A 115,343-nucleotide genomic window follows, 5' to 3' on the forward strand; every position below is an offset into this window, starting at 1 on the left:
GTAATATTTACCAGTGATACTAACTGGGATCGTGATTTCGCAATCAATAGATGGCATGGTGAAGGCACAACAAACTCTTATCCTTCGGCTGCTGGAGTTAGAAAAGGGTGGAATCAACGATTAAGCGATTATTATGTAGAAGATGGAGGTTTTTTTAGGCTTCAAAATATAACTTTGGGTTATACCATAAATAAAGACGGGCAACATGGAAAAATTCCAAGAACCAGAATTTATTTTACGGCTGAAAAGCCATTGACCTTGTTTAATTACAATGGATTTAACCCAGAAGTAGCAAATGGTGTTGACAATCAGACCTATCCTATACCTGCGGTATATACAATTGGTGTAAATATTAAAATTTAAAAAATTATGAAAATGTTTAAAATAACTAAGATAGTATCTGTACTTACCTTATTAGCAGTAATTGCTTGGGGTTGTACTGACAAATTAGACGAGTTACAGCTTAATAACAATTTTGCTGGTGGTACCGATTTTACCAAGACAGAAGATATGATTCTTTCCATTGTTGGTGTTTATGAAGCGTTTCAATCTAGAGGATGGGAACAGCCTTTATTAATATCGGTTAGAGGTGATGATGTAAATGCTGGTGGATTAGGTGATCAGCAAGATTTTGCCGAAACAGATTTGTTCAATTACAATAAAGATTATTGGATGTACAATTCACTTTGGGAAAATGTATATGTTGATATAATTACTGCACATACCGCAATGGAACAAATTGCAAGGTATCAAGAAGTAGCAGATGCGGCAGGGGTAGCAAAAGGAGATCAATATATAGCTGAGGCAAAAGTATTAAGAGCAATGATGCTTTTTCACTTGTCACAAGTATATGGAGATGTTTTTATTCCATTATCTTCTGATACTGGAGAATTACTATCCCTAACTGAGGTACCCACCAAAGATCAGGTAATGCAACACATTTCAGATCAAATGGATGAAGCTATTGCAGTATTACCAGATATGCGTCCAAATGAGCGTCAAGATTTACCAGGCGGTGTTACTAAATATACCGCGTTGGCAATCAAAGCCTTGGCACAACAAGAGTTGAAAAATTATCAAGGCGTCGCGGATGCTGCTGGGCAAATCATTAGTTCAGGTAAATTCAGTTTGTTTTCTGATTTTTATGAATTGTTTAAAACACCAGGTAAGTTAAGTGACGAAAGTATTTTAGACTTACAGTATTCAGACTTTGGTCAAGGTGAGGGTGATAGAGAAAGTCATTTATATGCACCTTATGGGCCACAAGGATGGACGCCAGCAGTGCTAGGTGCAAGTAGTGGTTGGGGTTTTTATGAGCCTAGCATGAAGTTTATCAAATTTATGTTAGACCGAAATGAAACAGTACGTTTAGAAACTTCAGTTTTATTTACTGATAGAGGGATAGCTGAGATAACATCAGATCCAGCTTATGCAACTTTACCTTCTTTTGTGAAGAATACAACCAGAGATGGTGATAGAATCAATGATTATGCACGTGCATTATTTGCTAGTGGTAAGCATTATTTACCTTCAAATCAATTAATTCCAGGAAGAACATCTTATGGTAGTAATAAAAACTATAATATAATACGATATGCAGAAATTCTGTTAATCTATGCAGAGGCTCTAACTCAAGGAGCTAATGGTTCAGGAATGACAGCAGATCAAGCTGTAAATCAGGTTAGAGCTAGAGCAGGATTAGGGAACTTGTCAGGAGTTACAACTGATGATGTTTTAGATGAAAAATTTGCTGAATTAGGAATGGAATGGGGTAAACGCTATTTTGATATGATTAGATTAGGCAAAACAGCTGAACTTAGTTATGATGGTAGAACTTTTTCTGAAGATAAAAAATATCTTCCATATCCACAAAGTCAAGTAGATCAATTCCCTATTTTGGAAGGCGTTTCTAATTAATGATAATTTAAATATTTAAAAATATGAAAACAATAAAAAAATTAATTGCAGTTGTAGTGCTTATGCTTTTTGCAGTAGCATGTAACGACGGAATTGATCCTATAACTCAGGTAGATCCAGGTCCAGATGCTTCCGCACCTGAAATAACTATTAATTATCCTGTTGAGGGAACAAAAATTAAAGTAAATGAACCCGTCGTCTCTATCATGATCGATTTTGAAGTTACTGATGATATAGAGGTAGCCAATATTTCTGTAAAAATGGATGGTTCAGAAATTGCGACAATGAATGATTTTAAAGATTACCGTCGCGTGTTGGCCGAAGTTGCTTATGATAACTTAACTACAGGTGTACATGAGTTAAATATTACTGCGACAGATTTAGATGGTAAATCTACATCTGAAATAGTAAGTTTTGAAAAAGAACCACCTTACATTCCTTTATTTGCGAACGAGGTAGCGTATATGGCTTTTGATGGTGATTATACTGAGCTAATTAGCGTAACTAAAGCTACTAAAGTTGGTTCTCCTGGTTTTGCAGGTGAAGGAATTGCTAGTCCTAATGCCTATGCTGGTGCAGCTGATTCTTATTTAACAATTCCTACTTCTACATTGCAGTTAGGGAGCGAGCTGACAGGAATGTTCTGGTATAAAGTAAATGCAAGCCCAGATAGAGGTGGTATTTTGGTTATTGGCCCTCCAGATCCTGATAAAGGAGCTGACAAACAAAATAATAGAAATAGTGGATTTAGAATGTTCCGTGAAAACGCCGGAGGTAAACAACGTATAAAGTTGAATGTAGGGACAGGGACTAAAAATGTATGGGTTGATGGTGGTACTGCGGCTGATTTAGACGCTGACAATCCAGAATGGGTAAATATTGCCTTTACCATTTCACCAACATCAGCAGTAGTTTATATAAACGGTCAGGTTGTAAAAGAGAGTACTTTAGAAGAAGGTGGTGTAGATTGGGCTGGTTGTGATATTATGTCAATTATGTCTGGTGAACCACGTTTTAACGGTTGGAACCATAAATCTGACAACAGCTTCATGGACGAATTGCGTATTTTCAATACAGCAATGACTCAAGAAGAAATTCAAAACGTAATTGGTGTAACCAATCCTTATGAACCAGCAGACGGTGAAACATTGTATATGAAGTTTGATGATAAATATAATAACTTAGTTGGTGGGGCATTAGCTACAGAAGTAGGCTCTCCTGGCTATGCAGGAGAAGCTAAAAAAGGTAGCAATGCCTATGCTGGGGCTACTGATTCTTATTTAACACTTCCAACTACCGGTTTGCAAGGAGAATCATTTAGTGCCACATTTTGGTATAAAGTAAATGCAGAACCAAATAGAGCTGGTATTTTAGTTATGGGACCTGAGGATCCGGACAATGCGGATTATCCAGATAAACAAAATAACAGGAATTATGGGTTTAGATTTTTCCGTGAAGATGCTGGAGGTATGCAACGTGTTAAATTAAATGTAGGTACTGGGACTTCTAATGTTTGGGTTGACGGTGGTTCAGCCGCAGATATTGATCCTGCTGCTGGAGAATGGGTGCATTTAGCATTTACAATAACACCTGGCAAGGCTAAAGTTTACATTAATGGCGAAATGGTTAAAGAAAGTGATGTAGCTGGTGTGGACTGGGCAGGTTGTGATATATTATCTATCATGTCAGGTGCACCACGTTTTACTGGTTGGAATCACAAATCTGACAGTAGCTACATGGATGATTTACATTTGTTTAACAAAGCGTTGACACAAGAGGAAATACAAGATATTATGTAAAGATTAATTATTTTGAGTTAGTAGTTACCATCAAAGCTAAAACCTAGATGGTCTTTTAGCTGCATTCTTAATTGAGTGCAGCTAAAATTTACTTAATGTAATTAATCTTTTACTTGTCATTCCGACGAAGGAGGAATCCCATTAAATTGTCTTAGATTTTAATTCAAGATATTTCTCTACCTGATGTTTAGTTTCAAGATGATAATTAATAGAAAACACTATAAACTATGAAAACAATTAACCAACTATTTATAATATTCCTTTTAAGTTTTCTATCCTTTTCGTGCAAAGAAAAAGCACAAGAAGGAATAGATGAACTAAAAACTAATATGAGCAAACAAATGGTTGAATTTAATCTTACAGCAGAAGATGAAACATTATTAGACAAAATCCAAAAGCAAACTTTCAATTATTTCTGGGAAGGAGCAGAACCTAATTCTGGATTAGCTCGTGAACGTTTGCACATGGACGATATTTATCCCACATCACCAAAAAATACGGTTACCATTGGAGGTAGTGGATTTGGTCTAATGGCTATTTTAGTTGGTATTGAGCGAAATTTTATAACAAAGGCAGAGGCTTTTGACCGTTATGTGAAAATTGTTGATTTTCTTGAAAAAGCAGATCGATTTCATGGTGCATGGCCACATTGGTTAAATGGAGAAACTGGAAAAACATTAGCGTTCAGTAAAAAAGACAATGGAGGCGATTTAGTTGAAACTGCCTTTTTAGTCCAAGGACTGTTAACTGTTGCTGAATATTTTAGAGAAGGTAATGATGTAGAAAAAGAATTGGTAGCAAAAATAGAACAGCTTTGTAATGAAGTGGAATGGAATTGGTACACCAAGGGCGAAAACGTATTGTACTGGCACTGGTCACCAGAATATAAATGGGAAATGAATTTTCCTGTGGGAGGTTACAACGAAGCTTTAATTATGTACATTTTAGCGGCAGGTTCACCTACACATGCTGTTAAACCTGAAGTATATCACAAGGGTTGGGCAAGAAATGGAGATATTGCTAAAGACACGGTTTTTTACGGTTTAGAAACCGAATTGGATCATTATGAACATGATAAATCACCTGTTGGGCCACTTTTTTGGGCACATTATTCGTATTTGGGAATGAATCCAAAAGGATTAAAGGACACTTATGGCGATTACTGGAAATTGAACAGAAATCATGCGTTGATTCACTACAAGCATGCTATTGAGAATCCTAATAATTTTAATGGATATGGTGAGAATTTTTGGGGCTTTACCTCAAGCTATTCAATGAAAGGATATGCAGGACATAGACCCGATAAGGATATAGGTGTGGTTTCACCAACTGCCGCACTTTCTTCATTTCCTTATACGCCAAAAGAAAGTATGCAAATGTTAAGACATTTATATAAAGATATGCCTGAATATATTGGTAAATATGGCCCTTATGATGCCATAACCTTAGAACATGATTGGAAAACAGTAAGATATCTGGCTATTGACCAGGGTCCTATTCCAGTGATGATTGAAAATTATAGATCTGGATTATTATGGGATTTGTTTATGAAAAATAAAGAGGTACAAAACGGACTAAAGAAATTAGGTTTTACAAGTCCGTATTTGGAGTAAAAAAGATCGGCAGTTAAATACATATCAAAATATATTGTCATAACTCTGAAAATTAATACATTATCGAAATTCTTATGTCGGTTCGAGCGGAGTCGAGAACTAAATCAAAACTATAAATAGGTTTCGACTCCGCTCAACCTGACATCGTTATAAAGATGGCTCATAGAACAATTACGGCACAAATAAAATTAAAAAAAACAGTATCCACAGTATCATTTCTAATAAAACAATGAAATTAAAATCAATACTAATATTAATTACTGTAATTCTACTCTCGTGCAAAAAAGATGATTACGTCTATGAACCACCTAAGCCACCAGATCCATTTCCAACATTGAGCGATGAAGAGATTATGGACTTGACCCAAAAAGAAACCTTTAGGTACTTTTGGGATTTTGCCCATACAGCATCTGGAGCAGCTAGGGAACGTTATCATCCAGGAAATCCTTCAAACGATGCCAATACGGTTACTTCTGGAGGAACGGGTTTCGGACTTATGGCTCTGGTTGTTGGTATTGAACGCGGTTATATTACCAAAACTCAGGGTGTGGAACGTTTCAATAAAATTTTAACTTTTTTAGAAAATGCTGATCGTTTTCATGGTGCATGGCCACATTGGTTAGACGGTAATAGTGGTTCAGTAAAACCTTTTAGTGCTAAAGACAATGGGGGAGATCTCGTTGAAACTGCCTTTTTAGTGCAAGGTCTAATTTGTGTAAGGGAATATTTTAAGAATGGGAATGATGAAGAAAAAGCACTGGCTACCAAAGCAGATGAATTATGGAAAGGTGTTGAATGGAATTGGTACACCAATAACAAAGACGAATTGCTTTGGCATTGGAGTCCAAATTTTGGTTTTGAAATAAACTTAAGACTAAGAGGCCATAACGAAACAATGATTGCTTATATTTTGGCCGCGGCCTCACCGGACTATACCATTACCAAAGAAGTATATGAAAAAGGTTGGGCCAATGAAGGAGCTATAAAATCTACTGCTTCACAATATGGATATCCTTTGGTTTTAAAACATGCAGGAGCTCCACAATTTGGTGGGCCTTTATTTTTTTCCCATTATTCTTTTTTAGGTTTAAATCCAAAGAATTTATCTGATCAATATGGTAATTATTGGCAATTAAATGTGAGCCATTCAAAAATCAATTACCAGTATTGTGTGGGGAACCCTAAGGGTTTTCGAGATTATGGAAAAGAGTGTTGGGGCTTAACGGCAAGTTATACTAGGAAAGACGATGGCGGAATAGGTTATAAGGCTCATAAACCAAACAATGATTCTGGGGTTATTTCGCCTACAGCAGCAATAAGTTCTATTCCTTACACACCACAAGAATCTTTAAAAGCGATGCACTATTTTTACAAACATAAAGATAAGTTATTAGGACCTGCTGGATTTTACGATGCTTTTAGTCCTCAACACAATTATTGGGTGGCAGAAGCTTATTTGGCTATAGATCAAGGTCCCCAAATTATTATGATAGAGAACCATAGAACGGGTTTATTATGGAATTTATTTATGCAAAATAGTGATATTAAAAAAGGATTGGATAAATTGGGATTTAATTATTAATACTGTGATAAAAATTAAATTATGAAACATAAAAATTACGTTTGGATTTTAGCATTGCTTTTTGCAACAAGTGTGTTTGCACAACATCAGAAGGAATATGTAAAAGAATATTTAGTTGAGGGAACAGACACACTTAAATTAAGAGTATTATACCCTAAAGATTTCAAAAAGACTGAGGGTTATCCTGTGGTTCTATTCTTACATGGGGCTGGTGAACGAGGTAATGATAATAAGAAGCAATTGATTCATGGTAGCAAAATGTTTGTTGATTCAATTGAAAAGCACCCTGCAATAGTAGTTTTTCCACAATGTCAACAAAATGATTTTTGGGCTAATGCTACAGTTGATAGAACAACTCAACCTATTGCTCTGAAATTCCCTAAAGACAGTAAGCCAACCAAAGGATTGCATTTAGTAATGAGATATTTGGATGAGTTGGTGAAAAATCCATATATAAAGAAAGATCAAATTTATGTTGGTGGATTATCAATGGGAGGTATGGGTACATTTGAATTGTTAAGTAGAAAACCAGAACTATTTGCTGCCGCTTTTGCCATTTGCGGTGGCGGAAATGCAGAATTGGCAGAAAAATACGCTAAGAGTACTGCAATGTGGGTTTTTCATGGAGCAGAAGATAATGTAGTGAATCCGCAGTTGTCAGTAGATATGGTTTCAGCATTATTAAAATATGGAGGAAAACCAAATTTTAACTTGTATAGTAAAGCAAACCACAATAGCTGGGATGCTGCTTTTGCTGAACCAGAGCTATTATCTTGGTTATTTTCAAATATAAAAAACAAAAATACAGATGAATAAATTGAAATTAATTAACATCTTTTCTTTAGTTGTCGTTTCGTTATTTTTTATTTCCTGTCAAGGTCAAAAAATAACGGCCACTCAAACGAAATTATCGATCGATCAGCGAGTTGATTCTTTAATAAAATTAATGACGTTAGAAGAAAAAATTGGCCAAACAGTAATGTATAGTGGCGGTTGGGATAAAACGGGCCCCACAGTAAGTTCAGATAATAAAAAGTATATACGTCAAGGTAATGTGGGTGCTATGCTTAATGTATACTCTGTTAAGGGAACAAAAGAATTACAAAAAATTGCAGTCGAAGAAACAAGATTGGGAATTCCTTTGTTATACGGTTATGACGTTATTCATGGGCATCGTACTATTTTTCCTATTAATTTAGGTTTAGCTGCAAGCTGGGATATGGATTTAATTGAAAATAGCTCTAGAATAGCTGCTGAAGAAGCTTCTGCTGAAGGCATTCATTGGACTTTTGCTCCAATGGTTGATATTGCACGTGACCCAAGATGGGGGCGAATTTCTGAAGGTGCAGGGGAAGATGTTTATTTGGCCAGTAAAATTGCAAAAGCGTATGTTAAAGGTTTTCAAGGTGATGATTTATCAGAACACAATACCATTTTAGCTTGTGCCAAGCATTTTGTGGGTTACGGTGCTGCTCAGGCAGGCAGGGATTATCACACCGTGAATATGGGTGAAGGCGAATTGCGGAATGTCTATTTGCCCCCGTTTAAAGCCGCAATTGATGCAGGCGTGGAAACCTTTATGACTGCTTTTAATGAGGTAAATGGTGTGCCAGCTTCAGGTAGTAAGTTTCTATATCGTCAAATTTTAAGGGATGAATGGGGTTTCAAAGGTTTTGTAGTTTCAGATTATACTGCTATAAATGAAATGATACAACACGGTTTTGCAAAAGATAGTACACATGCCGCTATGTTAGCCATGAATGCAGGTATTGAAATGGATATGATGGGTAGTGTTTACAGAAAATATTTAAAAAGACTAATTGCCGAAGGCAAAGTAGATGAAGCTACTATAAATGAGGCTTGTAGATTGATTTTAAAAGCTAAATTTGATTTAGGCCTTTTTGAAGACCCTTATCGTTACAGTAATAAAAAACGTGAAAAAGAAATAGTATATAAAAAAGAATTTTTAGAAGCCGCTCGCCATGCAGCTGCCGCATCATCGGTTTTATTAAAGAATGAAAATAGTGCTTTGCCATTGTTAAATGATAAAACCATTGCACTTATAGGACCATTAGTTAAGGATAAAGAAAATATAATTGGTAATTGGGCTGCGGCAGGTGATAGAACAGGAAAAGCAAAAAGTATCTATGAGGGGGTTTTAGAGCATACGGATAAAAATAAAGTGCTTTATGCTCAAGGTTGTGATATAGAATCTAACGATAAAAGTAAGTTCGACGAAGCTATTGCCATAGCCAAAAAGGCAGACAAAGTAGTGCTGGTAATGGGTGAAGATTACGATATGAGCGGTGAAGCGGCTTCAAGAACTAATATTAAATTACCGGGTGTACAAACTGAATTTATAAAAAAAATCAGAGATGCTGTGCCTGATAAACAAATTGTATTAGTGTTAATGAATGGTCGTCCGCTAGATTTATCGACTGAAGATACTTTGGCAGATGCTATTTTAGAAACTTGGTTTCCGGGAACTTCGGGCGGACTGGGCGTAGCCGATGTGCTGTACGGAGCGTATAATCCATCTGGAAAATTAACCGCTACTTTTCCAAGAAATGTCGGGCAAATTCCTATCTATTACAACATGAAAAATACAGGCCGTCCGATAAACCCTAAGAACCCAAAGGGCGACTATAAATCATTTTATCAAGATGTTCCTAATTCTCCGTTATACGCTTTCGGACATGGATTGAGTTATACCACTTTTGATTATGAGAATTTACAATTATCAGCTAGAGAAATTTCATTTTCTGATAAGTTAACTGCAAGTGTAACCATCACTAATACAGGAAATTATGATGGACATGAAGTAGTACAACTTTACATACATGATAAAGTGGGTAGTGTTACACGTCCTGTAAAAGAACTTAAAGGTTTTGAAAAAATATTTCTTAAAAAAGGAGAAAGTAAAACTGTAAATTTTACATTGTCAGTTGAGGATTTAAAATTCTACAATAGTGAAATGAAATTTACTGTAGAACCAGGAGAGTTTGAAATTGCTATTGCCGGAACGTCTGATTTTGAGTTTAAAGATGGATTTGTGTTGAAATAGATTTGTACTATTGACCTCAGAGGTTTTCAAAACCTGTGAGGTCGTCAAAATAAAAGTGTGAAAGAAATAATATCAATTATAAGTTTTCTAACAGTTATTACTATAACTGCACAAACGAAAACTACACATTCGTATGCGATAAAGGGTAATGATACCCTAAAATTAGATGTTTATACACCTAAAAATATAGAAACGACCGATACGCTTCCAACATTATTATGGATGCATGGTGGTGGTTTTGCTGGAGGAACAAGAGATAACCCGGCAGAACAAAAACTAGCGGAATATGCTACTCAACATGGGTTTATTGGAATCTCAATTTCCTATCGGTTACTTAGAAAGGGTAAAGCAACGGGTTTTGGTTGCAACTGTCCTAAAGAAGAAAAACTAAGCACATTTAAAAATGCTGTTGAAGATTATATGGATGCTGCCTTGTACGTTGTAAATAATAAGGAAAAGCTTCATGTCAACTCTGACAAAATTATAGCGGGTGGCAGTAGTGCTGGAGCAGAAGGTATTTTAAATGCTGTTTTTATGCGTGAACACTTTATTAATAATCTTGAAAAATACAAGTCGGTAAAATTTGCAGGAGTATTTTCGTTAGCTGGGGCAATGGTAAATGCCAATTATATAACAAAAGAAAATGCCATTCCAACTGTACTATTTCACGGTACGGATGATAATTTAGTCCCTTACGGCACTGCACCCCATCATTATTGTAGTCCTGAAAAACCAGGTTACCTAATCTTGGACGGTTCGGCGACAATAGTTGAAAAGTTAAATGAACTTGATGAGTCTTACTATTTTTACAGTGTTATGGGTGGTAAGCATGAAATGTCAGGTGTTCCTTTTTACGATTTAGACAATGTATTTGAATTTTTTGACCAAACAATTTTAAACGATAAAATTGTACAGACCAAAAAAATAATCAAAAAATAAGTTATGCGTAAGTTATTGATTTTAATAATTTTAATGTCATTTACTTTATCTTGTGGTAAAAGTAAAAAAAATAATAAATCCCAAACTGAAAAATCCAAAAGGCCAAACATTGTTTTTATTATGGCCGATGACCATGCCGAACAAGCTATAAGTGCTTATGGACACCCGGTAAGTAAACTGGCACCAACACCAAATATTGATAGAATAGCTGATGATGGTGTAATCTTCAAAAATAACTTTAACACCAATTCCATCTGTGGGCCAAGTAGGGCTGTTATTTTAACTGGTAAACATAGCCATATTAATGGATTTAAAATGAATGGTAACCGATTTGATGGTAATCAAGTTACCTTGCCTAAATTATTACAAAAAGAAGGTTATCAAACTGCAATTGTTGGCAAATGGCACTTGCACGGCTATCCGCAAGGGTTTGATTATTGGAATATTATCCAAGACCAAGGCAATTATTACAACCCTAATTTTATACATAATGGTGATACTACTCTTATAGATGGATATGCAACGGATATTATTACCGATTTAAGTTTAAAATGGCTGGACGAAAATTCAAAAAAGGAAAAGCCGTTTTTTATGATGATACACCACAAAGCTCCGCATAGAAACTGGATGCCGGCACCTAGGCACATGAACTTGTATGATTCCGTAAAATTCCCAATGCCCGATAGTTATTTTTCTAAACACGAGGGACAATTATCTGCACAATTACAACAGCAGACCATTTATAAAGATATGTACGAAGGGCACGATTTAAAAATGACAAAGATAAAGGGATCGCCCGAACTGGCACACAATCCTTGGAAAACCGATTTTAACAGAATGTCTCCCGAACAAAGGGCAGCCTGGGACAAGGCCTATCAACCCAAAAACGACGCGTTTCACGATGCAAACCTCAGCGGTAAAGAGTTGGCGGCATGGAAATACCAACGGTATATGCAAGAATACTTAGCTACCATAAAATCGGTTGATGAAGGAGTGGGTATGGTGTTAGATTATTTAGATGAGCACAACTTATCCGAAAACACAATTGTAGTTTATACTTCAGATCAAGGTTTTTATCTTGGTGAAAAAGGTTTTTTTGATAAACGCTACATGTACGAAGAATCATTAGCTATGCCATTGTTAATGAAGTACCCAAAAGGCATAACTAAAGGAACTTTTATTAAGGCACTAACGCAAAATTTAGATTTTGCACAAACCTTTTTGGATTATGCCCAAGCTGAAGTTCCTACTGATATGCAGGGTAAATCCTTAAAACCACTATTAGATGGTAAGATGAATGATGAAGATTTTAGAGATGCTATTTATTACCATTATTACGATTTTCCCGCATTCCACATGGTACACAAGCAATATGGTGTAAGGACAAAACGCTATAAACTCATTCATTTTTATGATGATATTGATTCCTGGGAATTGTATGATTTAAAAACAGATCCAAGTGAGAATAATAACCAAATTGACAATCCTGAATACAAACAGGTTAAAGAAAATTTATTAATTACTCTCGATTCATTACAAAAAGTATATAAAGTCACTGAAGATAATCTTAAACAAACCCCAAAAGAACGAGTAGAAAGAGCATATAAGCAATTTAAAAGATTAAGGGGAGAAGAGCCAAAGATTGATTTTTAATCATATTTATGTACATTAGTAGTTTTTAAAAAAGAAATCAACCAACATGAAAACCACTCTAAAAATTAAAAACGTAACTATATATTTATGCGTTTTGGGTCTTATTCTTTTTATCTCTTGTTCAAAACAAGAAGAACCAATTAAAAAATGGTTTAAAGGTAATTTACATGCACATTCCTATTGGAGTGATGGTGATGATTTTCCTGAAATGATTATGGATTGGTACAAAACAAATGATTACGACTTTACAGTACTTTCAGACCATAATACATTAAACGAAGGCGATAAATGGATAACTATATCTAGCAAAGAATATCTTCAGCAGGGATTTAAAAAGTATTTGGAAAAATATGGAGAGGACTGGGTAACCCATCGATTAGATAGTGCTGATAATATTCAGGTAAAGTTAAAAACGTATGCCGAATACGAGCCATTATTTAAAGATGATAATTTTATTATGATACCCTCAGAAGAAGTCACTACAGGCTTTGAAGGTAAGCCAATTCATATTAATGCTACCAATATTCAGAAAAAAATAACTCCGGTAAAAGGTGACACTAAAGTTGAGGTAATACAAAATAATATTGATGCTATTTTAGCACAGCGTGCAGCACTCAATGTGCCAATATTACCACACATTAATCATCCTAATTTTGGTTTTGCCCTTACTGCTGATGATTTTGTTCAATTGAACAACCTGCATTTTTTTGAAGTCTACAACGGACATCCCGCTGTATTTAATGAAGGTGATTCAACACATTTAAGCACAGAACAGATTTGGGACATAGTTAACACCGCTTATGCCCAACAAAACAAACCTTTGCTATATGGAATAGCAACGGATGACAGCCATCATTATCACCAATTTGGAAAAAAGTATAGCAATGCTGGCAGGGGATGGGTTATGGTGCAATCTGATAGTTTAAAAACATCTAATATTATTTCTGCTATGGAAGCAGGAAATTTTTATGGTTCAACAGGGGTAGTACTGGATGAAATAAATTTAGAAAAAGATAAATTGAATATAAGAGTAAAATCAGAACCTAAAGTAAACTACAAAATTGAGTTTATTGGAGTTTCTAAAACAGATAAAAAACCAAAGATTATAAAATCTGTTGATGGTTTTGAAGCATCCCTTACCTTAGATGATAATTATTTGTTTGTAAGAGCTAACGTAATTTCCGATAAAACTAATAAAAACTTTTTTGATGAAGATGAGTTTGAGAAAGCTTGGGTTCAGCCTGTATTGCTAAAATAAAAGAGATTTATTTAAATAATAGTTTTTAATTCGCCATTACTTAATATATGATAAGTATTATTTCATTTGTGGGATTTACCGCATTAGTAGCAATTATTTCTTATTACGCTACGCGTAAAACAGACGAAAACACATCTGACGGATACTTTTTAGGAGGTAGAAGTTTAACGGCCGGGGTTATAGCTGGGTCCCTATTACTGACTAATTTATCTACAGAGCAGATTGTAGGTTTAAATGGCTCATCCTACACAAGTGGTTTGTCCGTGATGGTATGGGAAACATTGGCGGCAATAGCAATGATAGTAACAGCATTATTTTTATTACCTAAATATTTAAAAGACGGTTTAACTACCGTACCACAGTTTTTGGCCAAACGTTTTGACGTAACTACAAAAACGTTAACTTCGGTTTTGTTTTTATCGGGCTATGCAATTGTTTTACTTCCTGTAATATTATACTCTGGTTCATTGGCTATTAGCGGTATGTTTAACATTCCAGATCTATTGAGTGTTTCTCATACAGCTTCTATTTGGATATGTGTTTTTGGTATAGGTATTATTGGGTCTATTTATGCCATTTTTGGCGGTTTAAAAGCCGTTGCTGTTTCTGATTCAATTAATGCTGTAGGTCTATTAGTTGGTGGTATTTTAATTCCAATTTTCGGTTTGATGTATATTGGTGACGGGAGTTTTTTAGAAGGATTAACAATATTAACAACAGAGAATCTTGATAAATTTAATTCTATCGGTGGACCAACAGATCCAGTACCATTCTACACTATTTTTACGGGTATGATGTTGGTACAATTATTTTATTGGGGTACCAATCAGCAAATAATTCAAAGAGCATTGGCGGCTAAAAATTTGGCAGAAGGCCAAAAAGGATTATTGTTAGCGTCATTCATTAAAATATTAGGGCCGTTGATTGTGGTTTTACCTGGAATTATCGCTTATCATATCTTTCAAGGAAGTTTAGAAAATGCCGATCAGGCCTATCCAATGCTTGTAAACAAAGTATTACCCACAGCCTTAGTTGGTTTTTTTGCTGCGGTATTATTTGGTGCAATTTTAAGTTCGTTTAACTCTGTATTAAACAGTTCGGTTACTTTATTTGGTATTGATATTTACAAGCAACATTTTAATAAAGAAGCTAATGAGAAAACTGTAGTAAAATATGGTAAAACGTTTGGGATTGTTTTGGCCATCGCTGCAATGCTAATTGCACCACTAATAGCCAATGCAGGGAGTTTGTTCGATTATCTACAAGAAGTGAACGGAATATATAGTATTCCAATTTTAAGCATAATCGTGGTGGGTTATTTGACGAAAAGAGTACCGGCAATAGCGGCTAAAATAGGATTACTTTCAGGGTGTTTACTTTATTGCCTTAGTCAGTTTTATTTAAAAGATAAATTTATAGATAAAGCTATGGCAAAAGCATCATCTTCAGGCATAACCGATACTGCTGAATTAGCCTTAATTAAGGCACAAGCATATCCACATTTTTTGGATATGATGGCTATTTTATTTGTTTTCAATATCATTATAATGCTTATTATTGGTAAAATTTACCCTTCAAAAAAACCGTATATACAAGAATACACCAAGCAGGTCGATATTACGCCTTGGAAATATGTAAAAGTAGCAGGACTGTTTATAGTACTCTTGGTAGTCGGAATTTATATTTACTTTGCTGGCTAGTTATTTATTACTTATTTTTATAGAATAAATATAATGTAAAATGCCAAAAATTCTTTCCGTAAAACAATTGTACGAAGCAGATAAAGTTACAGTACAAAAAAACAACATAAGTTTTATCGACTTAATGGAGCATGTTGGTACGTTGTGCTTTCAATGGATACACCAGAGATTGCAAGGCGGTCAAGTTAACATTCAGATTTTTTGTGGTACAGGTAATAATGGAGGTGATGGCTTGGTGATTGCCAGGCATTTAAAACAGCATGGGTATAATGTGAAAACACATATTATAAATTGTGGTAATGAACGTTCAGAAGTGTTCTTAAAAAATTATGATAGATTAAAAGAGATTGGTGTTTGGGCTGAAATGATAACTTGCGAAAGTGAACTACCTCAACTATCTGAAAACGATATGATTGTAGATGCTATCTTTGGTTTAGGTTTAAGTAGAAAACCAGAAAATTTAATTAAAGAAGTAATACAACATATCAATGCTTCTAATGCTTATGTGTTGTCAATAGATTTTCCATCTGGTTTATATGCGGAAAAAGCGGTTACAGACACTGAAGCAGTTGTTAGAGCTTATCATACATTAACTTTTCAAACACCTAAATTGGCATTTTTATTACCTGAAAATAAAAATTACACTCAAACTTGGGATGTGTTGAATATTGGTTTGGATACCGAATATATTTATAATGCTAAAACTGATAATTACTTAATTCTAAAAGAGGATATAAAACCTATTTACCGTTTTAGAGAGCAGTTCTCTCACAAAGGTGATTTTGGTCACTCTCTGATTGTAGGTGGTAGTTTTGGTAAAATAGGTGCAGTAACACTATCCTCAAGAGCAGCACTTTCCATCGGGAGTGGACTGGTAACGTCTCATATACCAAATTGTGGTTATCAGGTTATACAAACCTCTATTCCTGAGGTCATGGTTGAAGTTGATGGCGAAAGCGAATTGCATAACTTTAAAACGAATGTGCAACCATCGGTAATTGGTATTGGAATTGGTATGGGGACAAAACCGGAAACCGCAAAAGGTTTTGAAAATTTTTTAAAAAGAAATACTGTTCCTTTGGTTTTAGACGCTGATGCTATTAATCTTTTATCAAAAAATAAAGAATTACTTACGTTACTACCAGAAAACTCGGTTTTAACACCACATCCTAAGGAGTTTGAACGTTTAGTAGGCAAATGGAAAAACGATTATGACAAGCTAAAAAAGTTGCGTTCACTTTCTAAAAAACATAAACTGATTATAGTCTTAAAAGGAGCTTATTCGGCCATTGCCCATGAAGGTGAATTGTATTTTAATTCATCTGGAAATCCAGCATTGGCCACGGCTGGTAGCGGTGATGTACTAACAGGTGTTATTACTGGATTAGTCGCACAAAAATACCATCCGTTTGAAGCAGCTTTGCTTGGTGTATTTTTACACGGAAAAACGGCTGAATTAGCTATGCAAACTAAAGTTTATGAGACCTTTACAGCTTCTGACAGTATTGACTACCTGTCATCTGCTATTTTAGATTTATTAAAGAAAGAGCAGCCAATAATTCAGCAAAAAGAAGAGGAGTCTGCAAATAATGAAAACACAAAAGATGATGAAGATAATGAAATGTATATATAAGCTGAATATAGATTGATAATGTACAAGATTTTTTATTAAAATCTAGTTGTTGATAACTGCCTAATAATTCTTCAATAAAGATTGATTTATTTTGATATTTTTGCCGCAAATTAAATGCTAACCTGTACAATTACAGATAATAAGAAAAGTAATGTTCTCCTTTGTAAAAATATTGAAAATTAAAAGATACACCTTCTTTTTACTAATACTTTTTATCGGTTTCTCATCCGTTGCACAACGCCCTGTAGATTATGTAAATCCATTTATTGGTACTTCTAACTTTGGGGCTACTAATCCTGGAGCTATTGCCCCCAGAGGTATGGCAAGCGTATCTCCTTTTAATGTTGCTGGTAGGCAAAATAGTTTAGAAAAAGATAGTAGATGGTTATCAAATCCATACGTACATGAAAATGAATTTTTGACAGGATTCTCACATGTTAATTTAAGTGGAGTAGGTTGTCCGGATTTAGGAGTAATAATTACAATGCCTACGGTTGGAGACTTGGAAATTGATCATTTAAAATATGGCTCAACGTATAAAAATGAAATTGCAAAAGCAGGTTATTACAGTACCATATTATCTAATTCTAATGTTAAAGTTGAAACTACCGCTACAACGAGATCGGGAATAAGCAGATATCATTTTCCAGCTGGTAAGGCAAATATACTAGTTAATCTAGGATTGGGGTTAACCAACGAACAAGGCGGAATGATTAAAGCTGTTTCTCCAACCGAAATAGAAGGGTTTAGAACAGTAGGTAGTTTTTGCTACTATAAACCTGAGGAAACTTATCCGGTTTATTTTGTAGCTAAGGTTAATATGGCTTCAGATGAGTTTGGAGTTTGGAAAAAGCCTAGGACTGAAACTGGTGTTGAAGCACAATGGATGGGGTATAACGGTAAAGATAGATTCTATAAAAATTATTATAAAGAGGTAGTTGGAGATAGTATTGGTGGGTATTTTTCATATAATTTTGATAAACCTACAAATGTGGAATTGAAAGTAGGGATATCATATGTTAGTATAGAAAATGCACGAGAGAATTTAGAAAGAGAAACTTCTAATTTATCCTTTTTAGAAATTTATCATCAAACGGAATTGGAGTGGAATAACTTGCTTTCTAAAATTACGGTAGAAGGTGGTTCAAAAGATGATAAAACAGTTTTTTACACAGCTCTGTACCATACGCTAATCCATCCTAATACGTTAAATGATGCTAATGGTGAATATCCAAAGATGGGTACAAGAGAGACATTAAAAACCAGCGGCACGCGATTTACAGTATTTTCGTTTTGGGATACCTATAGAAACTTACATTCGCTAATGTCTTTGGTATATCCAGATCAACAATTGAACATGGTAAATAGCATGCTTGATGTTTACGATGAAAGCGGATGGTTGCCCAAATGGGAATTAAATTCGACAGAAACCACAACTATGGTAGGAGATCCTGCCGGTATTGTACTTGCTGATACTTACTTGAGAGGCATTCGTGATTTTGATATCAACAAGGCCTATGAAGCTATGGTAAAGAGTGCAGATCAAATCAATAATAATCCGTTACGTCCAGGACTAAAAAACTATATTGAAAAAGGATATTTAGTTGCTGGTGAAGGTGGTTCAGTATCAACTACACAAGAATATAATATTTCAGATTTTGCCATTGCCCAACTGGCTCGCGTTCTTGGTAAAAAAGAAGATGAAGCTAGATTTAGAGAGCGTTCAATTTCTTACAGAAATTTATTTGATAAAGATTATAAATTATTACGCCCTAAAAATGCCGATGGTACTTGGTATAGTCCGTTTGATCCTACCAAAGGAGCCAATTTTGAGAAAAACGTGGGTTTTATAGAAGGTAATTCATGGCAATATACGTTTATGGTAAGTCATGATACCCCAGGTTTAATTAAGTTAATGGGCGGTAGAAGAGCATTTACAAATCAATTGCAAGAAGTTTTTGATAAAAAACATTTTGACATGGCTAATGAACCAGATATCGCTTATCCATATCTGTTTAATTATGTTAGAGGAGAAGAGTGGCGTACACAAACTATGGTTGATGCCTTAAGAAGATCTTATTTTAAAAATTCACCCGATGGCTTACCCGGTAATGATGATACTGGAACGATGTCCGCATGGATTATTTACAGTATGATGGGTATTTACCCTGTAAGTCCCGCTGATCCAATATATACATTTACTACTCCCGTCTTTGACAAGATAACTATTGAATTGGACCCTAAATATTATAACGGTAGAGTACTCGTTATTGAAAAAGAAGGTATGGGTAATATCAAAGAAATTTTATTAAATGGCGAAGAACATAAAGGTTACTTTATCAACCATTTTGAATTGGTGAATGGCCACAGGCTAAAGTTTATGTTGGAATAATTTTTAAGTACCTATTCTTATTTTTATTGCATTTGTATTCTTAACAATGCTGGGTTATTTATAACTTTGCGTTTGTTATTGGTCGATAAGTTTGTTATTTAATAGTTAAGTTACTTATTTTTGACATAAGTATCCTCTAAAAGTATTAAAAATGAGTAACTTCAAGTCCTTTCTCGTAATTTTATCAAGTATCTTTTTGATTTCGTGTGTAAATGGTAATATAGATTTAACCAAAAATGGAAAATCGAATTATGAAATTGTTTATACAGGAAATGCGACGGAAAGCCAACACAAATCTGCTGAAATACTCAAAAACTATATCTATAAGATTAGTGGAGCGGATATAGCTATAGTTGACGAAAGTTCTCAAAGTGCGGATATATACAAGATTTATATTGGTAACGTAAATGATGAGAAGTTAAACCCTCATCAATTATCAATACAATTAAAAGATAAAAATATATTTATTGATGGAGGCTCTGATAAAGCCATTCAGAATGCAGTTTATATTTTTATCGAAGAGTTTTTAGGAGTTAAATGGTATTCGCCAACTGTTGAAAAAATACCGTTAACAAAAACAATTACACTACCAAATACTATAAATTATAATTACGAGCCAGAAATTACAACACGCACAGTACATTCAAGACTTTTTTATAAAAATCATGAATTTGCTAATAGGTTAAAAGTTACCAAAGAGGCTTTTCCAACTTATGTGCCAAAAGCTAGGGTACATACCTTTCATAGATTTATTCCAGAAGAAAAATTTTATAAACAGCATCCTGAATATTTTGCATTGAGAGGAGATAAAAGATTACCTACTCAATTATGCCTGACAAATAATAATGTTTACAACATTGTTAAAGATTCCATTGCCTCTTTGTTCGCTAAAAACCCAATTGCAAATGTAGTTTCAGTAAGTCAAGATGATAATACGCAATATTGCCAATGCGAAAATTGTGCAAAAATTGATAAAGAAGAGGGGAGTCCTGCTGGTTCAATGATTCGTTTTGTAAATAAAATCGCAGAAAATTTTCCAGATAAACAGATTTCAACATTAGCATATCAGCATACTAGAAAACCAAGTAAAACTAAGCCTAGAGAGAATGTATTGATAACACTTTGCTCTATTGAATGTGATAGAAGTGCACCCATTACAGAAAAATGTAATGATTTTGCTGAGGACCTAATAGGGTGGAGTAAGTTAACAGACAATATTCGTATTTGGGATTACACTACGCAGTTTACTAATTTCCTAGCACCTTTTCCAAATATAAAAACATTACAGCCTAATATTCAATTATTTAGAGATAATAATGCAAAATGGATTTTTGAACAACATAGCAATAACCCAAGTGAGTTATTTGAATTACGTTCGTACATAACGGCAAAATTATTATGGAACCCTGATTTAAATGTGGATGACCTAATCACTGAATTTACTAATGGTTATTATGAAGAAGCAGGCGTTTATGTTAAAAAATATGTAGATTTAATTCACGCTGAGTTAGAAAAACATCCTGATTTCTTTTTATTCCTTTATGGCGATCCATCTCAGGCTTTCGATTCTTACTTAAGCCCTGAACTATTAGAGACTTATAAAGGTTATTTTGATGATGCTGAAAAAGCGGTTGCTTCAAAACCAGAAGTATTAAAAAGAATTAAAGAAGCAAGGTTAAGTACTGACTATGCTATTTTAGAAGCTGCAAAAAAGGATTTGACAACTGAATTTTCTTTGGTTACTGAGGTTAAAGAAAAAAGAGCTAATCCTTTTATTCAAGAAAAATTAGAAAATTTTTACAGCACCTGTAAAAATGCCAATATTACATTAATGAACGAAATGGGCTTTACCGTAGAAGAATATTACCATTCGTACAAAAAAACAATTGAAGTAGCCGTAAAACCTAATATTGCTAAGGGTAAAAAAGTTACCTTACTTACTAAACCCAAAAAATATGCCAATGAAGATCCGCAGACATTAACTGACGGGGCATTAGGTGGTAATAATTTTTATGCCAATTGGTTGGGTTTTGAAGGTAATGACCTAGTGGCGGTTATAGATTTAGATTCTGTACAATCTATAAGCTCAATTTCAACAGCATTTTTGCAAGTTACCAATCATATTGTATTTTTTCCAAAAGAAGTAACTTATTATGGTTCTATTGATGGCAAAAGTTATATGGCTATTGGAGAGGTTAAAAATCAAAGCCCATTAAAAAAGAATAGTAAAGTAAACGATATTCAGTATTTTAATTTAAAAGTCAAACCAACAGAAGTACGGTTTGTTAAAATTCATGCAAATAGTCATAAAAATGCTCCTTATTGGCATCATGGTGCTGGGTTACCTTCATGGATATTTGCGGATGAGATTATAATTGATTAATCTTAATCAATTAATTGTAATTAAAATATATAAAACAATCATTTTTTTTATTACTACGCAACTATATGCCTTGTTCATCATCTTGAGAATGTAATATTAGGTAAAAAGTCAGTAGAGTTAACTTAATTACCTCACTATTAATAGTTTAAATATTTTTTTTATTTTAATTCTATTTAAAGAATAAACAATGTTACTCATTATGTTTAAGTTAATTTTATGCGTTGTACAGGTTTTAAAACATGTTGTTGGTCGAAATAATAGTCTTTCTAAAGGTTTTTTTATATTTTTGCTTCTGTATTAACTCAATATATTAACTCAAATAAATTAATTATGATTCAAAAAGTGATGAAATTGTTACTTGTTGTTTGTCTGTTAGGATTTCAATCCATGTTTGCTCAAACTACAGTAACTGGAACTATTACTGATGCTGCAGACGGGGCTACGCTACCGGGTGTAAACATCATTGAAAAAGGAACTTCTAACGGTGTTACCTCAGACTTTGATGGTAACTATAGCATAGACGTAGCTGAAGGTGCTACATTACAGTTCTCTTTTGTCGGATATGCTGCTCAAGAGATTGCAGTAAATGGCCAGACAACTATTAATGTGGCTCTTGCGGAAAGTACAGAGGCTCTTGACGAAGTAGTTGTTACGGCTCTTGGTATTAAAAGAGAGCGAAAATCCCTAGGTTATTCCGTTCAAGAAATTCAAGGTGCTAACATATCTGAATCTCGTGAACCGAATATGATAAATGCCTTATCTGGTAAAATAACGGGTTTAAACATTATTAAAAGTAGTAATGGTCCAGCTGGTTCTTCTAAAATTGTATTAAGGGGATATAGCTCTTTAACAGGAGACAATCAACCCTTAATTGTGGTTGATGGTACTCCACTAGATAATTTTACTGGTGCATCTAGCGAAGGTTTTTGGAGTCCTTCTGCGGATTTAGGTAATGGTTTAGCAGATATAAATCCAGATGATATTGAATCGTTGTCCGTCTTAAAGGGTGCTTCTGCAGCGGCGTTATATGGTTCGCGTGCTGGTAATGGTGTTATTTTAATTACTACTAAAACGGGTAAATCTAGTAATGGATTAGGTATTGCGTACTCAGCAACCTTTGGTTTTCAAAGTATTTTCATGAAACCAGAATTGCAGAGTAATTTTGGTCAGGGTTCTGTAGGTGCTTATGACGAATATGCTAATAGTAGTTGGGGACCTAAAATTGAAGGGCAAACAGAAACAGGACCTGAGCAAGGGTCAGTTGTTTTTGATAAAGCTTACGACAATATTGGTAATTATTATAATGATGGTTTTAGTCAAAACCATAGTGTTTCATTCCAAAATTCAGGAGAAAACGGTTCTTATTATACCTCTGCTAATTATTTGGAAGATGAGGGTATTTCGCCTTCAGCTACATTAGAACGTTTAAACTTAACCGCAAGGGGTGTGTCTAAATTTGGTAATGAAAAAAAATGGTCAATTGATACAAAAGTGCAGTATAACAAAACAACAGCTAACAATAGACCAAGAACAGGTTTTGGAGCATTAAGCCAATATCAAACCATAATAAATTTTCCACGATCACGTGATATTGAACAATATTCTGAAGGTGTAGATGAATTTGGTAATCAAATATGGTATGATCCCAATTCAAATCAAATTAATCCGTATTGGGCTAATAAAAGACGTTTAAGTTATGATTCTAGAGATAGATTTATAATAAATGCAACTTTAAAACATGAGTTTAATGATTGGCTAAGTGCAGAAGTTAGAGGAGGAGCAGATTTATATACTACAAATACTGAATCAAAAGTGTTTGCTGGAACTTCAAGTAACTCTACCTATGGTTTGGGAAAAAATACTTTTATTGAGCAAAATTACAGTGCTTTAATGGTAGCTGCAAAAGATAATATTTTTGGAAAATTTGGAGGATCAATTACCTTAGGGGGTAACTTAATGGCGACTGAAGAGTCTGGTATAAATAGTAATTCTGGTACCTTGTTGGTTCCTAATTTATTTAGTTTAAACAATGGGGTCAATCCTGCAACTGTTTCACAAAGGTTTAACCAGAAAAAGATAAATTCTGTATATGGTTTGTTTCAATTAAACTATGATGGATACTTATTTGTTGATGTAACGGGTCGTAATGACTGGTCTTCGGCTTTAAGTAAGGAGAACAGATCATTTTTCTATCCATCTGTAAGTACTTCATTGGTTATTTCAGACATGATTACTAAAACTGGTGGAGATTTACCCAATTGGTTTACGTTTGGTAAAATAAGAGGATCTTATGCTGAGGTAGGTAATGATTTACGTGCTTATCAGTTGCAAAATGCATTTTCTATAGGCAATGATCCGTTGGGTAATACTACGGCCTCTACTAATAGCAGATTGCTTAATCCAGATATAAAAAACGAATTGATTAAATCAGTTGAAATTGGTGCGGAAGCTCGTTTATTTAATAACAGAGTAGGACTGGATTTTACTTGGTATAAAACCAATGCAACAAATCAGATAATTCCAATTCCTTTAGATCCTTTTAGTGGGTTTAATGATAAGTTTATAAATGCTGGTGATATTCAAAATACAGGTATTGAACTTACTTTAAAGACGGCAATTTTAGATAAAGAAGATGGATTATCTTGGGATATGGACATCAATTACTCTACAAACCAAAATACTGTAGAAGAATTGGCAGATGATGTTACGTCATTCAACTTAGGTGGGTTTGATAACTTTAATATTAGTGCAAATGTTGGTGAAGATTATGGTGTAATTGTAGGATCAAAATTTCGAAGAGTTGAAGATGAAGCAAGTCCATTTTTTGGAAGAATTTTGGTTGATGGCGATGGTTTACCGTTAGCTTCAACAGAGAAGGAAGTTTTAGGCTCTCAAGTACCTGATGCGTTATTAGGCCTAACCAATATGTTTACTTATAAAGGCTTTTCTTTTAGTTTCTTATTGAGTGCGAGTATTGGAGGAGAAATTTTCTCAGGAACCAATCATGCCTTGCAAAGATCTGGTTTAGCTGCGGTAACTGCAGTAAATGGAGAAAGAGCAGATATTGTATTTGATGGTGTTGTAGATGACGGTGCGGGTAATTTAAGTGAAAATACTGTTGGGGCTACACCACAAAATTACTGGGCAGCTATTACTGGGCGTTCAGGAAACTTAGGTATTAATGAGGCCAACGTATATGATGCATCACATTTTAGGTTAAGAAATATAAATTTAACTTATAACTTTAATAGAGAATGGTTAAAGAAAACTCCATTTACAGGATTATCTGCTGGAGTATCAGCAAACAACGTATGGATGATTTCAAGTAACTTGAATGGCGTAGATCCAGAGTCAGTAAATGCGACGGGATCTAATGCTCAAGGATTTGAAAACTTGGCACCACCAACGACGAGAACAGTGTTTTTAAACATTGCTGCTAAATTTTAATTTATAAACAAAGATTAATTATGAAAAAAGTATTAATTAGAAATCTAGCATTGCTTAGTGTAATGCTGTTAATTTTTTCTTGCGATGATTTCGAAGAAATCAACGAAAATCCTTTAGCTGCAACTGCAGATCAAGTGGAGGTAGAATTTTTTATTAATGGTTCTATGGGAGGAGCACAGCAAAACCCTCATATTGCGGAACGTGTATTTGTGTTGTATTGGAAAGATGCATCTAGAACTTCTAGATTAGGCGTGCTATCTCAAGGACGTTCAAATGACGGATGGACCAATGACTACTTTAATGGATATATATCTAGATGGTTACGAGACATCACTACGGGTATTTCTGTAGCAGAAGAAAAGATAGCTACAGGAAACGTTAAGGAATATACTGCCAATTTATTGCAAATTGCAAGAATTTGGAGAGTTTATATTATGAGTGAAATGACTGATAATTTTGGTCCAATTCCTATAGATGGTTTTAAAGGTGAAAACCCAGAATATAATAGTGTAGAAGATGTTTACAATTTTATGTTAGCAGAATTAAAAGATGCGGTTAGTCAAATTGATGAAACAAATACGTTTAAACCAGATCCAGATTTGGACCAAGCTTATGGATATGATTATGTTCAATGGAAAAAGTATGGAAACTCTTTGAGAATGCGTTTAGCGATGCGTTTATCTGAAGTGGCTCCTGCTGTTGCCAAGCAACATTTTGAAGAAGCGGCCAATAGTGGACAAATCATTGCTACATCAGATGATGATTTTAGAATTACTGAAGCTGATGGATGGAACAATTTTGTTAATGTTCAGTCTAGACAATGGAATGATCATTATGTTACTGCTGCTTATAGAAATATAGTTGTAGGATTAGGTAGTGTAACTTCTGCGGATCAATTACCTGCATCTCAGCATGGAACTATTAAACCTGCTGGTTATATGGGTTTAAAACTTGACGATCACTTTACAATGCTTACCAATGACCCTGCCAAAGGTTTCTGGTTGGATGGTTTGCCAAATACGATAGACCCAAGAGCATATAAAACCTATCCAATTCCTGGAAATCTTGAAGATGAGCAGTATAGCAATTTCCCAACTTGGGGTAATAGCCATACACAAACGGAAAGAGATTTATTAGATGATGATGGAGAGGTTTTAATGACGTTGGATGGAGCCTTTACCTATAATGCATTTGCTGCTGGTGACTGGGGTACTGTTGGGACTAAGAATCAATTACGTAGTAGAGGATCTTACCCTCGTTTAGGCCTTGATTTTAGAGGTTCAGGAAAGTACAAAGAGCGTGTCTTTTTCCCGTCTTGGGAAACACATTTCTTAATAGCAGAAGCTGCTGTAAGAGGTTGGAGTACACCTTTAAGCGGTAAAGATGCTTATGAAGCTGGAATATCAGAAAGTTTTGCTTATTATGGACTTTCGGCACATGTAGCGACATATGTTGCGTCTGAAGATTACAATAATGCTGGTACATCAGTAAGTTGGGATCATATAACAGAACCACCAGCAAGTGTAACTATGACTTATGTTGATGGTTATACAGGTGTTCCTGGAACAATAAATTATACGTATCCAGAAAATACAATTTATGAGGGCGGTGCGGTTAAGAACGACCGTTTAAATAAAATTATTACACAAAAGTTTATTGCAAATCAGGCGTGGTTACCACTTGAAATTTGGAATGATCATAGAAGGTTAGGGTTGCCGTTTTTTGAAAACCCTGCGGTTGAAAACCCACTTCCTGATTTACCACAATTAAATGCTGGAAACGTAATGTCTAATCAAGTAAACTTCTTTGGACAACGTTTAAAATATCCGTCGTCTTTTGTAAATAATATACCAGTTGGTCATGCACAAGCTGTTCAATTATTAGGAGGTGATGACACTGTTCATACACCATTATGGTGGGCAAAGCAAAATTAAAATAATAACAACATAACATTGTTAAATTTCAAGGGAGGTCTATAAAAGACCTCCCTTTTTTTTATATTTACACTATAAAATTAAGTTACCGTGAAAGCAATTACATACTTTTTAATTATTAGTTCATTATTAGTCGGATGTAGTAAAAGCAGACCTTATAAAGTTATTGCTGATAATGTAGTTAAATCTTCCAATGAAACTACACAATTTACTTTAATCCCAGTCGCAGAGTCGTCTGTAAATTTTGAAAATACTGTTAAAGAAACAGAAACACTAAATTTTTTAAACTTTTCTAATATTTATAATGGTGGTGGTGTAGCAACTGCGGATTTTAATAATGACGGTTTAGTTGATATTTATTTTACAGCTAATCAGCAATCTAACAAGTTATACATAAATAAGGGTAATTTTAAGTTTGAAGACATTACCAAAAATGCTGGTGTTGAAGATTTGGGTGGATGGACTACTGGAGTTTCAGTAGTAGATATTAATAATGATGGTTGGTTGGATATCTATGTAAGTAAATCAGGAGTACTGAACGATAAAACACCAAAAGAAAACAAGTTATACATTAACTTAAAGAATAACACATTTAAAGAAAGTGCCAAAGAATGGAAAGTAAATGATGCAGGTTTCAGTACACAATCCTATTTTTTGGATTTTGATAAAGATGGAGATTTAGATATGTATTTGGTAAATCACCGTCCTGATTTTCATAATTCAGGAACATTGAATATGCGTATTGAAAAAGAATATTCAGAATTCAGTTCAGATAAGCTATACAGAAATGATGGTGATTTTTTTACTGAGATTACACACAAGGCAGGATTGGTTAACAAAGCTTGGGGTCTCAGTGCCTCAATTGGTGATTTTAATAATGACAATTGGCCAGATGTTTACGTATGTAATGATTTTTTATCACCAGATATGCTCTACATAAACAATAAGAACGGTACTTTTTCAAATCAGATACTAGACCGAATGAATCATATTTCGTTTAGCAGTATGGGGTCGGATTATGCAGATATTAACAACGATTTACTACCAGATTTATTTGTTCTTGAAATGGCTTCTGAAGACCATATTCGTAGTAAAAAGAATATGGCCACCATGAGTACCAGTAACTTTAACACTTTAGTAGAAAAAAAATACCATCATCAATATATGGTGAATACTTTACAATTGAATAACGGTAATGGTCAGTTTAGTGAGATTGCACAAATAAGTGGTTTAGCCAAAACAGATTGGAGTTGGGCTCCGTTGTTTGCCGACTTCGATAATGACGGATTAAAAGACGTTTTTGTTACAAACGGTATTCTCAAAGACATGGGCAACCAAGATTTTAGAACCGAATTAAATGAAAAATTCGCTCAAGACAATAAACCTAGTTTTAATGATATTACTGCATTAATGCCATCAACAAAAGTACATAACTACAGTTTTAAAAATAAAGGGGATTACAAATTTAATAATGTTTCAGAAGATTGGGGGTTTGATGCTAAAACGCAATCAAATGGAGCAGCCTATGCTGATTTAGATAATGATGGAGATTTAGATTTGGTTATAAACAATATTAATGATATCGCTCAAATTTATAAGAATAATGATGCAAATAATTTTATTCAACTTAGATTAAAGGGCGATTCTAAAAATAAGTTTGCAATCGGAGCCAAAGCTACAATTAGCATTAATGGGAAAAAGCAATATCAAGAACTTTATACCAGTAGAGGTTTTATATCGTCGGTTCAAGACGTTATGCATTTTGGATTGGGTGAAGCCAGTGAGGTTGATAAAATAGTTATAGAATGGCCTGATAATAAAGTTACAACGTTGAATGCTATTGATGCAAATCAGATTATTGTTATTGATAAAAAAACGGCTAAACCACAACAAAATAAAGTTGAAAAGATAGAACCTTTACTAACCCAACCAACTAATAGTGGAATTACATTTAAACATAAAGAAAGCAAATTCAATGATTATGAAAATCAGATTTTGCTACCACATAGTCAATCGCATAACGGACCATTTATCGACAAAGCAGATGTTAATGGGGATGGTCTAGAAGATTTTTTTGTTGGAGGTGCGGCAAATCAAGCAGGAGAACTTTATATCCAAGATAAGAATGGAAATTTTGTCAAAAAAGAATCCAAAACATGGACAGATGATGCTAAACACGAAGATTTGGGAGTACTGTTTTTTGATGCAGATAATGATAAGGATGCAGATTTATATATAGTTAGTGGAAGTAGCGAGTTTAAAGAAGGTAGTGAACTTTTTCAAGATAGATTGTATTTAAATGATGGTGATGGAAATTATACTAAAGTCACGAATGCACTGCCCAATATAAACTCAAGTGGACAATCTGTAGCAGTTTCTGATATTGATAAAGACGGTGACTTAGATTTATTTGTAGGAGGTAGAACTATTCCAGATAAATATCCATTTGCACCAGAATCATATATACTTATAAACGAAAATGGAAGGTTTATTAATAGAACCATTACAATTGCTCCTTTAATTTCTAATATAGGAATGGTTACCGATGCCATCTTTTCCGATTATGATACCGATGGTGATGAAGATTTGATCGTAGTCGGGGAGTGGATGCCTATAACACTATTTGAAAATGTAAACGGAAAGTTGGAGCACAAAGAAAATGAATCATTAAGAAATACCGAGGGGCTATGGTTCAGTATTGCCGGTAACGACATAGATAATGATGGCGATGTTGATTATTTTTTAGGAAATTTAGGCAAGAATACCAAATATAAGGCAAGTACAGAAAAACCTTTTCATGTTTTTTGTGATGATTTTGATAATTCTGGAACTTATGATATTGTATTGACCAGTAACTATAAAGGAACCTTAGTGCCGTCAAGGGGTAGAGAATGCTCTTCACAACAAATGCCTTTTATTAAGGATAAATTTCCAACATTTACTTCGTTTGCCGAAGCAAGCTTAGAAGATATATATGGCGATGATAAGCTTAAAAACGCTCTCCATTATCAAGCAAAAAAATTAGAGAGTGTTTTTCTAGAAAATCTAGGGAATGGCAAGTTTGCAATACACCACCTTCCAAATCAGGTTCAGTTATCTCCAATAATGAGTTTTGAATTTCTTGATATTGATAATGACAATTATAAAGAAATAATTATAGTAGGAAACCACTATAAAACTGAAGCGGAAACTGTACGATATGATGCTTCTTACGGTTCAGTTTTGTCGTATAAAAATGGAAAATTTAGTGTTAGAGATACTAAGAACACAGGATTTTCCAACAAAGGAAATGCAAAAAGTACTATAATAATTGACTCAAAAGATAAGAAGCAATTATTGGTTGCAAATAATAACGAAAGAATTCGAGTGTTTAATATTGATAAAAACTAAGTTTTAGTTTTAGGATCAATGAATTATGATTATAATGATTTTATGATAACTTCAAACAATTTAACAATATACTGGTGATTTTTAAATTAAATAATGATTTTAGCATAAAAATATTGGATTTACCTCATCTTTTTTTAAAAAACCTCAAAACACTTTTGTCTACACAATAATGTCGTTTAAGGAATAATTGTGGTCATTGGTCGAAATTAAATACTAGCGTTAATTCTTTTTTAACTATCTTTAAGTCTTAATAAACTCAAATAATTAAATTATGATTCAAAAATTTAGGTATTTACTAACCTTAGTTGCACTACTTTTTTTACAAGGAGTAATTGCACAAACGGTTACTGGTACGGTATCAGATGAAGCCGGTGCTCCAATTCCAGGAGCAAATGTCATCGAAAAAGGAACTTCTAACGGAACAACTACAGATTTCGATGGAAAGTACAGTATTGATGTCTCTGAAGGGGCAACATTGCAGTTCTCTTTTGTAGGTTATTCCGAAAAAGAAGTTGCAGTTAACGGCCAGACCGTTATTAATGTAACGTTGGCTGAGGGACAACAACTTGATGAAGTTGTAGTTACTGCCTTAGGTATTAAACGTGCAGAGAAAACGTTGACATACTCGCAACAAACAGTAGGAGGAGATGATTTAACAAAATCTAAGGACATTAACTTTGTTAATGCGTTATCTGGAAAAGCTGCTGGTGTTGAAGTAAGACAGAGTAGTTCTGGTCCAGGTGGGTCTACTAAAATTCAAATTAGAGGGCATAAATCTGCAAGTGGAGATAGTTCTCCTTTATTTGTTATTGATGGTGTACCAATGGTAAACAATAGAGGCAGTCAACCTTCTGGTTGGAATGGTGTTGATGGTGGTGATGGCTTATCGGCTTTAAACCCTGATGATATTGAAAGTATGAGTGTACTAAAAGGTGCGAATGCAGCTATCTTATATGGTAGTGAAGGAGCCAATGGAGTTGTAATTATTACTACCAAAAGTGGTAAAGCAGGTGTTACAACTGTAAAAGTTAATTCATCAATGTCTGTAAGAAATATTATCGATTCAGCTGCACCAGATCTTCAATATAGATACGGTTCTGATAATGATTCTAGATATAGTTGGTCTAACACCAAAGGGGATTATGATAGTAATTTTGTTGATGATTGGTTTGAAACAGGTGTTGACTTTATTAATTCTGTTTCTATTAGTGGAGGAAATGAAAAAACACAAGCTTATTTTTCTTATGCTAATACCTCTTCTTCAGGTATTTCTCCAAAGAATAGCTATTTAAAAAACAATTTTGCGTTTAAGGCATCTACTAAATTTTTTAAAGATAAAGTTAAAGTAACCTCAAATGTTATTCTTTCTAATGAGAACACGTCTAACCGTAATCGTGCAGGTTATTATAACAACCCTTTAACTGGGTTATATTGGTTTCCAAGAGAAAGAAACTTTGATGACTTTAAAAATAATTATAGCATGCTGGATGCAGGCAGGCAAGTAGAAGTTATGAATTGGTTTGTTTCAGATCATCACCAATCCAATCCATATTGGTTGTTAAATAAAGAAATTCAAGAAGATAGATTTAAAAGAGCTATTGCTAATTTAACTGCAGAATGGCAAATTACTGATCAATTAACATTTCAAACAAGGTTTAATATAGATTATGCTGATAAACAATATGATGAGCGTCGACAAGCTGGAGGAAATACAACCACAGTAGCTAAAAATGGACGTTGGATTTATTCAGATTATACGGATACAAAGACCTACATGGATGGGATTTTAAGTTATACTAATGACTTTGGAGAGGACTTTAGTGTAAATGCTTTATTAGGTGCTACTTATCAAAAAACAAATTATAGAGATGGTGTGTCAGTTAATTCTGGTATGCAAGATAATGGTTTGTTATATGCTAATGAATTTAATTTTAATAATACAGGCCCAACTGTATTAGTAGCTTCAACTTTAGGAAGTAGAGTTGAGAAAAATTCAGTATTTGGAAATATTGAAATTGGGTATAAGGACATGTTGTTTTTAGATTTTGCTGGTAGAAACGATTGGGCATCAACCCTAGCTTTAACTGGGAATGAATCTTATTTTTATAACTCATTTGGTTTATCAAGTATTTTTAGTGAAATGTTTGAAATGCCTGATTGGATTAGCTTTTTAAAAGCTAGAGTCTCTTTAGCCGAATTAGCGAATGAGGTACCTTATGATATTATAAACCCTGGTAATACTATTATCGGAGGAGGTAGTGTAAGTCCGTATCAAGGAAAGCCGTTTTTTGATGCAAAACCAGAGATTATTAGTACTTGGGAAATTGGTTTAGATTGGAGAATGTTCCAAGGCAGGTTAGGTATAGATTTCACATATTATGATATTACGAGTAAAGATCAATTTCTTAGATTTCCTATAGAATCTGCTCTATATACTTTTGAGTATATTAATGCTGGTGAAATCACTAATAAAGGGGTTGAAATAACTTTGAGTGGTAAACCTATTGCAACTGACGATTTAACTTGGTCAACAGGATTAAATTATACTGCAAATAAGAATAAAATTGTTGAGTTATCACCTAATGCCCTTGGAAGTAGTTTAGGTGGTACTGAAGGATTTGCAGCACCTTTATTAGAAGGTGGTTCTTTTGGTGATCTTTGGGGAAGAGAATTCCTAAGAGATGATCAAGGGCGTATTATGTTAGATCCTACTGATGGGAACCCATTACGAAATGAAGAACAAGTATTATTTGGTAATGCTGAACCAGATTTTGCTTTAGGTTGGAACAATACTGTAAATTATAAATCATGGTCTTTAAATATGCAAATTAACGGTAAGTTTGGCGGTGTGGTAGGAAGTCAATCAGAAGCTATGTTAGATGGTTTTGGTGTGTCTGAAAGATCTGCTGCAGCTAGAGACAGAGGTTTTGAAACTATTAATGCTGTACAAAATGGAACTGCAGTTACTCAAATTGATCCTTCGCTTTATTACCAAGAAGGAAATGGTATTGGAGGAAGAAATGGTATTCAAGAACCATATGTTTACGATAGAACAAGTGTAAGATTAGGTCAGCTGTCATTGTCATATAATTTTAATGTTGATAAGCATGAATGGTTAAAGAATGCTTCGCTATCGTTTATAGGAAACAATTTGTTTTTCTTTTACAAGGACGCACCGTTTGACCCAGAACTTACTAACAGTACAGGTAGAAGTCAACCAGGAATTGAAAACATTAATTTACCAGCTACTAGAACAATGGGTTTAAATTTAAGCTTAACTTTTTAATTTGTTAGATATGAAAAAAATAAAATATATATTAATAACAGCACTACTGTTTAGTATTGGTGCATGTACAGATGGATTTGAGGAAATAAATCAGAATCCGAATCGGATTACAAATGAGTCCCTAAAACAAGATTTTCAAATTGTGGGATCTAAATTTCGTCCTGTAATCAGTAATATTTTTGGTAGTCAAATACACCATAATTTATCGAACGAATCGTGGGCACAACATTTACAACAGCCTACAGTATTTACGGGTAATGTAAATAATACCACATATTTTATTAGATGGAATCCTAATTGGAATAGAACCTATAATAATATCATGTCACCTACAGGACTTATTATTTTACAGGCAGAAGATGCCGATTTACCTCTTTTTGTAGAATGGGCTAAATTATTTAGAGTTATAGGGATATCTAGATTAACTGCATTTCATGGACCTGTAATTTATTCAGATTTTGGTGAGTCGGATGCAAGTTATGATTCTGAACCAGACTTGTATAATGCTTTATTTGCCGATTTAGATGCAATACAGGCTTATTTTAATGCGAATATTGATGCTCCAGATTTAGGAGAATTTGATACTACGTATGGAGGAGACCTATCAAAGTGGGTTAAATTTATAAATAGCTTGCGTTTACGTTTGGCCATGCGAATTTCAAAAGTGGCACCAGCTTTGGCTAAGTCACAAGGTGAAAAAGCATTAAATGATCCAGGAGGTGTAATGGTTACTAATGAAGATAATTTTAATGTGTTTTTATATGGTAATGTTTATCATCCAGTAACCATTAGTTTTGGATGGGATGATACGAGAATGGGTGCTACCATGGAATCTGTATTGGTAGGGTATAAAGATCCTAGAATTGAAAAGTTCTTTGACCCTGTTGAGGATATGTCTTTAGTTCCTGATCACCCAGATTATCCTTATAAAGGAATTAGAAGTGGGGCATCATTAGATGCGAAAGGAGATCATACACCATATTCAAAAATTAGTTCAGATTTTAAAACGGTTATCGATAGACGATTAATGGGAGCTGCTGAAGTAGAGTTTATTAAAGCTGAAGCTGTTTTAAGAGGTTGGTCAAGCCCAGCGTTAACAACAGCACAAGAGCATTATGAAAATGGTGTTAAGAGATCTTTTGAAGAATGGGGTGCCGGTGGAGTTGATGCTTATTTAGATAATAGTACAGATTTACCTATTGATTATGATGATATTGTTTATAACCCAGGTAGTAGAAACGATTTTGTCAATAGAATGGGAGCTACAGTTAAATGGAATGACGCAGATTCTGATGAAATGAAATTAGAAAAAATAATGACTCAAAAATGGATTGCTGCAAGAACCAATACTATGGAAGCATGGGTTGATCATCGTAGAACAGGATATCCAAAACTACCATATATTTATGAAAATAATAGTAGTGCAGAACATGGGATTATTGGACCGAACGAATTCTTAAGAAGAGTTGTATTTACAGATGGACAGAAAGCTAATAATGCGGCTGCAGTTGCAGCAGCTACTGCAACTATGTCAGGTCCAGATGAAATCGGCACCAGACTTTGGTGGGATACCGGAGGACCGAACTTTTAATTGAATAATTAAATTAACATAAAAAGAGTTGTTTTTAATCAAAAAACAACTCTTTTTTTTTTATTTTGCATAAGAATCAGATTAAATCTTAAAAAGAGTAAAATGACTAATACATATAAAACTATTATCTCTAGCCTTTTAATAGCTATGTTAGTTGGTTGTAAAGAGAACCATGATAATAATACTATTTCTGAATCTAAAAGTGAAAACAAAAACACATTATTTTCTTCAGTATCTTCTGATGATTCTAATTTAACTTTTGAAAATACCCTAAAGCAAACCCGAGAAAACAATCACATGATTAATTCTCAATTTATTTCTGGAGGTGGAGTAGCCGTTGGTGATGTGAATAATGATGGATTGGACGATATTTATTTCACAGGCAATCAAGTCAGGGACAAACTATTTTTAAATAAAGGAAATTTAAAATTTGAAGATATTTCTAATAAAGCAGGCATTACAAAAGATAATAATTGGTCAACTGGTGTTACTTTTGTAGATATTGACAACGATGGCGACCAAGATATTTATGTTTGTAGGTTTACCTATTTGGAAAATGAAAAAAGCCCAAATCAGTTATATATAAATAATGGAGACCTAACATTTACCGAAAAAGCAGCACCTTTCGGTTTAGACGATAAAGGCTTTTCTATCCAAGCCACTTTTTTTGATTTTGATAACGATGGACTTTTAGATGTTTACATTGTAAATCAACCCCCAAGTATTCCTAATATTGGAAACAAATTAAATCTCACCCAATTTTCAGATATTGTTTTTAGCGATAGATTATATAAAAACCTTGGCAATGGAACGTTTGCCGATTATACTGAAAAAACAAATCTTAGAAATTTTGGATTTGGTTTGTCGGCAACAACTGGAGATTTTAATAATGATGGTTGGCAAGATATTTACGTTTCTAATGATTTTGATGTTGCTGATCACGTTTATATAAATCAGAAAGACGGAACTTTTAAAGACGAAGTTTTAAAAGCAACAAAGCATATTTCAAATTTTAGTATGGGTAACGATGTTGCCGATTATGACAATGATGGCAATTTAGATATTATGGTTGTTGATATGGTTGCTGAAGACCATAAGCGTATTAAAACGAACATGAGCGGCATGGCACCAGAAGAATTTTGGTCAATTGTTAATAAAGGTGGTCATTATCAATACATGTTCAATACGTTGCAAAGAAATAACGGTAATGGTACATTTAGCGAGTTAGGTCAATTAGCTGGTGTTACAAGTACAGATTGGAGTTGGGCACCTTTATTGGCTGATTTTGACAATGACGGTTATAAAGACCTTTTTGTTACCAACGGTGTTGTAAGTAATAATCGCTATAGCGATTTGACCACAAAATATGATAAAAAAGTCGATAGTTTAAACAAAGTAGCCCAACAAAGAGGATTAAACCCGAATACCATTATAGATGTAATGGATTTTGTGCATATGGCTCCCACAGACAAATTGCCCAATTATATCTTTAAAAATAATGGTGATTTAACATTTGACAGCAAAGTTACGGATTGGGGCATGGAAGCACCAACGCTTTCAAACGGGGCAGCCTACGCCGATTTTGACTTAGATGGCGATTTGGATTTGGTTATAAATAATATCAACCAGACGGCATCTTTGTATAAAAATACGACTACCGAAAAAAAACTGGGAAATTATATCCGATTTAAATTAAATGCAAATAAAGAACAATCCATTTACGGAACTACAATAACATTGTTCAATAATGATTCTTTGTTACAAGTTGTCCAGCTTACAAATTCAAGGGGATTTATGTCAAAAAGTGAAGATGTTGTTCATTTTGGTCTGGGTAAAAATAAAAATATAGATAAAGCTACAATTAAGTGGAATGGTGGAACGATTTCTACACTTACCAATTTAGCCATTAACAGGGTTCACGAAATAAAAATTAATGATTTAACTAAAGAGACTATAAATAAGCCTAAAGAAGCTGTTCAATTTAGTGATGTTGCTCAATCTTTAAATTTAGGACAAGCTGTTCATAAAGAAAATAAATTTGATGATTATGCCCATGAAGTATTGCTCCCACATAAAATGTCGCAATTTGGACCCTCTTTGGCTGTTGGCGATGTTAATGGCGACAACAAGGAGGATTTCTTTTTAGGAGGTGCGGCCGGATATCCGGCCAAATTGTACCTACAAAACAATAAAGGTGCTTTTGATGAAGTGGTCAAAGGTGCATGGGTGCAAGACAAGCAAAGCGAAGATATGGGCATGGCTTTAATTGATGTTGATAATGATAACGATTTAGACCTATTTGTTGTGAGTGGGGGTAATGAATTTAAGGAAGGGAATGCCGCTTTACAGGACAGATTATACATCAATAACGGCAATGGAAAATTTACAAAAAGCAACGGACTTCCAAAATATTTGGCTAGCGGCTCATGTGTTATGCCGTTTGATTTTGACAAAGACGGCGATTTGGACCTTTTTATCGGTGGGCGGTTGACCCCGCAAAAATATCCGCACCCAACGGACAGTTATTTGTTGGAAAATGTTGGGGGCAAATTTATAGACGCAACGGCTAAAAGAGCTTCCGGCCTGCAAGAATTGGGTATGGTAACCGCGGCAAGTTGGACAGATTATAACAACGATGGTTTAGAAGATTTAGTCATAGTGGGAGAGTGGATGCCCGTTACACTATTTTTACAATCCGATAAAGGTACGTTCAAGAAAGAAACCATTCCGAACACAGAAGGATGGTACTACTCCGTAAACACCGCTGATATGGATAATGATGGCGATTCGGACATTATCGTTGGTAATCTCGGATTGAATTATAAATACAAAGCCTCAGAAAAAGAACCTTTTGAGGTTTATAGTTACGATTTTGATAGTAACGGAAGTTTGGATATTGTGCTAAGTTATTACGAACATGGAGTTGCCGTTCCTTTAAGGGGAAAAAGTTGTTCTACACAACAAATACCATCTTTAAAGGAAAAATTCCCCACGTATGAAGAATTCGGAAGTTCTAATTTGGAAAATATTTATGGTAATTCGTTGGCCGATGCATTAAATTTAAAAGCAAAAACTTTTGCCTCGTCTTATATTGAAAATAAAGGGAATGGGAATTATGATGTAAAGCCATTGCCATCTTTGGCACAAGTTTCTTCTGTAAATAGTATTTTAATAGATGATTACAATGCTGATGGACATAAAGATTTGCTTATTTCCGGTAATTTATATGTTTCAGAAATAGAAACACCAAGAAATGATGCTGGTACAGGATTGCTTTTACATGGAGATAGTAAAGGAAATTTTTATCCTATACCTACTAATAAAAGTGGCTTTTTTGCACCAAGGGATGCTAAAGATATGAAAACAATTAGAGTTGGTGATAAAAACATCATCTTGGTGGCCAATAACAATGATTATCTTCAGGCAATAGCGTTTACTAAACTAAACCCAAAAAAATCAAAGGAAATAGCGTCGTTAAAATAGTACGGTTTCGGTTAAAAAAGGGCTAAGATTATTTTTTAAGCTCTCCATTTAAATTAATTTCAACAGCAAAAGGATTTAGAATTTTGTCAGTTAAAATACTTACAGTTCTACGATTTAAAGCTTTGTTTTTATCAAATCCTTGTTTGATGTGCCAATTTTTCCAATTGTTTTTTACGGTTTCGATATTATATTCTGGTTTTATTTTTACAATTACATCTTGTATAAATCCCAAGGTAACCCCATCACCTGAAGCTGGAATTTTTTCTACTTCATAATAAGATTTAAGCCCGTTAATCCATTCGTGTTCAGAAACAATTTGTTCAGGATAAAACCAAGTTTGATTCGCCCATAAATAAGGAATACCTACACCTTTTAAAATTCCTGTAGCTCCAATGCGTTGTATAGAGGCAAAAGCTTTATCCTCAGGTTTGGTATCAATAAAGGGCATTATATACGCATCACTTTTCAATAAGGCATTTTGAACTTGTCGAATAGAAATATCTTTTGGGTTTTTGTTTTCTTTAATTGCAAGTGCCGCTAAAGCTCCCGTAGCTTGTCCTATGCCTATTACTACAGGTTGCAGTCGTGTAGTACCGTTTGCAATATTAGAAACACTTATGTTTTTTTCCGCAACTAGAAAATTGTCTATGCTCTTGGGAATTAAACTTCCTAAGGGGATGTTATAACTCGGAACTTTAATATTTATAAAATCAATTTCTGGAGCATTAGCGTTTTTTTTGTGATGATGGTCAATAGGGTAATCACCAACTACAACACCGGTTTTGAATAAATTATAGTCATAAGGATTTTCTAAATGATTTACAGTTAAAAACACTTCGCCTTTTACACGTCTCGCTTCTCTATCATAAGGAATAAAAGGAAGCCTGTCTTTTGTACCAAACTCATCAGATAATCTTAAATTTTTAAATTCAAGTTCATTCTGGATATAATACACAAAGCTTAATGTGAAATTTTTAGCGTCCTGTAGCCGTTGCAACCGTTCCCCATGTGTTAATTCAGGCCAGTTTAAGTAAAAATCATTACCGCAATTAGGCCAGTTAATCATGTATTTGTCACCAATTTTACCTTCATTCTTTTGAGAAAGTAATGTTGGTAACTTTGCGTAGTTCAACATTTGTTGGCAGTCAGAAACTGCCCCAAACATCTCGTCTTCTTCTCTTTTACAACAGCATTCAAAATCTTTTGGGTTGTATTTTTTCGGTTTTTTTACCAATCCTTTTTTGCTTCTAATAGTACCTACATCTTGCAATATGGCAACATAAGTAAGGTCTTGAACTATGGTATTGGCTGTTTCAGGAGCGTAATTTTCATTGGTATCTTTCTTAGCATCCATTCCCAATCTAAAATCAACATCTAATATGGGTAGTAACTCTCCAATTTCCGTAGCATCAATTAGTATTTTGGCTTTTATTGTTTTTAGTTTTCTTTTCTGCTTATAGGTAACTTTCCATAAATCCTTTTCTTTGGTTATAGTTTTATATTTAGCATTATAAACAACATTTAAATTTTCAATTTGAGCCATGTCTTTTAATATTTTGTTGCCCACGGACGGTTCAAATAGCGTATGGCTTACCCATCCCGTGGCTACCTTGTCGACTCCACCGTAATAATCATATAATTTTTGTCTAAACTCTCCCCAAATACCTGAAGGCATATTATGATTGCCATCAATAGCCGAAACACCTGCCGACGTAAGCATACCACCTAACCAAGATGTTGATTCAATAATTTTAACTTTTACACCCATCCTAGCTACTTGGATAGCAGCTGAAGTACCACCAGCACCTCCTCCTATAATTAAGACATCAACTTTCTCTTGAGCAAAAGTTATATTGAAACTAAAGTAAAATAGAGCCAATAAAATTAATTTTTTATGAAACATTACCTATGTGTTTTATTTGATTCCAAAATATTCCAGATATCGATTATATAAATGATGTGCTTGTATATAAGCCGATTGAGGACTCATAAAATGTGAGAACTCAAAGGTAATGGCTTTTTTACAACCTGCTTTTTTAGCAGCTTCTAGTTTCAAAAGGATTTTTTCAAATTTAATGGGCATGAATTTAATGGGCATATCCCTATCAAAAGATTCGGTATTTGTCCATGATTGCAAACCGTATTTATCTGCCAATCCTTTATTTACGATTAAGTAGTTTTCCAATTCATAATAATCCACATGGCCGTCTTGAAAAGCTACAATGTCAACAGCTTCTTTTATACCATCAAATATTTCGTTCCATTCTTTTTCGTGCTGATGGATTGAAACGGTTTTTTCTTTTATCAAAGTATTTGATGTAGCTGACACCGCTTTTTCTCCATCAATCCATGGAGAAATAAGTACTGGTAATCCATTACTAATAGCTTTACACTGTTTGCCCAGTTTTGAAATTGAATCAATAGCTCCTTTTGTTTTTCTGCTGAGTTCTAGGCTTAAGTACCATCCTCCAAAACTTTTGTAATGGCCATAAGCTTTATAAACCTCTTCAATTACGTGTAAATTAATATCAATTTCATGACGCATATCTCCAGTATCCCAATATTTTCCACTATCATAAATGCCAAGGTAAAAAACCATTCCATACTTTTCTGACAACTCTAAAAACAATTTGACCAAATCTTTTGATGGTTTAAAACAATCATGTTGATTTATTAGATATTGCGATGGATAGGTTAAAAAACGTTTGTAACCAGAACGAATAAGTATAACTGTATTTATACCTATTTTTTTCATGTGGGCAAAGTCGGCATCCCATTCCTTATCGCCCCAATTTTGATGAGGAATGTCGTGACTTATTTCATCTATAAAAGTGCCTGTAATTTGCATTAGTCATCTAAATTTTTAAGATTATTCCACCAGTATTTTTTCAAAAGATAGCTTGTCAATATCAGTATGGCACACCAAATAAGCATTTCGGTATTTTCTCTTAACATAAAGTATATCGGTATTACCACTTGTGCCATTTGCCAAACTATACCGACTACAACATTAAACGAATCTCTTTTAAAATCTAAGTTGGGTACAAAACTGGGGTCTTCTTGCATCACCTCTTTTTTTATGGACCCCCAAAATCCCCAAGGCTTAGTTTGTTTATAAAATGTTTTTACTTGCTCTCTATTCGGCAATGGCTGCATGTACGTACCAATGATACAGCCCAACATTGAGAACGCAAAAATTATCGGAAAAACAAAAATATCAACATAATCGGTAAAAAAGAAAAGTTTTACTGTAGATGCTATCAGCCCGAAAAGCATTCCCCAAAAATAGCCATTCCCAGTAAATCTCCACCAAATCCATTTTAGTACATTAGCTGCCACATAGCCGCCATATAATGCAGAGCTTAACCATAGAATCAGTGTGTTTAAAGAGCCAGCGTTAAAGCCAAAAATAATACCTACCATAACTAAGCCCAAAGAAGATAAGATGCTTAACCTCACTAATCTCTTATCCGAAGCACCAGGATTTATATATTTTTTATAAATATCATTTACAATATAAGCAGGGGCAGAGTTTACAAAAGCGGCAAAAGTTCCCATAAATGCTGCTAGAAAACCTGCCAACATCAATCCTTTCAGCCCAACTGGTAAAAACTTATTTATAGCCATAGGCAAAACCTGTTCAAAATCAAGATTATCACCCATAGCTGATAGCTCTGGCCCTAAATATACTAATGCTAGTACTGCAAAACCAATAATCATAAAATAACGTGGGAGGTACAACACGCAAATGGTTAAAAAACTCATTTTGGCTGCTTCTGATGGTGTTCTTGTTGCCAATATTCGTTGCATATCATAACTAGGTACTGGCCCTGCAATAGATGCAAAAATGCCTTTAAGTACCATCAGGATAAATAAAGCCCCAAAAAGCGTAAACCCATCGCTCTCAATTTTATTGTTGACTTGCGGAAAAGGTGTTCCGTTCCAGTTGAGGTCTAATTGCCAACCAAAGAACAACTCTTTCCAGTTTTCTGGCACAATATTATTTATTTGCCCAGCATCCACCGTATTATATGCTACAATACCTACACCAATGCAAGCAATTGTCATAATTATAAATTGCATTACTTCGGTTGCAACCACACTATGCATCCCACCTTTTACGGTATAGAGTGAAGTGAGACCACAAATAATTAGTGCATAACTTCTAGCCGAACTCACATTATATCCAAATAAACTAAAAGACATATCCCAAGGTAGTATTGATGTTGAATATTTACCGATGCCTTCAAAGAAGTAAGCAATAAAACCTAATACACTAATTACCGCAAATATTACAATTATTATATGCGAGAGTTTTGCTCCTTTACCATCTCCAAAACGGAAGGTAATCCATTCTGCACCTGTCATTACATTAGACCTACGCATCCAAACAGCTAGATAGACAAATACAAAAACTTGATTCCATACCGGCCATAACCAAGGCAACCAAGCACTTTTTAAGCCGTAAACAAATAATATTCCTACCGACCACATAGTGCCAGAAATATCAAACATTCCAGAAGCATTGCTCAAGCCTAAGTAGTACCATTTTAATTTGTTGCCACCTAAAAAGTAGGATTCTAAATTTTTTGAAGATTTTCTGGCAAGATAAAAACCTAACGCTAATACCCCTACAACATAAAAAAGTACAATGGCAATGTCATATGGTGATAAACTCATAAAAGGACTGATAATTTAAAAATCAACTTTTTATTTTGCATTAAAGTGTCAGATTTTTTACTAACAACATTAAAAATTAAGTTGAAATTTAAGAATATTTAAGTGTTTTTCTAAAAAAACATACTATATATTTATTAAATGTCTTAAAAAACGATGTTTATTGCTTCAAAATTGTCATTGGTCGAAATCTTTATTAAAAAGATTTTAAGTTGTCTACTTTTATGAAATCAACTAAGTATTATATTTTATAGGGAAATAGCAAAAATCATAAGTTGAGTAATTTGAATTAGTATTAAAGAGTTGGAGAAGTCCAACTCTTTTTTTATTCCCCATCAAAATAATTTGATTTTTTCGTAACGGTTTCTTTTTGCTTACTAATACTATTTTGCAATTCTTTTACAATTTCAGGGTATTTATCGGAAATATCATGATTTTCTGAAGGGTCAATATTAACGTTGAACAAAAGAGGTAGCTTTCCTTCAAAATAATCTTTACCCGTTTGGCTATGTGTTTTTACATGTAACTTCCATGCTCCTTTGCGAACTGCAAAAATCTCATTTTTCAATCCATAGAAAAAGAAAGGTTTATCATCATTTAACTTGGTATTGGAATTATTGAGTAGTTGTGAAAGATCATTTCCATCATTATTACTATTGGGAGGCATAGTAACCCCAGCAAGACTTAGTGTGGTAGCATAAATATCCCTAACAGTACTTGTTGTCGAGTTTAAAGCGGGTTTAGCTTTACTTGGCCAATAGATTATTCCTGGAACACGCATGCCGCCTTCCCAAGTGCTTCCCTTACCATCTCGAAACAGTCCTGATGATCCACCTTTTAGCCCTTTAATAATCCATGGACCATTGTCACTTGCAAAAAAGACAACCGTGTTTTTGTCAATTTTTAATTTTTCCAAGGTCTGGATAATTTTACCAACGCTCCAATCTATTTCTTCAATTACATCACCATATTCACCACGCTCGGATTTGTTTTGAAAATCCTTGCCAGGATATAATGGTACATGAGGCATTGCATAAGGCAGATAGACAAAGAACTTATTTTCTTTATTTTTTTCTATAAAATCAATAGCTTTATTGGTGTACAATTTTGTGAGTTTGGTTTGGTCTGGGTTCAGTTCTAAAGTATCGTTATTATGAAATAGGGGAATGGCCGGCCATTTTGGTGGAATCATATCATTACTGTAAGGCAACCCGATATACTCGTCAAATCCATTTTGTAATGGTAAATATTCCAATTTAGTAGAGCCCAAATGCCACTTGCCGAACATTGCCGTTTTATAGCCAACTGATTTAAGACCTTCTGCCAACGTAAATTCTTTTGGGTGAATTCCACGTTTAGACTTTGGATAAAGTACCCAATCGAATCCTGATTTTATAGGATACTTTCCTGTTAGCAGCGAATAACGACTTGCTGTACAAGCTGGTGATCCTGAATAAAAATTGGTAAGTTTTATACCATTATTGGCTATCCTATCAATATTTGGCGTTTTTATGGTAGGATGACCGTTCCCGCTCACATCTCCATACCCCATGTCATCTGGGAATAAAACAATAATATTTGGAGGTTGAGTTTCTTTAGTTTTAGGTTTTTTATTATAGGCGTAAATTAAAGCCAATATGCAAATGGGTAAAACTATTTTTTTAATATAGGGCATAAGTTATTATTTTTGAGTGTTGGTTGTTTGTAATAAAAACGTCATGCTGAACTCGTTTCAGCATCTTATTATTCTTTGGAATACAGTAATTTAAGAATGAGACCTTGAAATCGAAGATTCATGAATTACATTTATAAAATAATAGAAAAACATGAGTAAACGAGTTCAGGGTGACGAATCTATTATGCCACATGCCAGACCAACCATTAATTATTTAATTTAAACTTAATAAATTTTGTATTTCCGGATACTTTTCATCCGTATCTCCGAATAATTTTCGCTGTCTCTGCAATTCAATCTTCATTTCTGAGATAATGTCGGCATATTCGGGATTATCGTATGCATTGTTGTTTTCTTTGGGATCTTTTTCCAAATCATAAAATTCCCAAGCAGGTTCGGTAGTTTTTTTTGAAACCCCAGTCATATCAAGCGGTTGACCATAAAAAAGAGCCAGTTTGTAGCGATCGTTTCTAATCCCAAAATGGCTTGGTCGTACAGGGAAATGCTGCCAGTATCTGTAATAAGCTGTTTTTCTCCAGTCTTTTGGGCTATTTCCTTTTAGATTTTCCCTAAAACTTTTTCCTTGAAAAGAGGAGGGCAGCTCTACATTTGCATAATCCGCAAACAGTGAGGCAAAATCGATATTCAAAATAATATCGTCAATGCGTTTTCCGGCGGGAATTTCCTTAGGATAACGTATCACAAATGGCATTCGTAAGGATTCTTCATAGATCAGCCGCTTATCAAAAAAGCCATGCTCTCCTAAAAAGTAACCTTGATCAGCAGTATAAATGACAATGGTGTTTTCTGCCAAACCAGATTTTTCCAGATAGTCTAATAATCTTCCAATATTATCATCAATAGCAGCACCGGAACGCATGAAGTCTTTTACCAATTTTTGATACGTGTGTTTTCTAGCCGCTATACTGTCCATTTCCGCTGTGCTGAACGGTAATCCAGGATATTGACACCACCATGAATCAGGATCTTTGGTTGCCTGTTTCCAACGATAGGCTAGATTGTCTAAACTCTGACCTGTAAAACTTCTTCCGGTGGTCGCCGCACCAAAATCCAATAGCGATTCTGGCTCGGGAATGGTTTCTCCCTCATACAATTTTGCATGTCTTTCAGGAAAATCAAAAGGCTCGTGCGTCGCTTTAAAATGAGTCATTAACATAAAAGGTTTACTTTTATCTATAGTATCTAACCATTTCATTGACAAATCAGTAACTACATCAGTAGAAAATCCTTTGTGTACATCCCACTCCTCGGATTTCTTATGGAAATTTTCTTTGGTTCTTAAAATGGGATCCCAATAACGACCCTGATCGTGTAGCACATTATAGTAATCAAATCCTGTAGGTTCTTTCTTTAAGTGCCATTTGCCAATAACCGCGGTTTGATACCCGCTACGTTTTAATATTTTAGCAATATTCACGCTATCGGGTTCTAAAGCATCACTCAAAGTGTAAACTCCGTTTTTATTACTATAGCTGCCTGTTAAAATTGATGCTCTACTGGGCACACAAATAGAATTTGTACAAAAACTATTATTCAGTACTGTACCTTCATCCGCCAAGCGAGAAATATTTGGAGTTTGAACATAATCTTTTAATACACCCCCATAAATACCCCAAGATTGTGAAGTATGGTCATCTGACATTATAAATAATATGTTAGGTCTTTCGTTTTCACCCAAAGTTTCGGGATTTGATTGTTTTTTATTACAAGAAAGTAATATTACCACTATTAAAAGTGATGTAATTGTTTTTAAATATTTCATCTTAATCAATTATTATTTCATCTATAAACACCCAAGCACTACTGCCTGCACCTTCATGGTTTGGCGGACATTTGCCTATGTTTTTTATACTGACTTTTAAATATCTAGTTTTTAACGGTTTCTCTAAGCTAAATTTTCCTTTAAACGTATTTTTGTTGCTTGTTTTATTTTCGTCTTTCAAGTTATTTTGTTTTCCAAAATCTTTTCCATTTGATGAAGAGCTGACCGTAACTTGTTCGGGTTTAAAAATCCAATTGCCCATATTCTGTAAATAGCCACATGAAATTTTTTTAATTTTTTGAACTTTCTTTAGGTCGATAATAAATTCGAGATCTTTACCTTCTTGACCAATCCATTGTCCCGAGCTAAAATCGAGATAGCCTCTTTTTCCATCAGTTAATACTTCTATATTTTTATAGTTGGAATGTAAAGGAAGTAAATTTTCAATTTTTGAATTTACTGCCAGATGATTTAATTTTTTCATTTTTTTTGGAACATCCTCAGTCGATCCATATTCCCATTCAACATATTTTTTAATTAATTTATCTACAATTTCAGGATATTTTGATGCCAAATTGGTCATTTCCGATACATCCTCATCTAAATTAGATAAAAACAAAGCATCTTGTTCTAAATCTAATTCCCCCTTATGTGAGGTGTCTTTGGGATAAGCGATCAATTTCCATTTTCCATCTCGTACCACCCATTGGTTGCCGTATTTCCAAAATGCGGAGGTTCGTGGTGATTTTTGTTGTGTATCCAATAACATAGAAGATAAATCAATACCATCTGTAGGTGGTTTTTTGTTTTCCAATCCACATAGATTAGTCAATGTTGGCATCCAATCCGTATTTAATAAAAATTCATTATTGACTTTATTTTCAGGAAGGTTTCCTTTCCAGCTGATGATTGTAGGTAATCTGATTCCGCCTTCAAATAAACTGCTTTTTGCCCCGCGATACGGTCCAGAACTTCCGCCACCGTTAAAAGCACGTACCTCAGTAGAATAACCATTATCGGACTGATAAACGATAATTGTATCGTCTCGTAAACCTAATTTCTCAAGTTGGTCAATAAGCATTCCTATACGTTCATCAATGGTAGAAATAAATGCACCATAGTCCGATCTTGGAAATGGAACGCCTTTATCTGCATAAAATCTTTGCCATTTTTCAGTCGGTTGATATGGATAGTGCGGCATATTGATGGCATAGTATAAAAAGAATGGGTCTTTTTGGTTTTTATCGACAAATGCATTCACTTTTTCTGCCATCAGATCAGGAAAGTACTTTCCGTTATGATAGACTTCCTCACCGTTTTCATGCAAATCGTGAATATTAGGCCCTTCCCAAAAGAAAAAGTGGGAATAATTGTCTATGCAACCACGTAAATGTCCAAAGGAATACTCAAACCCCTGATTATTGGGGCTACTTTCTGTACTCATGCCCAAATGCCATTTACCAACATGACCTGTTTTATAACCATCGTCTTTAAAAAGTTCTGCCATGGTGTATTGAGCATCGGGTAGACCGTCTTTTGCTTGAATATTTGCCGAGGTATTACCAGGAACACCCGCTCTTTCCGGATAATTCCCGGTCAATAAAGATGCCCGGGAAGGAGCACAAACGGGAGCCGCTACATAGGCTTGGGTAAATCGGATGCCATCCGAAGCAAGCTTGTCAATGTTTGGCGTAAAAATGTCATCAGCTCCATAACAACCTAAATCGCCAGCTCCTTGATCATCGGTATAGATTACGATTACATTAGGTTTTTTAGCATTTTGTGCAGTTAATAAGTTGAATCCTAGAAAAATGAGTATAAAATGGAAAATTGTTTTGTTCATGTTATTGTAATGACCTCTAAAATAACTATAAATTTTAAAAACGATGTGTTTTTTTAGCCAATAGCTTATTAAAACTAGATAAACGACATAAATAAGCAACAATTTAAATTAATCTTCTTTTATAATTTTAGAATTGTCAATATTGAATTATATTTAACCTTTCATCAAAAAAATCAATCTGACATGTCCAAGTTTAGTGTACAAATAATATTTTTTTTAGTATTTATAATAAGTGTATTCTCTTGTAAGGAGAAAGAAAAAAAAGTAGAGCCTAAAAAACAACCCAACATTATAGTTATTTATGCCGATGATTTGGGTTTTGGCGATGTAAGTGCATACGGAAGTACGGTCTTAAAGACACCTAATATAGACCGAATTGCCAATGAAGGTATTAAGTTTATGAATGGTTACGCAGCTTCGCCAACGTGTACACCAAGCAGGTACGCTTTGTTATCCGGTAATTATCCGTTTAAAAAAACAGATGCTAGGGTTTTACGCGGTAATGCCCCTTTAATTTTTGATACAAGCAAACAAACCTTGCCCTCTATATTGAGGGACGCAGGATATACCACTGGCGTAGTTGGAAAATGGCATTTGGGGCTGGGCAACGAAAACATGGACTGGAACGGTGAAATCAAACCCGGACCTTTGGAAATCGGTTTTGATGAATCGTTTATTATGGCTTCAACTAATGATAGGGTGCCATCGGTGTATGTAAAAAATCATCGTATTGACGGATTGGATCCCAACGATCCAATAGAAGTGAGTTATACCAAAAATTTTGAAGGAGAACCTACAGGGAAAGAGAATCCGGAATTGTTGAAAATACATCCCAGTCATGGACACAACATGAGCATACATAATGGAATTTCACGTATCGGCTATATGCGTGGCGGTAAATCGGCATTATTTAAAGATGAAGAAATGTCAGATGATTTTTTAAGAGAATCTAAAGCCTTTATCGACAGAAATAAAGAAAATCCGTTCTTTTTATTTTACAGTTTGCATCAACCGCATGTGCCGCGAGTACCTCACCCTCGATTTGTTGGTAAAACAAGTTTAGGTCCACGAGGCGATGTAATCGTTGAAGCCGATTGGGCAGTGGGGCAACTGTTGGATTATTTGGACGAATTAAACCTTTCGGAAAACACCATTGTTATTTTTTCTAGTGATAACGGCCCTGTTTTGGACGATGGATATAAAACCGATGCTGTTGAAAAAAATGGAGACCATACTCCCGCAGGAAAACTAAGAGGAGGGAAATACAGCCTTTTTGATGCCGGAACCCATGTGCCGTTTATGGTCATGTGGAAAGGGACGGTAGCTCCAGGCGTTTCCAATGCTTTAGTCTCGCAAATGGATTTACCTGCTTCTTTTGCTGCCTTTACGGGACAAAAAAACACCACAGACGACAGTCAAAACGTAATTGATGCGTTGCTGGGCAAATCCGATAAAGGTCGTGAGAGCTTGATTTTAGGTAGAGCTAACGGCATTTCAATCCGCCAAAGCGATTGGATTTTGATTCCACCGCATAAAGGACCGAAAAACACAGGAAAATTTACAAATATTGAAACAGGTAGAGATACTATTTATCAATTATATAATGTAAAAGAAGATATTGGACAGCAAAACAATATTGCTGAAAAGCATCCTGAAAAAGTAAAGGAGTTAATAGAGTTAATAGAGAAAATTAAAGGAGAGAAATAAAAGTGTTTTTGAGTCTATACACTTGTAAATAAATGGAATTAATGCATAAACTAAAAATAGATATAATAAAATTTATTTTCTTGTTTTTGAGCATTTTATCTTGGTCTCAAAAGGATGATGACGAAAAAAAATGGTACACTGCGTTTGCTCAAACTTTTGATAGGGCACCTGATTCGCTGTACCAACAGTTGAAAGCAGCTCAAGAACTCAGTGATAAAGCTTTTTTTATTGAGGCCATTGCCAATGTTCATATAGCATTGGGCAATACGGATTCCATCAATTATTATGGCAACTATTTAGAAAACGAAGCCACAAACCATCAAAAGGATGGATTGGTCGATAATCTGTACCTATCCAAAGCATATACTATTTTAGGTAAAGGAAAAATGTTACAAGGCTTGTATGATGAGGCGATGAAGTATTATTTACAGGGTTTGGATATTACTAAAATCACCCAAAGTCCTTATTTATATTTTACACATTCTTTGGGCTTAGCTTCAGTTTATGTACAAAATGAAGAATTTGACAAAGCTGAACCGTTATTGGATAATGCGATTGAAAACAGTACAAATACCTATTTTACAGGGTTGGCAAAAAAATATTACGGAGATATTTATTATGTAAAAAGAGACGGTACCAATAGCGAATCCTATTACGATAGTGCTTTGGTCGATTTGGAAAAAGCACCAGATAAAAAACTGGCCCTGCAAATAAAACTGAATTTGGGTACAATGGATGCAGCAAGAGACAAAATAGAATCGGCATTAAAACTATTTGAGGAGGTTAAGAACATTGCTAATAACAATAAATATTACGATCTTTATATTGAAGCCGTGCTGCGGATAGGTGATGTTTACAAGCGACTTAAAAATTTTCAAGCTGCTCAAATGATATTGTCCACTGCTCATATAAATGCAGTAGGGTGGGATAGAATGGAGTTAGAAAAAAAAGTAATTCAAAGTCTTGTGGAATTATACCGAGACCAGGAAGATTATAAGAATGCCTATGCGTTAATGACGCAATATGTAGGTGTGTCAAATCGAATTATACGAGAGCAAAAAAGTAAGGAAATAAAAGAATTGGAAATTCAATATCAGACCTTACAAAAGGAAAAAGAAATCAGTACTTTACGTGAAGAACAATTGCTAAAAGAAAGTGAAATCGAAAAACAAAAGACCATCAAATATGCTTTTCTGATCGGTTTTTTAATATTGTTGATTCCCATAACCGCTCTATTGATTGTGTATTACCAAAAATTACAGGCCCAAAGCCAACTCAATGCCCAACAAGAAGAACTCAACAAGCAAAAAGTAGGTTCATTGATAAGAGAGCAAGAGTTAAAGTTGGTTAAAGCATCCGTTGAGGCACAGAATGAAGAACGTACCCGGATTGCAAGGGAATTGCACGATAGTATTGGCGGCAATCTGGCCGCTATTAAATTGCAAATGAGCAACTTAAACGGTAAAGAAAATTCTAAAAACGCCATAGTTACCCAATTGGACGAGACCTATCAACAAGTCCGTGAAATATCGCATAACCTGATTCCCAGTAAATTCAGCCAAAATGCTTTTACTACTTTAATAAGTGATTATATTGATAAAGTAGATAAATCAACAGAGCAAGACATTGTTTTTATGCCGTATCCCGAAGAAAAAATTAATGCCTTGGAAGAAAACATACAAGTCGAGGTTTTTAATATCATTCAAGAACTGTTGACCAATACCTTGAAGTATGCTAAGGCAAAAAATGTAGAAATTCATTTGAACCTACATAATAATTCCTTACAATTGTTGTTTGAAGATAACGGTGTTGGGTTTGACCAGAACAAAACTCCAACGGGCATAGGCTTACAAAATATAAAAAGTCGTTTAGATAAACTAAATGCCCAGTTAAATATAGATTCATCAATTAACCGTGGTACAGCGGTTACCATAGAAATACCTTTAGCACATGGCACTATCAAGAACGTATAAATTAATAGTAGCGGACGACCATAAAATGTTTTTGGACGGACTGCTGAGCATTATTGGCAAGGAATCCGATTTTGAAATCGCAATGACCGCTGATAGCGGACAGAACGTCATTAAATATTTGGACAATAGCGGCGGTAAGGATATAGATTTGGTCATTACTGACATTAATATGCCTGATGTATCAGGTATTGAGCTAAACCAGCACATCAAGGATAACTTTCCGCATATAAGAACGCTAGTTGTAAGTATGCGGCACGATTCCAAGACCATACATACCCTTACCGATGCCAATGTTGACGGTTACGTACCCAAAAATGCGGACCAAAGCGAATTGATTAAAGCTATTGAGACCATTTTAAAAGGTGAGAAATACTTTTCTGAGAGCATTAAAAAGGCTTATATGGAAAGTATGTTCAATAAAGAAAAAGATGTGATTACCACATTGACGACCAGAGAAAAGGAAGTTTTAAAACTTATAGCCGAAGAGCATACTACCCAAGAAATTGCTGATAAACTCTTTTTAAGCAAACATACTATTGAAGGTTATCGAAAAAACCTGATTTCCAAATTGGAAGTCCGCAACCTTGCAGGACTGACGAAGTATGCCATACAGTTAGGGTTGGTGGATTAAATTTTAAATAAATTTCATATTGATGCTCTGGAAGAAAAAAAACAAATTACCTATTACGGAAAATGATAAAATTTGGGTTGATGAAGACCTAGATTGGTTACGCTACGAAATAGGGAAAGAAAACTTTATGGAAATTCTTACGGTTACACCTACAAAAGAGTTTTATGAAAGAGAATTTGATGGATCAGAAATAGATGCAGAATTCATTTTAAATCGAACGATGGAATTGATGAACATTAATGATGTAGAAATAAAGCTTGATTTTTTTTCAGATGGCGTAGTTGAAATGGAGGATGGAACAACCTTAATTTCGCCCGCTGACATTCATGGTAAATGGAAAAGTACTGCAGGAACATATGAAATGAAGGATAATGAAATTGTAATTTCATTAGAAAGGCAACAATTAAAAGACCCGATATCTTTAATAGCTACAATTTCTCATGAATTATCTCATCAAATTCTATTGGGAGAAAATCGTATTGAAGAAAATGATGAATATTTGACCGACCTAACCGCAATAAATTACGGTTTTGGGATTTTTATTGGTAATTCGAGATTTAAATTTTCCCAATATTTATCAAACAGCGAATTTGGATGGCAATCAAGTACTCAAGGATATTTACCTGAACAAATAATCGCTTATGCAATGGCTTGGTTATCAATTGAAAGAAATGAGGGTATAAATTATTCTAAGTTTTTAAAACCATCTTTAAAGAAATATTTCGAGCAAAGTTATAAATATTTAACAACTCAATTGGACAAATAGAATAATTATAATCGTTGTCTATGGGTAGAAATAATCTTAAAAACTTTCTCAGATTTTTTACTTTGTAGAGTCTTAGCAAACTAGGCAATCCTACTTACAGTGCAAATATTATAGTCCCTTTATTAACTTCCCCCAATTTACAGGGGTGTCATTTTACCCTTAACTAGTGTTTTACACCTTGCCTTTCTGACGCACTTTTGTAATCAAATTAATAACCATTAAAAATTTATTATTATGATTTACGGAATTTCATTAGTATTGTTGAGTATCATAGCAGTACCTTCATTAATCTTATCAAAAAAGCCAAATGCGGCTGAATTATTAGCAAAAGTGGAACCCTATCAAGGTTGGATAGGCCTTGTATTTTGTTTCTGGGGTATTTGGGGAATTATCTCTGCCTTTTTAAATATGGACTGGTTAACCTCAGCACCAATTTGGTGGATAACCTTATTAGCAGGTAGTGTTGTGGAAGCGGGACTTGGTTTTATGCTAGGTTATGGGCAAATCAACAAACTATTTTTAGGTAATAATCCTAAAGCACAAGAAAAAGCAGCAATGATTCGTGAGAAAATTGCACCAAAACAAGGAAAATTAGGCGTATTAGGCCTTATTGTCGGAGCATGGATGATCGTGGCGTCATTTATGTTTTTATAAAATAAATTCAATAATAACATTAAAATCTACATGAAAATGAGAAAATTAATTATTGCAGTTTTAATACTGATAGCAGCAAACACTTTTGCACAAGAAAACACAAGTACAAAAAACACCATAAGTGTTAGTAGTAACGTAAAGTTTAAAAAAGAAGTAAAGGCTTACAGAGTCAAATTGGTTATGGGCTTAGACCAAATGGGTTACGGAAATAATGAATGCAATACCTTAGATGAGCTAAAAGAAAAATACTTTGCTAAGCTCAAAGAAAAAGGAATTGATCCAACCAAATTGGAAGAACAAAAAATTGAATACTTAAGCATGTACTATCAAAGAGAAGGTACGGTATATTATTACGAAGCAAGTACCGAAGAAGAAGTGCAAAAGGTGTTGAGTGCTAGAGTCAATGGCATAACTAACAATGGGCTGGAGTACAAAATGGAACTAGAGGATACCATTTATGACAGTTTAATTGAAAAAGCCATTGAACAAGCCAAAGACAAAGCGGAAAGAATTGCTAAGAAAGCAAATAGAAAAGTTGGGAAAATTGCTATGATTTCTGATAATTCTTATGGTAACGATGGTTGGGCATACTACTCACCAAAGGATGAATATATAAGAATAAATGTTGTGTTTGAACTATTATAAAATTAAAGTAGGTTAGTTGATGTAACCCAATCTTTAAAATGTAATGTTTTTCAGATTGGGTTTTTTGATTCAATCATACTTTTAAAGTAAAATCTGCGTTTATTTTTAAGTTATTATCTGAAACACAACCCAAATTTATATGATGGATAAAACAATTGAAGTAAGCGGATCTGTTAAGTTAGAGCGAAAAATTGTTAAGTATAGAGCTAAAATAAGTATAGAGGTAAACCAAAATCCTTATGGTGATGAGGAGGTTTCAGATTTGTCTGAGATTAAGAATCAATATTATTTGGCACTGGTAGAAAACGGTGTAGATGTAAATAAGTTTGAAGAAGATACTTTTGAATTTAGAACCTATAATTATCAGGCTGAAGGAACTATGTTAAAATATGAATGTACTTCGCAAAAAGAAATTTCGCAATTGCTAGATATAAAAGTGCCAGGTATTTATGTTAACCTATTAGAGTGTAAATATGTTATTGATGATAAGCTCTATGATGAAATGACTGAAGCTGCTTTAGTTGATGCTAAAATGAGGGCGAATAATATTGCATCAAAAATTAATAGAAAAGTAGGGCCGATAATATCTTTAACGGACAATAGAATATTAAATAATTATTGGACAACTTTTAATCCTTATGACGAATTTTTTGAATTAAAAGTAGTTTTTGAAATGCAGTAATAATCTACAATTAGATGTCCATTTTGCGTCTTAAATAATCAGAAACCTCAGTAGTATATTTTTTCTTTCTGTATTTAGTTACTGGCTGAATACCAACAATAGCATTAGTTAAAAATACTTCATCCGTTTTTTGAAGTTCAAAAGGAGAGATTTCCCTTTCTTCTAAGTTTAATTCTTCATCCTTTGCAATAAATTCAATCAATTTTTTCCTGAACACACCTTTAAGACAACCTTCTGAAAGGGGAGGGGTGCTGATAGTTTTGCCCTTTACTAAAAAAATATTGGCATTTAAGGTTTCTACCACGTGCTTCTTTTCATTTAATAAAATACAATTGTCCAACCCGTTTTCATCGGCAAAAATACTGCCCACAACGTTAAGGATTTTATTATTGGTCTTTAAGGTTGACAACGTGCCGGAATAAACATAATAATCTTTAAAAAGATCAACTTCATATTCTTTTTTTAGCGTAACGGATAATGCTTTTGCCTCGACTAAAAAATGGATATTGTTGGTACTTGGCAAGTATAATCCACCATCTTTTCTATTTACCGTAAAACGAACTCTGGCATCCGTAAAATTGTTAGCAGAAGTTGTCTTTAAAATTTCCTGTTGAAAAAATTCCAAGGTAAAATCCATAGGAATATTCATACGTAACATTCGCATAGATGCCATTAACCTAAAATAATGATCTTCTAAAAAAATTATTGTATTGCCTTTTACTTTTAAAGTTTCAAACAACCCGTCACCATACTTAAACGCCCTGTTATTGATACTTAAGGTAGGTGGGTTCTTAGAAATGTTGCCGTTATAATTTACCATTGTATTTATAAAAAAAGCCTCGAAAAATCAAGGCTCACTATTGTTTATCACATTAGAATTAGTTTGCTATGCCCCAATAGTATGTTTTAACTCAGAGATTTGATTTTCCCAAAACATTTTGCCTTCTTCAACTTCGTCTTCATCATCTGCAAAATCCGTTACTATTAAAGATACATCTGATGTTAAGGCATCGACTACTATTTTAAATTCAAAAAAAGTACTTTCTTCCTCATCAGTTAACCATTTGTATTTGATACGTTCATTAGTTTTATATGATAATCTTTTGGCTTGTTCTTCTGATCCATCCCAAATAAAAGTATAAACATCGCTTCTTGAGTTTACATTATCGGCAAACCATTCGCTTAATCCATCAGGAGTAGATAAATATTGATATAAAAATGCAGGCGAAGAGTGCATTATAAACTCTATACTATATTTTACTTTGTCTGCCATGGGTTCTTTTTTTCTTGGCTGAGCAATATATATATTATCTCAATTAAAAAAAACTTTTTTTGATAAAAATAATGTAAAAGAAGTATTGCGACTGATAAATTTGTTTTTATATTTGCAACCTTAAAAATTTGGCGAGGTAGCTCAGTTGGTTAGAGCGTCGGATTCATAACCCGGAGGTCGGCAGTTCAATTCTGCTCCTCGCTACAAAAAAACCAAGATTTTTCTTGGTTTTTTTATTTCATATATTTTCCTTTTTTACTGCCTTCGTACATTTCATACTTCACCAATCTACATTCTAATTTTCCGTTATATACTTTTATTCTTTTTGAAGTTCTAAGTCCAACATTTTTTAAGCCATTTTCAAAATCGGAAGTAATTAACCAAGCATTTGTCCCCGGATAACCGCGTTTTAAAGTGTTGCCAATTTCTTTATAAAAAACGGGAACATCAATTTCCAATCGCTCTCCATAAGGCGGATTGAATAAGATAATGGTTTTTCCTTCTAACTGTTTTTCAGTTCTAAAGAAATTTTCTTGCTCAGCAGTAATAAACTCAGCTAAATTAGCATTTTCAATATTGTCTTTAGCTTTATAAATGGCAGATGGAGCTTTGTCATATCCAATAATTTCTGAAGTAGAATTTCTAATTTTTTTTAGCAGAGAATTCTTAATAGTGTCAAACAAATTTTCATCAAAATCGCTCCATTTTTCAAAGCTAAATTCACGCCTATTAATGTTAGCGGGTATGTTATTGGCAATCATTGCAGCCTCGATTAAAATTGTACCACTACCGCACATAGGGTCTATGAAATGTTGTGTGCCATCATAACCGGTCATTAAGACCAACCCCGCTGCCAACACTTCATTAATTGGAGCAATATTTGTAGCACTTCTATACCCTCTTTTATGTAAAGAATCACCCGAACTGTCAAAAGAAACGGTACAGTCCCTATTTTGTATGTGGATGTTTATTTGTAAATCTGGATGGTCTAAATCTATATTTGGCCGTTTACCAACTTTATCTCTAAAATAATCTACAATGGCATCTTTAGTTTTAAGAGAGACATAATGTGAATTTGTAAAATTTTCGGCATTTGCAACGGCATCAACAGCAAATGTTTCGTTTACATCAATGTAATTATCCCATTTGATAGTTTGTATTTGTTTATACAAATCATCTTCATTATTAACTTTAAATTTTCGTATTGGTTTTAAAATTCTAACTGCTGTTCTTAATGCTAAATTGGCTTTGTACATAAAACCTTTATCGCCTACAAAAGTTACATTTCTTACTCCAATTTTGATGTCCATTGCACCTAAATTTCTCAACTCTTTAGCTAAGACTTCTTCAAAACCGTACAAGGTTTTTGCTAACATTTTAAAATTCTGATCCATTACTATCAATTTGTGAAGCAAAAATACACTTATTATCGACAGTGAGTAAAATTTGATTTAGTACTTTTGTGTGCATTTTTAGAAATTAAAATGAGTAATAAAGAACAAGAATGGTTTAAAGATTGGTTTGATACAAAATACTATCATATTTTATATCAAGATAGAAATGACGATGAAGCTCAAGTCTTTATGAAGTATTTGACTTCTTTTTTGCAACTAAAAAAACATAGTAAAATATTAGATCTGCCCTGCGGTAGGGGCAGACATTCGGTTTTTTTGAATCAATTGGGCTATGATGTTATTGGTGCTGATCTTTCGGGAAACAGTATTGCTTTTGCCAAACAGTTTGAAAACGAATCGTTGCACTTTGAAGTGCATGATATGCGTGACCCTTTTGAAACTAAATTTGATGCCATTTTTAATTTGTTTACAAGTTTTGGTTATTTTGATGATGATCAAACTAATGTTCAAGTATTACAAAATTTAAAAAATGGTTTAAACAAAGGTGGGGTATTAGTAATAGACTTTATGAATGTAAACCATGTAAAGAATTTTATCGTAACTAAGGAAACAATTTCTCGAAATAATATTGATTTTAATATCAAGAGAAAAGTTGAAAATAATACCATTATTAAAGAGATTCGATTTTTTGCGGATAGTAGAGAGCATTATTACACTGAAAATATTAAGTTTTTACCTTTAGATACATTAAAAAGTTATTTTAACGCAGTTGGCTTAAAATTAAAATATACTTTTGGGTCTTATTTACTAGAAGATTTTGATATTGAAAGTTCTAGTAGATTAATACTGATTTTAGAATGAGTTTTGTTGCCTTAATTTTATCCGTTTTAGTTGGTGTATTGGTTGTAGTTGTAATAAAACCAACTACAAAAGTTATTCAACTTTTTTTGTCGTTTAGCGGTGCATATTTGTTGTCTATTACGGTTTTACACTTATTACCTGAAGTTTTTGAAACACACCAAAAAAACATTGGAGTTTATATCCTTATAGGTATATTAATACAGACAATTCTTGAATACTTTTCAAAAGGAGCAGAGCATGGTCATATACATAGTCACTGTCATTCTCATATTAAGAATGTACCGTGGTTATTATTTTTAAGTTTATGTATTCACGCTTTTTTGGAAGGAATACCTTTAAACATGGCTCAAGATAATTTATTGTTATGGGCGATAGTTATTCATAAAATACCTGTAACTGTAGTACTTTTTGTCTTTTTATTACAATCTACGCTTTCAAAAAAATTAATTTACACATTTATACTCTTATTTGCCCTAATGAGCCCATTGGGGCTATTATTCAGTAATACTATCTCTGTTTTTGAAAATTATCATACTGAAATAACAGGAATCATTATTGGTGTGTTCTTACATATTTCTACTGCAATTTTGTTTGAAAGTTCTCAAAATCACCAATTTAATATTAGAAAATTTATTGCTGTATTGTTGGGGTTTGCAATTGCTTTTGTTGGAACTCAGATGGGTGGGCATTGAGTCAGTCTTCAGTTGGCAATAGCAGTCTTCAGCAGGAGTGAATCAAGATGACAAGACATAAGAATCAAGACACAAAAATGAGATTTTAAGTATATTTATTTAAAACTTTTGTATTTTCAACTAACCACTAATTCGCCACTTCACTAATAAATTTTATCCGCATCAGGCGTAATTCTTCTTCGTCATAATCACCATCAAATTCATCAAGAGCTTCTTGTATTTTATCGGTTTCAGCTTCCATAAAATAGTCGTGGATTTCTTCTTGCTGCTCCTCATCCAGCAAATCGTCCAAACTGTAGTTAATGTTGATTTTGGTACCGGAATAAACAATCCGTTCCATTTCTTTGGTCAATTCGATCATGGTCAGGCCTTTAGATTTTGCAATATCAATCAAAGGTAGTTTTCTGTCAGTATTTTGAATTATAAATAGTTTTAATGCAGAATTTGACCCGGTTGTTTTAACTATAAGATCATCTGGTCGGGTAATATCGTTTTCATCAACATAACGTTGAATTAAGGCTACAAATTCACTACCAAACTTTTTAGCTTTTCCATCACCGACACCATGTACATTAGAAAGCTCTTCAATGGTTATTGGATATTTGACAGTCATATCTTCTAATGAAGGATCTTGAAATACAGCAAATGGAGGTACACCTTTACGTTTTCCAACTTTTTTTCTCAAATCTTTTAGCATTGCCATGAGCTCTTGGTCAACACCTCCTCCAGAGGCCTTGCTATTTGTTATTATATTACTATCATCTCCATCACCATAAACATGATCTTCGCTCATCATAAAAGAAATAGGATTTTTTATAAATTCCAATCCTCTTTTTGGAAGTTTAAGTACACCATATTGTTCTATTTCTTTGGTAATATATCCAGCTACAAGTGCTTGTCGAATCAAAGCCATCCAAAACATGGCATCTTTGTCTTTGCCAATACCAAAATAAGGTTGTTCGTCCGTTCTGCGAGACTTTAATAATGCATTTGAATTACCAACTAGCGTATTTACGACTTCCTTTGATTTGTACTCTTCTTTTGTGTCTCTTATAGTTTTCAATAGGGTTTTAAGTTCTTGTTTTGCTTCATTTTTCTTTTTCGGATTTCTGACATTATCATCCATATCGGCACCTTCACCATTAACATCGTCAAATTCTTCACCAAAGTAGTGTAATAAAAATTTCCGTCTGGACATTGAGGTTTCGGCATATGAAACCACTTCTTGCAACAAGGCATGACCAATTTCCTGTTCCGCTACGGGTTTACCTGATAAGAATTTTTCCAGTTTTTCAATATCTTTATAAGCATAAAACGCTAAGCAATGCCCTTCACCACCATCTCTACCACCTCTACCAGTTTCTTGGTAATAACTTTCTAAACTTTTAGGAATATCGTGATGGATTACAAAACGTACATCGGGTTTATCTATACCCATACCAAAAGCAATGGTAGCCACAACAACATCAACATCTTCCATTAAGAACATATCTTGGTGTTTGGCTCTTGTTTTTCCGTCCAAACCAGCATGATAAGGCAGTGCTTTTATTCCATTTACTTGAAGTACTTGGGCTATTTCTTCAACTTTTTTTCTGCTCAAACAATAAATGATACCAGACTTATCCTTAAAGTTTCTAACAAACCTGATAATATCTTTTTCTACATCTTTGGTTTTGGGTCTTACCTCGTAAAATAAATTAGGTCTGTTAAACGAAGCTTTATAGGTTGTTGCATTGGTTATAGATAAATTTTTCAAAATATCCTCTTGTACCTTAGGAGTCGCGGTTGCGGTAAGACCAATAATGGGTACATTATCAATACGTTCAATAATCTTCTTTAAATTTCTATACTCTGGTCTAAAGTCATGCCCCCATTCAGAAATACAATGTGCTTCATCTATGGCAACAAAAGATATTTTTTGGGTTTTTAAAAACTCTATATACTCTTCTTTGGTCAACGATTCGGGAGCTACATATAACAATTTAGTTACGCCCGTTTTAATATCGTTCATTACTCGAGCAACATCGCCCTTATTTAAGGAAGAATTAAGCACATGTGCAATGCCCTCATCGGTAGAAATACCTCTTATAGCATCCACTTGATTTTTCATTAAAGCTATCAATGGCGAGACGACAATGGCAGTACCCTCTTGAATTAAAGCGGGTAACTGATAACACAAAGATTTTCCACCACCTGTGGGCATAATAACAAAGACATCCTCTTTATTAATGATACTCTTTATAACTTGTTCTTGTAAACCTTTAAATTTGGAGAAACCAAAATATTGTTTTAAGGCGTCGTGTAAGTTTAAATTTGTCACTCTTATTATTATTTATCTATAATTTTAGATACATTTGCAACTAAAGGTACTACTTTATTTTTATATGATAACTATTCTTGATTTGAACACAAAAAAAGACATTTTAGAATTTGCCAAACAAAGTATTGTTATTGAAAGTAAGGCGATAGCGAATTTAATAAATTTTTTGAACAAAGATTTTGAAAACGCGGTTAAATTTATACTAAAATCAATAGGTTGGGTATTTGTTACTGGAATTCGTAAAAGTGTGACAAATATGTAAAGCAATACTATTACACAATTATTGGTTACTGATTGCGAAAAATATTAATTAGTGGTACAATTACATGATTTATTAAAAGAAGGAATAATCTAAAATGGCAAAAAAGATAAAAGGAAAAGAGCAAAACGAAATGTCTTTTTTAGATCATCTTGAAGTATTAAGATGGACTTTGGTACGCTCAACACTAGCAGTACTTATAATGAGTTCTATCGCTTTTTTGATGAAAGGGTTTATTTTTGACGTGATTATTTTTCTTCCAAAAGACCCTCAATTTATTACGTATAGATTTTTATGTAACCTTTCTCAAAGGTTAGGTACTAATGGTTTATGTATTGATGAAATTCCTTTTATCGTGCAAAGTAGAACTATGGCTGGGCAGTTTTCTGCTCATATTTGGACCTCGATTACCGTAGGTTTTATTGCAGCGTTTCCTTTTATTTTATGGGAGATATGGAAATTTATAAAACCTGCACTTTATGCCAAGGAAAGAAAAAATGCTAGAAGTTTCATAATTATTTCTTCCCTATTGTTCTTTTTTGGTGTTTTGTTTGGTTATTATTTAATTACACCGTTATCTATAAATTTTTTAGGGTCTTATAGAGTTTCTATGCAAGTGGAGAATAATACTGATATAGGCTCATATATTGGTTTGCTAAGAGCTTCCGTTTTGGCAGCGGGTTTAATTTTTGAAATGCCAATTATAATCTATTTTTTAGCGAAAATGGGCTTGGTAACACCAGAGTTTTTAAGAAAATACAGAAAGTATGCTATTGTAGTATTACTACTTTTAGCTGCTATTATTACACCGCCAGATGTTATAAGTCAATTTATTGTGGCTATACCAATGGCAATTTTATATGAAGTTAGCATATTTATTGCTAGTGTAATTGCTCGTAAAGAGAAAAAAAGAGCTGCTAAAGCACAATAATTTTTCCTATTTTTACAATAATATGATCTCAACTGTTGAACAATATATTATTGAACACAGTAATTTTTCAGAAGAAATACTATTTCTTAGAAAAATTATTCTTTCAACTAATCTTGAAGAAACAATTAAATGGGGAATGCCCACATACACATTAAACGGAAAAAATGTTGTGGGTATTGGAGCGTTTAAAGCTCATTTTGGCATCTGGTTTTTTAAAGGAGCTTTGTTAAAAGACAAAAGCAAAGTCTTGGTAAATGCCCAAAAAGGAAAAACCTCGGCAATGCGGCAATGGAGATTTGAAAGAAATACCGAGATAGACCAAAATTTAGTTGAGCTTTATATTAAAGAAGCTATTGAAATAGAAAAGAAAGGATTGAAAGTTGTAGTTAAAAAGAAATCGTTATTAATTCCTGAAGAATTGACGACTGTTTTTAATGACAATGAAAAATTAGCTGAACTGTTTGAAGCTATGCCCTTGGGAAAGAAAAGAGAGTTTGCTGATTATATTTCTAACGCAAAACGCAAAGAAACTAAAACAAAAAGATTAGAGAAGATAATACCAATGATATTAAATAACATTGGATTAAATGATAAATATAAAAATTGTTGATTGTAGCTAATGATTTTAAGAGCAGAAAATATTGAAAAAACATATGGTAGCCGTAAAGTTGTAAAAGGCATTTCTATACAAGTAGAGCAAGGCGAAATTATCGGGTTACTAGGACCTAATGGAGCGGGTAAAACTACCTCTTTTTATATGATCGTGGGCATGATAAGACCCAACGAAGGTAAAATTTTCTTGGATAATGAAGATATTACCAATGACTCAATGTACAAGCGTGCTCAAAAGGGAGTAGGGTATTTGGCCCAAGAGGCTTCCGTATTTAGAAAACTGTCGGTCGAAGATAATATACTATCTGTTTTACAATTCACTAAACTTTCTAAAAAACAACAAAAAGAAAAATTGGAATCGTTAATTGATGAATTTAGTTTAGGTCACGTAAGAAAAAACAGGGGCGATTTACTTTCTGGGGGAGAACGCAGACGGACAGAAATTGCCAGAGCCCTAGCATCTGATCCAAAATTTATCTTGTTAGATGAGCCTTTTGCTGGGGTCGATCCGATAGCCGTTGAAGATATTCAGAGTATAGTTTCGCATCTTAAAGATAGGAATATTGGTATTTTAATTACCGATCATAACGTACAAGAAACGCTTGCAATCACCGATAAAACCTATTTAATGTTTGAAGGAGGTATTTTAAAAGAAGGTACACCACAAGAATTAGCTGAAGACGAAATGGTCAGAAAAGTATATCTAGGCGAAAGTTTTGAACTGAAAAAAACAAAACAGAAGTTATAGTTAAAATGTTATACTATTAACTCGTTGTGCATTTTGATTTTTTTATCCAAAATTCGTCAATTTGAATGCTTTGATTGACGAGAGAAGTGTATCGAGAATAGGGTTTTGGATAAAAAAGCTGTTCTCGATACGATTTTTTTCCATTCCATTAAAAAAATCACTCGAACCGACGCTTTCTCTTAACATTTACTTCATAATGTACAACGGGTGTAAATAAAGTATTTTTTAAACGACAAACCCAAAAAACATTATATGAAGAATCTACTCATAGTATTATTTTTGAGCATTTCTGCAACACTTTTTTCACAGCAAGAATATAATATAAAAAAAGGAGCCGTAGCACAAGGCTACGATGTTGTTGCCTATTTTAGCAATAAAGCGATTAAGGGAAATAAAAAGTTTGCCACTGATTATGACGGTGCAAAATTTATGTTTTCATCAGATGAAAATTTGAAATTGTTTTTAAAGAACCCAAAAAAACATGTTCCCCAATACGGCGGGTTTTGTGCTTATGCCATTGGAAAAAACGGAGAAAAAGTTTCAATAGACCCCAAAACATTTGAAATTAGAGACAGTAAACTTTATTTATTCTACAATGCTTGGGGTACAAATACATTTAAGCTGTGGAAGGATGAAGGTGCTGAAAAATTAAGAAAGCAGGCCGATAAAAATTGGGAACAAATAATAAGTGAATCAAAAGATTGACTTTTTAATTAAAATGTGCTTTTATAAATGCTCTTAATTTTACGGTTGTATCAAATAAATTTGCACCATCCCAACCATGGCCCTCACCGGCATAAATGGTAAATTCGTTGGTTACCCCCAGTTCATTTAATTTTGCGTGCATATCTGTTCCCTGTGATGAAGGTATTAACGGGTCTTCATCACCATAAAATAGAATAGTTGGTGGAGCTGATGATGTTGCTACATGATAAGGACTTACATCCTTATAAAACTGCATATTCTGCTGGAAATTGACTCCAGTAATATTTTGTATTTGAAGTGCTAACAATATGTAAGTCAATTCAGTCGCATTTATATAAGCATCATCCGTAAAATTTGTAGGGCCAACTATACTGCAAACCATATCAACCTCGTTGTTATTATCATGTGCATAACTGTAAAGCATTGACAGATGTGCACCAGCACTTGAGCCAATAAAGGCATATTGGTTAGATATTTGATATTCTTCTTTTTTGGACTTTAAGTGATTTATAACTGACTTAATATCGTCAATTTGCATTGGGAATGGACTATTACCTTCAGATGCCAGCCTGTAATTTATATTTACAATAGCATAATCAGGTGATTCTCTTTGCAGTTCGGGTAAAAAGGCGTTCATATCATTTTTATCACCTTCAATCCAACCACCTCCATGAACCAATATAAATACTTTTGTAGATTCAGAAGTTCTTCCTTTTGGCAGATAAATATCGTATTTTTGCTGTTGATGATCTCCATAAGACACATCCTTAGATTCTGTTTTTTCTAAATTAGGTTCAGAAGTAGAATTATCATCAGTACATGAAGTAAATAAAAATAATAGTACTGAAAAAGAAAATAGTAATTGTTTAATTTGACGATTCATAATTTGTTTATTAATGGCACAATTTATTAAAATTTATGACGAAAACCCCAATCCAAAAGAAATCAACAAAGTTGTTGAAGTCTTAAAAAAAGGTGGTTTGGTTATTTATCCCACGGATACCATTTACGGTTTGGGATGTGATATAACAAACGCTAAAGCATTAGAAAAAATTGCAAGGATAAAGGGTATTAAATTGGCTAAAGCAAATCTATCTTTTGTTTGTAATGATTTAAGTCACCTTTCAGATTATGTTAAACAAATTAATACCGCTACGTTTAAAATACTAAAAAGAGCATTACCTGGGCCATATACTTTTATTTTACCAGGAAATAATAATTTGCCCAAGGCATTTAAAAATAAGAAAACAGTGGGTATTAGAGTTCCTGACAATAGTATTGTCAGAGAAATTGTTAGAGAATTGGGTAACCCCATAGTATCAACTTCAATTAGAGATGATGATGATGTGATAGAATACACCACCGACCCAGAATTGATTTTTGAAAAATGGCAAAAACTTGTAGATATTGTAATTGACGGGGGTTACGGAGATAATCAACCTTCAACGGTTATTGACTTATCACAAGATGAAATTGAAGTGGTAAGGGAAGGTAAAGGTAGTTTAGATATTCTATAGACTATTGCCATTACTGATTAATTCCTTATAATTTTTTGTTAACTTTTTTAGTAATATTCCATACAATAATTGATAAAAAAGCCAAAACAACACGACTACAATCAAAATTATAAACAAAGAGAGCAGCCATACTACAATCATGTTGGTGTCTTTAGGGACCTGGTTTAAGAACACATCAGATTTAAAGAAACTATAGAATACAACTGAACATAAAATAGGAATTAAAGCCAAATTAAACCAAATATAGTATTTAACAATCTTTCTGGTTTTTATAATATTTTGCATTAAAGCCTTAGGGTTTGCATCAGCAGAAATAGATTTATAATTCTTGTAAAAATAGTATACGAAACCTAACAGTACAACATAATAGAAACCATAAAAGCTATTAATAAATGTTGTTAAACCTAGTTTCTCTATAGTTTCGGCAGACTTTACATTACTTGTAAAAAATGAAAATACAACTGGTATTATCAATTCTAAAACGCTAATTATAAATATCCATTTTACAATAGATGATGATTTTTTATGAATAATTTTAGACAAAGACTCTTTAGACAATTTTGGTAGTACATCGCCCTGTTTTTTCCAATCCTTCTTTAATAATTCTAATTGATCCATAGTGTTAAGGATTAAGTATGTTTTTTAATTTAGTTTTTACTCTATTCATTTTTACCCTTGCATTTACTTCACTAATACCCATCATTTGAGAAATTTCCTTATAGTTTTTATCTTCTAGATAGAGAAGCACCAGTGCTTTGTCAATATCAGATAATTGATAGATGGCTTTATACAATAGTTTTAATTGCTCTTCTTCTGTATCATCGTAATCAACGGATTCAATTTTAAATAAAACAGAATCAAAATTTTGTGTTTTAATTGAGCGTTTAGATTTTCTATATAAAGTAATAGCTGTGTTCAGAGCAACTCTGTACATCCAAGTACTAAATTTAGAATCGCCCCTAAATTTTGGATAGGCTTTCCAGAGTTGAATGCTAATTTCTTGAAACAAATCATTATGAGCATCTTTATTGTTGGTATAAATTCTACATACCTTATGCACTATATTCTGATTCTCTTCCAAATCTGAAATAAATTTATGCTCTAACGCTTTGTTCACAGTATGGTTAATTTCATTTTGTTAGTAGTTCTAACTTATACTTTGTTACAATTAATTGATAAAATTATCATGTTTTTTATAAATAATTAAAAAAAAATGTATATTTGTTTAAATATTATCCAACTATGTTAAACAATATTAAAACCAAATTCTCTATAAAGGATCTAGAGAATTTTACTGGTATTAAGCCACATACCATTAGAATCTGGGAAAAGCGATACAACCTGCTTGAACCTTCAAGAACGGATACCAATATAAGGTATTATGACGAGCATAACTTTGTAAAGTTATTGAATATTAACTTGCTATATAACAATGGGTTTAAGATTTCCAAAATTGCTGAATTTTCTGAAGAAGCTTTGTTGTTGAAAGCTAAGGAAATTATTTCTGATAAGGCATTAGAGGACGGAGCAATCAATTCTTTTAAGTTGGCAATGCTTAATTTTAATGCGGTTTTGTTTAATGATGCCTACAATAAATTACTAGCTGAGAAGTCATTCAGACAGATATTTGTAGAAGTTTTTATTCCTTTTTTAGATCTTATAGGGTTTTTATGGCAAAGTAAATCCATAAAACCCATTCATGAGCATTTTATCTCAAATTTAATAATGCAAAAATTGCATTCAAATATTGAGCGTAATCAAGCATCAAATTTTGTTCAAAGCGATAAAACTTTTGTATTGTATTTACCTATGAACGAAATACATGAATTGGGACTTTTATTTTTACATTATGAATTAACCATACGTGGCTATCATTCTATTTATTTAGGGCAAAATATTGACATTGAATCAGTTGAAGATGTTAAAAAACTATACGCCAAAGTACATTTTATCTCCTATTTTACGGTATCACCAAGTGAAAACGACCTAGATAGTTATATCGAAAAGGTATATAAAGATTTGATAGATAATACGGAAAATAAATTCTGGTTTTTGGGTAAAAGAGCTATTCAATATAAGGGTGAAATTCCTTATTCAGGAATCAAAGCTGTAACTTCTCTTGAAAAAGTTTTGAAAATTATTTAGCTATTATTTTATTTTTGTTTAATAATTTATTACTTTTGTTAAACAAAATGAAAAACACCATAATTATAATCGGTTCTGGCTTTTCTTCACTTGCCGCTTCTTGCTACCTTTCTCAAGCCGGGTACAAGGTCACTTTACTTGAAAAAAATAGCAACATTGGTGGTAGAGCACGTGTTTTTAAAAAAGATGGCTTTAAATTTGATATGGGTCCATCTTGGTATTGGATGCCTGATGTTTTTGAAAGTTTTTTTAATGATTTTGATAAGAAAGCATCCGATTATTATGATTTAGAAAAATTAAGCCCTGCTTATCAGGTATATTTTGGTAAATCTGATAGCCTTGAAATAGCTGATAACCTAACTGATATAAAAAAGACTTTTGAACAAATTGAGCCGGGCAGTGCTAAGTACCTTCAAGAATTTATTGATTCTGCAAAATTTAATTATGATGTTGCCATTAAAGATTTGGTTTACAGACCAGGAAATTCAATAGCCGAACTTATCACTCCAGTAACCATTAAAAGAGTAAATCAATTTTTCACAAGTATTAGAAAGCAGGTTAGGAAAAAGATAAAAAACAATAAACTTATTCAAATACTTGAATTTCCAGTACTATTTTTAGGAGCAAAACCAAGTAACACCCCATCCTTTTATAATTTTATGAATTATGCTGATTTTGGTTTAGGGACATGGCATCCTAAAGGAGGTATGTATGAAGTAATTAAAGCTATGGGGAGTTTAGCGACAAATTTAGGGGTAGAAATTTTAACTGGAAAAAATGTCTCAAAAATTGTTGTTGAAAATTTTAAAACAATTGGAGTTCAGGCCGATAATACTTTATTTGAGGCTGATGTAGTTCTTAGCGGAGCAGATTATCATCATACCGAAACATTATTAGACAATCAATACAGACAGTATTCAGAAAGTTATTGGAATAAGAAAGTTTTTGCTCCTTCCTCACTACTATTTTATGTTGGTTTTGATAAAAAAATAGAGAATGTGTCACACCATACATTGTTTTTCGATTCTGATTTTGATAAACATGCTGTCGAAATTTATGATAAACCATCATGGCCTAAAGAACCATTATTCTATGGTAATTTTCCTAGTGTAACTGATAATTCTTTTGCACCAAAAAATAAAGAAGCAGGTTTTTTTCTAATCCCAATTGCTCCAGGAATTAAGGATACACAAGAAATACGTGAAAACTATTTTAATCATATCATGGAAAGGTTTGAAAATCTCACCAATCAAAAAGTTAAAGAACACATATTATTTAAAGAATCTTATTGTATAAAAGATTTTATAGAAGATTATAATTCATACAAAGGTAATGCCTACGGTTTAGCAAATATTTTAACGCAAACCGCATTTTTACGCCCAAAAATAAAAAGTAAAAAAGTTGATAATCTTTTTTTTACGGGTCAATTAACCGTTCCGGGACCAGGTGTGCCACCATCACTAATTTCAGGTAAAATAGCGGCTAGTTTAATTCAAAAGCATTTTCCCAAAAGAGAAAATAATAATTAGAATATGAAGCAACAATTATATCATAAAGTATCTAAAGATTGCAGTAAGTTGGTCACAAAAGCTTACAGCACTTCTTTTACGTTAGCGGTAAAGATGCTGGCTCCATCAATAAGAGATGCCATTTACAGTATCTATGGTTTTGTACGTTTTGCTGACGAAATCGTAGATACATTTCATGACTACGACAAGTCACATTTATTGGCTGAATTTGAAAAAGACTATTATAAGGCATACCAAGAGGGTATAAGCTTAAACCCAATACTTAATGCATTTCAATTAACCGTAAAAAAGTATAATATTGATGATGATTTAGTGCAGTCTTTTTTAAAAAGTATGAAATGGGATTTGGAAAAAACAGATTACACTAAAGAGGAATATGAAGCGTATATTTATGGTTCGGCCGACGTGGTAGGGCTCATGTGTTTGAAAGTATTTGTAAATGGAAACTTAAAAAAATACAACGAACTTAAAGAATCTGCCATGATGCTAGGTTCGGCATTTCAAAAAGTTAACTTTTTGAGAGATTTAAAAGATGATCTTGAAGTGTTAAATAGATCTTATTTTCCGAATGTTCATTTTGAAAATTTAGATTTTGAAGCAAAACAAAAAATAATTAAAGAAATAGACGAAGATTTCAGCGTAGCATATAAAGGTATTTTAAATTTGCCGAAAGAAGCAAAATTCGGTGTTTACACAGCGTATATTTATTACAAAACCTTGTTGAATAAACTCAAAAGAACACCCTCTGAACAAATTTTAAATACGAGAATCAGGGTGTCTAACCCTCGTAAAATAAGTCTATTGGCTAAATCTTTTGTAACTTACAAATTAAATTTAATTAGATAATGATGGTACTTTTATATATAGCGATTACATTGTTAACTTTTGTGTGTATGGAAGCCGTAACTTGGTTAACTCATAGATTTGTTATGCATGGCTTTATGTGGTATTTTCATGAAGATCATCATCAACCTAAATATCAAAACACTTTTGAAAGAAATGATATTTTCTTTGTCATTTTTGCTATACCGAGCATATTACTTTTTTATTTTGGAGTTGATGGCGGAGTAAATTATTTATTCTTTATTGGATTAGGGGTTTTACTATATGGTATTTCATATTTCTTGGTGCATGATGTGCTGATACACCAGCGATTTAAGTGGTTTAAGAAAACTAAAAATAAATACCTAATAGGGTTGAGAAAAGCACATAAAGTGCATCATAAACATTTAGGAAAAGAAGATGGTGAATGCTTTGGTATGTTGTTTGTCCCATTTAAATATTTTAAGATATAAATGTCGCTCTACCTCATATTAAATTTAGCTTCATTAAGTATTCCACTTTTATACAGTTTTGAAAAAAAGAGAATGCATTACATACAATGGTGGAAAGAAGTTTTTTTATCCATAATAATCGTAGCTACTTTTTTTATAATTTGGGATATTATTTTTACTGAAAATGGTGTTTGGGGCTTTAACGATAATTATTTGGTTGGCATTGACATATTGGGTTTACCTATTGAAGAATGGTTGTTCTTTATCTGCATTCCTTACGCAAGTATTTTTATCCATTATGCTTTTCAATATTTTTTTCCGAACATCTCATTATCAATAAAGGTATCTAATTTTATTACTGTTAGCTTAGTTTTACTATTGTTAATAGTGGCAATTCTAAATTTTGATAAAGCCTATACTTTTTATAATTATATATTTTTAGCTTCACTTTTAATATACGCCTACATTACTAAAAATAAGCAGTTGCCTATTTTTTATATTACGTTTTTAATAATTCTAATTCCTTTTTTTATAGTCAACGGAATCCTTACTGGAAGTTTTATTGAAGATCCGGTAGTATGGTATGACAATAGCGAAAATTTAGGAGTCAGATTAGGCACAATTCCCATAGAAGATGCAGGTTATGCTTTTACAATGCTTTTTGGGAGTATTATACTAATAGAGAAATTTAAAGCATCATCATTATTTTCAAAAAAAAAATAAAGCACAGGTATGAAAATATTAATAACAGGAACTACAGGATATATTGGCAAACGGTTAATTCCACAGTTATTGGAATTAAATCATAGTCTTGTCTGTTGTGTTAGAGATATTGGCAGAGTACCAGAAGTGGTAAAAAACAATAAAAACATATCTTTAATTGAAGTAGATTTTTTAAAGGAAGACACGCTTCAAAAAATACCCAAAGATATAGACATAGCTTATTATTTAATTCATTCTATGTCCTCAACATCCAAATCCTTTGAAAAATTAGAATATAAATGTGCTATAAATTTTAAACATTATATTGAGGATACTGCAGTTAAACAAGTTATTTATCTAAGTGGAATTGTAAATGACGATAGTTTATCAAAACATCTAGCTTCTAGAAAACAAGTAGAAGAAACTTTAAAGTCTGATACCTATGCCTTAACCACTTTTAGAGCTGGTATAATAGTAGGTAGTGGTAGTGCATCATTTGAAATTATTAGGGATTTAGTTGAAAAACTCCCATTGATGATTGTTCCGAAATGGGTAAAAACAAAATCGCAATATATTGCCATAAGAGATGTGTTAGCGTTTCTTTCAAGAGCAATAGACAAGTCAGAATTGTATAATAAGTCTTACGATATTTTTGGACCAGAAGTACTTTCTTACAAAGAAATGATGTTGCAGTTTGCTGAAGTTAGAAAGTTTAAACGCTATATATATTCTGTTCCGGTCATGACTCCTAAATTATCATCATACTGGCTGTATTTTATTACCGCTACATCTTATAAATTGGCAACAAGCTTGGTTGACAGTATGAAAGTAGAGGTTATTGGAAAGTCAAGCAACATAAATGAAATAGTAGGTGTCAGTCCTATTACATATAAAGAGGCGGTACAAAAAGCTTTTATAAAAATTGAGCAAAATAGTAGCATTTCTAGCTGGAAAGACTCTTTTGTTAGTGGTAGATTCAATAAAAAATTATCGCAGTATATTGAAATTCCACAATACGGCTGTTTTAAGGATATAAAAAAAAGACAAATAATAAATGAATCAAAAACGATAAAAAAAATTTGGTCAATAGGCGGTGAAAATGGATGGTACTATGGAAATATGTTATGGAAAATAAGAGGACATCTAGATAAAGTTGCAGGTGGCATTGGCCTAAGACGTGGAAGAACCCATCCATCAAAATTAAGTGCTGGAGATTCTCTCGATTTTTGGCGGGTATTATATGCTGATAAAAAAGAAAAACGGTTGTTATTATTTGCGGAAATGAAGCTTCCAGGTGAGGCATGGTTAGAGTTTACCATTGTCAAAAACATTTTATATCAAAGAGCTGTTTTTAGACCCAAAGGCTTGTTAGGAAGACTGTATTGGTATAGCGTTTGGCCATTTCACGGGTTAATATTTAATGGTATGATTAATAAATTGGTTAAAGCTTAATTAATAAAATAGGTACATGAAAAAAATAATAATTATTGGAGGAAGCAAAGGTATTGGTAAAGCTATTCTACAAACTTTACTAGAAAAGTCTGAAGTTATAAATATAAGTAGAACACCTTCTGACGTTAATCATAAAAATTTAAGTCAATACCAATGCAATGTGTTAGAAGATGAATTGCCAAAAATAGCGGAAGTAGATTCTTTAATTTATTGCCCAGGGAGTATCAATCTAAAACCAATTTCAAGATTGAATTTAGAAGATTTTAAAGATGACTTTAATATTAATGTTTTAGGTGCAGTACGCGTTATTAAAAAGTATTTGCCTCAATTAAAAAAAGGAAATAATCCTTCGGTATTGCTTTTTAGTACAGTAGCAGTAAAATTGGGTATGCCTTTTCATGCCAGTATTGCAGTAGCTAAGGGTGGAGTAGAAGGGCTCGTGAAATCGTTAGCGGCCGAGTTAGCACCAACTGTAAGGGTAAATGCTATAGCTCCTACGGTTACTGATACAGGTTTGGCTGATAAGCTATTACGTAATGATAAAATGAAAGAAAAAATGATTGATAGACATCCATTGAAAAAGTACTTAAACCCACAAGAAGTTGCAGATATGGCTGAATTTTTAATATCAGATAAGACCGCTTCAATATCTGGGCAAATTTTTGAAATGGATTGCGGCATAGTCTCGCTTAAAATTTAAATTATGAAGTACAGTTTAATAGTAGTCGTCTTTTTAGTTATCAACTTTGGAGCCTTGGCCATTGGAAGTTGGTTAATGGATAATGGCCCCCAAACAGATTGGTATTTAAGTTTAAATAAAGCACCATGGACACCACCAGGATGGGTTTTTGGAGCGGCTTGGACAACAATAATGATTTGTTTTTCAATATATATGGCACAACTATACAGCAATGATAAATCGTTCATGGTAATAGCTTTATTTATAGTACAAGTAGTTTTGAACGTCAGTTGGAATTTTGTGTTTTTCAATCAGCATAACGCCGGTTTTGCACTCATAATAATAATCTCACTAACACTTTTATTGATATACTTTCTAATTGGTTTTTATGACCAAATGAAATTGATAAGTTTATTACTAGTTCCTTATGTTTTATGGCTTTTAATTGCCACATCACTCAATTATTATGTTTATGCAAATAACTAAATGAAATAGTATGTTCAACTTATTTAAGAAAAAATCAGAAGTAGAAAAGTTAAATGATAAGTATAAAAAGCTTTTAGCAGAATCACATCGTTTATCTACAACCAACCGAAAAGCGAGTGATACAAAATACGCAGAAGCAGATAAAATTTTAAAACAAATTGAAGCTTTAAAAAATAAATAAATGGCATTTTATCAATTACATAAAGAGCAGAAAATCAATTGTACCATTGATGAAATTTGGGATTTTATTTCGTCACCTGCCAATCTTAAGGAAATAACTCCAGATTATATGGGTTTTGATATAACGTCTCAAAACCTTCCTGAAAAAATGTATGAAGGTATGATTATATCATACAAAGTAAGCCCGTTGTTGGGTATTAAAACTACTTGGGTAACTGAAATAACGCATGTTAGGGATAAGCACTATTTTGTTGATGAACAACGTGTTGGCCCTTATGCATTATGGCATCATCAACATATTATAGAGCCCATTGAAGATGGCGTTTTAATGAAAGATATTGTTAGCTACCAACCACCATTTGGGTTGCTGGGAGCGATTGCCAATAGTTTGATTATAAAAAACAAGTTAAAAGAGATATTTGATTACAGAACTAAAGCTGTTGAACGAAAATTCGGAATTTATGACGAATAACGAGATTTCAATTTTTTGGTTTAGACGTGATTTACGCTTAGAGGATAATGTAGCTTTAAATACTGCCTTAGAGAGTGGATTGCCTGTACTACCTATTTTTATTTTTGATGATGATATTTTAGAAGATTTACCAAAAAATGATGCAAGGGTAACTTTTATTTATGATTCATTGAAGAATATTCATTTACGACTTAAAAAGAAAAATAGTTCTTTATCTATTAAAAAAGGGAAGACTTTTGAAGTGTGGACAGAGCTAATATCAGAATTTAACGTAAAAAAAGTTTTTTTCAATAGGGATTATGAACCTTATGCCATTCAAAGAGATAAAGAAATCAGCACATTATTAAAATCAAACTCAATTGAAGTTTCTGATTATAAAGATCAGGTTATCTTTGAACAGAATGAGATTGTAAAGGCAGACGAAAATCCTTACACCGTTTATACACCTTATAAAAATAAGTGGTTAGAAAAATTTAAACCGGAAAAATTGATACTAGCTAATAGTGAAAAAGTACAGTGGAATCAATTCTATACTTACGAAACGCTTTTCCCAAAGTTGGAGAGTATTGGTTTTAAAAGGAGCAAGCAAAAAGTGTATTCTCCTGATTTAAGCGTCGTATCAGAGTACGATAAATACCGTGATTTTCCTGCTGAAAACGGAACTTCATATTTATCACCTCACTTAAGATTTGGCACTGTAAGTATCAGAAAATTAGTAAAATTAGCTTTAGAAAAAAATGCTACTTTTTTAAGTGAATTAATTTGGCGTGAGTTTTTTATGCAGATACTATTCCACTTTCCTAAAGTGATAACCAATAACTTTAAATCAAAATATGATGGTATAAAGTGGAGAGACAATCAAGCTGATTTTAAACGCTGGTGCAATGGTACAACGGGTTATCCTTTGGTAGATGCTGGTATGCGTGAACTTAACGAAACCGGTTATATGCACAATAGGGTACGAATGGTTACTGCCAGTTTTTTATGTAAACATTTATTGATTGATTGGAAATGGGGCGAGGCCTATTTTGCCGAAAAATTGTTAGATTATGAATTATCATCTAATAACGGTAATTGGCAATGGGCAGCAGGTACAGGCTGTGATGCCGCACCGTATTTCAGGATTTTCAATCCCACCACGCAATTAAAAAAGTTTGATAAGGATTTAAAATATACAAGAAAATGGATTCCCGAATTCGACTTTGGCTATCCAGAACCTATGGTTGACCACAAATTTGCTAGAGAAAGAGCGTTATCGGGTTATAAGATAGGGTTACAATAAAAAAGGTTAGAGGTACAAGTTACTAGTTATTTCCTGCAAGATATAAACATGCTTTAGTCCTTCCCTTGGGGAAGGATTTAGGATGGGCTTATACAGACCCCTCAGAAATCAACTTCTCAATTTTACCATCGTCCCTAATTTTATATTGCGTTTGAATAGTTTTGGTTAAAACCTGCTTTTCATCCTCGGGATCAAAACAAGATTCGTTATCTACAATAGTAATTTTATAAGTTGTGTCAATAGCAAATTGTCTATCCCAACTACAATCGTAATTTATGCCACCAGCCACTATTAGCTTATCGATTACGTTGTGATTTTCATCAAAGGTTTGGATTTCAAAATAGGGTAGGGTCTCGGCTTCTTCCGTGTTTTGATAGGTAAAAATTAAAACTTTTACATTATCAATATCTGGTAAACGTTCATAAAAGAAACCTTTTCCAATAAAAGGGTAGTTTTTACTTTCCATAATCATTAATTCTTCATCGTTTGAAAAAGTAGTAGAATCTGAAAAGTAGGTATTTAACTTGGCATCTTTATCAATCTTATTTCTAGTTTCAAAAGCTTCCAAGGTATAATGGTAATCAAAAACAGAGTCTTTATCAAAAGAAAAGGCATACGGTAAATTTTGTACGGTAATACTATCAAAATCGTTTATAGAAATTAAGTCTTTAACCTTTGTATCTGTTGCATTTTGTTTTTTACAAGCAGTAAAGGCTGAAACAACAGTGATAATTGCAATAAGACTTTTTTTAAGCATATTTTCTTTTTTGTTGGAAAAATTATAGGCTGATATTCTATTGCAACCCTGGAATTTCTACCATTTCATCGGTTTCTTTATCATAATCTATCGTGTCAAAGTTAAAGCCAAATAGATTAAAAAATTCATCACGATACCCTTTTAAATCACCAATATCAGGTAACGTTTCTGTGGTAGCTTGTTGCCATAATTTCGCTACTTTTTCTTGAACATCCGCACGCATTTCCCAATCGTCTATTCGTATTCTTCCTTCGGAATCTGTGGGAACTTCATCAAGATACAAGCGTTCTTTATACAATCTATAAATCTGCTCAATACACCCTTCTTGAACCCCTTCTGCTTTCATTACTTTATACAATAAGGAAATATATAACGGAATTACGGGAATGGCAGAACTCGATTGAGTTACCAAAGCCTTGTTTACGGAAACGTAGGCTTTCCCGGTTATGTCTTTTAAGCGATCTGATATTTTAAAAGCAGTAGCTTCCAAATGATCTTTTGCCATACCAATAGTTCCTTTTCTATACACAGGTTCGGTTAATTTAGGACCAATATATGAATAGGCTATGGTATTGAAACCCTCGGCCAATACATCTTCTTGTTGCAATTTATCAATCCATCGTTGCCAGTCATCACCGCCCATTACGGTTATTGTATTTTCAATATCTTCATCTGTACAAGCCTCTATCGATATTTCTTTTACCTCACCAGTATGAAAATCAACTGTTTTATTAGTATATGAATTTCCGATAGGTTTTAACGTCGATTTATACCGAACTCCAGTATCTGGATGAGTTCGCACGGGAGAAGCCAAACTGTAAATTACCGAGTCGATTTTACCCAAATCTTTTTTAATAAGTTGTGCGGTTTGCTCTTTAATTTCATTGGAAAAGGCATCACCATTGATACTTTTAGCATATAAACCTGCCGCATGAGCTTGTTTCTCAAAAGCGGCGGTATTGTACCAACCCGATGATGCTGTTCTGCCTTCTGCGGGTGGTTTTTCAAAAAATACACCAATGGTTGATGCGTTAGCACCAAAGGCACTAGTTATACGAGATGCTAAACCAAAACCTGTTGATGCACCAATGACTAGTACATTTTTTGCACCGTCAATTTTAGGTTGAGCTTTTATATAGTCAATTTGGTTTTGTACATTTTTTGCACAGCCATCTGGATGGGCTGTTACACATATAAATCCGCGAGTTCTGGGTTGTATTATCATTGTTGTTTGGTTTTTTTATTCAAAGTTGTAATTTCCCTTTAAAAACATCTAAAACTTTTGTTCAAATAAAAACATTTCTAGAGCGTCACTTTCAATATCGTTTTGCCTTGAAATATTATGGATTAAATTGTTATAAATTTGATAATGTTTAAATTTTGAAGAGGGATATACTTCAATTATTTCAGCTATCTCGGGTGTTGATGTTAATAATATCAATGATTTTGCAACCCTAATATCGTATATTAAAAAATAATCATTAAGCCCGAGAGCCCTAGTTGCGAAATACATTATTTTAGAAATATAACTTACATTTAATCCTTTGATTTGTTTTAAAGTATTATATGCATTCTCCAATTCATTTTTTTGAATATAAGAAAATGAATTGATAATTAGTTCATGATTTGCTAATGTATCAAGATATTTGTTAGTTCTATAAGTGCCATATCCTGTATCTGCAAAACCCCAGATCATTGTTAATAAAAAGGGTTTTTCCCACAACCTCCCATTTTCGTAAAATTCCTTAAAAGCATCTATTATATCTTTTCTAGAAATATCAATATTTTCAAAGTCTGTTATATAATGCTTATAGGTTGGATTAAGTTTTTTCCATTTTTCCGTATTATATTTAAATTTTGACTGATTAAACGGTTCTAGTACTCTAATCTGTTCAATATATTTAGATATATTCATAAGAAATATACTTTCAAATACCTATCTAAATATAGTCTGCTTCCTATCCGGCCCAACTGAAACAATTTTAATAGGTACTTGCAGTTCTTTTTCAATAAAATCGATATAATCAATTAAGTTTTTGGGTAATTGGTCGGCATTTTCCATTTTGGTTAAATCTTCGTCCCAGCCTTTAAATTCAGTATAGTTTACACTTACATTTTCTGGTTCAATATTATAGGGTAAATGAGTTATCTCATTTCCTTTATAGGTATAAGAAGTACATACTTTTAAGGTTTTAAAACCAGACAGTACATCGCCCTTCATCATATTCAATTGGGTAACACCATTTATTTGTACAGCATATTTTAGAGCTACTAAATCTAACCATCCGCAACGACGTGGTCGTCCTGTGGTTGCTCCAAATTCGTGACCTACTTTAGCCATTGTTTCACCGTCTTTATCAAACAGTTCGGTAGGGAAGGGACCAGAACCTACTCGGGTAGTATAGGCTTTGAAAATTCCAAAAACCTCACCAATTTTATTTGGGGCAACACCTAATCCTGTACAGGCTCCTGCTGCTGTTGTATTTGAAGACGTTACAAACGGATACGTGCCAAAATCAATATCTAGCAAAGACCCTTGAGCTCCTTCTGCTAAAATAGTTTTATTGTTTTGCATGGCATCAAACAGATATTCTTCACTATCAATAAAGGTAAGTTCTTTTAAAACTTCTACAGCTTTACAGAACTGCTTTTCTAATTCTTTAAGGTCAAATTGAATATCAACATCAAAATAGTTAAGCATTTTTAGGTGTTTCTCTGTCAATGCTTTGTATTTGTCTTTCCAATCATCCAATTCCAAATCGCCCACACGCATTCCGTTTCTTCCGGTCTTGTCCATGTAAGTTGGACCAATTCCTTTTAGAGTAGAACCAATTTTGGCTTTTCCTTTAGAAGTCTCAGAAGCGGCATCTAATAATCGATGTGTTGGTAAAATCAAATGGGCTTTACGTGATATTAATAATTTCGATTTAAAATCGATGTTATAAGGTGAAAGATTCTCCAATTCTTTTTGAAAAATTACGGGATCGATAACTACCCCGTTACCCACAATATTTATAGCCTTGTCATGAAAAATTCCTGACGGAATAGTATGTAATACATGTTTGTTTCCATCAAAAATTAGAGTGTGCCCAGCATTTGGCCCACCTTGAAAACGTGCTATGATATCGTAATTTTTGGTAAGTACATCTACAATTTTACCTTTACCTTCATCGCCCCATTGTAAGCCGAGTAATAAATCTACCATTATTTTATTATTTGTTATTCCGAGGCACGAGGAATCTTTTTAACTCTAACGGCCTCATTATTAGTTATCTATTGTTATTTATTTATCCGTCACTCTGAACTTGATTCAGAGTCACATCCGATTGATGTGTGATGCTGAAACGAGTTCAGCATGACGAATGCTTAAAAGTTATTATTTCTTCTTCTTTGTTTTAGTCTTATTTCTTTCCCCATAAAAGTAAAGCGAATGCTTATTTACTTTAATATCAAAAACTTCTTCAATTGTTTTTTTAATCGTTTGGATTCTTGGATCGCAAAATTCAATTACTTCACCTGTATCTGTTAAAATTATATGATCGTGTTGTCTATCAAAATACGATTTTTCGTAATGAGCTTGGTTTTGACCAAACTGATGACGACGAACCAAACCGCATTCTAACAATAGCTCTATAGTATTGTATAGTGTAGCTCTACTGACACGATAATTTTGGTTTTTCATATAGATATAGAGCGATTCGATATCAAAATGATCGTTATGATCATAGATTTCTTGAAGAATAGCATAACGCTCAGGTGTTTTTCTATGGTTGTTTTCTTCTAAAAAATTAGTAAAAACACTTTTTACAATTTCTTGATTTTTAGAATTATCCATATCTATTTTATGATTAAAGAAGCAAATTTACGGTTTAAAAACAAGTATTTCTTAGTCCGTTTATTAAAAAGTTTAACAACTTTTGAACACCTACTTGTTTAGGCGTTGTATTTTATCTATTCCTTCAATTTTTTTTAATTTGGCCATCAATTTTTTAAGTTGTTCATTGTTTTTTATGCCAACTGTTATTTGACCCGAAAAGACACTCTGTCCACCAGAAATATTAATATTATAAATATTAACGTTCATATTACTTGAAATAACTTGTGTAACTTCATTGATTAAACCCATGTGGTCAATACCCGTTAATTTAAGCAACACTTTATGCTCTTGTTGAGTAGAATCTATCCACTTAGCGGTAATAACCCTATAAGCAAATTGTGATTGCATACTAATGGCATTGGGGCAGTTCTGCTTGTGTACTTTAATTCCGTCGGAAACGGTAACAAAACCAAAGACCTTATCACCAGGAATGGGGTTGCAACACTGAGCTAATTTATATTCTAATTTTTCTTCATCTTTACCAAAAACAAGTAGGTCATATTTATCTGTTAATTCATCAGTTTTGTTATTAACAACTTTTTTATCTCCTCTTTTAATTGTGTTTTTAAAGAATTTATAAATAGCATTGTTGCGTTGGCCTACAAAATTTTTAAGTTGTTGATTGTCTATTGCTCCATTACCAAATCTAAAAAAGAGATCATGACTCGTTTTTAATTTAAAGTAACTAACCAATTCATTGATTGTCTTTTCATTAAAAGGGATTTTTAAATGTCTTAATTTACGTGTCAAAGCAGCTTTACCTTCATCAGCAATAAGTTTTTGATCCTCTTTTAAGGCGGCTTTTATTTTTGATTTTGCTCGGGCTGTTTGAACAAAATCCAACCAACTTAACTTTGGTTTCTGACTACTTGAAGTAATAATTTGAACTTGATCACCACTATTTAAGGTATGACTTAACGGAACTAGTTTACCATTTACTTTAGCTCCTCTACATGTCATACCTACATCAGTATGTATGGCATAAGCAAAATCTAACGGTGTAGCTCCTTTTGGTAATGATTTAATATCCCCTTGAGGTGTGAAAATGTAGATTTCCTTGGCATATAAATTCATTTTGAATTGCTCTACAAAATCAACGGCATTTACATCAGGATTTTCTAAAGTTTCTTTTAATTTATTTAACCAGTTTTCTAGTCCACTTTCTTTTTCATTACCATGTTTATATTTAAAATGAGCTGCATATCCTTTTTCAGCAATTTCATCCATCCGTTGTGAGCGAATCTGAACTTCAACCCACCGTCCTTTAGGTCCCATTACCGTAATATGTAGCGATTCATATCCTGTAGATTTTGGTTGAGAAATCCAGTCACGTAAACGATTTGGGTTAGGATTAAAACTATCGGTTATGATGGAATAAATTTTCCAAGCATTAAATTTTTCATCAGCCAATTCTGAGGTATAAATAATCCGAATAGCAAACTTGTCATATATTTCTTCAAAAGAAACCCCTTGATTCAGCATTTTTTTTCGAATGGAATAAATGGATTTTGTTCTCCCTTTTATTACATAATCAAAATTTTCCTTGTCTAAGGTTTTTTCAACACTTTGGGTAAAAGTTTTAATATATTCCTCTTGTTGTTCTTTGCTCTCTTTAATTTTGGTAAGAATATCATTGTAAACTTCTGGCTCGGTATACTTTAAGCCCAGATCTTCTAATTCTGTTTTGATGTTATATAGCCCTAATCTATGGGCCAACGGTGCGTAGATATATAAGGTTTCTGATGAAATTTTTATCTGCTTATGATGCGGCATGGCATCCATAGTTTGCATATTGTGCAGACGGTCGGCAATTTTTATTAGAATAACCCGAACATCATCATTTAAAGTTAAGAGCATTTTTCTGAAATTCTCTGCCTGTATAGAGACTTCTTGATCTTTATTTAATCGTGATATTTTGGTTAGACCGTTTACAATTTTGGCAACCGTTTCACCAAACAAACCTTCAATATCTTCAAAAGTATAATCGTCCGAATCTTCAACAACATCATGGAGCAAAGCACACATAATCGACGTTACACCCAAACCAATTTCATTGGCAACGATAGAAGCTACTGCAATAGGGTGGTAAATATAAGGTTCGCCCGTTTTTCTACGTTGGTCTTTATGTGCATCAACCGCCACATCAAATGCCTTACGGATCATTTCTTTATCTTTTTTAGATAAGGTTTGATACGTGGCATGCAACATTTCTTTATAGCGTTTCGCTATTTCTTTATTTTCATCTTCTAGGGTAGCCGTATATGCCATAGAATAAAAGTAATCTAAAGATTTTTATTGAGCAAGTTTTTTTAATAGTGGTTAGTCTTTAGAGAGTAGAGGTTAGTGGAAATAAGTTTTCTGACCACTAGACAGAATTATTTTTTGATATTCTCAGTAATATATTTTAATACTGTATTTCCATCTTTAAGTACTTTTAAAGCTTCTTGATTCCCATCCAGATCTTTTCTTCCTTTATGTTTTTGGTATTTGATAAATTCGTTGACAAAATAATATCGACTTTCATAAGCCTCAAATCCTTTAAAATTTTTATAACCTGTTTGCTCATCACTTTCTGTAAAATATTCAAAACTTTCAAAAGCAAAAATCAACTTATTATTTAAAAAATACCACTCAGTAGCAAGTTGGCCTTTATCCGTAATGCTAATAGCAATTACTCTATTAACTGAATCATTGTATGTATGTGCTGTAATATTTGTAGCCGATGTTTGTGTTTGCCGTAATGGTTCTTTAGTCAGAAAAAAATAGGTTTTGTCTTTGGTGTCATAAATCTGTGAGGTGTTGGTTTTAATTTTATCTACCACAGTAGCATCTCCAATACTAAGTTCTTGGCAAAGTGTGTTGAGGCTATAACAAACTGAAAAGAATAATAACAAGTATTTCATGATTTTTTAGAGTTTTTGAATGATTTTATTTTTTTATATTCTAAAGAATCGATTTGATTTAAAATCATAGGAAATCGTATATGAGATTCTCTTATTTCTTCAGAATTAAGATTGAAATTATCTCTATACTTAATATCATATTTTTTTATTAAATAATCATGTCTAAGATCATATATGGCATTAGTAACAACTTCATTAAAACTAATAAAATCTTGATATGTTGAATTATTAGTGATATAATAGAAAAAACCTATTTGTTTGTTAGGTATTTGTTTAGATTTTATCAATTCGGTAAGTTGATTTAATTTATAACTTTTGCCGTTTATTTTTATATTACTTCTATCAATATAAATTAATAAAAGCTCTCCTGTAAACATATTTATTGTAAAAGGTGGTGGTGGAGGCCTTAACGGGTTATCAGCAGTATTGTATTTCTTGTAATCCAATTCCGTTATAGGGTTTAATCTTGCTGATAATAGATTAACTTTCTCATACGATTCTGATTTTAGATAGTAATAAACTTTTGAATATCCTGCTAATCTTAATTGCTTACGTATAAGGTTAACATCAGACATTTTTACATTTTTATCAATAATTAAGGATACCCTATTAATGTGTAATGAACTTTCAAATCTGTCCGAATAGTTACCTTTTTGACGCAATAGAATGTGGTATTTTGAATTAACCATAACTGTTGTGTCTAAAAAATTAGAAACCAGTTCGTTGTTAAGATAACTCAGGTATAATGGGTTTTTAAAATAACTAGATTGTCCAACAATTCTTTTTATGCCTTTACCGATTGGTAGTTTTATTCTTAAGTTTTTATCATTTAAATAATCAAAAATAAAGTTAGCAGCTTCAGGTTTTTTTAATGTAATAATTAAACTGTCAGCATCACTATCAATTGTCGTAAGTTCATTTTTATTCACTTCTATTTTAAAAATGCCATATAGTGTAGTAGAATTAATATCATGAATTTGATTACCTTTACGTACATATGCAATTGTGTCACTAAAAATAGAAAATAAATCTATAAATTTTCCATTTTCAAATTTAATTAGAGCTGGAACTCTATCTTTATCAAATTTAAAGCTACCATGCCAATACCCATCTAATTCAGTATTGTTAGCACATCTAACAAAAAGTATTGCTAAGAAAACAAGAGAAATGTTTTTCATAGATTAAATATAGTACAAAAAGCTAGAATAGAAAAGACCTCTACATCATCGCCTTAACCCGCTGCAACAACGTGGGGTGGGAGTAGTGCATAAAAACATAAGCCTTATGAGGTGTTAAATTACTCAGACTGTTTTTTGACAGCTTTTTTAATGCGGTTATTAAGGGTTTTGCTCCAAAATAGGATTTAGCGTAATCATCGGCTTGGTATTCAAATTTTCTTGAAAAAATATTCATTACGAGTCCAGTAATTTCAGAAATGGGACTGTACAATACGCCAAAAGCAATTAAACCAATATGAAAACTGGGTTCGGAAACCGATAGGGCATTGGCTAATAACTTACTATCAATAAAAAAGGATAAAATGTATAAGGTCAATCCGGTCAATAGGATAGAACTTACCATATTAAAAACGACATGCTTTTTTTTGTAATGTCCCACTTCGTGAGCCAATACAGCAACGATTTCATCAGTTTCCAAATCGTTGATTAAGGTATCGTACAATACGATACGTTTCTTTTTGCCAAACCCTGTAAAATAGGCATTTGCTTTGGTGGAGCGTTTGGAGCCGTCAATCACAAAAATCTTATCAAGGCTGAACCCAACTTTTTGGGCAAAGCTTTCTAATGCTGTTTTTAACTCGCCCTCTTCCAACGAACTTTGTTTGTTGAACAGTGGAACAATCAACGTAGAATAAAATAAGGTCATAAAAATGGAAAAAGCAGCTATAAACACCCAAGTGTAGATCCAGAAATTCTTACCTGTTTGTTGGTAAAACCAAACAATCAATGCTAAAATTCCGCCACCAACGATAATTGTTAATAACCATCCTTTAATTTTATCGGTAAAGAAGAGTTTTCTTGTTGTTTTGTTAAACCCGTACTTTTCTTCAATTACAAAAGTCTTGTAGTAGGAGAGTGGTGTGGTTAAAATATCACTACCTAGCATAATAATTCCGAAAAACAAAAGTGTTATTACAATTTTATTATCGCTCAAACTTCTCGCCAATTGATCTACATAAGCAAAACCATCAAAAAAGAAAAAAGCTAAGGTCAATAAAAAGGAAAAAACTCCCGTAATGCTTGAAAATTTAAAATTCTCTTTTTTGTAGGCTTGTGATTTGGTATATTCCTTTTCATCATAAACATCATCCAATAAAGGTGGAATGGCATCATCAAAATGCTTAGCGTTTAAATAATCCAAGTATTTATCAACGATAAAATTGATTACCAATATGCCGATAATAATATAAAATAATTGCTGTGGCGTCATTATGTTAATAGATTAAAATACGTTTGGCATAACGAAATTTCTTTTTCCAATAGACATTATCCAAATCAGACTTCATAATACCTTTAGTAGTTGAGCTGTGCATAAATTTGTTATCTCCTGCATAAATTCCTACATGTCTATACTTTCTAGAAGGTCTAAAAAAAACCAAATCACCAGGTTTTAATCTGTGTTTTGATACTTTTCTGCCCATTTTTGCTATTTCTTTTGTGGTTCTGGGCAATTGGGTTTTTAATCCATCTTTATATACTTTACCAACGAAACCAGAACAATCAAATCCACGTCTATCTGTACCACCATATTTATAGGGAATACCTTTATACAATTGATATTGCTTTTCCAGTTCTGACTCCACTTTGGCAACCGCAGCTGCCTTTTTAGAAGCCCCACAGCTGGTTAATGCGATTGCGATAAGGAAAATAAAAGCAATTTGAATTTTTCTCATAAAAAATTACGTTGTCTTTTCGCTTCAAAAATAAGAATTGCAGCGGAAACAGAAACATTTAATGAATCTATTTGCCCTTGCATTGGTATTATAATATTTTGAGTAGAATTCTTTAGCCATTCTTCGCTCAACCCAGTTGCTTCTGTACCTACAACTATGGCAGATTTTTTAGTATAATCTAATGCTTGATATTGTTTTGAGGCAGTTAAAGCCGCACAATAAATGTTAATGTTATGCTGTTTAAGGAACTTAATAATTTCAGAAGTTGAACCTGTAGCAATTTGATTGGTAAAAACACACCCGACACTAGATCTGATAATATTGGGATTGTAAATATCCGTCTTAGGATTAGCAATCAAAACAGCATCAACATTGGCGGCATCTGCAGTTCGCAATAATGCTCCTATGTTTCCTGGCTTTTCGGGAGCTTCTGCAACTAAAATTAAAGGGTTTATTGATTTTATATTTAACGATTGCAAATCAAAATTTTTACTTTCTGCAATGGCAATTATGCCTTCAGTAGAGTCACGTTGGGCAATTTTTTGATAAACTTGCTTACTTATTTTGATTATTTCAGTTTGATAGCTTTCGAGATTATCATAGTCATAAATTTCATCACAATACAAAACTTGTAGCAATTGATAATTTCCTTTTATTGCTAATGAAATTTCACGTTTGCCTTCAATAACAAAGTGTCCCGTATTTTTTCTAACACGGGACTTATTTTGTAATTGTAAAATTTCTTTTATAAAGCTATTATGTACGCTAGTAATTTCTTTGTGCAATTTTTACTGTTTTACCAAGTGAGTATACTCACCTTTCTATTTGGAATATTTCTTACTATACCGTTTCCACAATTCTGTTTGATGCGTTTCTAAACTAACCATTCTGCCATCGATAAAAGCATGTGTAAGTTGATTGGTACGCATATCTAATGCATCGCCCTCACTGATAAACAAGGTGGCACTTTTGCCTACCTCCAATGTGCCATAATCAGCATCAATACCTAATATTTTAGCTGTATTACTAGTTATTAACTGTAGTGCTTTTTCTTTATCGAGTCCTTGGCCTACAACTTGTCCCGCATAAAAGGGTAGATTCCTATTGTTCATTCTTTCCATTCGACCTGTGCCTTCAAGTCCTACTAAAATTCCCGCATCGGTCAATAATTTAGGGAGCTTATAAGGCAAATCGTAATCATCATCATTATTATCCGGCAAACTCTGGGTACGTTGAATCAAAACAGGAATATTGTGCTTTTTTAAAATAGCAATGGTTTTATTAGCTTGATAGCCACCAACCAATACTACATGTTTAACGCCCATTTCTTTAGCAAAAGTAATACCATCGGTAATTTCACGAGCATCATCAGCATTAATGTATAGTTTTTTTGAGCCGTCAAACAAACCTAAAGTGGCTTCATAAGGTAAGTTTTTAGGTGATTTACTTCCTAACGTATACGTTTTAGCTCCTAATAAAAACTGCTTGATTTCATCAACTTGCTTTCCGTAATTTTTATTTGGTTTTATACCTGGATCTTCACCCAACCACCATCTTCCTCTAGAAAAACTGCTAGGCCAATTCAAATGAATACCATCATCAATTTTAACAGCAGCATCTTCCCAATTCCAGGCATCTAATTGTACTATGGAAGATGTGCCAGAAATTCTACCACCTGTAGGTGCAACCTGAGCTAATAATATACCGTTCGGACGCATGCTTTCTACTACTTTAGATTCAGCGTTATAAGCAATTAAACTACGCACATGGGGAATGATACCACCAATTTCAGCTTGGTCAACCGATGCTTTAACCGCATCAATTTCCCCTAATCCCAATGTAGAATTAGGTACAATAAAACCTGGATACACATGCTTACCTTTGGCATCAATAATTTTACCGTTAATATTACTTGTAGTAGCTTTTTCAATTGTAGTGATCTTACCATTTTCAAAAGTAATTACACTATTTTCAATCACTTCACCATTGCCTATGTGTGACGTTGCACCTACTATGGTAATGGTTTCAGATTGAGCATCTGCTGGTGTTTGTTGTGCCGTTAGTTGAATCGTACATACTAATAACAGACTTAATACTATATTTTTTATAATTTTCATTGTATGAGGTTTTAGTGGTTGATGGTATCGCAATGCAACTCTTTTTTTACATTCTTTTTTGGTGCTTGTGTTGGTGCTCCACCATTTTTTTCTTGCAACATCATTGCAATAAGTTTATTTCGTTCTTTTTTGATGGCTTTTCGTTGTCGATTGTCCAGTTCTAAATCAAAATAGACTTTACCCTCAATAATGGTTTTTTCAGCTTTAGCATATACAGAAAGAGGATGGTCTGTCCATAACACCACATCGGCATCTTTACCCACTTTAATACTGCCAACTCGATCATCTATGTGTAATAATTTTGCAGGATTTAAAGTCACAAATTTCCAAGCTTCTTCTTCAGAAACACCGCCATATTTCACGGTTTTACCCGCTTCTTGGTTTAAACGTCTGGACATTTCTCTATCATCCGAATTGATAGCAGTAACTACACCAGCGTTATGCATAATGGCAGCATTATAAGGAATGGCATCATTAACTTCATACTTATATGCCCACCAATCTGAAAAAGTAGAACCGCCAACACCATGTTCCTTCATTTTATCGGCTAATTTATAGCCTTCCAAAATATGCGTAAAGGTGTTGATGTTAAAATTAAACTTTTCAGCAACTTTCATTAACATATTAATTTCGCTTTGCACATAAGAGTGAGCCGTAATAAAGCGTTCCTTGTTCAAAATTTCTGCCAACACTTCCATTTCAATATCCTTTCTATGCGGTTTGCCACTTTTTTTAAGAGCATCATATTCTTTCGCTCTTTGGAAATAATCCGTTACCATTTGTTCAACACCCATTCTCGATTGTGGGAACCTACTTGTAGTTGTTGGATATCTGGATTGTTTTACATTTTCGCCTAATGCGAACTTTATAAATTTTGGAGAATTTGTATAAATCATATCGTCACCAATTTCTCCCCACTTTAACTTAACTATGGCCGACCTTCCACCAATTGGATTAGCAGAACCGTGTAAGATTTGCATTGTGGTTACACCACCACCCAAGTTCCTGTAAATATTAATGTCTTCACTATCAATAGTGTCTTCCATATTAACTTCAGCAGTAGAATTATGCCCTGCCTCATTACTACTAGCTGCTGCAACATGTGTATGCTCATCTACAATTCCTGCCGTTAAATGTTTCCCAGTAGCGTCAACTACTTTGGCTGATACAGAAGATAAATTAGTGCCTATTTTTGCAATTTTTCCATTTTTTAATAATACATCTGTATTTTTAAGAATGCCTTCGTTCTCATTAGTCCACACCGTTGCATTTTTAAATAAAATGGTCTCAGTTTTTGGTTTTTCAGAAAACCCATAACCAACATTAGGATAAGTTAAAGGCATTACATCAAAAATGGGTTTTTCTTTTTTATCTTCTTTCTTTTTGTCTGTTGATGGTTTTTTTGTAGCTGACCAATTTACTGTATTACCATTGGCCATATGAGCTTCTCCCATTAGGTTATCGGTATCGGCATTTACTCTGGCGTTTAGTCGATGTACATCTTCTTTATCCATAATAATTAATCCTAACCAATCATTGGCGTAGGTAACACTAGTTTTTAACTTGGTACTATCTTTTTTAATAGACGCTTTGGGTTTTTCAGCATCACCAGAAAAAGTAAGGTCATACGTTTTTCCATCTAAATTTAAGGCATATGAGCCTGACAAATCTTTAACAGAACTATCCTTTATCACGTTTCTTGTTCCTTGCACCCAATTCTCGTACAATTTAGTTTTTGGGTCGAAAATATCACCATCCGTAATTAAAAAGTTGGCTTGTTTACCCTTATTCAAAGTGCCTATTAGATTTGTTTTTCCTAATATCTGAGCAGGTACAGTTGTAAGTGCTTCTAAGGCTTTTGTTTTGTCCAGACCATATTGTATCGCTTTCTGCAAGTTTTTATGAAAACTTTTTACTGATTTTAAACTATGCGTAGTTAATGAAAATGGGACATTGTTTTTTGATAACACGCTTAGGTTTGTTGGAGCTTGATTCCAATACCGCATATCCTCTAAATTGATATGATCTGCTTGAAAGGGATTGGCAACATCATAAGCCTTGGGAAAATTTACAGGTATTATAAATGTGGCATTGGTTTTCTTAATTTCATCTATGAGTTGGTACTCATTGCCTTGTCCTACAATGGTATATTGTATTCCATATTGGTCACCAACTTTATCTGCTCTCAACGCATTGACTTTGCTTCCAGCATAAAATATTTGTTTTAGATTTTTATTTTTGTTGAAGGCTTCTAAGGTTAAATCTTTGGTATCAACGTTTCCCTTTGCATACCAATCAGCATCTAAATATAATTGTCGTAATAATGCCATTGCACCCATTAATGAAGTAGGATAAACTTGCCTTGAAGCACTACTCTTGTTAAAAGACAAATATTGTGCAGAATTTACGTCTAATAACCGATGGGAATCCGAACCTTCGGAATTTAAGGCAACCAAGATACCATTACCCCGTACAATACCATCTTGTACATGTGTGTTTACAACACCAAATCCGGCATTACGAAGCCCTTCAGCTTTTTTAGAATCAAACTTAAAAGCGTTTAATGCATTGGTTTCCGCTCTAATATGCTCGTTCCAATAATACCCTTTGCGTTTGGTATCGTACTGTGGTGGTTGCCCAAAACTACCTCGTTGTGGTGTGGGTTTTGCCACTCCAAAATCAGAATAGGCATCTATAAAAGAGGGGTAAATACTTTTTCCTTTTAAGTCAATTTTAATTGTGTTTTTAGGGATAGTAATGTTGGAGCCAACATTGCTTACTTTTCCGTCTTTAATTAATAGCGTACCTTTTTTAATGGTCTGAGTGGGGCTTACAATTATAGTGGCATTTGTAAATGCAGTATAATTGGTGTTTTTGGTTTTTACACCATTGTTTTTAGGGAAATATTCTTGAGCAGAAATGGTCGTAAAACTTAAGAAAGTGATACATAAGAATACCCTAAACTGTAGTGCGATGTTTGGTAGTTTCATTCGTTAATTTATTTTTAATTGTAAAAATCTAAAATTAAGGAATATAAATCTAAGTAGAAGATGAAATTTCAAATTTTAATTAACAAGCTATATTCCATATTTTTTGTCGTAGGCAATTAGTAAATCAACCATTCTGCTATACGATTTCATACCTTCTTTTTGTTGATTTGCTTTCAAGTAGCCATCGTAAAAGATTTTAAAAAATGGTTCTAATTTATTTTGGTAAGACATCCAAAATTCTTCTGATTCTTTGATGTTTTTTAACACGCCTTTCGGAATTCTATCAATGTATTCATTTGCTAGTTTTTCATCCATATAATACAAACCTGCTATGGAAAACCGAAGTGCTTTTATATATGCGGAATATTTAAAATAGTAATCATTACTTTTTGAAGCGGCTAAAAAGCCTATAAAGTTGGCTTCATTTTCAAACCCTATTCCCAATTGGTGTGCAACTTCATGGCAACTTATTGCTGGTAAAGTAACTTTTGGAACTTTACTATTTACCTGTGCTTCTCCAAAAATTGGATTCAAATATCCTGAAAATCCCATATAGCTCAATGGCAAACTGAATAATGATTTTTTTAACGACGCGGTTTTGTAATTGTATTCTGGATAACTCTTAGCAAAATTGGCATATACCGATTTCGTTTTTTCTAAAATTTCATTGTTAGAATATGGAACTAACACAGCTATGGAATCATTTTCAACCAATTGATTTTGTGTATATTTTAAATTGTCAATTAACTTTTTAGTTAAGGTATCTAAATCTTCAACTGTATATGGTTTTTGCTCTAATTGTAAGTTTGTGTACAAAGAGTTTCGGTAATAATTTAACCCCCAAAGTATATGAAAGAGAAAGTAAAATATGGATAAGTAAGCACCTAATTTAAAAAGTTGTTGTTTGGTTTTCCTGAATTTGGTTTTAATCCACTTTACAATTCCAATGAGTAAAAATAATCCCAGCAAAAAATAAAAAATATCGCCAACGGAAAAAGGAACCCAACCAAAAATGAACCTAAAAATTTTGGAAATTAATGGATAAATACCATTGGAATAATAACGCTCTACACTATTTGGGAAATAGGAAATGAGCTTTACTAAAAGTATTTGTACAGGTAATAATAGGCTAAGTATTTGATATTGGGTTAGTTTCTTCATTAGTCAAAAATACTTAAAAAAATAGAGTGTAAAACTTATTAACAAAAATATGACTTGTTAACAGTTTCTGTTCAAATATAATTGTATTTTAGGATAAAATTGATAAAGAAAAAATTACTTTTGTTCCAATGGAAAATTTACGACCTGTAAGCACAAAAAGACCCAATAAGGGCACTCTAATTAACTTAGAAAAAGGCAAATTGCCACCACAAGCTGTTGATCTTGAAGAAGCTGTGTTGGGAGCAATGATGATTGATAAAAAAGGTGTTGATGATGTTATTGACATTTTGCATGCCGATGCATTCTATAAACAAGCACATCAGCTTATTTTTGATGCCATGTTTAGGTTGTTCAACGAATCTGAACCGATAGATTTATTGACCGTTGCCAGTCAATTAAAAAAGGACGGACAGCTTGAAAGTGTTGGCGGGGATTTTTATTTGGTAGGCCTAACACAAAAAGTAGCTTCTTCAGCTCATATTGAGTTCCATGCACGTATTATTATCCAAAAATATATTCAACGACGTTTAATAAGCATTTCTAGTGAGATTATTGATGAAGCGTATGACGAAACTTCTGATGTTTTTGATTTATTAGATTCTGCTGAGACCAAATTATTTGAAGTTACTCAAGGTAATTTGAAAAAAAGTTCAGAAGCTGCTGAAGGTTTAGTTTCACAAGCACTTAAAAAAATTGAAGAAATTTCCAATAAAGAGGGTATGAGTGGTATCGCATCTGGGTTTACCAAATTAGATGCGTTGACTTCTGGTTGGCAACCTTCGGATTTGGTAATTTTGGCCGCTAGACCAGGTATGGGTAAAACAGCATTTGTAATGTCCATGGCAAAAAATGTAGCCATAGATTTTGATACACCCGTAGCTATATTTTCGTTGGAAATGAGTTCCGTTCAATTAATTACAAGAATGATTTCGAGTGAAACAGGAATATCATCAGGTAAATTAAGAAAAGGCGATTTACAGCCTCATGAATGGGAACAACTGAACGTAAAAGTTAAAAATCTTTCTAAAGCACCTATATTTATTGACGATACGCCATCGTTATCTATTTTTGATTTACGTGCAAAAGCAAGACGTTTGGCTTCACAACATGGTGTTAAAATTATTATTATTGACTACTTACAATTAATGACCGCTGGTTCGGTAAACAAAGGTGGCGGAAATAGAGAGCAAGAAATTTCTACCATTTCTAGAAACTTAAAAGCACTGGCTAAAGAATTGAGCATACCAGTAATTGCTTTATCCCAATTGTCGCGTGCAGTAGAAACACGTGGAGGAAGTAAGCGTCCATTGTTATCTGACTTACGTGAATCTGGAGCTATTGAACAAGATGCGGATATAGTTTCGTTTATTTATAGACCCGAGTATTACGGGCAAACGGAATGGGATGACGAAGAACGTAGCCCATGTGAGGGACAAGCAGAATTTATTGTAGCCAAACACAGAAACGGTGGTTTAGAAAATATCCGATTAAAATTTACTGGGCATTTGGCAGAATTCTCTGATCTGGAAGAATCTTTTTCAAGTGAATTTCAATCTAAAATGAACGATTTTATAACACCACAAAATCCAAATGATGCTTTTGACAATATCCCTCAAAATGATGATGATGGGGATGTGCCGTTTTAGACGCTAAATATTACACTTGAGATTTTAAAAGAATTTAATCTGTTATTTTTTCTACTTTATTAAGCAACTCTTCATCCAATTTCTTTAAAAAGAGCATCTCCGCATAAAATTGCCAGTCAAATGAAATACTCTGATTTGCCAAATGCACATGGTGGTCTTGGTCTAAAATGTAATCATCTGGTTTGGTCAGAATACGTGTTTTTCCATAAACCATTTCAAATTCATTTCTCAAGGGTTTAAAATCATCTTTTAATTTTCTCAAATTATTTATGGCATCTGATTCTTCTTTTTTGTCCGTTGCATTGTCATATTCTTTTAAAACAATAAGCAATCTTGAGGTGTATTGTGTCAGTTTGTTTACCTGTTCATAAACTTCAAGCGTATATATATTGCGGTTGGCTTTTGATTTTAGGGTTTCTATTTTTTCGGCAATAGAATCGTTTAGAGTGATCATTTTTTCAGCTTTTGTCAAACGTTCCTTATGTCTTTTGCTCCATTCTCCTTTTTTATTGGAGTCTGGCAAATCGATAACATCTTTATCAATTGCATTTTCGCTACTCATTAAATAATTCCGTCTATTTCCATTTAATAATGCATTTTTCCAAAAAGCAACGGGTAGTTCTAAACTGTCTATAAAAGCAAACTCAGGGTCGGAAACTTGATGCGAAAATTCCCTATGCCGGTAAGCGGATTTTAGCTCCTCATTATTTCTTTTCTCACCAGCCCAAGTATATTCAGAAAATGTAATAATACCACGCATGTACAATTCAAAATGCGGAGAGTCATCATCCCAAAGGGTCAATAACAACCCCCTAAGGTTATTGTCTATGGACGAAAGGGCAAAAGACTTGATGTTATCCATATTACTTTCTTCCTGCGGCATCAATACCCATCTGGTCTGTCCGGCCGTGGCTCCCAAAACTTCCATGTCATGTTTTTGAAACCATTCCATGGCTTTGGCATTACCTAACGCTTGTGGTTTGCTATAGTTCCATCGCATATAAATACAATTTTTAGGGAAAAGGTCCAAAAATTCTACAAGCTTATGCTCATTTTTTGCCCAGATACTATCCACTTCTTTTTGATTAAGTTCTAGATTGAACATTGGCTGATATACATTGGCGATTTTTAAGGGCATATCGTCCCAAAAAATAGGAATTCGATTATGCTCTTCGGCAAACTTTGAAACTTTGTTGAGCCACATCAATTGTAATTCTAGCGAAGATTTACCACTATTCCTGCCCGAAGTATGTACTTCGTCACCCCCAACATGCAAATATTTTCCATGCGGTGTGGCTTCCATAGCATCGAGATATAGATCAAATTGAACTTCGTAAGTTTCGGGGTCTAGTGGATTAAAGGCCCAATCATTTGTTGGATCATCACGTAAATGTTTGTACTTATCGTGTTTTAAAATAAATGAAGCATGCCCCAATCCTTGAACCAACGGACTAATTTCGATATGGCGTTCTTTGGCATAATCAGATAATTTTTGCCATTCTTCAATACTCAAGGCATCAGCGGAAGCTACCTCAGGTTGCCGTTCGTACTTTAATTTATCTTCTAGCTCTACTATAATGCCGTTTACCTTATAACTGGCCAATTTATCTATCAGTTGGTAATAATATTCTGTTTTTTCTAAGTGGTGCTTTATGTCCAAATGGATTGAACGATAGGAGAGTAAGGGGTAGTCCTCAATGGTGCATTCGGGCAGATATACATTTTGTTCTTTAGCATCTTGAAGCAATTGTTCTAAGGTTTTAAAACCATAAAACAAACCTGCTTTGTCTTTGGCGTTAATAAATATTTTCTTTTTGGCTATGGTCATTTTATAACCCTGGTCGGCTAGTGAGAGTGTACTATCAATAGCATAAATAATAGTTGCTCCTTCAGGTTTTTCACTAACCGTAATTTTTGCTAATAAATTGTCCAATACAGGGAGTTCAGTATCTATTGCAAAACAAGATTTTACATCATTATATTTTAACGAGCTATTGCCTTTAATTTCAAAATCTTGAGGTGATGGGAGTAATTTAAAATCTCCTAATTTTTCGTCTGAAGATTGACAGGAGGAAATTGTTAAGAAAACTAAACAACAGAAAAGGTTTTGCAGGTTTGTCATAGTTGAAAATATTGATTACGCAATTTATTACAATTTTATTAACTCGAAGTCCTATTCAAGTTAATTTTAATAATCGTAAATTTGGTCATTCTTAAATTATTGACTTTTGAGTTTTAAATTAAAACATATTGTTTGTGCCGTAGTAGTATTATTGAGTCAAATGGCTTTTGCTTCATTTATCTTAATACCTATGGATGATGTTAGTCAAGAAAATCACTTAAAGGCCTACGGTATTACCTATTTTTCCTTACAAAAAGGGAACGATGTAAAATGGTTATTGAATTACAAAGGTGGTTCGTTTTTGTTGGAAGATCATCAAGAGTTTAGGAATGAGTGTAAAATAAGAGGTGTTTCTTATGAGGTTATATCTGATACTGAAGCCATGCAAATATTGGAACTAATTGCAAGTCCCTCACAAAATATGGAAGCTGTAACGTTGGAAAAAGCACCTAAAATTGCGGTGTATTCACCTAAAGATAAAATGCCTTGGGATGATGCCGTAACAATGGTTTTGAATTATGCTGAAATTCCTTACGACGTTGTTTATGATGAAGAAGTATTAGGTGATGAATTGATTAAATACGAATGGTTGCATTTGCATCACGAAGATTTTACTGGGCAATATGGTAAATTCTATGGATCGTACCGTGCAGCTCCTTGGTATATAGAAGGTAAAGCTTATGCTGAAAAATTGGCCACAAAGTTAGGGTACGATAAAGTGTCTGAACAAAAATTAGCAGTAGCTTTAGGAATACGTGATTTTGTTATTGGTGGAGGTTTTATGTTTGCCATGTGTTCGGCAACCGATAGTTTTGATATTGCTCTAGCTGCTGAAGGTGTTGATATAGCTGAAGCTATGTTCGATGGTGACCCTTCAGAACCTAATTATCAAGATAAAATTGATTTTGAAAAAACCTTTGCTTTTACCGATTTTAGATTGGTGCGAAGCCCAACCGAATATGAATTTTCATCAATCGATATGACCCGAAAACGATATATTCAGCGTACCGAAGATTACTTTTCATTACAAGAATATTCCGCCAAATGGGATCCTGTTCCTACAATGCTTACGCAGAATCATACTTTATTGGTAAAAGGTTTTATGGGGCAAACTACAAGTTATGACCGAGCCAATGTAAAATCTACTGTGTTGGTTATGGGTGAAAACAAGGTAAATGACGAAGCCAAATACATTCATGGTGTAAAAGGTAAAGGCATGTGGACCTTCTATGGCGGTCATGACCCTGAAGATTATACGCATAGGGTAGGAGATCCTAAAACGGAATTAGATTTACACCCAAATTCTCCTGGATATCGACTGATTTTAAACAATGTATTGTTTCCTGCGGCTAAGAAAAAGAAGCAAAAGACTTGATTAAGAAGCCTTGTAAAAAGGTAATTTAACTACTGTTGCCGGAACAGCATTTTTTCTTATTTGAATGTTAATTTTGCTTCCAGCGGTTGCAAAAACAGCAGGAACATATCCTAACCCTATACCTTTTTTAAGCGAAGGGCTCATAGTTCCAGAAGTTACTACACCAATTTTTTTTCCATTACCATCAACAATATCATAATCTTGTCTAGGAATACCTCGGTCATCCAATTCAAAACCAACTAGTTTGCGTTCTAAACCTCTTTCTTTTTGTTTTTTCAAATTTTCAGAATTTACAAAATCTTTGGTGAATTTGGTTATCCAACCCAAACCGGCTTCCAAAGGCGAAGTACTATCATCTATATCATTTCCGTACAAACAGAAACCCATTTCTAGACGTAAGGTATCTCTGGCCGCTAACCCGATAGGTTTGATGCCATAATCTGCACCCGCTTCCAACACTTTATTCCAAATTTGTTCAACTTCAGAGTTTTTGCAATAAATTTCAAACCCACCAGAACCTGTATAACCAGTGGCTGAAATTATTACGTGTTCAATTTCTGCAAAATCAGCAACTTCAAACGTATAGTACTTCATATTTTCCAAATCCACCGAAGTCAATGATTGCATCGCTTTTGCCGCTTTTGGTCCTTGAATAGCCAACAAAGAGAAATCTTCAGATAAATTTCGCATATCTGCATTCATCGTATTGTGTTTACTAATCCATTCCCAATCTTTATCAATATTTGATGCGTTTACCACCAAAAGAAACTTTTCTCCATTTAATCTATAAATAATTAAATCGTCAACAATACCACCTTTTTCATTCGGGAAACAACTATATTGTGCCTGACCATCTACCAGCTTTGAAGCGTCATTAGAACACATTTTTTGAATTAACGTCAATGCGTTTGGCCCCGTAATTAAAAATTCACCCATATGCGAAACATCAAAAACACCAACACCATTTCTAACGGTTTCATGCTCTACGTTAATTCCCTCATATTGAACGGGCATATTGTAACCTGCAAAAGGAACTAGTTTGGCTCCAAGAGCTTCGTGAATGTGAGTTAAGGCAGTATTTTTCATAATAAAGATGAATTATAAATAAATTCGTCCCGCAAAATTAAGGATTAATTATGGGGTAAAAAAGATTTTAATTCGTCATAAGCTTGAATTATTGTTGTACGAATTTGAATCTAAATTGTTTGATAAAGTAATTATAACAAAAAAGGTTCATTTAATTGTTAAATGAACCTTTTTACTTGAGGTTTTTGTCAGACTATGGTAAACGTCCTGCTAACTACATCAACGTTACTGCCCGATGGCAATTTGGCTTTAACATTTTTAAAAGTAAATGTATCTCCCTTCTTTAAATCCTTTAAATGTGAAAGAATTTTACTATTTAAGGTGTCGGTATCCTCTTTTACGGTTATGGTTTTACCCGTAGCTTTAATATGAATTGTAAATTGGGTAATTTTAGAGCCTTTGGCACATCCTTCAACTCCCAGTTTATAATTATCTTCAATTTCTTGTTTTGATATGTCACCACCAAATTTACCCGCAATTGTCAAATAGGCTCCACCTGTTTTATCAAAAGGTGCTACTTTTGAAGTTAAATTACTACTGTTGAGTATTGCAGGAACAAAAAATGTTAATGTCAGAATGGTTAATACAGATACAATTTTTTTTAGATTTTTCATGATATAAAATTTTAGTTAAACAAATAGTTAAAGCCGAAATTAGCAACTACTTTAAATAGAATTTTGAAAAATAGACCAACGATGCTATTTAATATAGTAACGGCTATAATACCTTAAAAGGTTGATTGTCGTCGAAGGACAATAATTGCTATATGCAATTAATCAGTTTGTCTATTAACTTTTGGAAAATGCCAATTAATTCAGATATTTATCTAAAATACGATCAATGCACAAAACAGGATTTACTGTAAAAAAAATCATATCTCATTTGCTATTTTGGTTGTTGTATTTGGCTTCGGAATATTTAGCCAACCTACCACATCTTGATGGTGTTGAACATTTTAGAACCTTAAGGTCATTGGTAATTTCATTACCTATTGTAATGGTACCAACATATTTTATGTTGTTTTATGCTATTCCCAAATTGCTAAAGAAAAATAAAATAGTTGTCTTTATTTTAGTTTGCATAAGTATTGCTATTGCCATATTATTTGCCCGTGTGGAATGGTTGGAAATTGTCAATTATTTGAATTCAGGATATGTAGGTGAAATGCCTATGACAAAGGTTGTTAAAAACGCAATTAGGGACTATGCTATTATCGCCCTTGCTATCTGTATTTATATAATTTCTGATTGGAGAATACAAGCTAAGGTCAATGAGCAACTTATCATTGCAAAGGCAAAATCAGATTTAGAAATATTAAAGAGGCAACTGCACCCTCACTTTTTATTTAATACACTTAACAATATTTATAGCTTATCCGTAAATGATTCTGAACAAACCTCACAAAGTATCTTAAAATTATCTAATTTGCTGGAATATTTGGTGTATCAATCTGGTGAAAAAGAAGTCATTCTTAAAGATGAGATCGAGTTGATGGAAAATTATATCACATTAGAAAAATTGCGTTATGACAAGAGTCTATCTGTAGAATTTGATATAGATGATGTTCGTAATATAAAAACACCGCCCTTGCTTTTATTACCTTTTATTGAGAACTGCTTTAAACATGGAGGTAAAAATAAAAAAGGAATTTTTTGGATAACTGTTAAAATAAAATTATTGAACAGTACCCTTTTAATAACATTTAAAAATAGTAAATCACTAAAAAAACAAGTGCCTGAAAAAAACTCAGGGATGGGTTTACAGAATGTAAAAGAAAGACTAGAACTTTTATTTAAAGAACGTTATACATTAGAAATAGAAGATGCCGTAAACTATTATGAAGCTAAATTACTCCTAAATTTAAATAAAGATGATATATAACTGTTTTATCGTTGATGACGAGCCTTTGGCAATAGACGTGATTGCCAACTATTTGGATAAACTCCCTAATTTCAAGGTGGTTGGTGCTTACACTGAACCAGTCGAAGCATTTATGAAAATAAAAGACAAAAGCATTAATCTTTTGTTTATAGATATACAAATGCCTGATCTAAATGGTTTAGAGTTTGTTAAAGCATTAAAAGATAGACCAGAAATAATTGTAACGACTGCGTTTAGAGAGTTTGCGGTTCAGGGTTTTGATTTGAGTATTTTAGATTATTTGGTAAAACCGATTCCGTTTGAGCGGTTTTTGCAATCTATTGATAAGTTTTTGGATAAGAAAAGAGGACAAGCTGATTCGGTAAAAGAAAATACCAATGATTTTATAATGGTACGTTCAGAGAGAAAATTCATAAAAATAAATTTACAAGATATTTTATATGTTGAAGGGTTAAAAGATTATGTAAAAATTGTTCTTCTAGATAAAAGTGTATTGACAAAACAATCTATTGGTAATTTTGAAAAATTATTAAATAAAAATTACTTTTTCAGAATTCATAAATCATATATAGCAGCTATTGATAAGATTACGGCATATACAAATAACGATGTTGAAATTCTAAAATATGAACTGCCTATTGGTAGAGCATATAAAAAGAAATTTATTGAATTCATGAATTCGTCGAAAACTTAATCGAGTAAAAAAGATTTTAGCTCATCATAAGTTTTGATAAATGTTGCTTTTTTCGTGTTATCAATGACAGCTTTTATTTGCGGAGGATAATCTATGGTTTTTCCAATTACGGGCTCAACTACATCTAAAAATTTTACAGGATGTGCCGTCTCCAAAAAGATGCCATAGGCATCGTTTGGTAATGAATATTTTTTAAGTCCAAGATAGCCTACTGCTCCATGTGGGTCTGCAATATAGTTGCAATTTTTATAGAGGTGCAGCATGGCTCTTTTAGTCTCTTGGTCGGTAAAAGAATAGGAGAGAAGGTCTTTTTTTAACGTTTCCAAATCATCATTATATATTTTTTGAATCCTGATAAAGTTACTTGGGTCACCAACATCCATAGCATTCGATATGGTTTGATGTGATGGTTTTGGATCGTATTCTCCAGTTTTCAAGTAGTTGGGAACAACGTCATTGATATTAGTTGAAGCAATAAATTGATGAATTGGCAAACCTAGTTTTTTTGCCATCATCCCCGCACAAATATTTCCAAAATTTCCACTAGGTACTGAAAAAAAAAGTTTCTTGTTCTTATTTTTTAACTGTTTGTAAGCAAAAAAGAAATAGAATAATTGCGGTAACCAACGTGCTACGTTTATTGAATTGGCCGATGTTAATTGTTTTGTATCAGTAATTGAAGTATCCAAAAATGCCCTTTTTACCATAGCTTGACAATCGTCAAAAGTGCCATCAACCTCTAAGGCAGAAATATTTTGCTCTAAAGTAGTTAATTGTTTTTCTTGGACTTCACTAACCTTTTTACTAGGATATAAAATCACAACCTTTACATTTTCAACCCCTAAAAAACCACTCGCCACAGCACCACCCGTATCTCCCGATGTAGCTACTAAAACGGTTACTTCTTTATCACTATTTCTATTCAAATATCCTAGGCAACGAGCCATAAACCTGGCTCCAACATCTTTAAATGCCATAGTTGGGCCATGAAATAATTCTAGCGTTTTAATATTCTCTTCTATATCAACCAAAGGAAAATCAAAACAAAGCGTATCTGTAATAATTTCTCTTAAAACGGTATCAGGAATTTCATCTCCAACAAATTGCCGAATGGCTTTAAAAGCAATTTCCCCATTAGAATATTGATCTACATTGTCAATAATATCCTTTTCTAATGGAATGATTTTCTCAGGAAAGTAAAGCCCTTTGTCTTCAGCCAATCCTTTGATTACGGCATCTTTAAATGAGACCTCTTTTGCGTTGTTGTTTAAGCTGTAATATTTCAATGGATATTAAGTATTAATTAATTGTCAAAAAAACTAAACATACTACTACCATATTTTTTTGAATAGCTAAAATTTGGTAAGTCTGAAATATCTGTATGTTTAGAATGCTCTATGATTAGTAAACCATCCTCATTTATCATTCTATTTTCAATAACTAAAGATATAATTTTTTCTAATTGCTCTTTTGCAAAACTATAGGGCGGATCAGCAAAAATAATATCAAAAGTCATTTTATTATTAGCCAGATAACTAAAAACATCACTTTTTAATGCTCTAATATTAAGCTGAAGTTCATCAGCTGTTTTTTGAACAAATTGCACCGAACTATAATGATTATCAACACTTGTTACCGTTTTTGCTCCGCGAGAAGAAAATTCTAAGCTAATGCTACCAATACCAGCAAAAAGATCTAATACGGACAATTCATCAAAATAATAATTGTTGTTTATAATGTTAAAAAGTGCTTCTTTAGCAAAATCTGTAGTTGGTCTTGCAGGCAACTTTTTTGGAGCTGTAATTCTTTTGCCTTTATGCTTTCCTGAAATAATTCGCATAATACTTAGTAAACTAATTAGTATTGATTTAATATAGAATAATAAGTACGTTTATCGGTTTCGGTAAAAACTGGGTCAAAACTATATTTTGATCTGTTCTCAAGCAGGCTTACATTTCTGATGTACTTATATGCAATTTTAAATAAAGAATCTTCTTTTTCGACATGACCAAAAAATATAAATTCAAACTTTTCAGGATTCAATTTTAATTGTTCTGCAGTGAATAAAACATAATAGATAAAATCCTCTTTGGTTGAGAACTTAAATGTATTGTAAAACTGTAATTTTTTGTTAGCAATAACTATCAATTCAAAATGACCATCAGCAACATGAGCAAATACCTTAGGCACTAAACTGTACTTGTAAATTGATAATAGGTTCTCTATTAAAACAATTGAATTGTGCTTATATTCAAAATGATTGTATTGATCTATTAAGAAATTATTGATATTAACAAAAGGAATAAAAATACTGATAATGTCCAGATTTTTTATTTCATCAAAAACCAAATAATCTTGAGGGTATACTTTAGTGTTGAATCTTACATATTCTTGAAGCTTATCTTCATTAAATAGAGGTTTTGGTACTAATGTAAACAAATCGTTTACATGGGTTACGTTAACAGAGCTGTACTTTTGTTTCAGCAACTCTTCATTTCCAAATATTGAAGAGATATTTGCTATTAAACGTTGCGGGGAGTTATTAGGCTCATTAAAAACATAATCACTTAAAGCTATAAAATTATTATTTTCTTTGTCCAGAACACAAAAAGAAAATCCACCCAAACTGAATTGGATGGATAAATGATTGTTCTCTAGATGATTAACATCTAAACTATTCGTTTTTAGCTTTTTCTTCTGCTGTATCATATGAAGGTGGCCAGTTACCACTTGTTTTAACATCTTCTAAAGAACCTACAGAAATATACTCACCTCTCACATCAACACCTCCTAAAGCTTCTTTTTCTTGTCTTATTAAAGATTTGTCCATACCCTGAAGTACAACAGCTTTATCTACTTTTGCTATAAATACAGGAGCTTTAACTCCTTGTACTTTTTCTACATAATTGGTTTCTAAATCAAATTCCGCATCTGTACCCGGTACTTTAAACATGTTTTTGTAGTCTTTTCCAGCAAAATCTGCACGTACATCTTTAAACCCAATGGTATCAACAACTCTTTTTTCCACATCAATAGTAAGTGCACCTCTTTGCTCTTGGACTACGATGTTTTTCGTTTCTGTAATGGCAAACTTCGCGGTATCGATAAATTTAATGAGGTTTGCTTTATTTGCAGTAAAATCACCAGTTACTTCTCTGTGAGCCAATTCTGCATCACGTATCATCTTTAAGTTTTCAATTACAGGAGAGTACCTACTTACCTTTTCTTTATTAAATTCTATAGGCCCCATAATTGCTTTATAGATACTATATCCTAAAAAAGCAATAAGCAACCATAGTAAAATAGAAATTACAGGTCTTACTCCTTTGGGGATTTTATTTACAATTAAATAAGCGAGCAGTCCCACTACTACGATTGAGGCTAGGATGATTAGAATTGTGTTCATCTTTTAATAAATTTGATTTTTAATGGTTATACAGCAAATCTACAAAAAAAAATTAAAGTTAAAACTTTTATGCTAAATCTATTTGTACCTTTGGCTAATTCGTATTAAGACTTAATGATTTCAAACCCTAAAGACTTTTATAAGAGACTTAAAAGTAAATTTCCATTTACGCCAACATCAACTCAAGATAATTTACTATTCAAATTATCCACTTACATTTATAATAAAGATAAAAACACAGTTTTTATATTAAAAGGATTTGCAGGTACTGGTAAAACTACTGTTATGAGTACTTTAGTAAATAATCTTTTGAGCGTTGGTATGAAATCGGTTTTATTAGCACCAACGGGTAGAGCTGCCAAAGTTATTTCAAATTATTCTGGTAAAAAGGCGTTTACAATTCATAAAAAAATCTATCACCCACGTAAATCTAAAAATGGAGGTGTGGCCTTTACATTACAGCAAAATAAGCATACCAATACACTATTTATTGTTGATGAGGCCTCAATGATACCTGACAATACGGGTAATACAAAATTCGCTGACCAAGCTTCACTTTTGGACGATTTAATGTCCTATGTTTATTCTGGTAAAAATTGCAAGATGGTCTTTGTTGGTGATACTGCTCAACTACCGCCTGTAAAATTGGAATTGAGTCCAGCTTTAAAAGCAGAAACTTTTGAGATAAATTATCATAAGCAAGTTATTGAAATTGAATTGAATGAGGTTATGCGTCAGCACCAAGATTCTGGTATTTTAGTTAATGCAACTAAAATTAGAGCGTTATTTCATGATGGTATTTATGATAATTTCAAGTTTAATTTGAGCTTTCCAGATATTATCCGTTTGACGGAGGGCTATGACATTCAAGATGCTATTACCGATGCTTATGATAGCAATGGAGTAGAGGATACCGCTTTTATTGTTCGCTCTAACAAACGTGCTAATCAATACAATCAGCAAATTAGGAGTGCCATTCGAGGACAGGAAAATGAAATTGCTGCTGGAGATTATGTGATGGTGGTAAAAAATAACTATTTTTGGCTAGAGGATGATGCCGATGCAGGGTTTATAGCTAATGGCGATATCTGTGAAATCTTGCGTATTTTTAAATGGATAGATTTATACGGGTTTAGATTTGCAGAGGTAAACCTAAGAATGATAGATTATCCAGATCAAAAGCCTTTTGAAACGGTTGTACTGTTGGACACCTTGTCAAGTGAAAGCCCTTCGTTGACCTACGAAGAATCTAACCGACTATATCAAGAGGTATCTAAGGATTATGAAGAAGAAAAGTCAAAGTACAAAAGATTGCAAATGGTTAAGAACAATAGTTACTTTAACGCCCTACAAATAAAGTTCTCTTATGCCATGACCTGTCATAAATCGCAGGGCGGGCAATGGAACACGGTTTTTGTTGAACAACCTTATTTACCCGATGGGACTAGTTTAGCTTATTTTAGATGGCTATATACAGCCGTAACTAGAGCACAAGAAAAATTATATTTAATAGGATTTAAAGATGAATATTTTGAAGAATAAACTTTACGTAATAGTAGTTAAGATATTAATTATCAGCTTTCTATTATCTTCTTGTGGAACTACATATCTACTGAAGAACGATTTAAAGAAACACAATGAGTCTTCTGATTTTTTTAAAGGGTTTGTACTGTACAATCCGGCTACAAAAAAGCAATTGGTAAACCATAATGGAGCAAAATATTTTACACCAGCTTCTAATACAAAGATCTACACCTTTTATGCTGCATACCGAACGTTTAAGGATTCCGTAAAAAGTTTGGCATATTATAAATCACAAGACTCATTAGTAATAAAAGGTACGGCAGATCCATCTCTTTTATATGATGATTTTGAAAGTTCCAAAGTGCTTAATTTTTTAAAAAAGGCAGAAGACAGTGTTTATATGGTAGATGCAAAAATTGACGGTCCTGCATTTGGTGCTGGTTGGGCTTGGGGAGATTATCCGTATTATTACCAGCCCGAAATGAGTCTTTTTCCCATTTACGGCAATATGTTGACCTATAAATGGGATATTGGGGAAATTAAAAGTTATCCAACCTATTTAAAAAATAAAATCAAACCTTTGGATTCCATCAGGTTACGACGAGATTTAAGAACTAATCAATTTTATATAGAAAAAAATAGTCAACGCACTTATGATGTACCATTTATAACTTCTAACCAACTTACGGCAGATCTTTTAAGCGATACAATCGGTAAAAAAATAAAGCTGATTTCTCCAAAAACAACGCACAATTTTAATTATATCTATGGGCAACGATATGATAGCCTCTATAAACAATTGCTGACCATTAGCGATAATTTTATTGCGGAACAGTTGATGTTGCAGGTAGGCAAAGCAGTTTCCGATAAATACAGTACATATGAAGGTATAAAATATGCCAAAGAAAATTATTTACAGGATTTGCCCCATGAGGTGCGATGGGCGGATGGTTCAGGCTTATCTAGATACAACCAGTTTACTCCTGAAAACACGGTCAAATTATTGGAAAAAATGTACAACGAAATACCAAAGCAAAAACTGTTGAACTACTTTCCAGTTGGTGGAAAATCGGGAACGATAAAAAACTGGTATGCCAATAACGGCAAACCTTTTGTCTATGCAAAAACGGGAACGCTGAATGCTGTATCGAGCCTAAGCGGCTATCTTATAACCAAAAAAGGCACATTTCTGATCTTTAGCTATATGAACAACCATTATTCGGGGCCTTCCAGTGCGGTTAAAAAAGAAATGGAGAAGACGCTAATGAAAGTTTATAATTTGTATTAGATGAAAAAATTAATCGCCCAGTTTGTACTGTTCATTTTTGGTTGGAAATCTTCATATGTCTCTGATTTTAAAGTGAATAAATGCGTAATGTTGGGTGCACCGCATACTTCCAATTGGGATATATTATTTGGTCTGGCCATTTACTGGAAAGCCAATATTAAGGCTAAATTTTTTATAAAAGATTTTTATACCAAAGGAGTACACGGATTTTTCTTTAGATGGTTGGGCGGTATTGGTGTTGATAGAAAAAAAAGTACAAACATGGTAGATTATGCAGTGCAACTCTTTAATACAAGTGAAAAGTTGGCTCTTGGTGTACCCGCAGAAGGAACTAGAGACCGAGTGGATAGATGGAAAACAGGGTTTTATCACATTGCTACTAAAGCCAATGTACCTGTATGTTTATGCTTTGCCGACTATAAACAGAAAATTGCAGGTGTAGGCAAAATCATAAATTTATCTGGCGATTTTGAAAAAGATATGACTATAATACAAGATTTTTATAAAGATAAAACGGCTAAATACCCCGAAAAATACAATAAGAAGATATATTGATTATACAATTAACCGATTAATCGATTCAACAATGACCTCAGGTTTTTCAATATAATCAAACCATTTAATTTCATCATCTTTTCTGTACCAAGTCAACTGTCTTTTGGCAAACCTTCGTGTATTTTTTTTGATTTCTTCAATTGCATTTTCTAGTGAATATTCTCCTTGTAAATAACAAAATAATTCTTTGTAACCAACTGTTTGTAGGGCATTTAAGTCTTTGTGTCTAAATAGATTTTTAGCTTCTGAAAGCAGGCCATTTTTAATCATTAGATCAACTCTACGATTAATTCTATTATAAATAATTTCCCTATCTGCTGTTAAACCGATTTTTATGGGAATAAAATTTCTTTTTACCATATTTTTTGTTTGAAATGTTGAAAATGGTTTGCCTGTACCCACGCAAATTTCCAATGCTCTGATAAGCCGTTGGTGATTGTCTAGATCAATATTTTGATAGGTTTCAGTATCCAGCTCCTTAAGTTGTGTCTGAAGTGAAGCGATTCCATTTTCCTTTAGTTGTAATTTTAAATCTTTTCTAATTTGTGGGTCAACCTTGGGGAAATCATCCAATCCATAAAGCACCGCATTAGTATACAAACCACTGCCACCAGCCATAACAACAACTTTATATTTTTCGAACAATTTGTCTAATTTTATGATAGCATCTTTTTCAAAATGCCCAACGCTATATTCATCATGAATGGAAATATGCTGAATAAAATGATGCTTTACCGCTTGTAATTCCGATTGACTGGGTACTGCGGTACCAATATTCATTTCTTTATAGAATTGACGAGAATCTGAAGAAAGTATTTCGGTATTAAAATATTTAGCAATAGCAATACTCAATGCTGTTTTACCGATAGCTGTAGGACCGATTATTGTTATTAAATAATTAGTCATCATTTAGGTTATTACCGCATATTCTGCAATAATCTGCATCGTTTCTCATGATGTCTGATCCGCAAGCTTTACAAGAACGGCCTTTATCATGATGTTCAGGTTTTGAATGGGCGGCAGTATATTCCGCTGAAACAATCCCAGTAGGTACTGCAATAATGCCATAACCTATAATCATAATAATGGTAGCAATAAACTGACCCAAAGGGGTTTGTGGTGAAATGTCTCCGTAACCAACAGTAGTTAGTGTTACAATGGTCCAATATATACTTTGTGGAATGCTCTTAAAACCATGCTCAGGTCCTTCTACTAGATACATAACCGTACCAAGAATAACTGATATAATTAAAACCGCGAAAACGAATACAAAAATCTTCGCTCTACTGGCCCTAAGAGCCTTCATTAAATTATTAGATTCTCCTAAGAATCTTACCAATTTTAAAATTCTAAACACCCTTAGTAGTCGCAACGCTCTAAATGCAGCAAAGTATTGCGATCCGGCAAAGAAAAAGGATAAATATTTTGGTATTGTAGAAAGTAAATCAATAACACCATAAAAACTAAAAATATATTTTTTTGGCTTTTTAACACAGATTATTCTTAAAATATATTCAATGGTAAAAATTATGGTAACAACCCATTCGGAAATATTAAAGAAATCATGATATTTTAAATCATACCCTTTAACACTTTCTAGCATTACAATAATGATACTGTAAAGAATTACTATTAGTAATACCACATCAAACAATCTGCCAGCGGGTGTATGTGTGCCGTAGATTATCTCGTGCAATGTAGCACGCCAATGTCTGCTATGTTTTTCGTTTTGATCAGCCAAAATTGGGTTTATATTTTTTCTAAAGTTATCAAAGAATTTTGAGTTTTGATAATTTGAGTATAAAATTCTTTTAGATATGGATATTCTTGTGGTAAATAATAGCTTTTACCTATGGCAAATTTATAAATCATTTTTAATACACTTTCTTTTTGTTGAATCTTAAAAACATAAATTCCACCACCATCTGGTAATTTAAACCCAGCATCTTTAGGCAAGGATTTTACCGTATAACCTTCGGGTATTTTTAAGTTTAGTGTATAGGTAAATGATCTGGAATAACCAAAATCTATTGGATACGTTCTTTCCTTTAATTGAAAAGGGTTTTTGGAAATTCTTGACAGAATAAAAGGATTTATTAGCATTAGGTTTTGGTTCAAGTTACTTTCAATGGTAATTTCAAACTCTTCTTTTAAATTCTTTTCTAATTCATCTAAATTAAAGTTTTGGTATTTATTCACAATTATTTTATCGTCATTTTCAATTTCTTCTAAATAATCATCTTCTGAAGATTCTTTTATTTTTTCTCTTTGGTTTAAAGCTCTATAACCCGAATACATTTTTTTAATGGTACCGTTAAGGTTTCCATCCTCATCAATTTCTAAATCCATTGACATCATTTCCCTGTTGTTATTATCAGGTAATATATCCATCCAATAACTTCCTTTTTTAAAGTTCATTACTCTACCATATGAATTCAGAGTATTAAAAGGTAACTTACCAAATGGCATGAGTTTGTTTGTGGCATCCAACAAATAGCTTTGACCGTCTATATTCAATTTTGCAATAGCATAATTAAAATCGGTCATTACGGGATATAGCTTGGTTGGTAGTCCATTATTTCTAGTTGATAGCAATACTATTTCAGTATCGAACCCAGCAGCATTTAAGGCATTGATTAATGCTATGTTTATTTCTGTAGAATTACCAATTTTGTTAGAAAAAGCATCTTTTACATCTACTTCGCTAAATAATCTTGTTTTGCTATTCCATGTAAAATGATTTTTTATAAAACTATAAACTTTTTTAGCCTTGTTCAAATCATTAGCTCCAGATAAATATTGTTCTGGTAGTTGTTTCTCAAGGTAATCAACTTTTCTAAGTTGTCGCCCTACACTTTTCTCTCCTTTAAATTCTTTATCTACACTTTTCCATGTTTCAGTAAATCTTTTATTAATTCCATTAAAACCCTTGTATTCAGAAAGTTCAAATTTTATGGCCGATAGATAGTTTCCTTTAGAAGTCATATAATCTTCTTCAATAAAAGCAGGAATATATTCCATGGCATATATAAGTTCCTCGCAATCTGCCTCACCAGCAATACCTGAAATGGAAAAACACCTTTTCTTTATTTTCGATTCGTTTATGGATAATCTTTGAAAACCTTTTAATCTTCTATTGTAAACATAGTTACCAGGAATTAGGGCATGGAATTCACTTTTAATTTTTGGAATTTCTCCTTGAAATTCCCAACCTTGAAAATTAAATTTGAAAGGAGATTCTAAGGTGTATTCATATTCTATGATGCTATTCTCTTTTAAATTAGGCATAGTAAACTTAACCTCAGACCAATTATCGCTTATCTTTTCAGTAAAAATATTATCTTTCGATAAATAGATTTTTTGCAAACCGTTATGGGTAATAGCTTTTATATCTTTTACTTTTTCACTTGAATTTTTGTTATTGTAAATAGGAATTTCAATTGTAGCAATATCAAAAGCTTCCTTATTGAATATTTTTATTTTTGCATAATATTTAGTGCTTATGATTATTGAATTATGAGTTTGCTTAAATGTAGTTTTACCTTTTTCATATATAAATACAGCATTAGCGGTAGAATCTCTTTCATAAACTTTTAGATTATAATCTTGTTGCGAAATTCTTCCAAAGGTATAGGTGCTTTTTTCTTGCGATAGCCCCATAAAACCAACACAAAGTAGAAGTGCTAGAATAAAATGCTTCATATAGGATACCTTATAGGTCAATTATTTTTTTTACTTTATTTCTGCGTAAATAACTTTTTATAATGTGTTGTACATCTCTGTTATTTTCCATTGATGTAATTAACGTTTTTAATACTTCAATAGTATTAATTTGGTAGTTCAAATTATAAAACGCAATACCTTTAAAAACACCATTTTCAATTAAAATAGCACTATGTTCATCATATTCACGGCCTTTGTCTATGATTACTATGTTTTTATTTTCAAAGCTGTGTTTGTCGACGACTTGCTTAACACGGTGATTGTAATCTTCTACTGATTCTTCTAGCATACATGCTCCATTACATGCTTTGATGGTATAATTAAAACAACTGCTTTTTGTATCATAAAGGCCTGTTAATTTTTGACACAGCTTGTATTCCTCTGTTATTTTAAACAAATTACTTTTTGCACTCTGTCTGTTGGCAAATGTCGTTATCGGGCTTTTTCTGCCATCAACTTTATCAATTTTCAGGTTTAGATACCCTTTTTCATCTACAAAACTATATAAGGCATGGGTAAAGATAGTTCTTCGTAATGCTCGGTTATAAATTGGTTTATTGCGTTTGATTTCTTCACTTTCTTTAAGTAAAGCCACCAATTCGCTACCTGTAATTTCATAGGTGATGGTGGCTACTTGAGCCTGTATTTTTTTTGATTTATGGCTGGTATTTGTAAAATGCTGATTTATTCGTTTTTTTATATTTTTACTTTTACCGATGTAAATGATTTCGCCATCTACACGATGCATATAATAAACACCTGTTTTTGTAGGCAAGCCTTCAACAATATCAATTAATTTTGGGTCTAATTGTAGTTTAGGTTCGTTTCTAACTGTGCTTTTAATAATTTCTTTCTCAATATCTTTGTCTAGTAATAGTTGAAAAAGTTTTGTAGTTGCAATAGCATCGCCATTTGCTCTATGCCTATCCGTTACCGGGATGCCGAGCGTTCTGCATAGTTTTCCTAGTTTGTATGAATCTAGGTCTGGAATTAATTTTTTACTTAGTTCAACTGTACATAAAGATTCGCGTTCGTATTCAAAACCCAAACGTTTAAATTCTGTACGTAAAATTCTATAATCAAATTTGGAATTATGTGCGACGATAATACAATTGTCCGTAATTTCAATAATACGTTTTGCAACCTCGTAAAATTTTGGGGCATTCCGTAACATTTGATTATTAATGCCCGTTAAATTGACCACAAAAGGTTGAATGCTACGTTCGGGATTTACCAAACTGATAAAGCTGTCAACAATTTGATGTCCGTCAAATTTATGAATGGCAATTTCGGTAATACCCTCTTCATTGTATTTACCACCAGTAGTTTCTATGTCAACAACCGCGTACAATTAGTCTTTATCTACTTCTAGTCTTTTATTTCGGTTGGCAATTTCCCAAGCGGTGTGAAACACCAATTGAGCTCTTTTTTGAAGTAAATCATACCTGATTTTGTCAGCGGTATCCGTATGCATATGATAATCTTTGTGTACACCATTAAAATAAAAGATAATAGGAATATTATTTTTGGCAAAATTATAGTGATCAGACCTATAATAGAACCTGTTAGGATCGTTTTCATCATTATACGTATAGTCCAGCTCCAGGTTGATGTATTTCTTATTAACGGCCTCAGAAAGCTCATGAAGTTCAGTACTTAATTTGTCCGCACCTATCAAATATACAAATTCAGGATTTTCAGTATGTTTTTTATCAACTCTGCCCACCATATCTATATTTAAATTAGCAACGGT

92 protein-coding genes and 1 tRNA gene (2 of these 93 cut by a window edge) are annotated in these 115,343 nt (G+C 33.2%); 54 read left to right on the forward strand and 39 right to left on the reverse strand.

Going from position 1 to position 115,343, the window contains the following annotated elements; translation table 11 throughout:
• The 20 genes from U5A88_RS05220 to U5A88_RS05315 all read left to right on the forward strand — a co-directional run.
• Window positions 1-363 carry the end of a SusC/RagA family TonB-linked outer membrane protein gene (locus U5A88_RS05220; protein ID WP_354204393.1) on the forward strand. Its footprint begins 2,748 nt before the window's first position, so only the last 363 of its 3,111 coding nucleotides appear in the window; the start codon falls outside the window, past its left edge; its stop codon occupies window positions 361-363.
• A 12-nt stretch (window positions 364-375) separates the two neighbouring features.
• Window positions 376-1,917, forward strand: a complete 1,542-nt coding sequence (locus U5A88_RS05225) for a RagB/SusD family nutrient uptake outer membrane protein (protein WP_354204396.1) — start codon at window positions 376-378, stop codon at window positions 1,915-1,917.
• Between the two features lie 23 nt (window positions 1,918-1,940).
• Entirely contained in the window at window positions 1,941-3,716 is a 1,776-nt protein-coding gene (locus U5A88_RS05230; protein WP_354204398.1) for a LamG domain-containing protein, read from the forward strand.
• Window positions 3,717-3,943: 227 nt separating this feature from the next.
• Window positions 3,944-5,329 carry a glucoamylase family protein gene (locus U5A88_RS05235; protein WP_451962947.1) on the forward strand — a complete coding sequence of 462 codons (1,386 nt, stop codon included), beginning with the start codon at window positions 3,944-3,946 and terminating at the stop codon, window positions 5,327-5,329.
• A 229-nt stretch (window positions 5,330-5,558) separates the two neighbouring features.
• The gene (locus U5A88_RS05240; RefSeq protein ID WP_354204400.1) at window positions 5,559-6,911 is read left to right on the forward strand and encodes a glucoamylase family protein; all 1,353 of its coding nucleotides are present in this window, start codon (window positions 5,559-5,561) and stop codon (window positions 6,909-6,911) included.
• Window positions 6,912-6,932: 21 nt separating this feature from the next.
• Window positions 6,933-7,727 (forward strand): carboxylesterase family protein, encoded by a 795-nt coding sequence (locus tag U5A88_RS05245; protein ID WP_354204402.1) that lies wholly within the window; start codon window positions 6,933-6,935, stop codon window positions 7,725-7,727.
• The gene (bglX, locus tag U5A88_RS05250) at window positions 7,720-9,975 is read left to right on the forward strand and encodes a beta-glucosidase BglX (protein WP_354204404.1); all 2,256 of its coding nucleotides are present in this window, start codon (window positions 7,720-7,722) and stop codon (window positions 9,973-9,975) included. The genes U5A88_RS05245 and bglX overlap by 8 nt, the downstream gene beginning before the upstream one ends.
• A gap of 57 nt (window positions 9,976-10,032) precedes the next feature.
• Window positions 10,033-10,914 (forward strand): alpha/beta hydrolase, encoded by an 882-nt coding sequence (locus tag U5A88_RS05255; protein ID WP_354204406.1) that lies wholly within the window; start codon window positions 10,033-10,035, stop codon window positions 10,912-10,914.
• Window positions 10,915-10,917: 3 nt separating this feature from the next.
• The gene (locus U5A88_RS05260; RefSeq protein ID WP_354204408.1) at window positions 10,918-12,567 is read left to right on the forward strand and encodes a sulfatase family protein; all 1,650 of its coding nucleotides are present in this window, start codon (window positions 10,918-10,920) and stop codon (window positions 12,565-12,567) included.
• A 46-nt stretch (window positions 12,568-12,613) separates the two neighbouring features.
• Window positions 12,614-13,825 (forward strand): PHP domain-containing protein, encoded by a 1,212-nt coding sequence (locus U5A88_RS05265; RefSeq protein ID WP_354204410.1) that lies wholly within the window; start codon window positions 12,614-12,616, stop codon window positions 13,823-13,825.
• Window positions 13,826-13,872: 47 nt separating this feature from the next.
• Window positions 13,873-15,525, forward strand: a complete 1,653-nt coding sequence (locus U5A88_RS05270; RefSeq protein ID WP_354204412.1) for a solute:sodium symporter family transporter — start codon at window positions 13,873-13,875, stop codon at window positions 15,523-15,525.
• 40 nt (window positions 15,526-15,565) lie between these two features.
• Window positions 15,566-17,158 carry an NAD(P)H-hydrate dehydratase gene (locus U5A88_RS05275; RefSeq protein WP_354204414.1) on the forward strand — a complete coding sequence of 531 codons (1,593 nt, stop codon included), beginning with the start codon at window positions 15,566-15,568 and terminating at the stop codon, window positions 17,156-17,158.
• 151 nt (window positions 17,159-17,309) lie between these two features.
• A complete protein-coding gene (locus tag U5A88_RS05280; protein WP_451962950.1) occupies window positions 17,310-19,550 on the forward strand; it encodes a GH92 family glycosyl hydrolase in 2,241 nt (746 codons plus the stop codon).
• 151 nt (window positions 19,551-19,701) lie between these two features.
• Window positions 19,702-21,933 carry a DUF4838 domain-containing protein gene (locus U5A88_RS05285; protein ID WP_354204416.1) on the forward strand — a complete coding sequence of 744 codons (2,232 nt, stop codon included), beginning with the start codon at window positions 19,702-19,704 and terminating at the stop codon, window positions 21,931-21,933.
• 345 nt (window positions 21,934-22,278) lie between these two features.
• Window positions 22,279-25,380 carry a SusC/RagA family TonB-linked outer membrane protein gene (locus U5A88_RS05290; RefSeq protein WP_354204418.1) on the forward strand — a complete coding sequence of 1,034 codons (3,102 nt, stop codon included), beginning with the start codon at window positions 22,279-22,281 and terminating at the stop codon, window positions 25,378-25,380.
• A gap of 20 nt (window positions 25,381-25,400) precedes the next feature.
• Window positions 25,401-27,314: a SusD/RagB family nutrient-binding outer membrane lipoprotein gene (locus U5A88_RS05295; protein ID WP_354204420.1), complete on the forward strand. Its 1,914-nt coding sequence runs from the start codon at window positions 25,401-25,403 to the stop codon at window positions 27,312-27,314.
• A 90-nt stretch (window positions 27,315-27,404) separates the two neighbouring features.
• The gene (locus tag U5A88_RS05300; protein ID WP_354204422.1) at window positions 27,405-30,704 is read left to right on the forward strand and encodes a VCBS repeat-containing protein; all 3,300 of its coding nucleotides are present in this window, start codon (window positions 27,405-27,407) and stop codon (window positions 30,702-30,704) included.
• A 271-nt stretch (window positions 30,705-30,975) separates the two neighbouring features.
• Window positions 30,976-33,990 carry a SusC/RagA family TonB-linked outer membrane protein gene (locus U5A88_RS05305; RefSeq protein WP_354204423.1) on the forward strand — a complete coding sequence of 1,005 codons (3,015 nt, stop codon included), beginning with the start codon at window positions 30,976-30,978 and terminating at the stop codon, window positions 33,988-33,990.
• 10 nt (window positions 33,991-34,000) lie between these two features.
• Window positions 34,001-35,581 (forward strand): SusD/RagB family nutrient-binding outer membrane lipoprotein, encoded by a 1,581-nt coding sequence (locus tag U5A88_RS05310; RefSeq protein WP_354204425.1) that lies wholly within the window; start codon window positions 34,001-34,003, stop codon window positions 35,579-35,581.
• 102 nt (window positions 35,582-35,683) lie between these two features.
• A complete protein-coding gene (locus tag U5A88_RS05315) occupies window positions 35,684-39,064 on the forward strand; it encodes a VCBS repeat-containing protein (protein WP_354204427.1) in 3,381 nt (1,126 codons plus the stop codon).
• Between the two features lie 28 nt (window positions 39,065-39,092).
• Here the strand turns inward: U5A88_RS05315 and U5A88_RS05320 are convergent, their stop codons facing one another.
• The 6 genes from U5A88_RS05320 to U5A88_RS05345 all read right to left on the reverse strand — a co-directional run bounded on the left by U5A88_RS05320 (window position 39,093) and on the right by U5A88_RS05345 (window position 49,042).
• Window positions 39,093-40,967, reverse strand: coding sequence for an FAD-dependent oxidoreductase (locus U5A88_RS05320; RefSeq protein ID WP_354204429.1), 1,875 nt, complete (start codon window positions 40,965-40,967; stop codon window positions 39,093-39,095).
• Between the two features lie 12 nt (window positions 40,968-40,979).
• Window positions 40,980-41,912, reverse strand: a complete 933-nt coding sequence (locus U5A88_RS05325) for a DUF4434 domain-containing protein (RefSeq protein ID WP_354204431.1) — start codon at window positions 41,910-41,912, stop codon at window positions 40,980-40,982.
• The gene (locus U5A88_RS05330; protein WP_354204433.1) at window positions 41,912-43,744 is read right to left on the reverse strand and encodes a sodium:solute symporter family protein; all 1,833 of its coding nucleotides are present in this window, start codon (window positions 43,742-43,744) and stop codon (window positions 41,912-41,914) included. The genes U5A88_RS05325 and U5A88_RS05330 overlap by 1 nt, the downstream gene beginning before the upstream one ends.
• A 322-nt stretch (window positions 43,745-44,066) precedes the next feature.
• Entirely contained in the window at window positions 44,067-45,416 is a 1,350-nt protein-coding gene (locus tag U5A88_RS05335; protein WP_354204435.1) for a sulfatase family protein, read from the reverse strand.
• A 214-nt stretch (window positions 45,417-45,630) separates the two neighbouring features.
• On the reverse strand, window positions 45,631-47,199 hold the full coding sequence (locus U5A88_RS05340) for a sulfatase family protein (protein ID WP_354204437.1): 1,569 nt from the start codon (window positions 47,197-47,199) through the stop codon (window positions 45,631-45,633).
• Between the two features lies 1 nt (window position 47,200).
• Window positions 47,201-49,042 carry a sulfatase-like hydrolase/transferase gene (locus tag U5A88_RS05345; RefSeq protein WP_354204439.1) on the reverse strand — a complete coding sequence of 614 codons (1,842 nt, stop codon included), beginning with the start codon at window positions 49,040-49,042 and terminating at the stop codon, window positions 47,201-47,203.
• A gap of 183 nt (window positions 49,043-49,225) precedes the next feature.
• On the opposite strand from U5A88_RS05345, the gene U5A88_RS05350 reads away from it, so the two are divergent.
• The 7 genes from U5A88_RS05350 to U5A88_RS05380 all read left to right on the forward strand — a co-directional run bounded on the left by U5A88_RS05350 (window position 49,226) and on the right by U5A88_RS05380 (window position 56,100).
• Complete coding sequence (locus U5A88_RS05350) at window positions 49,226-50,749, forward strand: sulfatase-like hydrolase/transferase (RefSeq protein WP_354204441.1); 1,524 nt, start codon at window positions 49,226-49,228, stop codon at window positions 50,747-50,749.
• Window positions 50,750-50,790: 41 nt separating this feature from the next.
• Window positions 50,791-52,722: a tetratricopeptide repeat-containing sensor histidine kinase gene (locus tag U5A88_RS05355; RefSeq protein ID WP_354204442.1), complete on the forward strand. Its 1,932-nt coding sequence runs from the start codon at window positions 50,791-50,793 to the stop codon at window positions 52,720-52,722.
• Window positions 52,700-53,353, forward strand: a complete 654-nt coding sequence (locus tag U5A88_RS05360; protein WP_354204444.1) for a response regulator transcription factor — start codon at window positions 52,700-52,702, stop codon at window positions 53,351-53,353. Before U5A88_RS05355 ends, U5A88_RS05360 begins: the two co-directional genes overlap by 23 nt.
• Before the next feature lie 22 nt (window positions 53,354-53,375).
• The gene (locus tag U5A88_RS05365; RefSeq protein ID WP_354204445.1) at window positions 53,376-54,119 is read left to right on the forward strand and encodes a hypothetical protein; all 744 of its coding nucleotides are present in this window, start codon (window positions 53,376-53,378) and stop codon (window positions 54,117-54,119) included.
• 234 nt (window positions 54,120-54,353) lie between these two features.
• Window positions 54,354-54,773: a hypothetical protein gene (locus tag U5A88_RS05370; protein ID WP_354204447.1), complete on the forward strand. Its 420-nt coding sequence runs from the start codon at window positions 54,354-54,356 to the stop codon at window positions 54,771-54,773.
• Window positions 54,774-54,809: 36 nt separating this feature from the next.
• Complete coding sequence (locus U5A88_RS05375) at window positions 54,810-55,418, forward strand: SIMPL domain-containing protein (RefSeq protein WP_354204449.1); 609 nt, start codon at window positions 54,810-54,812, stop codon at window positions 55,416-55,418.
• Between the two features lie 139 nt (window positions 55,419-55,557).
• On the forward strand, window positions 55,558-56,100 hold the full coding sequence (locus U5A88_RS05380) for an SIMPL domain-containing protein (protein ID WP_354204451.1): 543 nt from the start codon (window positions 55,558-55,560) through the stop codon (window positions 56,098-56,100).
• A 10-nt stretch (window positions 56,101-56,110) separates the two neighbouring features.
• Here the strand turns inward: U5A88_RS05380 and U5A88_RS05385 are convergent, their stop codons facing one another.
• Window positions 56,111-56,920: an aminotransferase class IV gene (locus U5A88_RS05385; protein WP_354204453.1), complete on the reverse strand. Its 810-nt coding sequence runs from the start codon at window positions 56,918-56,920 to the stop codon at window positions 56,111-56,113.
• A 66-nt stretch (window positions 56,921-56,986) separates the two neighbouring features.
• Window positions 56,987-57,373 (reverse strand): START-like domain-containing protein, encoded by a 387-nt coding sequence (locus U5A88_RS05390; protein ID WP_354204455.1) that lies wholly within the window; start codon window positions 57,371-57,373, stop codon window positions 56,987-56,989.
• A 130-nt stretch (window positions 57,374-57,503) separates the two neighbouring features.
• Here U5A88_RS05390 and U5A88_RS05395 point away from each other — a divergent pair.
• Window positions 57,504-57,577, forward strand: a tRNA-Met gene (locus tag U5A88_RS05395).
• Between the two features lie 29 nt (window positions 57,578-57,606).
• On the opposite strand, the gene U5A88_RS05400 is transcribed toward U5A88_RS05395, so the two are convergent.
• A complete protein-coding gene (locus U5A88_RS05400; RefSeq protein ID WP_354204457.1) occupies window positions 57,607-58,767 on the reverse strand; it encodes a THUMP domain-containing class I SAM-dependent RNA methyltransferase in 1,161 nt (386 codons plus the stop codon).
• 90 nt (window positions 58,768-58,857) lie between these two features.
• On the opposite strand from U5A88_RS05400, the gene U5A88_RS05405 reads away from it, so the two are divergent.
• The gene (locus tag U5A88_RS05405; protein WP_354204459.1) at window positions 58,858-59,589 is read left to right on the forward strand and encodes a class I SAM-dependent methyltransferase; all 732 of its coding nucleotides are present in this window, start codon (window positions 58,858-58,860) and stop codon (window positions 59,587-59,589) included.
• Window positions 59,586-60,281: a ZIP family metal transporter gene (locus U5A88_RS05410; RefSeq protein WP_354204461.1), complete on the forward strand. Its 696-nt coding sequence runs from the start codon at window positions 59,586-59,588 to the stop codon at window positions 60,279-60,281. The genes U5A88_RS05405 and U5A88_RS05410 overlap by 4 nt, the downstream gene beginning before the upstream one ends.
• A gap of 127 nt (window positions 60,282-60,408) precedes the next feature.
• Here the strand turns inward: U5A88_RS05410 and U5A88_RS05415 are convergent, their stop codons facing one another.
• Window positions 60,409-62,607 (reverse strand): RecQ family ATP-dependent DNA helicase, encoded by a 2,199-nt coding sequence (locus tag U5A88_RS05415; protein WP_354208144.1) that lies wholly within the window; start codon window positions 62,605-62,607, stop codon window positions 60,409-60,411.
• Between the two features lie 58 nt (window positions 62,608-62,665).
• On the opposite strand from U5A88_RS05415, the gene U5A88_RS05420 reads away from it, so the two are divergent.
• From U5A88_RS05420 to U5A88_RS05440, 5 genes are all read left to right on the forward strand, one after another.
• Window positions 62,666-62,863 (forward strand): hypothetical protein, encoded by a 198-nt coding sequence (locus tag U5A88_RS05420; protein ID WP_354204462.1) that lies wholly within the window; start codon window positions 62,666-62,668, stop codon window positions 62,861-62,863.
• Between the two features lie 94 nt (window positions 62,864-62,957).
• Complete coding sequence (gene tatC, locus U5A88_RS05425) at window positions 62,958-63,791, forward strand: twin-arginine translocase subunit TatC (RefSeq protein ID WP_354204464.1); 834 nt, start codon at window positions 62,958-62,960, stop codon at window positions 63,789-63,791.
• Between the two features lie 22 nt (window positions 63,792-63,813).
• Window positions 63,814-64,401 (forward strand): YdeI/OmpD-associated family protein, encoded by a 588-nt coding sequence (locus U5A88_RS05430; RefSeq protein ID WP_354204466.1) that lies wholly within the window; start codon window positions 63,814-63,816, stop codon window positions 64,399-64,401.
• A 9-nt stretch (window positions 64,402-64,410) separates the two neighbouring features.
• Window positions 64,411-65,151 carry an LPS export ABC transporter ATP-binding protein gene (gene lptB, locus U5A88_RS05435; RefSeq protein WP_354204468.1) on the forward strand — a complete coding sequence of 247 codons (741 nt, stop codon included), beginning with the start codon at window positions 64,411-64,413 and terminating at the stop codon, window positions 65,149-65,151.
• A gap of 252 nt (window positions 65,152-65,403) precedes the next feature.
• A complete protein-coding gene (locus U5A88_RS05440; RefSeq protein ID WP_354204470.1) occupies window positions 65,404-65,856 on the forward strand; it encodes a YHS domain-containing (seleno)protein in 453 nt (150 codons plus the stop codon).
• Window positions 65,857-65,860: 4 nt separating this feature from the next.
• Here U5A88_RS05440 and U5A88_RS05445 read toward each other — a convergent pair whose 3' ends face one another.
• On the reverse strand, window positions 65,861-66,739 hold the full coding sequence (locus U5A88_RS05445) for an alpha/beta hydrolase (protein WP_354204472.1): 879 nt from the start codon (window positions 66,737-66,739) through the stop codon (window positions 65,861-65,863).
• 13 nt (window positions 66,740-66,752) lie between these two features.
• On the opposite strand from U5A88_RS05445, the gene U5A88_RS05450 reads away from it, so the two are divergent.
• Window positions 66,753-67,373: an L-threonylcarbamoyladenylate synthase gene (locus U5A88_RS05450; protein WP_354204474.1), complete on the forward strand. Its 621-nt coding sequence runs from the start codon at window positions 66,753-66,755 to the stop codon at window positions 67,371-67,373.
• Here the strand turns inward: U5A88_RS05450 and U5A88_RS05455 are convergent.
• Together U5A88_RS05455 and U5A88_RS05460 are read right to left on the reverse strand one after the other, a co-directional pair.
• Window positions 67,368-67,991 (reverse strand): hypothetical protein, encoded by a 624-nt coding sequence (locus U5A88_RS05455; protein WP_354204476.1) that lies wholly within the window; start codon window positions 67,989-67,991, stop codon window positions 67,368-67,370. The genes U5A88_RS05450 and U5A88_RS05455 overlap by 6 nt on opposite strands.
• Before the next feature lie 4 nt (window positions 67,992-67,995).
• Window positions 67,996-68,490: an RNA polymerase sigma factor gene (locus U5A88_RS05460; RefSeq protein WP_354204478.1), complete on the reverse strand. Its 495-nt coding sequence runs from the start codon at window positions 68,488-68,490 to the stop codon at window positions 67,996-67,998.
• Between the two features lie 125 nt (window positions 68,491-68,615).
• On the opposite strand from U5A88_RS05460, the gene U5A88_RS05465 reads away from it, so the two are divergent.
• Genes U5A88_RS05465 through U5A88_RS05515 form a run of 11 tightly spaced genes read left to right on the forward strand, consistent with a single transcriptional unit; the run spans window position 68,616 to window position 77,574 of the window.
• The gene (locus U5A88_RS05465) at window positions 68,616-69,518 is read left to right on the forward strand and encodes a MerR family transcriptional regulator (RefSeq protein WP_354204480.1); all 903 of its coding nucleotides are present in this window, start codon (window positions 68,616-68,618) and stop codon (window positions 69,516-69,518) included.
• Window positions 69,519-69,565: 47 nt separating this feature from the next.
• The gene (locus tag U5A88_RS05470; RefSeq protein WP_354204481.1) at window positions 69,566-71,047 is read left to right on the forward strand and encodes a phytoene desaturase family protein; all 1,482 of its coding nucleotides are present in this window, start codon (window positions 69,566-69,568) and stop codon (window positions 71,045-71,047) included.
• 3 nt (window positions 71,048-71,050) lie between these two features.
• Complete coding sequence (locus tag U5A88_RS05475) at window positions 71,051-71,893, forward strand: phytoene/squalene synthase family protein (protein WP_354204483.1); 843 nt, start codon at window positions 71,051-71,053, stop codon at window positions 71,891-71,893.
• On the forward strand, window positions 71,893-72,342 hold the full coding sequence (locus U5A88_RS05480) for a sterol desaturase family protein (RefSeq protein WP_354204485.1): 450 nt from the start codon (window positions 71,893-71,895) through the stop codon (window positions 72,340-72,342). The genes U5A88_RS05475 and U5A88_RS05480 overlap by 1 nt, the downstream gene beginning before the upstream one ends.
• Complete coding sequence (locus U5A88_RS05485; protein WP_354204487.1) at window positions 72,343-73,044, forward strand: lycopene cyclase domain-containing protein; 702 nt, start codon at window positions 72,343-72,345, stop codon at window positions 73,042-73,044. It abuts the gene before it with no gap.
• Between the two features lie 9 nt (window positions 73,045-73,053).
• The gene (locus U5A88_RS05490) at window positions 73,054-74,475 is read left to right on the forward strand and encodes an SDR family oxidoreductase (RefSeq protein WP_354204488.1); all 1,422 of its coding nucleotides are present in this window, start codon (window positions 73,054-73,056) and stop codon (window positions 74,473-74,475) included.
• Between the two features lie 16 nt (window positions 74,476-74,491).
• Window positions 74,492-75,175 carry an SDR family NAD(P)-dependent oxidoreductase gene (locus tag U5A88_RS05495; protein WP_354204490.1) on the forward strand — a complete coding sequence of 228 codons (684 nt, stop codon included), beginning with the start codon at window positions 74,492-74,494 and terminating at the stop codon, window positions 75,173-75,175.
• Window positions 75,176-75,178: 3 nt separating this feature from the next.
• On the forward strand, window positions 75,179-75,640 hold the full coding sequence (locus U5A88_RS05500; protein ID WP_354204492.1) for a TspO/MBR family protein: 462 nt from the start codon (window positions 75,179-75,181) through the stop codon (window positions 75,638-75,640).
• 10 nt (window positions 75,641-75,650) lie between these two features.
• The gene (locus U5A88_RS05505; RefSeq protein WP_354204494.1) at window positions 75,651-75,821 is read left to right on the forward strand and encodes a Lacal_2735 family protein; all 171 of its coding nucleotides are present in this window, start codon (window positions 75,651-75,653) and stop codon (window positions 75,819-75,821) included.
• Window positions 75,822-76,292: an SRPBCC family protein gene (locus U5A88_RS05510; RefSeq protein ID WP_354204496.1), complete on the forward strand. Its 471-nt coding sequence runs from the start codon at window positions 75,822-75,824 to the stop codon at window positions 76,290-76,292. It begins immediately after the preceding gene.
• The gene (locus tag U5A88_RS05515) at window positions 76,282-77,574 is read left to right on the forward strand and encodes a cryptochrome/photolyase family protein (protein WP_354204498.1); all 1,293 of its coding nucleotides are present in this window, start codon (window positions 76,282-76,284) and stop codon (window positions 77,572-77,574) included. The genes U5A88_RS05510 and U5A88_RS05515 overlap by 11 nt, the downstream gene beginning before the upstream one ends.
• 88 nt (window positions 77,575-77,662) lie before the next feature.
• Here U5A88_RS05515 and U5A88_RS05520 read toward each other — a convergent pair whose 3' ends face one another.
• From U5A88_RS05520 to U5A88_RS05585, 14 genes are all read right to left on the reverse strand, one after another.
• Window positions 77,663-78,331 carry a hypothetical protein gene (locus tag U5A88_RS05520; protein ID WP_354204500.1) on the reverse strand — a complete coding sequence of 223 codons (669 nt, stop codon included), beginning with the start codon at window positions 78,329-78,331 and terminating at the stop codon, window positions 77,663-77,665.
• A 37-nt stretch (window positions 78,332-78,368) separates the two neighbouring features.
• Entirely contained in the window at window positions 78,369-79,556 is a 1,188-nt protein-coding gene (fabV, locus tag U5A88_RS05525) for an enoyl-ACP reductase FabV (protein WP_354204502.1), read from the reverse strand.
• A 48-nt stretch (window positions 79,557-79,604) separates the two neighbouring features.
• Complete coding sequence (locus U5A88_RS05530) at window positions 79,605-80,246, reverse strand: 8-oxoguanine DNA glycosylase OGG fold protein (RefSeq protein ID WP_354204504.1); 642 nt, start codon at window positions 80,244-80,246, stop codon at window positions 79,605-79,607.
• Window positions 80,247-80,267: 21 nt separating this feature from the next.
• Window positions 80,268-81,539 carry an adenylosuccinate synthase gene (locus tag U5A88_RS05535; protein ID WP_354208146.1) on the reverse strand — a complete coding sequence of 424 codons (1,272 nt, stop codon included), beginning with the start codon at window positions 81,537-81,539 and terminating at the stop codon, window positions 80,268-80,270.
• Window positions 81,540-81,707: 168 nt separating this feature from the next.
• Window positions 81,708-82,166 carry a Fur family transcriptional regulator gene (locus U5A88_RS05540; RefSeq protein ID WP_354204507.1) on the reverse strand — a complete coding sequence of 153 codons (459 nt, stop codon included), beginning with the start codon at window positions 82,164-82,166 and terminating at the stop codon, window positions 81,708-81,710.
• A 90-nt stretch (window positions 82,167-82,256) separates the two neighbouring features.
• Window positions 82,257-84,476 carry a RelA/SpoT family protein gene (locus U5A88_RS05545; RefSeq protein WP_354204509.1) on the reverse strand — a complete coding sequence of 740 codons (2,220 nt, stop codon included), beginning with the start codon at window positions 84,474-84,476 and terminating at the stop codon, window positions 82,257-82,259.
• Between the two features lie 107 nt (window positions 84,477-84,583).
• Window positions 84,584-85,111 carry a hypothetical protein gene (locus U5A88_RS05550; protein ID WP_354204510.1) on the reverse strand — a complete coding sequence of 176 codons (528 nt, stop codon included), beginning with the start codon at window positions 85,109-85,111 and terminating at the stop codon, window positions 84,584-84,586.
• Window positions 85,108-86,289, reverse strand: a complete 1,182-nt coding sequence (locus U5A88_RS05555; protein ID WP_354204512.1) for a hypothetical protein — start codon at window positions 86,287-86,289, stop codon at window positions 85,108-85,110. The genes U5A88_RS05550 and U5A88_RS05555 overlap by 4 nt, the downstream gene beginning before the upstream one ends.
• Window positions 86,290-86,329: 40 nt before the next feature.
• The gene (locus U5A88_RS05560) at window positions 86,330-87,559 is read right to left on the reverse strand and encodes a M48 family metallopeptidase (protein WP_354204514.1); all 1,230 of its coding nucleotides are present in this window, start codon (window positions 87,557-87,559) and stop codon (window positions 86,330-86,332) included.
• Between the two features lie 4 nt (window positions 87,560-87,563).
• Complete coding sequence (locus U5A88_RS05565; protein WP_354204516.1) at window positions 87,564-88,022, reverse strand: C40 family peptidase; 459 nt, start codon at window positions 88,020-88,022, stop codon at window positions 87,564-87,566.
• Window positions 88,019-88,807, reverse strand: coding sequence for a TrmH family RNA methyltransferase (locus U5A88_RS05570; protein WP_354204518.1), 789 nt, complete (start codon window positions 88,805-88,807; stop codon window positions 88,019-88,021). The genes U5A88_RS05565 and U5A88_RS05570 overlap by 4 nt, the downstream gene beginning before the upstream one ends.
• A gap of 36 nt (window positions 88,808-88,843) precedes the next feature.
• Window positions 88,844-90,139 (reverse strand): amidohydrolase family protein, encoded by a 1,296-nt coding sequence (locus tag U5A88_RS05575; RefSeq protein ID WP_354204520.1) that lies wholly within the window; start codon window positions 90,137-90,139, stop codon window positions 88,844-88,846.
• 11 nt (window positions 90,140-90,150) lie between these two features.
• Window positions 90,151-93,129 carry an amidohydrolase family protein gene (locus tag U5A88_RS05580; RefSeq protein WP_354204522.1) on the reverse strand — a complete coding sequence of 993 codons (2,979 nt, stop codon included), beginning with the start codon at window positions 93,127-93,129 and terminating at the stop codon, window positions 90,151-90,153.
• A gap of 87 nt (window positions 93,130-93,216) precedes the next feature.
• A complete protein-coding gene (locus U5A88_RS05585) occupies window positions 93,217-94,290 on the reverse strand; it encodes a DUF3810 domain-containing protein (RefSeq protein WP_354204524.1) in 1,074 nt (357 codons plus the stop codon).
• A gap of 128 nt (window positions 94,291-94,418) precedes the next feature.
• On the opposite strand from U5A88_RS05585, the gene dnaB reads away from it, so the two are divergent.
• Window positions 94,419-95,936 (forward strand): replicative DNA helicase, encoded by a 1,518-nt coding sequence (gene dnaB, locus U5A88_RS05590; RefSeq protein ID WP_354204526.1) that lies wholly within the window; start codon window positions 94,419-94,421, stop codon window positions 95,934-95,936.
• Between the two features lie 34 nt (window positions 95,937-95,970).
• On the opposite strand, the gene U5A88_RS05595 is transcribed toward dnaB, so the two are convergent.
• Window positions 95,971-98,058 (reverse strand): glycoside hydrolase family 20 zincin-like fold domain-containing protein, encoded by a 2,088-nt coding sequence (locus U5A88_RS05595; RefSeq protein ID WP_354204528.1) that lies wholly within the window; start codon window positions 98,056-98,058, stop codon window positions 95,971-95,973.
• A gap of 160 nt (window positions 98,059-98,218) precedes the next feature.
• Between U5A88_RS05595 and U5A88_RS05600 the strand changes: the two genes are divergently transcribed.
• Complete coding sequence (locus U5A88_RS05600; RefSeq protein ID WP_354208148.1) at window positions 98,219-99,433, forward strand: asparagine synthetase B; 1,215 nt, start codon at window positions 98,219-98,221, stop codon at window positions 99,431-99,433.
• On the opposite strand, the gene gcvT is transcribed toward U5A88_RS05600, so the two are convergent.
• Complete coding sequence (gene gcvT / locus U5A88_RS05605) at window positions 99,434-100,519, reverse strand: glycine cleavage system aminomethyltransferase GcvT (protein WP_354204530.1); 1,086 nt, start codon at window positions 100,517-100,519, stop codon at window positions 99,434-99,436. It abuts the gene before it with no gap.
• A 188-nt stretch (window positions 100,520-100,707) separates the two neighbouring features.
• Window positions 100,708-101,133: a hypothetical protein gene (locus U5A88_RS05610; RefSeq protein WP_354204532.1), complete on the reverse strand. Its 426-nt coding sequence runs from the start codon at window positions 101,131-101,133 to the stop codon at window positions 100,708-100,710.
• A 226-nt stretch (window positions 101,134-101,359) separates the two neighbouring features.
• Here U5A88_RS05610 and U5A88_RS05615 point away from each other — a divergent pair, with 226 nt between their 5' ends.
• Together U5A88_RS05615 and U5A88_RS05620 are read left to right on the forward strand one after the other, a co-directional pair.
• Window positions 101,360-102,400 carry a sensor histidine kinase gene (locus tag U5A88_RS05615; RefSeq protein WP_354204534.1) on the forward strand — a complete coding sequence of 347 codons (1,041 nt, stop codon included), beginning with the start codon at window positions 101,360-101,362 and terminating at the stop codon, window positions 102,398-102,400.
• On the forward strand, window positions 102,390-103,094 hold the full coding sequence (locus tag U5A88_RS05620; RefSeq protein WP_354204536.1) for a LytR/AlgR family response regulator transcription factor: 705 nt from the start codon (window positions 102,390-102,392) through the stop codon (window positions 103,092-103,094). The genes U5A88_RS05615 and U5A88_RS05620 overlap by 11 nt, the downstream gene beginning before the upstream one ends.
• Here U5A88_RS05620 and thrC read toward each other — a convergent pair.
• Genes thrC through U5A88_RS05640 form a run of 4 tightly spaced genes read right to left on the reverse strand, consistent with a single transcriptional unit; the run spans window position 103,091 to window position 106,500 of the window.
• The gene (gene thrC / locus U5A88_RS05625; protein ID WP_354204538.1) at window positions 103,091-104,380 is read right to left on the reverse strand and encodes a threonine synthase; all 1,290 of its coding nucleotides are present in this window, start codon (window positions 104,378-104,380) and stop codon (window positions 103,091-103,093) included. The genes U5A88_RS05620 and thrC overlap by 4 nt on opposite strands.
• Window positions 104,381-104,397: 17 nt before the next feature.
• Window positions 104,398-104,934, reverse strand: coding sequence for a 16S rRNA (guanine(966)-N(2))-methyltransferase RsmD (gene rsmD, locus U5A88_RS05630; protein WP_354204540.1), 537 nt, complete (start codon window positions 104,932-104,934; stop codon window positions 104,398-104,400).
• 17 nt (window positions 104,935-104,951) lie between these two features.
• Window positions 104,952-105,836 carry a DUF3822 family protein gene (locus tag U5A88_RS05635; protein ID WP_354204542.1) on the reverse strand — a complete coding sequence of 295 codons (885 nt, stop codon included), beginning with the start codon at window positions 105,834-105,836 and terminating at the stop codon, window positions 104,952-104,954.
• Window positions 105,769-106,500, reverse strand: coding sequence for a hypothetical protein (locus U5A88_RS05640; RefSeq protein WP_354204544.1), 732 nt, complete (start codon window positions 106,498-106,500; stop codon window positions 105,769-105,771). Before U5A88_RS05640 ends, U5A88_RS05635 begins: the two co-directional genes overlap by 68 nt.
• 114 nt (window positions 106,501-106,614) lie before the next feature.
• On the opposite strand from U5A88_RS05640, the gene U5A88_RS05645 reads away from it, so the two are divergent.
• The 3 genes from U5A88_RS05645 to U5A88_RS05655 are packed head-to-tail and all read left to right on the forward strand — an operon-like array spanning window position 106,615 to window position 109,867.
• Window positions 106,615-108,042, forward strand: a complete 1,428-nt coding sequence (locus U5A88_RS05645) for an ATP-dependent DNA helicase (RefSeq protein WP_354204546.1) — start codon at window positions 106,615-106,617, stop codon at window positions 108,040-108,042.
• On the forward strand, window positions 108,032-109,312 hold the full coding sequence (locus tag U5A88_RS05650) for a D-alanyl-D-alanine carboxypeptidase/D-alanyl-D-alanine-endopeptidase (RefSeq protein ID WP_354204548.1): 1,281 nt from the start codon (window positions 108,032-108,034) through the stop codon (window positions 109,310-109,312). The genes U5A88_RS05645 and U5A88_RS05650 overlap by 11 nt, the downstream gene beginning before the upstream one ends.
• Complete coding sequence (locus tag U5A88_RS05655) at window positions 109,313-109,867, forward strand: 1-acyl-sn-glycerol-3-phosphate acyltransferase (RefSeq protein ID WP_354204550.1); 555 nt, start codon at window positions 109,313-109,315, stop codon at window positions 109,865-109,867. It abuts the gene before it with no gap.
• Here the strand turns inward: U5A88_RS05655 and miaA are convergent, their stop codons facing one another.
• The 5 genes in view from miaA to U5A88_RS05680 are tightly spaced (at most 10 nt apart) and all read right to left on the reverse strand, a layout consistent with a single transcriptional unit that may run on beyond the window.
• A complete protein-coding gene (miaA, locus tag U5A88_RS05660; protein ID WP_354204552.1) occupies window positions 109,868-110,776 on the reverse strand; it encodes a tRNA (adenosine(37)-N6)-dimethylallyltransferase MiaA in 909 nt (302 codons plus the stop codon). It lies immediately after the preceding gene.
• Window positions 110,766-111,608, reverse strand: a complete 843-nt coding sequence (locus U5A88_RS05665; RefSeq protein ID WP_354204553.1) for an ion transporter — start codon at window positions 111,606-111,608, stop codon at window positions 110,766-110,768. Before U5A88_RS05665 ends, miaA begins: the two co-directional genes overlap by 11 nt.
• 8 nt (window positions 111,609-111,616) lie before the next feature.
• Window positions 111,617-113,569, reverse strand: a complete 1,953-nt coding sequence (locus tag U5A88_RS05670) for a hypothetical protein (protein WP_354204555.1) — start codon at window positions 113,567-113,569, stop codon at window positions 111,617-111,619.
• Window positions 113,570-113,579: 10 nt separating this feature from the next.
• Window positions 113,580-114,941: an exonuclease domain-containing protein gene (locus U5A88_RS05675; protein ID WP_354204557.1), complete on the reverse strand. Its 1,362-nt coding sequence runs from the start codon at window positions 114,939-114,941 to the stop codon at window positions 113,580-113,582.
• Window positions 114,942-115,343 carry the final stretch of a M28 family metallopeptidase gene (locus U5A88_RS05680; protein WP_354204559.1) on the reverse strand. It continues 684 nt past the right edge of the window, so the window shows 402 of its 1,086 coding nt (coding positions 685-1,086); the start codon falls outside the window, past its right edge — the gene reads right to left on this strand; it ends in the stop codon at window positions 114,942-114,944. It abuts the gene before it with no gap.

The sequence above is a fragment of the Aureibaculum sp. 2308TA14-22 genome (assembly GCF_040538665.1).
In the GTDB taxonomy this organism is placed as follows: domain Bacteria; phylum Bacteroidota; class Bacteroidia; order Flavobacteriales; family Flavobacteriaceae; genus Aureibaculum.

Excerpts from the sequence above, each read along its gene's own strand:
- tatC (WP_354204464.1), top strand. The coding sequence starts at position 62,958 with ATGGCAAAAAAGATAAAAGGAAAAGAGCAAAACGAAATGTCTTTTTTA.
- U5A88_RS05375 (WP_354204449.1), top strand. The coding sequence starts at position 54,810 with ATGAGAAAATTAATTATTGCAGTTTTAATACTGATAGCAGCAAACACT.
- U5A88_RS05540 (WP_354204507.1), bottom strand. The coding sequence starts at position 82,166 with ATGGATAATTCTAAAAATCAAGAAATTGTAAAAAGTGTTTTTACTAAT.
- U5A88_RS05325 (WP_354204431.1), bottom strand. The coding sequence starts at position 41,912 with ATGCAAATTACAGGCACTTTTATAGATGAAATAAGTCACGACATTCCT.
- U5A88_RS05505 (WP_354204494.1), top strand. The coding sequence starts at position 75,651 with ATGTTCAACTTATTTAAGAAAAAATCAGAAGTAGAAAAGTTAAATGAT.
- U5A88_RS05640 (WP_354204544.1), bottom strand. The coding sequence starts at position 106,500 with ATGAACACAATTCTAATCATCCTAGCCTCAATCGTAGTAGTGGGACTG.
- U5A88_RS05295 (WP_354204420.1), top strand. The coding sequence starts at position 25,401 with ATGAAAAAAGTATTAATTAGAAATCTAGCATTGCTTAGTGTAATGCTG.
- U5A88_RS05410 (WP_354204461.1), top strand. The coding sequence starts at position 59,586 with ATGAGTTTTGTTGCCTTAATTTTATCCGTTTTAGTTGGTGTATTGGTT.
- U5A88_RS05235 (WP_451962947.1), top strand. The coding sequence starts at position 3,944 with ATGAAAACAATTAACCAACTATTTATAATATTCCTTTTAAGTTTTCTA.
- U5A88_RS05400 (WP_354204457.1), bottom strand. The coding sequence starts at position 58,767 with ATGGATCAGAATTTTAAAATGTTAGCAAAAACCTTGTACGGTTTTGAA.
- U5A88_RS05595 (WP_354204528.1), bottom strand. The coding sequence starts at position 98,058 with ATGACAAACCTGCAAAACCTTTTCTGTTGTTTAGTTTTCTTAACAATT.
- U5A88_RS05510 (WP_354204496.1), top strand. The coding sequence starts at position 75,822 with ATGGCATTTTATCAATTACATAAAGAGCAGAAAATCAATTGTACCATT.
- U5A88_RS05555 (WP_354204512.1), bottom strand. The coding sequence starts at position 86,289 with ATGAAAAACATTTCTCTTGTTTTCTTAGCAATACTTTTTGTTAGATGT.
- U5A88_RS05485 (WP_354204487.1), top strand. The coding sequence starts at position 72,343 with ATGTCGCTCTACCTCATATTAAATTTAGCTTCATTAAGTATTCCACTT.
- U5A88_RS05615 (WP_354204534.1), top strand. The coding sequence starts at position 101,360 with ATGCACAAAACAGGATTTACTGTAAAAAAAATCATATCTCATTTGCTA.
- U5A88_RS05645 (WP_354204546.1), top strand. The coding sequence starts at position 106,615 with ATGATTTCAAACCCTAAAGACTTTTATAAGAGACTTAAAAGTAAATTT.
- U5A88_RS05285 (WP_354204416.1), top strand. The coding sequence starts at position 19,702 with ATGAGTAACTTCAAGTCCTTTCTCGTAATTTTATCAAGTATCTTTTTG.
- U5A88_RS05455 (WP_354204476.1), bottom strand. The coding sequence starts at position 67,991 with ATGGATCAATTAGAATTATTAAAGAAGGATTGGAAAAAACAGGGCGAT.
- U5A88_RS05530 (WP_354204504.1), bottom strand. The coding sequence starts at position 80,246 with ATGAATATATCTAAATATATTGAACAGATTAGAGTACTAGAACCGTTT.
- U5A88_RS05450 (WP_354204474.1), top strand. The coding sequence starts at position 66,753 with ATGGCACAATTTATTAAAATTTATGACGAAAACCCCAATCCAAAAGAA.
- U5A88_RS05560 (WP_354204514.1), bottom strand. The coding sequence starts at position 87,559 with ATGACGCCACAGCAATTATTTTATATTATTATCGGCATATTGGTAATC.
- gcvT (WP_354204530.1), bottom strand. The coding sequence starts at position 100,519 with ATGAAAAATACTGCCTTAACTCACATTCACGAAGCTCTTGGAGCCAAA.
- U5A88_RS05635 (WP_354204542.1), bottom strand. The coding sequence starts at position 105,836 with ATGTTAAAACAAGTGGTAACTGGCCACCTTCATATGATACAGCAGAAG.
- U5A88_RS05495 (WP_354204490.1), top strand. The coding sequence starts at position 74,492 with ATGAAAAAAATAATAATTATTGGAGGAAGCAAAGGTATTGGTAAAGCT.
- U5A88_RS05345 (WP_354204439.1), bottom strand. The coding sequence starts at position 49,042 with ATGAACAAAACAATTTTCCATTTTATACTCATTTTTCTAGGATTCAAC.
- U5A88_RS05550 (WP_354204510.1), bottom strand. The coding sequence starts at position 85,111 with ATGAAATACTTGTTATTATTCTTTTCAGTTTGTTATAGCCTCAACACA.
- U5A88_RS05320 (WP_354204429.1), bottom strand. The coding sequence starts at position 40,967 with ATGTTTCATAAAAAATTAATTTTATTGGCTCTATTTTACTTTAGTTTC.
- U5A88_RS05545 (WP_354204509.1), bottom strand. The coding sequence starts at position 84,476 with ATGGCATATACGGCTACCCTAGAAGATGAAAATAAAGAAATAGCGAAA.
- U5A88_RS05515 (WP_354204498.1), top strand. The coding sequence starts at position 76,282 with ATGACGAATAACGAGATTTCAATTTTTTGGTTTAGACGTGATTTACGC.
- U5A88_RS05575 (WP_354204520.1), bottom strand. The coding sequence starts at position 90,139 with ATGAAAATTATAAAAAATATAGTATTAAGTCTGTTATTAGTATGTACG.
- miaA (WP_354204552.1), bottom strand. The coding sequence starts at position 110,776 with ATGATGACTAATTATTTAATAACAATAATCGGTCCTACAGCTATCGGT.
- U5A88_RS05580 (WP_354204522.1), bottom strand. The coding sequence starts at position 93,129 with ATGAAACTACCAAACATCGCACTACAGTTTAGGGTATTCTTATGTATC.
- U5A88_RS05275 (WP_354204414.1), top strand. The coding sequence starts at position 15,566 with ATGCCAAAAATTCTTTCCGTAAAACAATTGTACGAAGCAGATAAAGTT.
- U5A88_RS05420 (WP_354204462.1), top strand. The coding sequence starts at position 62,666 with ATGATAACTATTCTTGATTTGAACACAAAAAAAGACATTTTAGAATTT.
- U5A88_RS05465 (WP_354204480.1), top strand. The coding sequence starts at position 68,616 with ATGTTAAACAATATTAAAACCAAATTCTCTATAAAGGATCTAGAGAAT.
- rsmD (WP_354204540.1), bottom strand. The coding sequence starts at position 104,934 with ATGCGAATTATTTCAGGAAAGCATAAAGGCAAAAGAATTACAGCTCCA.
- lptB (WP_354204468.1), top strand. The coding sequence starts at position 64,411 with ATGATTTTAAGAGCAGAAAATATTGAAAAAACATATGGTAGCCGTAAA.
- U5A88_RS05305 (WP_354204423.1), top strand. The coding sequence starts at position 30,976 with ATGATTCAAAAATTTAGGTATTTACTAACCTTAGTTGCACTACTTTTT.
- U5A88_RS05340 (WP_354204437.1), bottom strand. The coding sequence starts at position 47,199 with ATGAAATATTTAAAAACAATTACATCACTTTTAATAGTGGTAATATTA.
- U5A88_RS05270 (WP_354204412.1), top strand. The coding sequence starts at position 13,873 with ATGATAAGTATTATTTCATTTGTGGGATTTACCGCATTAGTAGCAATT.
- U5A88_RS05360 (WP_354204444.1), top strand. The coding sequence starts at position 52,700 with ATGGCACTATCAAGAACGTATAAATTAATAGTAGCGGACGACCATAAA.
- U5A88_RS05475 (WP_354204483.1), top strand. The coding sequence starts at position 71,051 with ATGAAGCAACAATTATATCATAAAGTATCTAAAGATTGCAGTAAGTTG.
- U5A88_RS05240 (WP_354204400.1), top strand. The coding sequence starts at position 5,559 with ATGAAATTAAAATCAATACTAATATTAATTACTGTAATTCTACTCTCG.
- U5A88_RS05670 (WP_354204555.1), bottom strand. The coding sequence starts at position 113,569 with ATGAAGCATTTTATTCTAGCACTTCTACTTTGTGTTGGTTTTATGGGG.
- U5A88_RS05440 (WP_354204470.1), top strand. The coding sequence starts at position 65,404 with ATGAAGAATCTACTCATAGTATTATTTTTGAGCATTTCTGCAACACTT.
- U5A88_RS05280 (WP_451962950.1), top strand. The coding sequence starts at position 17,310 with ATGTTCTCCTTTGTAAAAATATTGAAAATTAAAAGATACACCTTCTTT.
- U5A88_RS05565 (WP_354204516.1), bottom strand. The coding sequence starts at position 88,022 with ATGAGAAAAATTCAAATTGCTTTTATTTTCCTTATCGCAATCGCATTA.
- U5A88_RS05365 (WP_354204445.1), top strand. The coding sequence starts at position 53,376 with ATGCTCTGGAAGAAAAAAAACAAATTACCTATTACGGAAAATGATAAA.
- U5A88_RS05620 (WP_354204536.1), top strand. The coding sequence starts at position 102,390 with ATGATATATAACTGTTTTATCGTTGATGACGAGCCTTTGGCAATAGAC.
- U5A88_RS05610 (WP_354204532.1), bottom strand. The coding sequence starts at position 101,133 with ATGAAAAATCTAAAAAAAATTGTATCTGTATTAACCATTCTGACATTA.
- U5A88_RS05225 (WP_354204396.1), top strand. The coding sequence starts at position 376 with ATGTTTAAAATAACTAAGATAGTATCTGTACTTACCTTATTAGCAGTA.
- U5A88_RS05260 (WP_354204408.1), top strand. The coding sequence starts at position 10,918 with ATGCGTAAGTTATTGATTTTAATAATTTTAATGTCATTTACTTTATCT.
- U5A88_RS05445 (WP_354204472.1), bottom strand. The coding sequence starts at position 66,739 with ATGAATCGTCAAATTAAACAATTACTATTTTCTTTTTCAGTACTATTA.
- U5A88_RS05245 (WP_354204402.1), top strand. The coding sequence starts at position 6,933 with ATGAAACATAAAAATTACGTTTGGATTTTAGCATTGCTTTTTGCAACA.
- U5A88_RS05335 (WP_354204435.1), bottom strand. The coding sequence starts at position 45,416 with ATGCCCTATATTAAAAAAATAGTTTTACCCATTTGCATATTGGCTTTA.
- U5A88_RS05480 (WP_354204485.1), top strand. The coding sequence starts at position 71,893 with ATGATGGTACTTTTATATATAGCGATTACATTGTTAACTTTTGTGTGT.
- U5A88_RS05655 (WP_354204550.1), top strand. The coding sequence starts at position 109,313 with ATGAAAAAATTAATCGCCCAGTTTGTACTGTTCATTTTTGGTTGGAAA.
- U5A88_RS05290 (WP_354204418.1), top strand. The coding sequence starts at position 22,279 with ATGAAATTGTTACTTGTTGTTTGTCTGTTAGGATTTCAATCCATGTTT.
- fabV (WP_354204502.1), bottom strand. The coding sequence starts at position 79,556 with ATGATAATACAACCCAGAACTCGCGGATTTATATGTGTAACAGCCCAT.
- U5A88_RS05490 (WP_354204488.1), top strand. The coding sequence starts at position 73,054 with ATGAAAATATTAATAACAGGAACTACAGGATATATTGGCAAACGGTTA.
- U5A88_RS05430 (WP_354204466.1), top strand. The coding sequence starts at position 63,814 with ATGATCTCAACTGTTGAACAATATATTATTGAACACAGTAATTTTTCA.
- U5A88_RS05350 (WP_354204441.1), top strand. The coding sequence starts at position 49,226 with ATGTCCAAGTTTAGTGTACAAATAATATTTTTTTTAGTATTTATAATA.
- U5A88_RS05520 (WP_354204500.1), bottom strand. The coding sequence starts at position 78,331 with ATGCTTAAAAAAAGTCTTATTGCAATTATCACTGTTGTTTCAGCCTTT.
- U5A88_RS05265 (WP_354204410.1), top strand. The coding sequence starts at position 12,614 with ATGAAAACCACTCTAAAAATTAAAAACGTAACTATATATTTATGCGTT.
- U5A88_RS05390 (WP_354204455.1), bottom strand. The coding sequence starts at position 57,373 with ATGGCAGACAAAGTAAAATATAGTATAGAGTTTATAATGCACTCTTCG.
- U5A88_RS05405 (WP_354204459.1), top strand. The coding sequence starts at position 58,858 with ATGAGTAATAAAGAACAAGAATGGTTTAAAGATTGGTTTGATACAAAA.
- U5A88_RS05315 (WP_354204427.1), top strand. The coding sequence starts at position 35,684 with ATGACTAATACATATAAAACTATTATCTCTAGCCTTTTAATAGCTATG.
- U5A88_RS05370 (WP_354204447.1), top strand. The coding sequence starts at position 54,354 with ATGATTTACGGAATTTCATTAGTATTGTTGAGTATCATAGCAGTACCT.
- U5A88_RS05585 (WP_354204524.1), bottom strand. The coding sequence starts at position 94,290 with ATGAAGAAACTAACCCAATATCAAATACTTAGCCTATTATTACCTGTA.
- U5A88_RS05380 (WP_354204451.1), top strand. The coding sequence starts at position 55,558 with ATGATGGATAAAACAATTGAAGTAAGCGGATCTGTTAAGTTAGAGCGA.
- U5A88_RS05470 (WP_354204481.1), top strand. The coding sequence starts at position 69,566 with ATGAAAAACACCATAATTATAATCGGTTCTGGCTTTTCTTCACTTGCC.
- U5A88_RS05500 (WP_354204492.1), top strand. The coding sequence starts at position 75,179 with ATGAAGTACAGTTTAATAGTAGTCGTCTTTTTAGTTATCAACTTTGGA.
- U5A88_RS05330 (WP_354204433.1), bottom strand. The coding sequence starts at position 43,744 with ATGAGTTTATCACCATATGACATTGCCATTGTACTTTTTTATGTTGTA.
- U5A88_RS05230 (WP_354204398.1), top strand. The coding sequence starts at position 1,941 with ATGAAAACAATAAAAAAATTAATTGCAGTTGTAGTGCTTATGCTTTTT.
- dnaB (WP_354204526.1), top strand. The coding sequence starts at position 94,419 with ATGGAAAATTTACGACCTGTAAGCACAAAAAGACCCAATAAGGGCACT.
- bglX (WP_354204404.1), top strand. The coding sequence starts at position 7,720 with ATGAATAAATTGAAATTAATTAACATCTTTTCTTTAGTTGTCGTTTCG.
- U5A88_RS05355 (WP_354204442.1), top strand. The coding sequence starts at position 50,791 with ATGCATAAACTAAAAATAGATATAATAAAATTTATTTTCTTGTTTTTG.
- U5A88_RS05385 (WP_354204453.1), bottom strand. The coding sequence starts at position 56,920 with ATGGTAAATTATAACGGCAACATTTCTAAGAACCCACCTACCTTAAGT.
- U5A88_RS05310 (WP_354204425.1), top strand. The coding sequence starts at position 34,001 with ATGAAAAAAATAAAATATATATTAATAACAGCACTACTGTTTAGTATT.
- U5A88_RS05600 (WP_354208148.1), top strand. The coding sequence starts at position 98,219 with ATGGCTTTTGCTTCATTTATCTTAATACCTATGGATGATGTTAGTCAA.